This is a genomic window from Catenulispora sp. GP43 (genome assembly GCF_041260665.1).
GTDB lineage: Bacteria > Actinomycetota > Actinomycetes > Streptomycetales > Catenulisporaceae > Catenulispora.
Map to the genome: position 1 here is coordinate 341308 of NZ_JBGCCT010000004.1, position 100846 is coordinate 442153.

General features: G+C 71.3%; 88 protein-coding genes. 24 read left to right on the plus strand and 64 right to left on the minus strand.

The genetic code is table 11. From position 1 onward, the window contains the following. Nucleotides 1–45: 45 nt before the first annotated feature. Nucleotides 46–903, plus strand: a complete 858-nt coding sequence (locus ABH926_RS11660) for a class I SAM-dependent methyltransferase (protein ID WP_370365459.1) — start codon at nucleotides 46–48, stop codon at nucleotides 901–903. A gap of 39 nt (nucleotides 904–942) precedes the next feature. Here the strand turns inward: ABH926_RS11660 and ABH926_RS11665 are convergent, their stop codons facing one another. The 11 genes from ABH926_RS11665 to ABH926_RS11715 form a co-directional block, all read right to left on the minus strand. Next, nucleotides 943–2241: an ABC transporter permease gene (locus ABH926_RS11665; protein ID WP_370365460.1), complete on the minus strand. Its 1299-nt coding sequence runs from the start codon at nucleotides 2239–2241 to the stop codon at nucleotides 943–945. Next, nucleotides 2231–2974, minus strand: coding sequence for an ABC transporter ATP-binding protein (locus ABH926_RS11670; RefSeq protein WP_370365562.1), 744 nt, complete (start codon nucleotides 2972–2974; stop codon nucleotides 2231–2233). The genes ABH926_RS11665 and ABH926_RS11670 overlap by 11 nt, the downstream gene beginning before the upstream one ends. A gap of 17 nt (nucleotides 2975–2991) precedes the next feature. After that, nucleotides 2992–4626 (minus strand): peptidoglycan-binding protein, encoded by a 1635-nt coding sequence (locus ABH926_RS11675; protein WP_370365461.1) that lies wholly within the window; start codon nucleotides 4624–4626, stop codon nucleotides 2992–2994. Between the two features lie 127 nt (nucleotides 4627–4753). Beyond that, the gene (locus tag ABH926_RS11680; RefSeq protein WP_370365462.1) at nucleotides 4754–5704 is read right to left on the minus strand and encodes a hypothetical protein; all 951 of its coding nucleotides are present in this window, start codon (nucleotides 5702–5704) and stop codon (nucleotides 4754–4756) included. A 1069-nt stretch (nucleotides 5705–6773) separates the two neighbouring features. After that, complete coding sequence (locus tag ABH926_RS11685) at nucleotides 6774–7595, minus strand: shikimate dehydrogenase (RefSeq protein WP_370365563.1); 822 nt, start codon at nucleotides 7593–7595, stop codon at nucleotides 6774–6776. 10 nt (nucleotides 7596–7605) lie between these two features. Next, entirely contained in the window at nucleotides 7606–9585 is a 1980-nt protein-coding gene (gene mltG, locus ABH926_RS11690) for an endolytic transglycosylase MltG (protein WP_370365463.1), read from the minus strand. Then, nucleotides 9585–10112, minus strand: coding sequence for a Holliday junction resolvase RuvX (gene ruvX / locus ABH926_RS11695; protein ID WP_370365464.1), 528 nt, complete (start codon nucleotides 10110–10112; stop codon nucleotides 9585–9587). Before ruvX ends, mltG begins: the two co-directional genes overlap by 1 nt. 202 nt (nucleotides 10113–10314) lie before the next feature. Then, nucleotides 10315–12984, minus strand: a complete 2670-nt coding sequence (gene alaS, locus ABH926_RS11700) for an alanine--tRNA ligase (RefSeq protein ID WP_370365466.1) — start codon at nucleotides 12982–12984, stop codon at nucleotides 10315–10317. A gap of 114 nt (nucleotides 12985–13098) precedes the next feature. Continuing rightward, on the minus strand, nucleotides 13099–13386 hold the full coding sequence (locus tag ABH926_RS11705; RefSeq protein WP_370365467.1) for a hypothetical protein: 288 nt from the start codon (nucleotides 13384–13386) through the stop codon (nucleotides 13099–13101). Nucleotides 13387–13393: 7 nt separating this feature from the next. Continuing rightward, nucleotides 13394–13819 (minus strand): DUF948 domain-containing protein, encoded by a 426-nt coding sequence (locus tag ABH926_RS11710; protein ID WP_370341766.1) that lies wholly within the window; start codon nucleotides 13817–13819, stop codon nucleotides 13394–13396. Nucleotides 13820–13955: 136 nt separating this feature from the next. Beyond that, nucleotides 13956–15347, minus strand: coding sequence for a replication-associated recombination protein A (locus tag ABH926_RS11715; protein ID WP_370365468.1), 1392 nt, complete (start codon nucleotides 15345–15347; stop codon nucleotides 13956–13958). Nucleotides 15348–15411: 64 nt separating this feature from the next. Here ABH926_RS11715 and ABH926_RS11720 point away from each other — a divergent pair, with 64 nt between their 5' ends. The 4 genes from ABH926_RS11720 (at nucleotide 15412) to ABH926_RS11735 (ending at nucleotide 18375) form a co-directional block, all read left to right on the plus strand. Next, nucleotides 15412–16197 carry a GNAT family N-acetyltransferase gene (locus ABH926_RS11720; RefSeq protein WP_370365469.1) on the plus strand — a complete coding sequence of 262 codons (786 nt, stop codon included), beginning with the start codon at nucleotides 15412–15414 and terminating at the stop codon, nucleotides 16195–16197. Beyond that, nucleotides 16194–16865, plus strand: a complete 672-nt coding sequence (locus tag ABH926_RS11725; protein ID WP_370365470.1) for an ATP-binding cassette domain-containing protein — start codon at nucleotides 16194–16196, stop codon at nucleotides 16863–16865. Before ABH926_RS11720 ends, ABH926_RS11725 begins: the two co-directional genes overlap by 4 nt. Nucleotides 16866–16899: 34 nt before the next feature. Continuing rightward, complete coding sequence (gene fetB / locus ABH926_RS11730) at nucleotides 16900–17661, plus strand: iron export ABC transporter permease subunit FetB (RefSeq protein WP_370365471.1); 762 nt, start codon at nucleotides 16900–16902, stop codon at nucleotides 17659–17661. A gap of 135 nt (nucleotides 17662–17796) precedes the next feature. After that, nucleotides 17797–18375 carry a hypothetical protein gene (locus ABH926_RS11735; protein WP_370365472.1) on the plus strand — a complete coding sequence of 193 codons (579 nt, stop codon included), beginning with the start codon at nucleotides 17797–17799 and terminating at the stop codon, nucleotides 18373–18375. A 16-nt stretch (nucleotides 18376–18391) separates the two neighbouring features. Here ABH926_RS11735 and ABH926_RS11740 read toward each other — a convergent pair whose 3' ends face one another. Beyond that, nucleotides 18392–18949 carry a GNAT family N-acetyltransferase gene (locus ABH926_RS11740; protein WP_370365473.1) on the minus strand — a complete coding sequence of 186 codons (558 nt, stop codon included), beginning with the start codon at nucleotides 18947–18949 and terminating at the stop codon, nucleotides 18392–18394. A 26-nt stretch (nucleotides 18950–18975) separates the two neighbouring features. After that, complete coding sequence (locus ABH926_RS11745) at nucleotides 18976–20496, minus strand: PLP-dependent aminotransferase family protein (RefSeq protein WP_370365474.1); 1521 nt, start codon at nucleotides 20494–20496, stop codon at nucleotides 18976–18978. Between the two features lie 94 nt (nucleotides 20497–20590). On the opposite strand from ABH926_RS11745, the gene ABH926_RS11750 reads away from it, so the two are divergent. Then, a complete protein-coding gene (locus ABH926_RS11750) occupies nucleotides 20591–21478 on the plus strand; it encodes a YitT family protein (protein WP_370365475.1) in 888 nt (295 codons plus the stop codon). A 79-nt stretch (nucleotides 21479–21557) separates the two neighbouring features. On the opposite strand, the gene ABH926_RS11755 is transcribed toward ABH926_RS11750, so the two are convergent. From ABH926_RS11755 to ABH926_RS11775, 5 genes are all read right to left on the minus strand, one after another. After that, nucleotides 21558–22028: a pyridoxamine 5'-phosphate oxidase family protein gene (locus ABH926_RS11755; RefSeq protein ID WP_370365476.1), complete on the minus strand. Its 471-nt coding sequence runs from the start codon at nucleotides 22026–22028 to the stop codon at nucleotides 21558–21560. A gap of 28 nt (nucleotides 22029–22056) precedes the next feature. Further along, nucleotides 22057–22815, minus strand: a complete 759-nt coding sequence (locus ABH926_RS11760) for a hypothetical protein (protein WP_370365477.1) — start codon at nucleotides 22813–22815, stop codon at nucleotides 22057–22059. A 100-nt stretch (nucleotides 22816–22915) separates the two neighbouring features. After that, a complete protein-coding gene (gene aspS / locus ABH926_RS11765; RefSeq protein ID WP_370365478.1) occupies nucleotides 22916–24703 on the minus strand; it encodes an aspartate--tRNA ligase in 1788 nt (595 codons plus the stop codon). Beyond that, nucleotides 24700–25962 (minus strand): histidine--tRNA ligase, encoded by a 1263-nt coding sequence (gene hisS / locus ABH926_RS11770; RefSeq protein ID WP_370365479.1) that lies wholly within the window; start codon nucleotides 25960–25962, stop codon nucleotides 24700–24702. Before hisS ends, aspS begins: the two co-directional genes overlap by 4 nt. A 17-nt stretch (nucleotides 25963–25979) precedes the next feature. Continuing rightward, entirely contained in the window at nucleotides 25980–26675 is a 696-nt protein-coding gene (locus tag ABH926_RS11775) for an MBL fold metallo-hydrolase (protein ID WP_370365480.1), read from the minus strand. A gap of 210 nt (nucleotides 26676–26885) precedes the next feature. Here ABH926_RS11775 and ABH926_RS11780 point away from each other — a divergent pair, with 210 nt between their 5' ends. Continuing rightward, nucleotides 26886–27716, plus strand: a complete 831-nt coding sequence (locus ABH926_RS11780) for a peptidylprolyl isomerase (RefSeq protein WP_370365481.1) — start codon at nucleotides 26886–26888, stop codon at nucleotides 27714–27716. 205 nt (nucleotides 27717–27921) lie between these two features. Then, the gene (locus tag ABH926_RS11785) at nucleotides 27922–29166 is read left to right on the plus strand and encodes a DUF349 domain-containing protein (RefSeq protein ID WP_370365483.1); all 1245 of its coding nucleotides are present in this window, start codon (nucleotides 27922–27924) and stop codon (nucleotides 29164–29166) included. A gap of 169 nt (nucleotides 29167–29335) precedes the next feature. Here ABH926_RS11785 and ABH926_RS11790 read toward each other — a convergent pair whose 3' ends face one another. From ABH926_RS11790 to ABH926_RS11800, 3 genes are all read right to left on the minus strand, one after another. Continuing rightward, the gene (locus tag ABH926_RS11790) at nucleotides 29336–29893 is read right to left on the minus strand and encodes a DUF3592 domain-containing protein (protein ID WP_370365484.1); all 558 of its coding nucleotides are present in this window, start codon (nucleotides 29891–29893) and stop codon (nucleotides 29336–29338) included. A 91-nt stretch (nucleotides 29894–29984) separates the two neighbouring features. Beyond that, nucleotides 29985–30257, minus strand: a complete 273-nt coding sequence (locus ABH926_RS11795; protein WP_370365485.1) for a hypothetical protein — start codon at nucleotides 30255–30257, stop codon at nucleotides 29985–29987. A 237-nt stretch (nucleotides 30258–30494) separates the two neighbouring features. Next, nucleotides 30495–32711: a bifunctional (p)ppGpp synthetase/guanosine-3',5'-bis(diphosphate) 3'-pyrophosphohydrolase gene (locus ABH926_RS11800; RefSeq protein WP_370365486.1), complete on the minus strand. Its 2217-nt coding sequence runs from the start codon at nucleotides 32709–32711 to the stop codon at nucleotides 30495–30497. Here ABH926_RS11800 and ABH926_RS11805 point away from each other — a divergent pair. Beyond that, nucleotides 32686–33000: a hypothetical protein gene (locus tag ABH926_RS11805; protein ID WP_370365487.1), complete on the plus strand. Its 315-nt coding sequence runs from the start codon at nucleotides 32686–32688 to the stop codon at nucleotides 32998–33000. The genes ABH926_RS11800 and ABH926_RS11805 overlap by 26 nt on opposite strands. Before the next feature lie 601 nt (nucleotides 33001–33601). Here ABH926_RS11805 and ABH926_RS11810 read toward each other — a convergent pair. The 11 genes from ABH926_RS11810 to ABH926_RS11860 all read right to left on the minus strand — a co-directional run bounded on the left by ABH926_RS11810 (nucleotide 33602) and on the right by ABH926_RS11860 (nucleotide 43814). Beyond that, the gene (locus tag ABH926_RS11810; RefSeq protein ID WP_370365488.1) at nucleotides 33602–34165 is read right to left on the minus strand and encodes an adenine phosphoribosyltransferase; all 564 of its coding nucleotides are present in this window, start codon (nucleotides 34163–34165) and stop codon (nucleotides 33602–33604) included. Between the two features lie 112 nt (nucleotides 34166–34277). Continuing rightward, the gene (secF, locus tag ABH926_RS11815; protein WP_370365489.1) at nucleotides 34278–35444 is read right to left on the minus strand and encodes a protein translocase subunit SecF; all 1167 of its coding nucleotides are present in this window, start codon (nucleotides 35442–35444) and stop codon (nucleotides 34278–34280) included. Continuing rightward, nucleotides 35444–37399, minus strand: a complete 1956-nt coding sequence (gene secD, locus ABH926_RS11820; RefSeq protein ID WP_370365490.1) for a protein translocase subunit SecD — start codon at nucleotides 37397–37399, stop codon at nucleotides 35444–35446. Before secD ends, secF begins: the two co-directional genes overlap by 1 nt. A 172-nt stretch (nucleotides 37400–37571) precedes the next feature. Beyond that, nucleotides 37572–38057, minus strand: a complete 486-nt coding sequence (gene yajC / locus ABH926_RS11825; protein ID WP_370365491.1) for a preprotein translocase subunit YajC — start codon at nucleotides 38055–38057, stop codon at nucleotides 37572–37574. Nucleotides 38058–38351: 294 nt separating this feature from the next. Beyond that, complete coding sequence (gene ruvB, locus ABH926_RS11830) at nucleotides 38352–39410, minus strand: Holliday junction branch migration DNA helicase RuvB (protein ID WP_370365492.1); 1059 nt, start codon at nucleotides 39408–39410, stop codon at nucleotides 38352–38354. 22 nt (nucleotides 39411–39432) lie between these two features. Further along, nucleotides 39433–40059: a Holliday junction branch migration protein RuvA gene (gene ruvA / locus ABH926_RS11835; protein ID WP_370365493.1), complete on the minus strand. Its 627-nt coding sequence runs from the start codon at nucleotides 40057–40059 to the stop codon at nucleotides 39433–39435. 55 nt (nucleotides 40060–40114) lie between these two features. Beyond that, the gene (gene ruvC, locus ABH926_RS11840; protein ID WP_370365494.1) at nucleotides 40115–40627 is read right to left on the minus strand and encodes a crossover junction endodeoxyribonuclease RuvC; all 513 of its coding nucleotides are present in this window, start codon (nucleotides 40625–40627) and stop codon (nucleotides 40115–40117) included. A 125-nt stretch (nucleotides 40628–40752) separates the two neighbouring features. Beyond that, nucleotides 40753–41508, minus strand: a complete 756-nt coding sequence (locus ABH926_RS11845; RefSeq protein ID WP_370365495.1) for a YebC/PmpR family DNA-binding transcriptional regulator — start codon at nucleotides 41506–41508, stop codon at nucleotides 40753–40755. 28 nt (nucleotides 41509–41536) lie between these two features. Beyond that, nucleotides 41537–42148, minus strand: coding sequence for a pyridoxal 5'-phosphate synthase glutaminase subunit PdxT (gene pdxT / locus ABH926_RS11850; RefSeq protein WP_370365496.1), 612 nt, complete (start codon nucleotides 42146–42148; stop codon nucleotides 41537–41539). A 4-nt stretch (nucleotides 42149–42152) separates the two neighbouring features. Further along, nucleotides 42153–43064: a pyridoxal 5'-phosphate synthase lyase subunit PdxS gene (gene pdxS / locus ABH926_RS11855; RefSeq protein WP_370365497.1), complete on the minus strand. Its 912-nt coding sequence runs from the start codon at nucleotides 43062–43064 to the stop codon at nucleotides 42153–42155. Nucleotides 43065–43271: 207 nt separating this feature from the next. Then, nucleotides 43272–43814, minus strand: coding sequence for a hypothetical protein (locus ABH926_RS11860; protein WP_370365498.1), 543 nt, complete (start codon nucleotides 43812–43814; stop codon nucleotides 43272–43274). 150 nt (nucleotides 43815–43964) lie between these two features. Here ABH926_RS11860 and ABH926_RS11865 point away from each other — a divergent pair, with 150 nt between their 5' ends. Further along, complete coding sequence (locus ABH926_RS11865) at nucleotides 43965–44354, plus strand: hypothetical protein (protein ID WP_370365499.1); 390 nt, start codon at nucleotides 43965–43967, stop codon at nucleotides 44352–44354. Nucleotides 44355–44372: 18 nt separating this feature from the next. Further along, nucleotides 44373–45194 (plus strand): hypothetical protein, encoded by an 822-nt coding sequence (locus tag ABH926_RS11870; protein ID WP_370365500.1) that lies wholly within the window; start codon nucleotides 44373–44375, stop codon nucleotides 45192–45194. Nucleotides 45195–45228: 34 nt separating this feature from the next. Here ABH926_RS11870 and ABH926_RS11875 read toward each other — a convergent pair whose 3' ends face one another. Further along, the gene (locus ABH926_RS11875; protein ID WP_370365501.1) at nucleotides 45229–45717 is read right to left on the minus strand and encodes a CGNR zinc finger domain-containing protein; all 489 of its coding nucleotides are present in this window, start codon (nucleotides 45715–45717) and stop codon (nucleotides 45229–45231) included. Between the two features lie 64 nt (nucleotides 45718–45781). Between ABH926_RS11875 and ABH926_RS11880 the strand changes: the two genes are divergently transcribed. Next, complete coding sequence (locus ABH926_RS11880) at nucleotides 45782–46489, plus strand: hypothetical protein (protein ID WP_370365502.1); 708 nt, start codon at nucleotides 45782–45784, stop codon at nucleotides 46487–46489. 77 nt (nucleotides 46490–46566) lie between these two features. Here ABH926_RS11880 and ABH926_RS11885 read toward each other — a convergent pair whose 3' ends face one another. From ABH926_RS11885 to leuA, 4 genes are all read right to left on the minus strand, one after another. Further along, entirely contained in the window at nucleotides 46567–47733 is a 1167-nt protein-coding gene (locus ABH926_RS11885) for a glycosyltransferase family 4 protein (protein WP_370365503.1), read from the minus strand. Beyond that, on the minus strand, nucleotides 47730–48863 hold the full coding sequence (locus tag ABH926_RS11890; protein ID WP_370365504.1) for a phosphatidylinositol mannoside acyltransferase: 1134 nt from the start codon (nucleotides 48861–48863) through the stop codon (nucleotides 47730–47732). Before ABH926_RS11890 ends, ABH926_RS11885 begins: the two co-directional genes overlap by 4 nt. After that, a complete protein-coding gene (pgsA, locus tag ABH926_RS11895; RefSeq protein ID WP_370365505.1) occupies nucleotides 48860–49489 on the minus strand; it encodes a phosphatidylinositol phosphate synthase in 630 nt (209 codons plus the stop codon). The genes ABH926_RS11890 and pgsA overlap by 4 nt, the downstream gene beginning before the upstream one ends. 117 nt (nucleotides 49490–49606) lie before the next feature. Beyond that, nucleotides 49607–51319 (minus strand): 2-isopropylmalate synthase, encoded by a 1713-nt coding sequence (leuA, locus tag ABH926_RS11900; protein ID WP_370365564.1) that lies wholly within the window; start codon nucleotides 51317–51319, stop codon nucleotides 49607–49609. Between the two features lie 131 nt (nucleotides 51320–51450). Here leuA and ABH926_RS11905 point away from each other — a divergent pair, with 131 nt between their 5' ends. The 5 genes from ABH926_RS11905 to ABH926_RS11925 all read left to right on the plus strand — a co-directional run bounded on the left by ABH926_RS11905 (nucleotide 51451) and on the right by ABH926_RS11925 (nucleotide 58571). Beyond that, the gene (locus tag ABH926_RS11905) at nucleotides 51451–52131 is read left to right on the plus strand and encodes a FadR/GntR family transcriptional regulator (RefSeq protein ID WP_370365506.1); all 681 of its coding nucleotides are present in this window, start codon (nucleotides 51451–51453) and stop codon (nucleotides 52129–52131) included. Between the two features lie 193 nt (nucleotides 52132–52324). Beyond that, nucleotides 52325–54514: an elongation factor G-like protein EF-G2 gene (locus tag ABH926_RS11910; protein ID WP_370365508.1), complete on the plus strand. Its 2190-nt coding sequence runs from the start codon at nucleotides 52325–52327 to the stop codon at nucleotides 54512–54514. A 165-nt stretch (nucleotides 54515–54679) separates the two neighbouring features. Beyond that, nucleotides 54680–55534 (plus strand): sensor domain-containing protein, encoded by an 855-nt coding sequence (locus ABH926_RS11915; protein ID WP_370365509.1) that lies wholly within the window; start codon nucleotides 54680–54682, stop codon nucleotides 55532–55534. A 14-nt stretch (nucleotides 55535–55548) separates the two neighbouring features. Beyond that, complete coding sequence (locus ABH926_RS11920) at nucleotides 55549–58101, plus strand: polymorphic toxin-type HINT domain-containing protein (RefSeq protein ID WP_370365510.1); 2553 nt, start codon at nucleotides 55549–55551, stop codon at nucleotides 58099–58101. A 38-nt stretch (nucleotides 58102–58139) separates the two neighbouring features. Further along, a complete protein-coding gene (locus ABH926_RS11925; RefSeq protein WP_370365511.1) occupies nucleotides 58140–58571 on the plus strand; it encodes a hypothetical protein in 432 nt (143 codons plus the stop codon). 63 nt (nucleotides 58572–58634) lie between these two features. Here ABH926_RS11925 and ABH926_RS11930 read toward each other — a convergent pair whose 3' ends face one another. Then, nucleotides 58635–59066: a thiol-disulfide oxidoreductase DCC family protein gene (locus ABH926_RS11930; protein WP_370365512.1), complete on the minus strand. Its 432-nt coding sequence runs from the start codon at nucleotides 59064–59066 to the stop codon at nucleotides 58635–58637. 4 nt (nucleotides 59067–59070) lie between these two features. Continuing rightward, nucleotides 59071–59649 carry an HIT domain-containing protein gene (locus ABH926_RS11935; protein WP_370365513.1) on the minus strand — a complete coding sequence of 193 codons (579 nt, stop codon included), beginning with the start codon at nucleotides 59647–59649 and terminating at the stop codon, nucleotides 59071–59073. A gap of 102 nt (nucleotides 59650–59751) precedes the next feature. Between ABH926_RS11935 and ABH926_RS11940 the strand changes: the two genes are divergently transcribed. Both ABH926_RS11940 and ABH926_RS11945 read left to right on the plus strand, forming a co-directional pair. After that, complete coding sequence (locus tag ABH926_RS11940) at nucleotides 59752–62289, plus strand: DEAD/DEAH box helicase (RefSeq protein WP_370365514.1); 2538 nt, start codon at nucleotides 59752–59754, stop codon at nucleotides 62287–62289. A gap of 126 nt (nucleotides 62290–62415) precedes the next feature. After that, nucleotides 62416–63261, plus strand: a complete 846-nt coding sequence (locus tag ABH926_RS11945; protein ID WP_370365515.1) for a site-2 protease family protein — start codon at nucleotides 62416–62418, stop codon at nucleotides 63259–63261. A gap of 71 nt (nucleotides 63262–63332) precedes the next feature. Here the strand turns inward: ABH926_RS11945 and ABH926_RS11950 are convergent, their stop codons facing one another. Genes ABH926_RS11950 through ABH926_RS11960 form a run of 3 tightly spaced genes read right to left on the minus strand, consistent with a single transcriptional unit; the run spans nucleotide 63333 to nucleotide 67179 of the window. Further along, nucleotides 63333–65813, minus strand: coding sequence for a Tex family protein (locus ABH926_RS11950; protein ID WP_370365516.1), 2481 nt, complete (start codon nucleotides 65811–65813; stop codon nucleotides 63333–63335). Nucleotides 65814–65870: 57 nt separating this feature from the next. Further along, nucleotides 65871–66377, minus strand: coding sequence for a nucleoside-diphosphate kinase (locus ABH926_RS11955; protein ID WP_370365517.1), 507 nt, complete (start codon nucleotides 66375–66377; stop codon nucleotides 65871–65873). Between the two features lie 52 nt (nucleotides 66378–66429). Further along, on the minus strand, nucleotides 66430–67179 hold the full coding sequence (locus tag ABH926_RS11960; RefSeq protein ID WP_370365518.1) for a class I SAM-dependent methyltransferase: 750 nt from the start codon (nucleotides 67177–67179) through the stop codon (nucleotides 66430–66432). Between the two features lie 224 nt (nucleotides 67180–67403). Between ABH926_RS11960 and ABH926_RS11965 the strand changes: the two genes are divergently transcribed. Next, nucleotides 67404–69602 carry an MMPL family transporter gene (locus ABH926_RS11965; protein ID WP_370365519.1) on the plus strand — a complete coding sequence of 733 codons (2199 nt, stop codon included), beginning with the start codon at nucleotides 67404–67406 and terminating at the stop codon, nucleotides 69600–69602. Nucleotides 69603–69687: 85 nt separating this feature from the next. On the opposite strand, the gene ABH926_RS11970 is transcribed toward ABH926_RS11965, so the two are convergent. The 3 genes from ABH926_RS11970 to ABH926_RS11980 all read right to left on the minus strand — a co-directional run bounded on the left by ABH926_RS11970 (nucleotide 69688) and on the right by ABH926_RS11980 (nucleotide 73344). Then, nucleotides 69688–70632, minus strand: a complete 945-nt coding sequence (locus ABH926_RS11970) for a TIGR03621 family F420-dependent LLM class oxidoreductase (RefSeq protein WP_370365520.1) — start codon at nucleotides 70630–70632, stop codon at nucleotides 69688–69690. Between the two features lie 44 nt (nucleotides 70633–70676). Further along, nucleotides 70677–72092, minus strand: coding sequence for an FAD-dependent monooxygenase (locus tag ABH926_RS11975; RefSeq protein ID WP_370365521.1), 1416 nt, complete (start codon nucleotides 72090–72092; stop codon nucleotides 70677–70679). A gap of 193 nt (nucleotides 72093–72285) precedes the next feature. Further along, a complete protein-coding gene (locus tag ABH926_RS11980) occupies nucleotides 72286–73344 on the minus strand; it encodes a transcriptional regulator (protein WP_370365522.1) in 1059 nt (352 codons plus the stop codon). A gap of 1124 nt (nucleotides 73345–74468) precedes the next feature. On the opposite strand from ABH926_RS11980, the gene ABH926_RS11985 reads away from it, so the two are divergent. Then, complete coding sequence (locus ABH926_RS11985; RefSeq protein WP_370365523.1) at nucleotides 74469–74921, plus strand: WhiB family transcriptional regulator; 453 nt, start codon at nucleotides 74469–74471, stop codon at nucleotides 74919–74921. Nucleotides 74922–75263: 342 nt separating this feature from the next. Here ABH926_RS11985 and ABH926_RS11990 read toward each other — a convergent pair whose 3' ends face one another. The 9 genes from ABH926_RS11990 to ABH926_RS12030 form a co-directional block, all read right to left on the minus strand. Further along, a complete protein-coding gene (locus ABH926_RS11990; RefSeq protein ID WP_370365524.1) occupies nucleotides 75264–76073 on the minus strand; it encodes a TrmH family RNA methyltransferase in 810 nt (269 codons plus the stop codon). 29 nt (nucleotides 76074–76102) lie between these two features. Beyond that, nucleotides 76103–76708, minus strand: a complete 606-nt coding sequence (locus ABH926_RS11995; protein ID WP_370365525.1) for a TetR family transcriptional regulator — start codon at nucleotides 76706–76708, stop codon at nucleotides 76103–76105. A 9-nt stretch (nucleotides 76709–76717) separates the two neighbouring features. Continuing rightward, nucleotides 76718–77731: an aldo/keto reductase gene (locus tag ABH926_RS12000; RefSeq protein WP_370365526.1), complete on the minus strand. Its 1014-nt coding sequence runs from the start codon at nucleotides 77729–77731 to the stop codon at nucleotides 76718–76720. A gap of 68 nt (nucleotides 77732–77799) precedes the next feature. After that, the gene (locus tag ABH926_RS12005; RefSeq protein ID WP_370365527.1) at nucleotides 77800–78492 is read right to left on the minus strand and encodes a hypothetical protein; all 693 of its coding nucleotides are present in this window, start codon (nucleotides 78490–78492) and stop codon (nucleotides 77800–77802) included. A gap of 134 nt (nucleotides 78493–78626) precedes the next feature. Further along, nucleotides 78627–79844, minus strand: coding sequence for a uroporphyrinogen-III C-methyltransferase (cobA, locus tag ABH926_RS12010; RefSeq protein WP_370365528.1), 1218 nt, complete (start codon nucleotides 79842–79844; stop codon nucleotides 78627–78629). A gap of 37 nt (nucleotides 79845–79881) precedes the next feature. Further along, the gene (gene cobT / locus ABH926_RS12015) at nucleotides 79882–84183 is read right to left on the minus strand and encodes a nicotinate-nucleotide--dimethylbenzimidazole phosphoribosyltransferase (RefSeq protein WP_370365529.1); all 4302 of its coding nucleotides are present in this window, start codon (nucleotides 84181–84183) and stop codon (nucleotides 79882–79884) included. A 183-nt stretch (nucleotides 84184–84366) separates the two neighbouring features. After that, the gene (locus tag ABH926_RS12020) at nucleotides 84367–85653 is read right to left on the minus strand and encodes a precorrin-6Y C5,15-methyltransferase (decarboxylating) subunit CbiT (RefSeq protein ID WP_370365530.1); all 1287 of its coding nucleotides are present in this window, start codon (nucleotides 85651–85653) and stop codon (nucleotides 84367–84369) included. A gap of 249 nt (nucleotides 85654–85902) precedes the next feature. Further along, a complete protein-coding gene (locus ABH926_RS12025; RefSeq protein WP_370365531.1) occupies nucleotides 85903–86337 on the minus strand; it encodes a GNAT family N-acetyltransferase in 435 nt (144 codons plus the stop codon). A gap of 340 nt (nucleotides 86338–86677) precedes the next feature. After that, nucleotides 86678–87571 (minus strand): sulfite exporter TauE/SafE family protein, encoded by an 894-nt coding sequence (locus ABH926_RS12030; RefSeq protein WP_370365532.1) that lies wholly within the window; start codon nucleotides 87569–87571, stop codon nucleotides 86678–86680. 267 nt (nucleotides 87572–87838) lie between these two features. Between ABH926_RS12030 and ABH926_RS12035 the strand changes: the two genes are divergently transcribed. Next, nucleotides 87839–88714 (plus strand): DMT family transporter, encoded by an 876-nt coding sequence (locus tag ABH926_RS12035; protein WP_370365533.1) that lies wholly within the window; start codon nucleotides 87839–87841, stop codon nucleotides 88712–88714. A 69-nt stretch (nucleotides 88715–88783) separates the two neighbouring features. On the opposite strand, the gene ABH926_RS12040 is transcribed toward ABH926_RS12035, so the two are convergent. The 3 genes from ABH926_RS12040 to ABH926_RS12050 form a co-directional block, all read right to left on the minus strand. Beyond that, the gene (locus tag ABH926_RS12040) at nucleotides 88784–89824 is read right to left on the minus strand and encodes an SPFH domain-containing protein (RefSeq protein ID WP_370365534.1); all 1041 of its coding nucleotides are present in this window, start codon (nucleotides 89822–89824) and stop codon (nucleotides 88784–88786) included. 173 nt (nucleotides 89825–89997) lie between these two features. Further along, nucleotides 89998–90417: an NfeD family protein gene (locus tag ABH926_RS12045; RefSeq protein ID WP_370365535.1), complete on the minus strand. Its 420-nt coding sequence runs from the start codon at nucleotides 90415–90417 to the stop codon at nucleotides 89998–90000. Nucleotides 90418–90473: 56 nt separating this feature from the next. Continuing rightward, nucleotides 90474–91295: an ABC transporter ATP-binding protein gene (locus ABH926_RS12050; RefSeq protein ID WP_370365536.1), complete on the minus strand. Its 822-nt coding sequence runs from the start codon at nucleotides 91293–91295 to the stop codon at nucleotides 90474–90476. 144 nt (nucleotides 91296–91439) lie between these two features. On the opposite strand from ABH926_RS12050, the gene ABH926_RS12055 reads away from it, so the two are divergent. Further along, the gene (locus ABH926_RS12055; protein ID WP_370365537.1) at nucleotides 91440–92216 is read left to right on the plus strand and encodes a hypothetical protein; all 777 of its coding nucleotides are present in this window, start codon (nucleotides 91440–91442) and stop codon (nucleotides 92214–92216) included. A gap of 105 nt (nucleotides 92217–92321) precedes the next feature. Here ABH926_RS12055 and ABH926_RS12060 read toward each other — a convergent pair whose 3' ends face one another. Further along, nucleotides 92322–92765 carry a DUF3592 domain-containing protein gene (locus ABH926_RS12060; RefSeq protein WP_370365538.1) on the minus strand — a complete coding sequence of 148 codons (444 nt, stop codon included), beginning with the start codon at nucleotides 92763–92765 and terminating at the stop codon, nucleotides 92322–92324. Nucleotides 92766–92941: 176 nt separating this feature from the next. Between ABH926_RS12060 and serB the strand changes: the two genes are divergently transcribed. Further along, nucleotides 92942–94231 carry a phosphoserine phosphatase SerB gene (gene serB, locus ABH926_RS12065; RefSeq protein ID WP_370365540.1) on the plus strand — a complete coding sequence of 430 codons (1290 nt, stop codon included), beginning with the start codon at nucleotides 92942–92944 and terminating at the stop codon, nucleotides 94229–94231. 47 nt (nucleotides 94232–94278) lie between these two features. On the opposite strand, the gene ABH926_RS12070 is transcribed toward serB, so the two are convergent. The 6 genes from ABH926_RS12070 to ABH926_RS12095 form a co-directional block, all read right to left on the minus strand. Continuing rightward, nucleotides 94279–94785 carry a histidine phosphatase family protein gene (locus tag ABH926_RS12070; protein ID WP_370365541.1) on the minus strand — a complete coding sequence of 169 codons (507 nt, stop codon included), beginning with the start codon at nucleotides 94783–94785 and terminating at the stop codon, nucleotides 94279–94281. Continuing rightward, nucleotides 94785–94976 carry a hypothetical protein gene (locus tag ABH926_RS12075; protein WP_370365542.1) on the minus strand — a complete coding sequence of 64 codons (192 nt, stop codon included), beginning with the start codon at nucleotides 94974–94976 and terminating at the stop codon, nucleotides 94785–94787. The genes ABH926_RS12070 and ABH926_RS12075 overlap by 1 nt, the downstream gene beginning before the upstream one ends. An 87-nt stretch (nucleotides 94977–95063) precedes the next feature. Further along, a complete protein-coding gene (locus ABH926_RS12080; protein WP_370365543.1) occupies nucleotides 95064–95522 on the minus strand; it encodes a MarR family winged helix-turn-helix transcriptional regulator in 459 nt (152 codons plus the stop codon). A gap of 159 nt (nucleotides 95523–95681) precedes the next feature. Then, nucleotides 95682–97424 (minus strand): MFS transporter, encoded by a 1743-nt coding sequence (locus ABH926_RS12085; protein WP_370365544.1) that lies wholly within the window; start codon nucleotides 97422–97424, stop codon nucleotides 95682–95684. A 486-nt stretch (nucleotides 97425–97910) separates the two neighbouring features. Continuing rightward, nucleotides 97911–98738: a MerR family transcriptional regulator gene (locus ABH926_RS12090; RefSeq protein ID WP_370365545.1), complete on the minus strand. Its 828-nt coding sequence runs from the start codon at nucleotides 98736–98738 to the stop codon at nucleotides 97911–97913. Between the two features lie 224 nt (nucleotides 98739–98962). Continuing rightward, complete coding sequence (locus tag ABH926_RS12095) at nucleotides 98963–100513, minus strand: MFS transporter (RefSeq protein ID WP_370365546.1); 1551 nt, start codon at nucleotides 100511–100513, stop codon at nucleotides 98963–98965. Nucleotides 100514–100846 lie beyond the last annotated feature (333 nt).

Here is a 100846-nt window from a genome sequence, read left to right on the forward strand (position 1 = left end):
AGCGCCCATTGGAGTGGGCACATGGTCACTGTAGCTGGAGACACCGTGTCTGAGCAGCCCCGCGAGCCGAACGCCGAGCCGAACGCCGAACCCGCCGCCACGCCGAGCGCCGAACCCCACCAGCCGCCCTCCCCACCTGCCGGCAGCGCGGTCTCCGCCTCCTTCGGCGAGGACCCGGCCCGCTACGACCGCGCCCGCCCCGACTACCCGCGCGCGCTGATCGACCGCATCGTCGGCGGGCAGCCCGCGCGCACCGTGCTCGACGTCGGCTGCGGCACCGGCATCGTGGCCCGCCAGCTCCAGGCCGCCGGGTGCGCGGTCACCGGCGTCGAACCGGATGCGCGGATGGCGGCGTTCGCGGCGGAGCGCGGGGTGGCTGTCGAGGTCGCGACCTTCGAGGACTGGGATCCGGCGGCCCGGCTCTTCGACACCCTGACCGCCGGCATGACCTGGCACTGGGTCGACGCGGCGACCGGTGCCGCGCAGGCGGCGCGGGTGCTGCGCCCCGGCGGCCGGATCGCGCTGTTCTGGAACGCCTTCCAGGTCCCGCCGCAGCTCGCCGAGGCCTTCGCCCGGGTCTACGCCGAGATCCTGCCGGAGCACCCGATGTACCAGCACGGCGTGCGGGCCGGCAAAGAGGTCTACGCACCGCTGCTCACCAGCACCGCCGACCGGCTGCGCGACGCCGGATTCGAGCAGGTCGAGCACTGGCGCGACGAGTGGAAGCGCACGTACACCCGCGCCGAGTGGCTGGACCTGTTCCCCACGTTCGGCGGCCACGCGCTGCTGCCGCGCGCGACCGTGGCCGCGTTGCAGGAGGCGATCGGGGCCGAGGTGGACGCGGTCGGCGGGGAGTTCGAGGTCGAATACGCGACCGTGACCGTCGCGGCCATCCGCAGCTGACCACACGCCATCCCGACTGTACTCGGCGTGGATACCAGATCAGCGGCGCAGTGCTTCCACCGGCTCGATCCGAGCCGCGCGCAAAGCTGGATATGCGCCCGCCAGCAACCCGACGAGCGCGCCGATCAAGGGTGCGGGCAGCACAGTGACAGGGTTCAGAATCGCAGTCCAGTCTTTGACGAGGGCGACGACCACGACGCCGCCGACGCCGAAGGCGGTCCCCAACAAGCCGCCGAGCGCGCCGACGGCGGTCGACTCGGTGAGGAACTGCGCCGCGATGTGCCGCGGTCGGGCTCCCAAACTGCGACGGAGGCCGATTTCACCGGTACGTTCGATCACCGACACCAGCGTCGTGTTCGCGATGCCGACGGCACCGATCACCAGCGTAATGCCCGCCAGCAAAAGGAACAGGCTGTTGATGTCTTTGGTGACGTGGTCCTTGAGACTGTGAGGATCCGGCGGCGGGACAACCGTGAAGCGGTTCGGATGCTCGGGTGACAGCGCAAGCGCGGCCTGGGAAGCGACGAGCGGCGCCGCACCGAGCTTGGTCTGCACCAACATGCCCGCCGGGCTGTCTGATGACGGGGCGCCGAAATCCTTCTCAGCCGTACCAGCCGGAATGATCGCACCGAGGAGGAGCTCGGGCTCGCGCTCCAAGTCGGAAATGATGCCGACCACCAGGTAGGGAACACCGTTGATGAAGACTGCGGGTTGGGCGGTCAACCGGGAGACGCCCAGGCGGCGGGCCGCTGAATCGGAGAGGACGACCACGTGCTCGCCGCGGTGCTCGGTAAACGCGTCGAACAGACGGCCCTGCTCGATCGTCGGGCCCATCGCCGCCACGGCGTCGGGGGAGGCTGCGTAGACCGGAATCGGATCGCCCCCACCGTCCTGCCCGTCCGCGATGCTCGGTGGGTTGGCCGCGACAGGAATATCGCGATTCCCCGGCCGCTCAAGCTTCCACCACACGCCGGCGTGGACCACGCCGTTCAGGCGCTCGATGCGGGCGTCGGCGTCCGGCGGGAAGTCGTAGCGGACTTGGCCGTCGATGGTGCTGCCGACCAGGGCTGGATCGCCCGAGTCGGTGATGTCGACCTGAGTTGCGGACAGCACGGAAAAAGCCGAGGAGACCTGCCCGCCGGCGGTCGAGGTCAGGCCGAGGATCACGACGAACGAGCCCACGCCCAGCACCGTGCCGAGCATCGTCAGCAGCGTGCGCGCGGGACGCTGCACCAGGCCGGCCAGGGCCTCGGAGCCGAGTTCCCGGATCCGGAGGCGAGAAGGTGCGACATCCTGAACGGCCACTGAGCGCCGTGTTCCAGAAAGGTCAGAGGACATCGGCCACCGTCGCCACCGGTATCTGTTCGCTTACCAAGCCATCGTGGATCGCCAGCACCCGGCAGGCCCTGGCGGCTACGAGCGGGTCGTGGGTGATGACCAGCAGGGTCAGCCCACCTGTGACGAGCTCGTCCAGAAGGTTGAGCACAGCCTCGGCGGTCGCGGAGTCCAGATTGCCTGTCGGCTCGTCGGCTAAAAGCAAAGTCGGCTGCTTCACCAACGCGCGAGCAATCGCGACGCGCTGCCGCTCACCGCCGGACAAGGTGGACGGCAGCGCGGCCAACCGGTGCCCGAGCCCCACTTTCCGCAGGGCGCTGACCGCATCGGCGCGGCGTTCGGCTTTGCTGCGGCGATCGGTATAGAGCTGCGCCAGCATGACGTTCTCCACGGCAGTACGGTGCGGCATCAGGTGAAACGCCTGGAAGACGAAGCCGATCCGGCGGCCACGTATAGCGGTGCGATCCCGCTCCGGCAGGCGCGCAACGTCGATTCCGTTCAGCAGGTACTCACCGGAGGTAGGGCGGTCCAGAAGCCCCAGCACGTTCATCAGCGTCGACTTGCCCGAACCTGATGGGCCGATGATGGCCACGTGCTCCCCGCCGACTACCTGGAGAGTGGTAGGACGGAGAGCGACCACCGGCGGAGGACCCGGATACGTCCGGGCGACGCCCCGGAGATCCAGAACTGGCGGGGAGTCCTCGGCCTCGACGGCCGCAACGGTCCCTTCCATCATGAGCGCCTTCGGATTGCTCACCGCTGAGCCTGTCCGATGACGACGTTGTCGCCTGCCCGCAGGCCGTTCGGATCAACCGGGGTCACCTGGACATCGCCATCGGCACTGCCCCCTGCGGTCACAAGCATTTTCTGCTGAGTCCCATCCGCCCTGACCACGGTGACTGAGGCCTGCCCATCGGCACCCGTTGACACCGCAGACAGCGGCACCGCCAAAACCGCACCCGCGGTCGCCGCCTGTGCGATCGTGACTCGCACGTCCTGCCCGGCCCAGGCCGCCGACAGCGGCGTGACCGGAGTCATGACCAGCGGATACCCGGGCGTTGTCTGAGCGCCCGGACTCGAAACGGTCTGTCCGGCGTTCCCGCTTCCCTGGGCCACCCCCTGCGGATCAGCGTCTGGGGACGCGACAGCCCCCTGCGGATTGGCGTCCGAAGGTGCGGCCCCGTTATTGAGCGGACCGATGCTGGACACCGTCCCCGCCGCCTGCTGGTCTCCCAGTGCCTCAGCATCCAACTGCACCGACATCCCGGGCTTCACCAAACCATTCTGGCCCGGCTGAAGCACCGAATCGACCACCAGCGCCCCGGATTCAAGCGTGAGCAAAGACCCGGATACGGCCTGACCGAGGCCGGCGGTCAGCTTGGTCGCGCGGACCGGGAACGAGGGCACGAAGACGACCTCCGAAGCAGGGACCATCGCACCCGTCGATGCCACAAGGTCCGACTGCGCCCTGGTTGCTTTGTCGAGATCCTGAACGGCGTAATCATACGAAATCTGGGCGGTCGCCTTCGCGTCCCGCGCAGCCTGAACAGGGCTGTCGCCGTGCGCGGCCGCCGTGCTCGGTCCTGGTACCGGGGCACCTGGCGTCCTACCCGGGCTGGTCGGCGACACTGGACCACCCGGTCTGGACGGGGTCGACGCCACTGCCGCGACGGCGTCGGCAAGCTCGTCGGTCGCCTTCTGAAGCGCCAGCTTGTCAGCGGCGACCGTACGCTGCGCCGTTGTCACCGCATCGGCGGCTGCCTGCAGAGCCTGCCGGTCGCCCGCGTCGTTCGGTCCACCAGTTGTCGGCACCGGGTATCCGATGTGCTGGTAGAACGCTGCGACAGCGGACTTTGTGTCGGGCCCGAAGTGCCCGCGGACGTCGCGCGCAGCAGAGAAGCCCAGTTGGCTCAACGCGTCCTGGAGCTGTGCCACGTCACTCCCGTCCATACCGGGCTTGAGGTCTCGGTAGGCGGGCACCAGCCCGCCCAACGCGATGATCGGACGACCGGATACCTCGATCAACACGTGCCCGGCTCGGATCTCGTCCCCGGCCTTGGTCGTCACTTTCGACACCACGAGGACCCCGCTGGACGTCCCGGATCCCCCAGACCGGGGCGTCACCGCGATCTCGCCCCCAGCCACGACCATCCCGCGCACGATCACCGTGTTCTGCAGGACTGTGCTGAGCACGGGCGCGGTCAGCACGGACGGGGTCGGCGCCCTCGTCTCGGCCGCCTGCTCGGCAGGGGACTTCACGTACGCCGAAGCCGCCAGACCGCCGGCGGCGATCAGCGCCGCGACCAGCGCCGCAACCAGGAACAACCGTTGTCGGCGAATGGTCTTCGACAGAACGGCGAGCGTGGTGTCCGAGATGTCGTCGGGCATCGACGAGCTTGTCGGGTCAGACATACGAGGTTCAGCATCCAAGGTGTGCGGGTTTCGACGTGCCGCGCGGAACGCGCGGGCCAACGCCCGGGCAATCATCGCCGTATGCCACGACGGCCTTCGCGCCCTAACAGGCGCCCGAGCAAGTGGCGACCACCTTCGCGGCGTTGGCCAGTTGGCCGTTCTCCCAGTCCTTGATGGCTTTCAGCTGGGTGGCGTGGTCAGTGATCGCCTGATTCTCATAGCTTTGATAGACGCCTGCGATCACGTTCACCAGGTTCGTCTTTTGTTTGCACTTCACATCAGCAACCGCGACGGCGACCTCGGACGACGTCGGTACCGCACTGCCCCATCGCCGATCCCCCGCCGCGTCCTTGGGCGTCGCATACGAGAAACCCATGCTCTTCATACAGTCGCTCCACGCACTGTTCGCCACGCGGATCTGAGGGCTCTCGTTCTGAGCCCGCACTGCGAGCTGGAAACGGAGGTCGCCGACGAAATTGGCGTCCTGTGCGGTCTGCCCTTGGCTGAGCTTCGCCGTGGCGGAGCCGATACATCCGCCCGGCGGCACCATCTGACCATTGACGTAACCGGTCTTGGAACCCTGCAGAACAACCACCTCGGCGGGATCCTGAGTCGGCATCGCGCCCGTGCCTGATTGGCCCGTGCCCGATTGGTTCGACGCCGAAGACCCGGTCATGGGCGCGTGGTAGCCGAACCGGCTGGCCGCCTCCAACTGGGTCGGCCGAAACCAGGCCAACGGGCTCTGCGCATCCGCCGAAACAGCCTGCGGCACGGAGCCGGCAGACGACGCGGGATAGCCGAACCGTTCCATGCACGTCGCGATGAGGAAATGTTTCGCGTCATTGAGGGTGGCCGTCTGCGCCGACGTCATGATGTAGGCATCGAGTGGCAGAGACAGCACCGTTCCCTGGCTGCCGTCGGCGGCAGCCAGATCGACTGCCGGGGCCGCCGTGATCTGCGGGTACAGGGGCCCCTTGCCCGATGACGTCGATGGCTGGGCGGCGGAGTCTCCGCAGCCCGCGAGCACAGCCGTCGCGGCCAGGGCGGCAGTCACGATGCCAACGATTCTCATCTGTCCCAATCACTTTTCTCATGGTTGTTCACTTCGAAAACCAGCGTCTGCCACCGCAGTGGAATAAGCGGCGGATCACCGACTGGCAATCCGCCGTCGACTGGGTCAGTTACATGCGCCGCCAGCCCAGTTGTAGGACATCAGGTTGTTCTTATACGGTGAGCTCATCAAGTTGTGGCTGTTCTCCGGCGCAGTGGTGAAGGGCGGGTACCCAGCGCCGTTGCAGTACGAGTTGATCCACCCGTTGAACGTCATGTAGGCCGAGTAGTTCGCAGTCGAAGCATCGTTGTTGCCCAGCGGATCACCATTGCTGAAGTATTCGCCGTTGGCTGTCGGGGTGTCATCCGAGCCACAAGTACCTCCCCCACAACCTTCTCCAGTCCAGATCCAGAAGGAACCGCCTCCATAATTTGAGTTTTCAAATACACATCCGGCTCCCACCGTCCGCGGGCAAGGAGATGAAGTCTCCGCCTCAGACCTGGGTGCATTCACCAACAGACCACCGAGCACCACGGAAAGTGCGATCAGCAGTATGGCAATCGGATGCCTCGCTCGGACACGGCTTGCGTACGTCTCCAACGGTGTAACCCTTCTCTTCCTCGCGCCAGAAGCCGGCCGCGGGCGACCGGCGTATACGAGCCCTGACTCAACAGGCAGGGCTCCGTGACCGTCAAGATCGGCGGGCCTCGCCCGCTCGCCGGTGGCTCAGAACCATGACCCGCGAAACGGCGGAGTGCCCCCACCCCTGGATGATCTTGATGGGCCGGCGCGAGACCGTCCACTCGCAGCACCCTGACACCATCGGCGCATTCCGGCCGGTCGGCACGCCAGGCGGGCGATGCCCGGCCTCGTGGTGGATATGGACGCCTCGACCGTCATCCGCCACTCGGAGAAGGCCTACCGGACCGTCACCGGGGAGCACCTCAACGTCACTGAGAAAGCCGATCTGGACCGGGCTCCGCAGTACGCGAGACATCAAGGTGCAGTGACCGTGCGAATTCACTCGTCGGCTGCGGATCGCGCGATGTCCACGCGAACGGCGATCGCGCCCTCAGCGCCCAGCCAGCGCCGCTTCCCCAGCGGCCCGCATCTCCGCCACCGGCGCCGGCACCCGCCCGGTCATCAGCTCCACCTGCAGCACCGCCTGGTGCACCAGCAGGTCCAGCCCGCCGAGCACGGCGCCGCCACGGTCCGCCCACGCGGCGGCGAGCGGCGTCGGCCAGGGGTGGTAGAGCACGTCGAACAGGGTCCCCGGGGACGCCGGAACCGACGCCGCGAGGCCGTCCGTCGCGCCGGCCGGCGTCGTGCTGATCACGAGCTCGCCCTCGAACGCCGCCGCGGCCTGGTCCCAGTCCCGGATCCGCACCGCGGTGCCGACCGCCTCGGCGATCGCGTGCACCTCGGCGTCGCGGGCCCGGTTCCGGATGTAGATCTCGACTTCGCCCTTCGCGATCCCGGACAGGGCCGACAGCGCCGAGGACGCCGTCGCGCCCGCGCCCAGCACCGCCGCCGACACCGCCTCCGTCACGCCGCGCTCGGCCAGGGCGTTGACCAGGCCGGGGACGTCGGTGTTGGTGCCGGTGCGCGAGCCGTCCGCGGTGAACAGCACCGTGTTCACCGCCTCCACCGCCCGCGCCGTCGCGCTCACCTCGTCCAGCAGCGGGATCACCGCGCGCTTGAGGGGCATGGTCAGCGACAGACCGGCCCACGAGGCGTCGAGCCCGGACAGGAAGTCCGGGAGCGACGCCTCGTCGACCTCGTGCGCGTCGTAGGTCCAGTCGGTCAGGCCGAGCGCGGCGTACGCGGCCCGGTGCAGGACCGGGGAAAGCGAGTGCGCGATCGGCGAGCCGAGGACGGCGGCGTGGCGAGTCAGCTTCGGCTCCTCACTTGTTGCAGGCGTGTTTGAACTCCGACGTCTGGTGGACGTTGAAGAACGACGTACCGGTGGGGGTCACGCACCAGTAGTAGCTGCCGTCGCCGGCCGGCGCCAGCGCCGCCTTGATCATGTCGTCTGACGTTATGTAGACCGGCGTGGGGGGCAGACCGAGGTGCGTGTAGGTCGAGTAGGGGTTGTTCGGGTCTGCGACCTGCCCCTTCAGCGGGGTCTGGCCGGGGGCGAGGTGCGGGAGGGTGTACAGCGCCGTGGAGTCCACAGCCAGGTAGTCCTTCGCCTTCAGGCGGTTGTAGACGCCCTCGGCGACCTTGGGGGCATCGCTGGGGTCGTTGACCTCGCCCTCTTCGATCGAGGCGACCTTCAGGACGTCCTCCGGCGTGCACTTGACGGTGCCGCAGGTCTGCGTCGCGGCCTTGGCCACGAAGTTGATGCTCTTCAGGAACGCCATCCGGTTGGCGACCATCTGCGTCAGCAGGCTCTGCGGCGTGTCGGACGAGGTGATCGAGTAGCTCCCCGGTTCGAGCATCCCCTCGACCGTGAACTTGTGGTCGAGCGAACTCACCGACCACGCCGGCAGGCCGATCGCGTTGCTGGCGATCGCCGTGTCGAAGTCGGACTGCTTGTAGTGCCGCTTCGCGATCAGGTCGGCGATGACGTCCTTCGACCACTCGTGAGACGTCACCACCACCGTCGAGGCGTCCGACAGGTTCGACTTCTTCAGCAGTTCCAGCACCGCGTTGGTGCCGGAGATCTGCGGGCAGATCGAGTACGTGCCGGCGGTGATGCCGGTCGAGCCCTGGTTCTGGTTCGCCGCGTTGACGTAGGCCCGCGTGCTCTTCACCACGCCGGCGCTCAGGAGCGCGTTCGCGATCTGCGAGCCGGTCGCGCCGCGCGGGATGTCCACCGGCACCTTCGCGCTCGCCTGGCAGGTGGCCGCGGCGGTGTAGTCGGGGGCGGGGCCGTACTTGCCCTTGTAGTAGGAGTAGCCGGCGTACATGCAGCCGCCGAACAGGCTCAGGATGCCGACGAGGACGAACAGCGGGGCCCAGGCGCGCAGCTTGCCGCCGCGGCGGCGCGGGGCCTGGTCCTCGAAGAAGCCGCCTTCGTCCCAGTCGCCGCCGCCCTGGCCGTAACCGCCCTGGTCGTAGCCGCCCTGGCCGTACTCGTCCGCGGCGGCGCCGCGGCGGCCTCGGCTCCCCCGGCCGCCGCGCGAGCGGCCGGCCCGGCCGCCGCCGTCGTCGTCCCAACCCTGGCTGCCGTGCTCGGCATACGCCGCGTCGTCGGCGGACGCCGAGCCGGTGTCGCCCCAGCCGTCGTCGGCATAGGAGTCGGCCGCTGTGGCGGTTCCGCCGGCGCCGTACGGGTCCTGCGACGGCTGCGCGTACGGATCGATGACTTCGCTCTGCACGACCTTCGGGCCCGGGCGGGCGGCCCGGCGGCCGCGCGTGCCGCCGGCGGCCGGCGCGGCCGGCTGCTGGCCGTAGTCCGGCTGCGCCTGCTGGCCGTAGCCGGGCTGCTGGTAGCCCTGCTGTGGTTGCTGGCCGTACTGCGGCTGCTGCGGCTGTTGCGGCTGCTGGCCGTAGCCGCGCCCGCCGCCCTGCGGCTGCTGGGCCTGGCCGCCGTAGCCGGGCTGCTGGCCGTAGCCGCGCTGCGGGCCGGGCTGGCCCTGAGGGTCCTGCTGGCTGTAGCCGCGCTGGCCCTGCTGCTGGCCGGACTGGTCGTACCCCTGCTGGCCCTGAGAACCCTGCTGCTGGCCGTAGCCCTGCTGGCCCTGCTGTCCGTACGAACCCTGCTGCTGGCCGTAGCCCCGGTCGGGCCCGGACTGCCGGCCCTGCTGCTGGCCCTGCTGCTGGCCCTGCTGGCCATACGACGGATCCTGCCCATACGGATCCGACGGCTGCGCATCGGCCCTCCGGCGGCCACGCCCCTGAGGCGCGTCGCCCCCGTATCGCCAATCGCCGTCGCTCATCAGTTGCCGTCCTCCAGCTGGACCATCAGGCCGGGCGGACGTCCGGACATCCGTTCGGCATCAAGTGCGTTCTGCAAGATAACCACGGCGGCCGCTTGGTCTACCACCGATCTGCCTTTCTTGGCTTTGACCCCGGATGCCCGCAATCCCTGCGTCGCGGTGACCGTGGACAGGCGCTCGTCGACCAGGCGGACCGGCAGCTCCGGACCGAGGCGGCGGGCCAGATCCCGGGCGTAGCCGCGGATCTTGGCCGCGGCCGGGCCCTCGCCGCCGGACAGCGAGCGCGGCAGGCCGACCACGATCTCGAAGGCCTCGTACTCGGCGGCCAGCGCGGCCAGGCGGTCCAGGGAGGCGCGGCGCGGCTCGGCCTTCACCGTCTCCACCGGGGTGGCCAGCAGGCCGTCGCGGTCGCAGGAGGCCACGCCGATCCGGACGGTGCCGACGTCGACCCCCAGCCGCACACCGCGGCGCATCTCGCGCTGCGGGGACGAGTCCGGAGACTGGTCCGGAACCTGTGGCAGCTCCATGATCCGCGCCTCCTCCTTCCGTCCGGGTACGGTTCACGCCAACCGTGACGCGTCCGTGACCGTACCCGGTTCCGGCCTCCGCTGTCGCCTCCGGCGGCGATGCCCGACTTGCCGGACACGGCATGACAACACCCGAATCACCGTGCGTGACAGAGCCCGGGACCGACTCGGCGGTCCCGGGCCCCGAAACGTCAGGCGCAGCCTACGCGGCCACCTTCTCCGCCACCGCGCGGCCCACGCCCTCCAGCGCCGCCGGGATCGCCGTGACGTCCGTGCCGCCGCCCTGCGCCACGTCGTCCTTGCCGCCTCCGCCGCCGCCGAGGGTCTTGGCCGCCGAGCGCACCAGCTCGCCCGCCTTCAGACCGAGCGCGCGCGAGCCCTCGTTGGTCGCGATGACCACGACCGGGCGCTCCCCCGCCGCCGCCGCGACCGCGACCACCGCCGGGCGCGTGCCGAGCCGGCCGCGCACGTCCAGCACCAGCTTGCGCAGGTCGTCCGCGGACGCGCCGTCCGGCGCCCGGTGCGTGACCACCGCGACACCGTGCACGTCGGTCGCGCCGTCCGCGAGCGAACCCGCGATCTGCAGCAGCTGGCCCGCCTTGAGCGCGGAGATCTCCTTCTCCGCGTCCCGCAGCTTGGACATGATGCCGCCGACCCGCTCGACCAGCTCTTCCGGCCGCGCCTTCACGACCTCCGCGAGCTGCGCCACCAGGACGTGCTCGCGCGCCAGGAAGTTGTACGCGTCGGTGCCGACCAGCGCCTCCACGCGCCGCACGCCGGAGCCGATCGAGGACTCGGAGAGCAGCTTCACCAGGCCCAGGCGGCCGGTGTTGTCCACGTGCGTGCCGCCGCACAGCTCGTGCGCCCACTCGCCGACCGAGACCACCCGGACCCGGTCGCCGTACTTCTCGCCGAACAGCGCCATCGCGCCCATCGCCTTGGCCTCGGGCTGGCTCATCACCTGCGCGGTGACCGTGAGGTCGTCGATCAGCAGCTCGTTGACGCGCTGCTCGACGTCCGCCAGCACCGAGTGCGGCACCGCGCCCGGGGAGGCGAAGTCGAAGCGGAAGCGGCCGGGCGAGTTCTCCGAACCCGCCTGGGTCGCGGTCTCGCCGAGCAGTTCGCGGAACGCCTTGTGAACCATGTGTGTCGCGGTGTGCGCGCGGGAGATCGCCGCGCGGCGCGCGGTGTCCACCTCGCCCCACGCCTCGGTGCCCAGCACGACCTCGCCGTCGCGCACGATCGCCCGGTGCGCGATCAGGTCGCCGACGGGCTTCTGCACATCCACGACCTCGGCCAGCGCGCCGTTGCCGAGCCGGATCAGGCCGTGGTCGGCGAGCTGGCCGCCGCCCTCGGCGTAGAAGGGGGTGCGGTCCAGGACCAGCTCCACCTCGTCGCCGGGCTGCGCCGAGCTGCCGACCTGGCCGTTGACCAGCATCGCCTTCAGCAGGCCCTCGGAGGAGACCTCGTGGTAGCCGGTGAACGCCGACGGGCCCGCCGCGTCGAGCAGCTCCCGGTACGCGGACATGTCCGCGTGGCCGGTCTTCTTCGCCCTCGCGTCCGCCTTCGCCTGGTCCCGCTGCTCCTTCATCAGGCGGCGGAAACCGTCCTCGTCGACCGTCAGGCCGGCCTCGGAGGCCATCTCCAGCGTCAGGTCGATCGGGAAGCCGAAGGTGTCGTGCAGCTTGAACGCCTGGTCGCCGGAGAAGACCGCGCTGCCGGACTTCTTCGCCTCGTCCGCGACGGTCTCGAACATCGCCGAGCCGGTGCGCAGCGTCTGCAGGAACGAGGTCTCCTCGGCCACCGCGACCGCCACGATGCGCGAGGAGTCCGCGATCAGCTCGGGGTAGGCCTGGCCCATCGCCCCGATGGTGGTCTCGACGAGATCCTTTATGGTCGCGCCGTGCGCGCCGAGCAGGCGCATGTTGCGGATCGCGCGGCGCATCAGGCGGCGCAGCACGTAGCCGCGGCCCTCGTTGCCGGGCGTGATGCCGTCGCCGATCATCATCGTCGCGGTCTTCACGTGGTCGGTGACCACGCGCAGCGAGACGTCGTTCTTGGTGTCCGCGCCGTAGGTGACGCCCGCGATGGACGCCGCCTTGTCCAGGATCGCGCGCGAGGTGTCGATCTCGTACAGGTTGTTGACGCCCTGCAGGATCGTCGCCAGGCGCTCCAGGCCCAGGCCGGTGTCGATGGACTTGCTGGGGAGCTCGCCGAGGATCGGGAAGCCGCCCTTGTCGCCGCCCGCGCCGCGCTCGAACTGCATGAAGACCAGGTTCCAGAACTCCATGTAGCGCTCGTCGTTCACCGCGGGGCCGCCGGCCTCGCCGAACTCCGGGCCCCGGTCGTAGAAGAGCTCCGAGCACGGGCCGCAGGGCCCGGGCACGCCCATCGACCAGTAGTTCTCCTTCATACCGAGACGCTGGATGCGCTCGGCCGGGAAGCCCGCCTTCTTCCAGATCTCCTCCGCCTCGTCGTCGTCGAGGTAGACGGTGACCCAGATCTTGTCCGGGTCCAGGCCGAAGCCGCCCTCGGAGACCGGCGTGGTGCACAGCTCCCACGCCATCGGGATGGCGGTCTCCTTGAAGTAGTCGCCGAAGGAGAAGTTGCCGCACATCTGGAAGAACGAGCCGTGCCGGGTGGTCTTGCCGACCTCCTCGATGTCCAGCGTGCGCACGCACTTCTGGACCGAGGTCGCGCGCGGCCAGGGCGCCGGCTGCTCACCGAGGAAGTACGGCTTGAACGGGGCCATGCCCGCGATGGTGAGCAGGGTGGTCGGGTCGTTCGAGATGAGCGACGCCGACGGGACGACCGTGTGGCCCTTCTTCTGGAAGAAGTCGAGCCAGCGGCGGTGGATCTCCGCGGATTCCATGAGCTTGTCAGCCTTCTGGGAAATGCGGCGCGCGTCGGGTGATGTCCCTGGCGCCGCGATTGATGACGGGGCGTCGGGGTGGGCCGGCTCAGCCGGGCAGGGCGGCGGCCGGCCCTAGATAGCTCGCGCCTTCTTGGAGGAACCATCGTCCTCACCCGCGGGGGGCACATCGATGCCCAGCGCGACGTTCAGTTCGTCCTCGCGGTCGCGCGCCAGCTCGCGCACGTCCTCGAAGAACTCCTTGACCGAGTCCAGCAGGCCGCCGCCGGAGACCGAGACCCGGTCCGCGATGCCCGCGGGGGTCAGCTCCTTGGCGGTCGCGGTGACCTTGCGGAAGACCAGCACACCCGCGGTCGCGCCCATGGACACCCAGAAGAGGCGGCGCACAGTTCCCGTGAACATCAGACCGTCATCCCTTCTTCTTGTCGGCGCGACGGGCCTTGCGGTCCGCCTTCAGTTCGGCCTTGACACGCTTGGCCACGTCCTCATTCTTGCGCGAGGTGATGGCCGCGCGCACCCCATAACTGAAGGAGGCCACCTTCACCAGCGGTCCGCCGATCGCCGAGGTGGCGGTGGAGACCAGGCCGGAGACGTTCTTGGACATCGTCTCGACGTTGTCGGTGATGGCGTCGACCTTGACCAGCTGGGCGTTGCCGTTCTTGACGGTGTCGGTGATCTCGTTCAGCAGCGGGACGGTCTCCTGGGTGATGCCGGCGACCAGCTTGGTCGTCTCCTTCAGCACCTCGGCCACGCGGACCAGGACGAAGGCGAAGAAGCACACTCCGATCGCGAAGAAGATCGCGAACACCAGTCCGACAATCGCGCCAGCGGACACCAGGGACTCCCTGAGTTGTTATCGATATTGAAGACACACGCCCTGTATGAGCAAGACATTGCGTATGAGCACAGCACCTTACCGCGCGGCCTGGGGTATCAGGCACGGGGCTCGGCGGGGTTACGGCATCGGTGTGTCAGGAGCCGTCGGGGCCTACAGCATCGTCCGTACGGGCGTCTACGCCACCGAGCATGGCCCTGACACGGTCGTAGACGTCGGAGTAGCGGGCCTCCGCGCCGTGCCTGGTGGGCTCGTAGTAGCGGCGGTCCTTCACGGCGTCCGGGGCGTACTGCTGCGCGGCCACGCCGCCGGGGACGTCGTGGGCGTAGACGTAGCCCTGGCCGTGGCCCAGGGACTGCGCGCCGGAGTAATGAGCGTCACGCAGGTGCGGCGGCACCGGGCCGGCCAGGCCCTTGTGCACGTCCTCCAGCGCGGCGCCGATCGCCTTGACCGCGGAATTGGACTTCGGGGCCAGGGCCAGGTGGATCACCGCGTGCGCCAGCGTGATCTGCGCCTCGGGCCAGCCGATGAAGGACACCGCCTGCATCGCGGCCACGGCCACCTGCAGCGAGCTGGGATCGGCCATGCCGATGTCCTCGCTGGCCGAGATCACCAGGCGCCGGGCGATGAAGCGCGGGTCCTCGCCGGCGTCGACCATGCGCGCCAGGTAGTGCAGGGCCGCGTCCGCGTCGCTGCCGCGGACCGACTTGATGAAGGCGCTGGCGACGTCGTAGTGCTGGTCGCCGTCCCGGTCGTAGCGGACCGCGGCGCGGTCGACGGCCTGCTCCAGGATGTCGAGTCCGAGCTCGGCCGGGCCCCGGCCCCCGGCCGCCGCCAGCGCGCCGGCCGCCCCGGCCTCCAGCGCGGTGAGGGCGCGGCGGGCGTCGCCGCCGGCGATGCGCAGCAGGTGCTCCTCGGAGTCCGCCGGGAGCGTGACCTTGCCGGCCAGGCCGCGCTCGTCGTCCAGCGCGCGGTGGATGACCTCGCGGACGTCGTCCTCGGTCAGCGGCTGCAGGGTCAGCAGCAGCGAGCGGGACAGCAGCGGGGAGATGACGGAGAAGTGCGGGTTCTCGGTGGTCGCGGCGACCAGGGTGACCCAGCGGTTCTCCACGGCCGGCAGCAGGGAGTCCTGCTGGGCCTTGGAGAAGCGGTGGATCTCGTCGAGGAACAGCAGGGTCTCGCGGCCGTACATGCCCAGCTCGCGCTTGGCCCGGTCGACGACGGCCCGGACCTCCTTGACGCCGGCGTTGATCGCGGACAGCTCGGCGAAGGTGCGCTCGGTGGCGTTGGCCAGCACGTAGGCCAGGGTGGTCTTGCCGGTGCCGGGCGGGCCCCAGAGCAGGATGGAGGAGGGCACGGTGACCCCGTCCCCGGCCTTGACCAGCCGCCACAGCGGAGAGCCGGACCGCAGCAGGTGCTTCTGCCCGACGATCTCGTCCAGGACGCGGGGGCGCATGCGCACCGCGAGCGGGGCCGCGATCCTGGCCTTCTCGGCGCCCGCCTCCTCGAACAAGTCCAGCTGCTCCACGTCACGACCTTAGCGCCCCGGGCTGACAGCCCCGTCCGCCACAATGATCGTCATGATGGAAGCGATGACCGAACCCGTGATACGGCGCACGGAGTCGACCGACGAGCTGTTCGCCGCCGCGGGCCGGGACTACCTGCTCCGCTCGGACGCCGCCCCGGAGGAGTCCCTGGCCGACCAGGGCGTGGCCTGGCTCGCCGCGGACGGCGGCTTCGCCTTCGGCGGCTCGAAGCAGGGCGCGGACCTGGTCGACTGGCTGACCGTGATCGGCACCCCGGACACCGCCCTGGCGCTGTTGCGCCGCGCGCTCGCCGAGCTGCCGCGTCCGCCGCACGGCTTCAGCGTCCCGCGGGAGACGGACCTGGGCTCCCTGGCCGCCGGGGAGCTGGACCAGTGGGACTTCATGGCGTTCGACCCGGCCTGGGGCGTGGACCTCGCGGTCCTGCCCGGCGAGGAGCGGGTCGCCGAACTGCTGCCGTCGGCGGCCGCCGACGCCGAGATCCGCGAGTTCCTGAAGCTGGCCAACCCCTCGCACTCGGCCAAGCCGGGCTGGGAGGGGATCCAGGCCTGGGGCGTGGTCCGCGACGCCGGGGGCGCACTGCTGGCCTGCGGCGCGTACTGCCGGCGCGACGGCGGCAACGGCTACCTGGCGTCGATAGGCACGGCCCCGGCCGCCCGCGGCCAGGGCCTGGGCGCGGCGGTGTCCTCCTGGCTGACCCGCCGCTCGGTGGCGAACGGCGACGACTTCTGCGCCCTGGGCCACTGGCACCCCAACGAGCCGGCCCGCCGCATCTACGCGCGCCTCGGATACCGCACGACGCACCAGATGAAGAGCGGCAGGCTCGCCGCGTGAGCCGCTTCGACCTGCGCGAGGTGTCGGTCCGCCGCGAGGGGCACCTGATCATCGACCGGGTCACCGCCACGATCGCCCCGGGGCGCTGCACGGCCCTGGTGGGACCCAGCGGCGCGGGCAAGTCGACGCTGCTGCGCCTGTTCAACCGCCTCGACGACCCGAGCGAGGGCACCGTCCTGCTGGACGGCGCGCCGCTGGACTCGCTGGACGTCCTCGCGCTCCGGCGGCGCGTCGGACTGGTCGGCCAGCGCCCGGTGCTGGTGACGGAGTCGGTCCCGGAGGAACTCCGCGTCGGCGCGCCGGACCTGGCCGACGACCAGGCGCTGGCCCTGCTCAAGCGCGTGGGCCTCGGCGAGGAGTTCTACGACCGGCCCACCCATGGACTGTCCGGCGGCGAGGGCCAGCGCGTGTGCCTGGCGCGCACCCTGGCGGTCGGCCCGCAGGTGCTGCTGCTGGACGAGCCGACCTCGGCGCTGGACCCGGAGGCCGCGGCGGCGGTGGAGGACACGCTGTGCGGTCTGCTCGGCGACGGGCTCACGGCGATCCTGGTGAGCCACCGCGCGGCGCAGGTGCGGCGGATGGCCGACGACGCGCTGGTGCTGCGGAAAGGGCGGCTGGTGGAGAGCGGGCCGGTCGCGGAAGTGGCTTATGTGAGCGAGGGCGATTAGCGGCGGCGTCGGGGCCGCCCCCTACACTCGCCCCATGAGCAGCCCCGCAGTCCCCGAATGGACCGGCGTAGCCCTCTCCGTCAGCCTCGTCGCCGTCGCCGTGCTCATCGCCTGGCGCCAGCGCCTCGGTCTGGCGCGCGAGGTCGTGATCGCGGCCGTGCGCGCGGGGATCCAGCTGTTCCTGGTCGGCGCGGTCCTGCTGTTCCTGTTCAACCACACCGGCCTGCTCGGCGGCTTCGGGTGGCTCGCGGTCATGGTGCTCATCGCCGGGCAGGTGGCCGGGCGCCGGGGCGGGGGGCTACGGCATTCCCGGTACGTCGCCACCGCCTCCGTGGCGATCGCCGCGGCGGTGACGATGGGCGTGCTGATGGCGTTCGGGGTGATCCAGACGACGCCGCGGGTCGTGGTGCCGGTCGGCGGGATGGTGGTCAGCGGGTCGATGGCGGCGACCGGGGTCACGCTGTCGCGGCTGGTCGCCGAGGCGCGCGGGCAGCGGGCGGCGATCGAGGCGCGGCTGTCGCTGGGGCTCAGTGCCGCCGCCGCCTTCGCGCCGCACCGCAGGGAGCTGCTGCGCACCGCGCTGATCCCCACGCTGGACTCCACGAAGGTCGTCGGGCTGATCAGCCTGCCGGGGGCGATGACCGGTCTGATCCTGGCCGGGGTGTCACCGGAGGTGGCCATCCGGTATCAGATCGTGGTGATGTACATGCTGCTGGCCGCCGCGGTGATGGGCGCGCTGGCCGCCGCGGAGCTCGGGCAGCGGATGTTGTTCACTCCCGCACAGCAATTGCGGTAGTCGCCAAGGGAGGCCGGAACCCCAGCTCAGGGCACCTGAAGGTGGTCGGAGCAGGCATCGACAACCCTCTTCGACCCTCAATTGCAGCCGTCCGTTAATCGCTCTCTCAGGCTGGTGTGCCTAAGCTCCACTCCCATGACTACGTCTAGCAGCACCGACAGCACCGACCGCGTGGAGGCCGTCGAGGCCGACGACGCGGAAACCGAACTCCTCGTCGACGCCGTGCCGTCCGACGAGATCGTGCCCGAGCTCGTCGAGGGCGCGGACGACCTCCCGGCCTACGACGACAAGCCCGGCTCCGGGGGCGTCATCGCCGCCGGCGCCGCCGCGGTCGCCGCCGCGGGCCTGGCGATCACCTCCCTGGGCGGCAACTGGCTGGGCGACGTCCTGTCGCAGCGGCAGTCCCTGATCGGCCAGATCAACACCGCGAACGCCGCCGCCGACGCCATCATCAAGCAGCGCTACACCGACGTGTGGCACAAGCAGGCGTTCGTCAGCATGGGCTTCGCGATCGCGGCCGTCGTGATCGCCGCCGCCACGCTGTTCCTCGGCGCGTTCGCCGCCAAGCAGCAGCCGCCGGTCTGGGTCCGCGTCCTGGTCTGGGGCGCCCTGGCGCTCGGCGTCATCGGCATCGGGATCTCGGCGGCGATGTACTTCGACGTCTTCACCGGGACCATCAGCGTCCCCGCCGGCGCCGCCAGCGGCGGGCAGTGAGCCGGAGGGACACCCCCTACCGGCGGGCCCACTCGTCCGCTGTGAGTTCGTAGCGAACCTCCCCGTGCTCGGAGCCCTCGATCGGCTCCAGCTCGGGGAAATACGTGTCCACGTGCCTCATCCCCAGCTTCTCCAGCACGTGGCGGGAACCACTGTTCACGAACATCGTGTCGGCCCAGACGAGCCGCACCCCGAGTTCGGTGAACGCCTTGCGCAGCAACGCCTGCGACCCCTCGGTGGCATAGCCCCTGCCCCACGCGGCGTGCCGCAGCCGATAGCCGAGCTCGACCTCGTCCAGCGGTCCCTCGGCCTTGGGCCGCAGGATGAACCAGCCGATGAAGGCGCCGCCGTCCTTCTCGTGCGCGGCGAACAAGCCGAGCTTGTACTCCCACTTCTCCAGGCCGGCCAGGATGTTCGGCAGGTGCCGCTCGCGGACGGCCTCAGGGGCGGTCGGCACGCCCCCGGTGAGGTACCGCATCACCGCGGGGTCGCTGTCCAGCTCGATCAGCAGGTCGGCGTCGTCCTCGGTGAAGGGGCGCAGGAGCAGGCGGTCGGTCTCGAGGTAGGTGTCCACGACAGCCGATCATCGCCGACCGGCGGTCACGCCACCCAACGGTTTTCCTCCGGTACCGGCGGCAGCACGGTCTCGCACCGGAACGCCGCGGCCAGCCGCCGCACCGCGTCGCGCAGCGTCTCCTCGGGAAGCGTGTACGGGATCCGCACCCGGTGCTCGAACGTCCCGGGATCCACGCCGAACTGCGGCCCGCCGACCAGCCGCACGCCGAAGGCCGCGGCCCGGTCCGCCAGCTCCGTGGACGACGGCTCGCCCATGTCCACCCACAGCGACAGCCCGCCGGGCGGCCGGCGCCACGTCCAGTCCGGCAGCTCCGCGGCCAGCGCCGCCTCCAGCGCGGCCCGCTGCCGCCGCAGCCGCTCCCGGCGCTCCTCGACGATGCCCCACCCGCGCCGCAGCAGCGCCGCGGCCAGGATCTGGTCCACCACCGAGCCCGCCATGTCCATCGCCACCCGCTGGCCGGCCAGCTCGGTGGCCATCCGCGGGGTGGTCCGGATCCAGCCGATCCGCAGGCCGCCCCAGTGGCTCTTGGACATCGAGCCGACGCAGATCACCTGCTCGGCGGCCGCGCGCGAGACCGAGGCCGGGAACGGCGGCGGGGCCGGGACGTCCAGGGCCATGTCCGCGACGGTCTCGTCGTTGACGATCCAGGTGCCGGCGGCCCGCGCCGCCTCCGCGGCCTGGGCCCGGCGCTCGGGCGACATCAGCGAGCCGGTCGGGTTCTGGAAGTCCGGGATCAGGTACGCCACCCGCGGCGCCGTCTGGCGCAGCTGCGCGGCCAGCACGTCGGACTCGATGCCGTCCTCGCCGACCGGCACCGGCACCGGCCGCAGCCGGGCCCGCCGCATGGCCTCCACGCTGTTCGGGTAGGTCGGGCTCTCCACCACGACCCGGTCCCCCGGCCCGCACAGCAGGCCCAGCGCCAGCACGTTGCCGTGCTGCGCCCCGGAGGTGATGACGATCTGGTCCGGCGTGGTCGGCAGCCCGCGCTGGACGTAGCGCTCGGCGATCAGCTCGCGCAGCTCCGGCCAGCCGGCGTGGTAGTAGCCGGTGTCCGCGGTCAGCGCCGCGATGGTCGGCGCGACCTCGGTCAGCACCTCGGCCATCAGCTCGCCCGGCATGCCGAAGGAGGCGCAGGACAGGTCGATGGCCACGTCCGCGGCGCCGGGCTGGCTGGGCAGCAGCCAGCCGCCGGAGACCTGGGGGCCGGCGCCGGGCGGCAGCGTGGTCCAGGTGCCCGAGCCGCGCCGGCTCTCCAGGAAGCCGTCCTCCCGCAGCAGGTCGTAGGCGGCGGTGACGGTGGTCCGGCTCATCCCCAGGGCGGCGGCCAGGTCGCGCTCGGCCGGGACCCGGGTGCGCAGCGCGATGCGGCCGTCCAGGATCAGGGCCCGGACGCTGTGCGCCAGCGCCCGGTAGGCCGGGCGGCGCTCGGACTCGGCGGCCGGGGTGCCGACCGCGCCCAGGTGCGAGACCTCGCGGATCAGCCGGGCCAGGCGGGTGCTGCCCACCGTGCGGTCGGTCGTCACCAGCTCCATCGGAGCAGCCATGCCACCCTCCTTCGATTGGCCCTACATCAGCGGGCCACTTGACCTCCATCCTGATGGAAGTGGCCCGCAAGGGCAATCCTCACAGGAGGCCAACATGACCAGCACGGCGTCCGCGGAACGTGCGTCCTCCACCGCCCCGGTGGCCGGCGACCAGGCCGAGCGCGCGATGCTCGGGCGGTACGAAGACCGGATCGCCGATCCGCTGCCCCTGGGGGCCGTGGCCCGCGCCGCACTGGCGTGGTTCTCGGCGCTGAGCTCTGCACTCTCGATTCCCCGGGACCGCCGTGCGCGCCGCATGGTCCAGCTCCAGCTGGGGCTGATCCTGTACGGCGTCAGCGACGGCATGATCCTGATGTCCGGACTCGGTGCGAACCCCTGGGACGTCTTCCACCAGGGCCTGGCCAGGCACATAGGCCTGCCGGTCGGCACGACGGTGATCCTGGTCGGCGCGGTGGTGATGCTGGCCTGGATCCCGATCCGGCAGAAGCCCGGCTTCGGCACCCTCAGCAACGTGGTCGTGGTCGGCCTGGCGATGGACGGCGCGATGGCCTGGCTGCCGACACCGCACGCCTGGTGGCTGCGCTGGGGCGAGATGCTGGCCGGGATCGTGCTGAACGGCGTGGCGACCGGCTCCTACATCGGGGCCGGCATGGGCCCCGGCCCGCGCGACGGCGTGATGACCGGCTACGCGGCCCGGGGCCACTCGATCCGCGTGGTCCGCACCTCGATGGAGCTCACGGTGCTGGCCGCCGGCTGGCTCCTGGGCGGCACGGTGGGCATCGGCACCGCGGCCTACGCGCTGCTGATCGGGCCGCTGGCGCACCGGTTCATCCCGCTGCTGGCGATCCGGCCGGAGAAGGACGCGGCAGAGCAGGACATGGGACAGCGGAACCCGGCAGAGCCGAACGCGGCGGGGCAGGCGGCGCGGGTCGAGAAGCCGCGCCGTGTGGCTTCCGGACAGCTCGTGTCAGAGAACTGCTGAGAAGCCAGAGCCAGACTCCGGAGCGCGTCTTCCTTGGTGGGGCCTTGGAGGACGCGCTCCGGTCATTCCGAAGCCCCGCTCAGAACCCCCGGGCCTTGCTCGGGCGGATCCGCGTCGCCACCGTGTACTTCTCCATGGCCTCGGCGACCGTCTTCCCGAAGTACTTCGCGGCGCGGTCCGTGTACTTCGCCACGAACTCCGGCACCTCGCCGATCGGCGGATGCCCGTCCAGGATCTCGACGTCGCCGGTGAAGACCGCGACCTCCAGGTCGTGCACGCCGCCGTCGAAGTGCAGCGCCACCGTCGGCCGCTCCGTCATCGAGCGGAGCCGGGCCGCGGTGTCGGAGTGGTAGATCAGGAAGCTGCCGTCGCCCCATTCGTCATCCTCATCCGGGGTCCACAGGAACCACACCGGGTTCGGTTGCGGAACGCCCGCGGCGTTGACGGTGACCAGCCAGATGATCTCCTCCTGGACCAGGCGGCGGCGGACGGTCCGGCCGTATTCGGTGGCCGGGTCCGGGAGGACGTGCGCACTAGCGGGATCAGTCATGCCCGCCACGATAGGCAGCCGTCCGCGACTATGCGATCAACTTCAGCACGGCATCGCAGAGGTCCCGCGGCAGGACGAAGGAGTCGGACTCCTTCATGTCCAGGACCACGCCGTCCACGCCGTCGTAGTCCGCCAGCCCGAACAGCGTCGCGGCGGTCATGTCGGCGGCGCCGGTCACCCCGGGGTCCCGCTTCTGGTGCGCGATGTACAGGTCCGGCGCGGTGAACGCCATGACGTAGTTGCCCGGCGGCTTCGGCAGCGCGACGACGCGGGGCCGGCCGGTGTCGTCGACCGGGACGACGTAGTGCTCGAAGCCGGCCAGCCGCGGGCCGAGGTCCTCGGCACTGGCGTTCAGGGAGCTCTCCACCTGTAGCGCGTCGATCCACCGGGCCAGAAAGTCCAGTACGGCGTCGTCGATGCCCACCGACCAGCCGTGCACGTCCGGCCCGGCGGGGTTCACCCGCACCTCCGACACGCCGCGGCCGAGCGCGCCGAACAGCTCCACCCCGCGCACCGGGCCGCCGGCCGCGGCGAAGGCGGCCCCGGCCTCGATCGCGGCCTGGACCCGGGCGGCGTCGGTGAACAGCCACAGGTCCCCGGGAGACGGCGCCCGGCCGAGAGCCGGCGTGGGGATCATGCTCTCGTAGACCTTGCGGTCCGGGAAGGTCTCGTTCAGCCACAGCATCGGCGCGTACCAGCCGTCGTGGGCGAGCAGCGCGCGCACCACGTCGCTCTCCGAGGCTTCCCCGCCTGCGTAGTCGGCCAGAACTCCGGTCACAGCAGCCATGAAGACCAGTCAATCAGGGTTCGCCGACACACGACAAGGGCGGGCCGGGATCGCTCCCGGCCCGCCCTGGCGCGCTTCTAGAGGGCCCTGAACCCCGGCGTCACGCCTTGGCCGGGCTCGCGTCCTTGCCCCCCTTGGGCTCGTACACCGCGTCCACCCCGGCCTCCTTGCGCTGCGCCGGCGTGATCGGCGTCGGCGCGCCGGTCAGCGGGTCGCCGCCGGTGGCGGTCTTCGGGAACGCCATCACGTCGCGGATGGTGTCCGCGCCGGTCAGCAGCGCGACCAGGCGGTCCAGGCCGAAGGCGATCCCGCCGTGCGGCGGCGGGCCGTAGTTGAAGGCCTCCAGCAGGAAGCCGAACTGCGACTGCGCCTCCTCGTGCGACAGCCCGATCGCGTCGAACGCGCGCTCCTGCACGTCCTTGCGGTGGATACGGATCGACCCGCCGCCGAGCTCGGTGCCGTTGAGCACGATGTCGTAGGCGTTCGACAGGGCCGAGCCGGGGTCCTTGTCGAAGGTGTCCAGGCTCTCCGCGGTGGGCGCGGTGAACGGGTGGTGCACCGCGTGCCAGCCGGTCTGCACGCCGGCCGCGTCCTCGATCGGCTCGAACATCGGGAAGTCCACGACCCACAGGAACTTCCAGGCGCTCTCGTCGATCAGCTCGCCACGCTTGCCGATCTCCAGCCGGGCCGCGCCCAGCAGCTCCTGGGAGGCGGTGCGCTTGCCGGCGGCGAAGAAGACCGCGTCGCCGGGCTTGGCGCCGACCTTGTCGGCCAGACCGGCCAGGTGCGCCTCGGACAGGTTCTTGGCCACCGGGCCGCGCAGCTCGCCGCTCTCGGCGTCGATGACCACGTAGGCCAGGCCCTTGGCGCCGCGCGCCTTGGCCCAGTCCTGCCAGGCGTCCAGCTCCTTGCGGGTCTGGGACGCGCCGCCGGGCATGACCACGGCGCCGACGTAGGGCGCCTGGAACACCCGGAACTCGGTGCCGGCGAAGTACTCGGTCAGCTCGGTGAGCTCCTGGCCGAAGCGCAGGTCCGGCTTGTCCGAGCCGAAGCGGTCCATCGCCTCGCGGTACTTCATGCGCGGCAGCGGCAGCGGGACCTCGACGCCGAGCGTCTCCTTCCACACCGCGGCCACCACGGCCTCGCCGACCTTCAGGATGTCCTCCTGGTCGACGAACGAGGCCTCGATGTCCAGCTGGGTGAACTCCGGCTGCCGGTCGGCACGGAAGTCCTCGTCCCGGTAGCAGCGCGCGATCTGGTAGTAGCGCTCCAGGCCGGCGACCATCAGAAGCTGCTTGAACAGCTGCGGGGACTGCGGCAGCGCGTACCAGGCGCCCGGCTGCAGGCGCACCGGCACCAGGAAGTCGCGCGCGCCCTCGGGGGTGGAGCGGGTCAGGGTCGGGGTCTCGACGTCGAGGAAGCCGTGGTCCTCCATGACGTCCCGGATGACCTTGGTGGCCTTGGAGCGCATGCGCAGCGCCCGGGCCATCGGCTCGCGCCGGATGTCGAGGTAGCGGTACTTCAGCCGCATCTCCTCGTTGATGTTCGAGCTCTTGTGCTCGTCGATCGGGAACGGCAGCGGCGCGGCCGGCGAGAGCACCTCGACGGTGTCCACCACGACCTCGATCGCGCCGGTCGGCAGGTCCGGGTTCTCGTTGCCCTCGGGGCGCACGCGCACCTCGCCGGTGGCCACGACGCAGTACTCGTTGCGCAGGTCGTGCACGGACTCGCTCTCGCGGACCACGACCTGCACGAACCCGGACGCGTCCCGCAGATCCAGGAAGGTCACGCCCCCGTGATCGCGCCGGCGGGCGACCCACCCGGCCAGCGTGACGGTGGTACCGGCGTCGGACGCGCGCAGCGTACCCGCCTCATGGGTGCGGATCACTTCAACTTCTCCTGAATCGTCGTGACGATGTCGGCGAGGGAGGCGGACTCCTGCTCCCCGGTCGCCAGTTCCTTGATCTGAATGACGTTCTCCGCGATGTCCCGCTCGCCGAGGATCAGCGCGTACTTCGCGCCGGACCGGTCCGCGGCCTTCATCGCGGCCTTCATGCCCTTGCTGCCGTAGCCGAAGTCGGCGGCGACACCGGCCCGGCGCAGCGTGGTGACCAGCTCGAAGAGCCGCTCGCGGGCCTGCTCGCCGAGCGGCACCGCGAAGACCCCGAGCTGCTCGCCGCCCGGGACCGGCCGGTCCTCGGCCTGCATCGCGAGGATGGTCCGGTCCACCCCGAGCGCCCAGCCGACGCTGGGCAGGCTCGGGCCGCCGAGCTCCTCGGACAGGCCGTCGTAGCGGCCGCCGGCGCCGATCGCGGTCGGCGAGCCGGTGATGCCGCTGTGCACGAACTCGAAGGTGGTGCGGGTGTAGTAGTCCAGTCCGCGCACCAGCTTGGGGTCGTCCACGAAGGCCACGCCGGCCGCGGTGAGCAGGCGCCGGACCTCGTCGTGGTAGGCCTTGCACTCCTCGCAGAGGTTGTCGCTGATCAGCGGGGCGTCGGTGAGCTGCTTCTGCACCGCCTCGCGCTTGTCGTCCAGCACCCGCAGCGGATTGATCTCCGCACGCTTGCGGGTCTCCTCGTCGAGGTCCAGGCCGCGCAGGAACTCCTGGAGCTTCTCGCGGTAGGCCGGACGGCACTTCTGGTCGCCGAGCGAGTTCACCAGCAGCGAGTACTCGGTCAGGCCCAGGCCCTTGTAGATGTCGTCGCCGATGATCAGCAGCTCGGCGTCCAGCGCCGGGTCCTCAGCGCCCAGGGCCTCCGCGCCGACCTGGGAGAAGTGGCGGTAGCGGCCGCGCTGCTGCTTCTCATAGCGGTAGAAGGAGCCGGAGTACCACAGCTTCACCGGCAGGCTGCCGCGGATCAGGTTGGCCTGGAGGGCGGCGCGCAACACCGAGGCCGTGCCCTCCGGCCGCAGCGTGATCTCGTCGCCGCCGCGGGTGGTGAAGGAGTACATCTCCTTGGTGACGATGTCCGTGCTCTCGCCGACGCCGCGCTTGAACATCGCGGTCGACTCGAAGGCCGGGGTCTCGACATAGCCGTAGCCGGCCCCGCGCAGCGGCGCCGCCATCGCCTCGCGCACCGCGAGGTAGGCCGCCGAGTCGGGCGGGAGGATGTCGAAGGTGCCCGGCGCGTTCTTGAAGGTGCTCATGATGGTCGTGGGTGTCCCTACATGCCGCGGGGTTTGATCTGCTGCGGCGCGGCTTCCGTCAGGAACGGGTTCGTGGCGCGCTCACGGCCGATCGTGGTCTGGGGGCCGTGGCCGGACAGGACGACGGTCTCGTCCGCCAGCGGCAGGCAGACGCGGGCCAGTGACGCCAGCAACTCTTCGCGGTCGCCGCCGGGGAGGTCCCAGCGGCCGACCGCTCCGGCGAACAGGAGGTCCCCGGTGAAGAGCACCTGCGGGATGTCCTGCTGCTCGGGAGTCCGGAACGTCACTGAGCCCTTGGTATGGCCCGGGGCGTGGTCGACGGTGATCTCCAGACCGGCCACGCTCAGCAGGACGCCGTCGGTGAGCTCCTTGACGTCCGAGGGCTCCACGAACTTCGACTGCCCGAAGACCGGGGTGCCCGGGGCGATGCCCAGCCACTTCTGCGGGTCGGTCAGCTGCTCCCGGTCGCCGGGGTGGATGTAGGCCGGGACGCCGTAGTCGCCGCACACCGGGACGACGCTCATCGTGTGGTCGACGTGGCCGTGCGTCAGCAGGACCGCGACCGGCTGCAGCTTGTGCTCGCGGACGACTTCCTCGACCCCCGGGACGGCGTCCTCGCCGGGATCGATGATCACGCACTGCTCACCGGCGCCGGGCGCCACGAGATAGCAGTTCGCACCCAGGCTTCCGGCTGGGAATCCGGCGACTAGCACGCGCGCCCCACACTATGTTCGGTGATTGCGGTCAGGAGATTTCCCTACGCAGGCTACCGGGGGCGCCGGTCCCTTTGCGAACTCATTGGAAGCTCACAGGTGTTTTCTAGGGAAGGCACCGTACACTGTCCCGCTGATAGCTCGATCACAGAGTGGATCTGATATGTCCTCGGCCCTCGCGGGCCGACCCACGATCGCGGAGGCGAAACGGTGACCAGCAAGGACCGTCAGCGAGAGCTCGAGCGCGCCCGGTATGAGCGCGTCCAGGCCCGCTTGGCCCAGCAGCAGGCGGCCGCCAAGAAGCGCAACATGATCACGGCGGTCGTGGCCGCGGTGGCGGTGGTCGGGATAGGGGTCGGCGTCGCGGTGGCGACCAGCGGCGGCAAGAGCGGGACGGCCAGCGCCGCGAGCTCGGCGCCGACCAGCGCGTCCTCGCCCTCGGACACCTCCTCGCCGTCCTCGCCGGCGCCGACCAGCTCCAGCCCGGAGCAGATCGGCTACCAGAAGACCGGCAGCGCCTCGAAGGACGTCGGCGTGCCGACCTACAACGCCGCCGACGCCGCCAAGCCGTACACCGCGACGATCCACTTCAGCTCCGGCGACCTCAGCTTCGACGCGCTGACCACGAAGGCGCCGTACACCACGTACTCGTTCAAGTACCTGGCGGGCAAGGGCTACTTCGACAACACCAAGTGCCACCGGCTGGTGACCTCGGGCATCTACGTGCTGCAGTGCGGCGACCCCAGCGGCACCGGCAGCGGCGGCCCCGGCTACCAGTTCCAGGACGAGAACCTGACCGGCGCCTCCTACCCGGCCGGGACCATCGCGATGGCCAACGCCGGACCCGGGACCAACGGCAGCCAGTTCTTCATCTGCTACAAGGACTCGCCGCTCCCGGCGAACTACACCCCGTGGGGCAAGATCACCTCGGGTCTGGACGTGGTCACCAAGATCGCGGCCGGCGGCGAGGACGACGCCAACGGCGCCGGCGACGGCCACCCGAAGCTGGACGCCACCATCAAGAGCGTGACCATCAAGTAACCCGGCCGACCCGCGCCAGGGCCCGCCACCGTTGACGGCGGGCCCGGAACGGCGGTTCGATTCCGGAACGTGACGCGGGCCGTCCCCTCATCGGGACGGTCCGCGCTATTGTTTCCCACTGGACGACCGGGACCCGGATCCGTGCAGGTGTATGTGGCGGACCGGTCCGCAGACACCCCGGTCCAGCAGAACTTGGAGGCTCATCGTGGGCGAGGCAACCGAGGCTTGGGGCCGGGTCGCCGAGGACGGCACCGTCTACGTCCGGACCGCCGACGGCGAGCGGCAGGTCGGCTCGTGGGCGGCGGGGTCCCCGGACGAGGCGCTGGCGTACTACCAGCGCAAGTTCGACGGCCTCAAGGTCGAGGTTGACCTGATCGCCAACCGCCTGAAGCAGACCGGCCCCTCCGCGCCGTCCCCGAAGGACGCCCTGGACAAGATCGGCAAGCTTCGCGAGTCCATCTCCGGCGCGAACGCCGTGGGCGACCTGGACGGCCTGCTGGCCCGCCTGGACGGCCTGGTGGAGCTGGCCGAGCAGCGCAAGGCCGAGCACCGCGCGGTCCGCGAGCAGCAGCAGGCCCAGGCCCGCGGCGCCAAGCAGGCCCTGGCCGAGGAGGCCGAGCGCCTGGCGGTGTCCACGGAGTGGCGGGTGGCCGGGGACCGCATGAAGGTCCTCCTGGACGAGTGGAAGGCCGCCCCGCGCCTGGACCGCAAGACCGACGACGAGCTGTGGCACCGGCTGTCCCAGGCCCGCTCGGCCTTCGCCAAGCGCCGCAAGCAGCACTTCGCCGAGCTGGACGCCCAGCGCGTGGAGATCCGCGCCCACAAGGAGCAGCTGATCGCCGAGGCCGAGGCCCTGCAGGACAGCACCGACTGGAACCCCACCGCCGGCCGCTTCCGCGACCTGATGAGCGAGTGGAAGACCGCCGGCCGCGCCCAGCGCGACGTCGAGGACGAGCTCTGGAAGCGCTTCAAGGCCGCCCAGGACACCTTCTTCGCGGCCCGCAACGCGATCCTGGACGAGCGCAACGGCGCCGAGCGCGAGAACCTGGCCGCCAAGGAAGTCCTGGTGGTCGAGGCCGAGGCGCTGCTCCCGATCACCGACCACCGAGCCGCCCGGGTGGCCCTGCGCTCGCTCAACGAGCGCTGGGAGGCCATCGGCCCGGTCCCGCGCGACTCCCGCCAGCGCATCGAGGGCCGGCTGCACACCGTGGACCGCGCCATCGCCGACGCCGAGGCCGCGGAACTGTCCCGCAAGGACCCCGAGAAGCGCGCCCGCGCCGAGGCCACGGTGGAGCAGCTGCGCACCGCGCTGGAGAAGCTGCGGGTGCAGGCCGACAAGGCCCGCGCCGCCGGGCAGGAGAAGAAGGCCGCGGACGCGGAGGCTTCGATCGCCGCGCGGCAGGAGTGGCTGGCCGAGGCGGAGAAGGCGCTGGCGGAGTTCACGCGCTGAGGTTCGAGCACGCGCGAGGTTCGAGGGTTCGCGAGGTTCGAGGGTTCGTGGTCCGGGCGTCTTCCTTCGGGAGGGCGCCCGGACTGGTTTTGGGGCCTGGGTGCGGTTGCGAAACCTCTATACGCTTTAGGGGTTGTTCCCTAAGGGACCGCGAGGCTGGTCGAGCGGACTAGGTCCATGCCGACAGCCCGAAACCGATCGCCCCGGCCAACGCGAAGGCGGCCGCGGTGAGCATCAGCACACTGATCACAGTCCCGGCGGCCGCCGTCCCGGGAGCGATGCGCGCCGGCCAGATCCGGCTCGGCCGCCGGGGGTCGTAGCGCAGCCGGATCCGCCCGTCCTGTGCCTCGGGGAAGGTGGCACGGCTGCCGGCACGACGCGTCTCACCGCGCAAGGTCGTGTACTCGTAGACCCGGTGCAGGACATAGCTCTCGTCGGAGGGATGAGGCGGAACCGTGTAACCCTCGCTGGTCACGAACCCCTCCACCACCACGGTACGACGCCAGGCGGCCGGGTCCCCGACGTAATCGACACACAGCGCCATCAACATCCACGGCAGCCCCACCACCAGCACCCCGAACCCACCGGCCACCACCCACATCGCAGCCCGGTCCCACTGCGCGGCGACCAGCAGCCCGAGCAGCGCGACAAGGTGCGCGGCAGCCACCGCGATCAACCCCTTGCGCGCCGGGGACAACGTCATCCGCGCCGGCACTCGACTCCGCACCCGGACACCTTAGCGATCACGGCGTCCCGGTTGTAGACCGAATCGTGCGCTTGCCCAAAACGTTGCGATCGCCCGAAACGCCTGTGCGAATTCAGTCGGCGTCGAAGACCTCTGAGGCGGCTGTCGCGATCGCCGCCCGATCGAGCCAGGCATCAAGCTGGTCCAAGTCGGTGCAGCCTTCGACCCGGGCACGCTGCTCCTCGGTCAGCGCGATGCCTCGCTTGGCCAAGACGCGCAGCACACTCTCGGCAAATCCCTCCGCGCGCCCCTCAGCGCGAAGCTGCCGCGAGAACGACGAGCGGTAGAAGGAAGTGTCCATCGCCATCATCTGCCTCCAGATCGTGTCGGCCGGGGTGTCCTCCAACCCGACAAGGGTGAGTTCGGCCAGGTCGTAGGCCTTGTCTTCGTCTGAGACACCGTGTCGGGCTTCGGCAGTTCCAGCCCCAACGCCCGGAAAGTCTTGCCCAGCATCTCCGAATCATGGTGAAAGATCCGGTGCAGGGCTTCATGCGAAGAACCGACCATGTCCGCGACGATATTCAGTCCCGTCGCGGCGAATCCGGCTTTCCCCCGCGCTTCACCCTAAAGAGTGCGAACACCCTCACGCGTGCTTGGCGCTCGTCACCCGATAGACGTCGAAGACCCCTTCAACGCCCTTCACCGCCTTCAGCACCGCGCCCAGGTGCGCCGGGTCCGCCATCTCGAACGTGAACCGCGAGATCGCCACCCGGTCGCGGCTGGTCGTCACCGAGGCCGACAGGATGTTGACGTGCTGGTCCGACAGGACACGCGTGACGTCCGAGAGGAGCCGGGACCTGTCGAGCGCCTCTACTTGGATCGCGACGAGAAACATGGACGCCCCTCCGGGCGACCATGACACCTCCACCATCCGTTCGGGCTGGGCGGCCAGCGATTCGATGTTGGTGCAGTCCGCGCGGTGGACGCTGACGCCGGAGGCGCGGGTGATGAAGCCGACGATGTCGTCGCCGGGGACCGGGGTGCAGCAGCGGGCCAGCTTCACCCAGATGTCGTCCGCGCCCTTCACCAGGACGCCGGGGTCGCCGGCGGGGCGGGCCTGGCCGCGGCGGGACAGCTTCTCGATGTTGCCCGGGACGGTCGCCTCGGCCAGGTCCTCGGTCGCGCCCTCCTCGCCGCCGAGCAGGTGCAGGAGGCGGTGGACCACGTGCTGCGCCGAGACGTGTCCCTCGCCGATGGCGGCGTACAGGGCGCTGATGTCGGCGTGGCGCAGGTCGTGGGCGACGGTGGCCAGGGACTCGGAGGTCATCAGGCGCTGTAGCGGCAGCCCCTGCTTGCGCATGGCCTTGGCCAGCTGGTCCTTGCCCTGCTCGACCGCTTCCTCGCGGCGCTCCTTGGTGTACCACTGGCGGATCTTGTTGCGGGCGCGCGGGGACGCCACGAAGCCCAGCCAGTCCCGGGACGGTCCGGAGTTCGGCGCCTTGGAGGTGAAGATCTCCACCACGTCGCCGTTGTCCAGCTTGCTGTCCAGCGGGACCAGGCGGCCGTTGACGCGGGCGCCGATGGTGTGGTGGCCGACCTCGGTGTGGACCGCGTAGGCGAAGTCGACCGGGGTGGAGCCCGAGGGCAGCGCCATCACCATGCCCTTGGGCGTGAAGACGTAGACCTCGGCGGTGGACAGATCGAAGCGCAGCGCGTCCAGGAACTCGTTGGGGTCCGCGGTCTCCTTCTGCCAGTCCAGCAGCTGCCGCAGCCATGCCATGTCGCCGCCGGGGTTCGCGGTCCCGGCGCCGTTGGTGGGCTTGCGGACGCCCTCGACCGCGTCCTCCTTGTACTTCCAGTGCGCCGCGACGCCGTACTCGGCGCGGCGGTGCATCGCGAAGGTGCGGATCTGCAGCTCCACGGCCTTGCCGCCGGGGCCGATCACCGTGGTGTGCAAGGACTGGTACATGTTGAACTTCGGCATCGCGATGTAGTCCTTGAACCGGCCCGGGACCGGGTTCCACCGCGCGTGGATGGCGCCGAGCGCCGCGTAGCAGTCGCGGACCGAGTCCACCAGGACCCGGATGCCGACCAGGTCGTAGATGTCCGCGAAGTCGCGGCCGCGCACGATCATCTTCTGGTAGACCGAGTAGTAGTGCTTCGGCCGGCCGGTGACGGTGGCGCGGATCTTGGCCTCGCGCAGGTCGCCGTGCACGGCGTCGATCACCTGCGAGAGGTACTCCTCGCGCTTGGGCGCGCGCTCGGAGACCAGGCGCACGATCTCGTCGTACATCTTGGGGTAGAGGATGGCGAACGCCAGGTCCTCCAGCTCCCACTTGATCGTGTTCATGCCCAGCCGGTGCGCCAGCGGGGCGTAGATCTCCAGCGTCTCGCGGGACTTGCTCTCCTGCTTCTCCCGCTTCATGTAGCGCATGGTGCGCATGTTGTGCAGCCGGTCGGCGAGCTTGATCACCAGCACCCGGATGTCCCGGGCCATGGCCACGACCATCTTGCGCACGGTCTCGGCCTGCGTGGCCTCGCCGAGCTTGACCTTGTCCAGCTTGGTGACGCCGTCCACCAGCAGCGCGACGGTGTCGCCGAAGTCGCCGCGCAGCATGTCGAGCGAGTAGTCGGTGTCCTCGACGGTGTCGTGCAGCAGCCCGGCGCACAGCGTGGGCACGTCCATGCCGAGCTCGGCCAGGATCGTGGTGACCGCCAGCGGGTGCGTGATGTACGGGTCGCCGCTCTTGCGCCGCTGGCCGCGGTGGTGACGCTCGGCGACGGCGTAGGCCTGCTCGACGGGCTTGAGGTCGGCCTTGGGGTGGTTGGCCCGGATGATCTTGAACAGCGGCTCCAGCACCGGCGGCGGTCCGCCGCTGCGGGTGCTGCCCAGGCGCGCCAGCCGCGCGCGGACCCGGCTGGAGCTGGGGCGCGACGGGCCGGACTTGACGGCCGCGTTGAGCGGGACCGGAGGCGCGGCGGGAAGCGCGGGAGTGGGGCGCGGCGGGACGGAGGGCGCGGAAGGTGACGGAGACGCCGAGCTCGGGCCGCCGGAAGCCGATGATCCGGGGGCGGGAGAAGACGTGGGAGCAGAGGCGGAGGCAGCTGCGGTCGGCGCCGACGCGGCAGAACCCGAAGCAGCGGCGTGAGCCGGAGGCGTCACCGCGGCCGGCGCGGCCTGCGCGGAGGCAGCCTTGGCGCGCGGCGCGGGAGTGGCTGGTGCGGAAGCCGTCGGCGCAGAGGCGGTCGGCGAAGGGCTGGAGGGAGCGGGCGGTACAGCCGGCGCAGAGACGGAAGGCGCAGAGGCGGAAGGCGCGGAGCCGGCAGGCACGGAACCACCGCCCGCAGCCGCACCAGAACCCTCCGGCGCAGCAGGTGCGGGCACACTCCGCACGGAATCCGCCGACCCACCGCCCTCAGCCGGAGCCGTAGCGGCCCGCGGGGCCTGAGCCTGCCCGGACCCCTGCGTCTTCCCAGCGGGCGTCTCAGCGCTGCTCTGGGCGCCCTGAGCGCTCTTCGCGCCGGAAACGGAGCCCTTGCCGCGCCCCGTCTTCCCCGACTTCGCAGCAGCGTCGTTCCCCGAGGCGCCCGTCCCGTTCGCCGCGGCGTCGCCGCCGCTGTTCGCACCGGTCCCGGTCGTCGTCCCGACCTGCTCCTTCGTCGCCAAGCGCGGCCCCTCTCGCGTAGTGGGTGCGCCCAGTGTAACGATCGCCCGGCCGAACTTGTTTCCCGGTCCGCGGAACAACCAGGTCAGACCACCAGAAGCGGGTGGATGTCGCCCTCCGGCAGGGCCGTGGCGAGTCGCTTGCGTCCGTGCAGGAAGCCCAGCTCCATCAGCACCGACAGTCCCACCGGCACCGCGCCGGCGTCGCGGACCAGGTTGGCCGCCGCGACCGCGGTGCCGCCGGTGGCCAGGATGTCGTCGACGATCATCACGCGCTCGCCGGGTTCGAAGGCGTCCCGGTGCACCTCTATGGTCGCGGTGGCGTATTCGAGCTCGTAGTCCTCGCGGTACGTCGCGCGCGGGAGCTTGCCGGCCTTGCGGACCGGGACGAAGCCGACGCCGGCGGCCAGTGCCACCGGCGCCGCCAGGATGAAGCCCCGGGCCTCCAGGCCCGCGACGCGGGTGGCCCCGGCCGCCCGGACCTGCTCGGCCATCGCCCCGACCACCAGGCCGAACGCCGCCGAGTCGCCGAGCAGCGGGGTGATGTCCTTGAAGACGACGCCCGGCTTCGGATAGTCGGGGACGTCGAGAATGCGAGTGGCGAGGACCTGGGACAGGTCCCCGCCACCGGGGTTTTCGGGGAAGCTCACTGGAGGGAGCTTACCCTGCGCGATCGCGCCCGATCGCCATCCCGGGCCGCCGCGCGGGCGGCCCGATCAGGCCCGATCAGGCCCGATCAGGCCCGATCAGGCCCGGTCCGCGCTAGCGCCGCTTGCCGCTGGGCCGGTTCCGGCCCCGGTCGCCGCGCACCGGCTGGTTGCGCGGACCGCGGGGCACGTCCCGCACCTCGCCGGCGGCCGCCGCCTCCAGGTCCTCCGCGTCGCCCGGGTACTCGCCGGCCAGCCGGTCCTGCGTCGGCACGGCGTTGCGCTCGGCCCGGGCCGCGGCCTTGGCCTGCGCGCCGGTCGCCTTGCGCTTGAGGGTGCGCATCTCCGGCTCGCGCTCCTTCAGGTCGGCCAGCAGCGGCGTCGCGATGAAGATCGAGGAGTAGGTGCCCACCGCGATGCCGACCAGCAGGGCCAGAGCCAGGTCCTGGAGCACGCCCGCGCCGCCGCTGACCACGGTGCCGGCGAACAGCAGCGCCGCCACCGGGATCAGCGCGATCAGCGAGGTGTTCAGCGAGCGGATCAGGGTCTGGTTGACCGCCAGGTTCGCCGACTGCGTGTAGGTCTGGTCGGTCTTGGTGCTGCCCAGGCCCTTCGTGTTCTCCCGGACCTTGTCGAACACCACGACGGTGTCGTACAGGGAGTAGCCCAGGATCGTCAGGAAGCCGATGACCGTGGCCGGGGAGACCTCGAAGCCGATCAGGGCGTAGATGCCCGCGGTGATCACCAGGTCGTGGATCAGCGCGATGATGCCCGACAGCGCCATCTTCCACTCGTAGAAGATCGCCAAGTACAGCATCACCAGTGCCACGAAGATGACCAGACCGGTGATCGCCTTCTGAGTGATCTCATGGCCCCAGGAGCCGGAGACCAGGGTGACCGTGACCGCGTTCGGGTTGTCCTTCTGCCCGGCGTCGGCGGCGATCGCCTCGCGCACCTTGGACAGCTGGTCGGAGCTCAGCGGCGTGGTCTTGACGATCACGTGCCGGCCGCTGGTGTCGCTCGAGGTCTGGACCTGCGGGTCCTTCACGATCGCCGAGACGCTGTCGGTGATGGTCTTGGTGCTGGCCGTGGGCGACTTGATGTCGAACTGCGACCCGCCCCGGAAGTCCAGGGTGAAGTTCAGGCCGAACACCACCAGGGACACGATCGAGACGAGCAGAAGCGCGCCGGAGATGGTGTACCAGCGCTTCTGCTTCCCGATGAAGTCGTAGGAGACCTCGCCGCGGTACAGGCGGTTGCCCCAGCTGTTGGAGGCGGACATCAGGCTTCCATCCCTTCCGCGGAGCCCCGGCGGGCGGCGGCACGGCGGTCGACGATCGTCTGGCGGATGCCCGGCGACTTCTTGACGCCCAGGCGGTTGGGGTCCAGCCCGGACCACGGGTGGCCGTCGTTGAAGAACTTACGGCGGGCCAGCAGCGTGACGACCGGCTTGGTGAACATGAACACCACGACGATGTCCAGCAGCGTGGTCAGACCGAGGGTGAAGGCGAAGCCCTTCACCGTGCCGATCGAGACCTCGTACAGGACGAAGGCGGCCAGGAATGACACGAAGTCCGAGGAGATGATGGTGCGCCGGGCCCGGACCCAGCCGTGGTCCACGGCCGTGCGCAGGGTGCGGCCCTCACGGACCTCGTCGCGTAGTCGTTCGAAGAAGATGACGAACGAGTCCGCGGTGATGCCGATCGCGACCACCAGACCCGCGACGCCGGCCAGCGAGAGCCGGAAGCCCATCGCCGGGCCCAGCAGGCTGGCCAGCGCGTAGGTGAGGATGCCGGAGATCACCAGCGAGGACACGGCGACGATCGACAGGCCGCGGTAGTAGGCGATCAGGTACAGGACCACCAGCACCAGGCCGATCCCGCCGGCGATCAGGCCGGCGGCCAGCTGGTTGCCGGCCAGCGAGGCCGAGATCTGCGAGACGTTGCCCTGGTCGAAGGTGATCGGCAGCGCGCCGTACTTCAGCACGTCGGCCAGGTTCTCGGCGGTCTTCTGGGTGAAGTTGCCGGTGATCTGGGCGTTGCCGTCGGTGATCGGCTGCTGCACGGTGGCCGCGCTGTAGACGACGCCGTCCAGGTCGACGGCGAACTGGCCGCCGTCGGCGTTCAGCGCGGTGGTGACGCGGCCGAAGTCCGCGGTGCCCTTCTTGTCGAAGGACAGGTCGACCTGCCAGGCGCCGGTCAGGAACTGGTTCTGGCCGCCGGCCGTCACCGGGTTGGCCGAGGCGCCGGTCAGGTTCTTGCCGTCGACGTCGGCCGGCTCGAGCAGGTAGGGGACCTTCGAGGTGAAGTCACAGCCGACCGCGTACTGGTTGGCGGCGAACATGTTGCCCAGGTTCGACGGCGGCTTGGTGCAGTCGATGGTCTCGTACAGGTACAGCGTCGACTGGTCCGGCGTGGTCTGCTTGACGGTGCCGTCCGGCGCGGTGGTCGACACCGCGGGTGCCGAGGAGCTCGGCGCGGACGGGGCCGGCGAGGACGGGGTCCCCGGGTTCGAGGGCGTGGACGGCGTCGACGCGGTGCTCTTGGAGCTCGCGGTCGCGGTCGCGCTGCCGCTCGGCGCGGTCGGGGTGTTGCCGCCGCTGCCGGTGGCGTCCTTCAGGCCGGAGTCGGCCACCCGGTGCTGGGTGGACGTCGAGGTGCCCGAGGGCGTGGCCGGGGTGCTCGGCTTCGACGACGAGGAGCTGCTCTTCGTCGACGGCGTGGTCGCCGAGGAGGACGGCTTGGAGCTGGCCGACCCGGACGGCGCGCTGGAGGAGCCCGACGGGCTCGGCGTGGAGGCCTGCGGCGTGTTCGGCGTGACGCTCTGGCGCTGCGGGATGCCGTACTGCGTGACGTCGGGGACGACCGTCCGGAAGTACAGCTTCGCGGTCTGGCCGAGCTCGGCCAGCAGCTCCGAGGAGTTCTTGCCGGGCAGGTCGACCTCGATCGCGTTGTTGCCCTGCTTGGTCACCTCGGCTTCGGACACACCCTGGCCGTTGACGCGGTTGCGCATGATCTGCAGCGCGGTGTCCATGTCGCTGGCCGCCGGGGCCTTGTTGCCGTGCGCGGTCATCACCATGGTGGTGCCGCCGGCCAGATCGATACCGAGCTGGGGCGTGCGGTGCCCGGTGCCGATCATGGTGCCGACCAGCGCCATGATGACGGCGGCCAGCGCCGTCAGGGGGGTCCATGGGCTCGTCTTGCGGTTCCGGGACCGCGGAGCCTTCGATCCGGCCAAGGGATTCGTCCGTCTCTTCGTGTGTCGTGTCGTGTCCGGCGCCGGCGCGTCGGTCACACCCCACGCCGCCCCGCCGCACCGGACCGGGGTTCACAGTCCGTGGCGGCGGTGCGACCTTACAGGTTTTCGCTGTCGAAACCTCTTGTGTCGGTGAGCCTGGTCGCGACCGGGGTCACGACTTCGCCGGCTCGGCGTCCTTGACCTCCTCGGAGGCGTCCGCGGACGCGGTCTGCCCGGCCGAGGCGTCCTCGGCCTTCACGGCGGGCTCGGCGTCGGCCGGAGCGCTGTCCTGGGCCGGCACCGCGTCCTGGACGCCGTGCGGCGCGTCGCCGATGCCGCCGGGGGTCGGCGCGTCCGCGCCGTCCTCGGTACCGGCCTCGGCCTCGGTCTCGGCCTCGTCGTCCATGATGATGCCGACGATCGCGGGCTTGCCGAACTTGATGCGCGTCCCCGGGGTGGTCTCCACGATGGCCCAGTCGTCACCGACCTCGACGATCGTGCCCATGATCTGGGCGGTGGTCCGGACCTGGGCGCCGGGCTGGAGGTGCTGCAGCATGTCGGACTGCTGCGCCCGCGCCCGCTTCTGCGGACGGATCATCATGAAGTAGAACATGGCCCCGATCAGGACGATCCAGATCAGGAAGACGGGAGATCCCATAGGTGTCGCTGGTCCTTGGTGAAGACCGCCGGCGCCGGGCCGGTAGGTCGTTGATGGGCGGTGGGGGGCACCGCCCGACTCGCGGGAGTTTATGCGAGCGGATACGCCCCGAACAACGGTCCGGGGCCTACGGCCGGTTCCCGTGACCCAACGTAGTCGAAATCATCCGGAACTTGTGAACCCCAAGAGCCGCACGAGCCTCCAGATGCCTGGTGGGATCGGTGGTCCCGATGTTAGGCCGCCATTTCGCGTGAGATGTCCGATATCAAACAGGTATTGACGGCGTTCAGCCTTTCACGGTGCGCTGAGCCCGAAATGTGCCCACGCCGCGGCGGTCGCGATCCGACCCCGCGGGGTGCGGGCCAGCAGGCCCTCACGGACCAGGAACGGCTCGGCCACCTCCTCGACCGTCTCGGACTCCTCCCCCACCGCCACGGCCAGCGTGGACAGCCCCACCGGGCCGCCGCCGAACAGCTTGAGCAGGGCGTGCAGCACCGCGCGGTCCAGCCGGTCCAGGCCGCGCTCGTCCACCTCGTAGACGTCCAGGGCGGCCCTGGCGATCCCCAGGTCCACCGCGCCGTCGGCCTTCACCTCGGCGTAGTCGCGGACCCGGCGCAGCAGCCGGTTGGCGATGCGCGGGGTGCCGCGCGAGCGTCCCGCCAGCTCTTTCGCGCCATCGGCGTCGATCCGCACGTTCAGCAGCCGCGCCGAGCGGTTGACCACGTACTCCAGATCGGCGGCGGCGTAGAACTCCAGGTGCGCGGTGAAGCCGAAGCGGTCGCGCAGCGGCGCCGGCAGCAGCCCGGAGCGCGTGGTGGCGCCGACCAGGGTGAACGGCGGCAGCTCCAGCGGGATCGCGGTGGCTCCGGGGCCCTTGCCGACGATCACGTCGACCCGGAAGTCCTCCATCGCCATGTAGAGCATCTCCTCGGCGGGCCGGGACATGCGGTGGATCTCGTCGACGAACAGCACCTCGCCGTCGGACAGCGAGGACAGGATCGCCGCCAGGTCCCCGGCGTGCTGGATGGCCGGCCCGGAGGTGATGCGGATCGGCACCTGCAGCTCGTTGGCGATGATCATGGACAGCGTGGTCTTGCCCAGCCCGGGCGGCCCGGACAGCAGGATGTGGTCCGGGGCGCCCTGGCGCATCCGGGCCGCGTCCAGCACCAGCGAGAGCTGGTCGCGCACCTTGGGCTGGCCGACGAACTCGGCCAGCCGCTTGGGCCGCAGCGCCGCCTCGGCCGCCTGCTCCTCGGCGTCGCCGGTGACGGCGGTGCCGGAGACGAGGCGTTCGGTTTCGTGGTCCACGGCGGCGGTTCTCCTGAAGTGTTCTTGGGACGGCTCGGGATCCATCGTGTCAGGGGGCTACTTCGGGCTACTTCTTCATCGTCCGCAGTGCCGCCTTCAGCAGCGGCCCCAGCTGCACCGTCTGCCCTGCCGCCTCCTGCTCGGCGGCCAGCGGACTCACCGCCGTGACCGCGTCGTCGGCCTCGCGCGCCGACCAGCCCAGCCCGGTCAGCGCCTCCAGCAGCTGCACCCGCCAGGAGCCCAGTCCCGCGCGGCTCCAGCCGTTCTGCGCCTGCCCCGGCACCGCGCCGGTGGGCGGACCCAGCCGCTCCTTGAGCTCCAGCAGCAGCCGCTGCGCGCCCTTCTTGCCGATGCCCGGCACCTGGGTCAGCGCCGCCTCGTCGCCGGTCATGAAGATCGTCCGCAGCGTGTCGGGCGCGTGGACCGAGAGCATCGCCTGCGCCACCTTCGGGCCGATGCCGCTGGCGGTCTGCAAGAGTTCGAAGACGCCGCGCTCGTCGTCGGTGGCGAAGCCGTACAGGGTCAGCGAGTCCTCGCGGACCACCATCGCGGTGAACAGCTTCGCCTTCTCACCGACGGTCAGCGCGGCCAGCGTGCCGGGACCGCAGTGCACGAGCATCCCCACGCCGCCGACCTCGACCACCGCGCTGGTCGGGGTCACCGCGGCCACCGGGCCGGACACGAAGGCGATCACGCGCCACTCCTCACTGTGCTGTGCTCGTTCTTCAAGGTCACCGCTGCCTTCAAGGTCACCGCTGCTTCGCGATCGCCGCGGCCAGCCGGTTCTGCGCCGTCCCCCGCCAGATGTGGCAGATGGCCAGCGCCGCGGCGTCCGCGGCGTCGGCGGGCTTGGGCGGCTCGGTGAGCCGCAACACCCGCGCCACCATCATCCCGACCTGGCTCTTGTCCGCCCGCCCCGACCCGCTGATGGCCGCCTTCACCTCGCTGGGCGTGTGCAGCGCCACGGGCAGCCCGTGCCGCGCGGCGACCAGCATCGCCACCGCGCTGGCCTGCGCGGTGCCCATCACGGTGCTGACGTTGTGCTGGCTGAATACCCGCTCGACGGCCACCGCCTCGGGCCGGTGCTCGGCGAACCACTCCTCGAGCCCCTGCTCGACGGCCAGCAGCCGCAGCGGCAGGTCCATGGTCGCCGAGGTGCGGATGACGCCGACCCCGACCAGGGTCAGCGGCCGCCCGGGCGTGCCCTCGACGACCCCCACGCCGCACCGCGTCAACCCCGGATCGACCCCCAGCACCCGCACGCGCGCCCGACCTCCGTCGCTTGAAACAGCAGTTCCCTTGTGCGGGGAAGCCTAGCGGCGCGGGCGGACACAGTGAGGGAGCCGGGCCGCGTGAGCGGACCCGGCTCCCCTGGCGAAGCGCCCCATCAGGCGTCGATCTTCTCCATGACCTCGTCGGAGACGTCGAAGTTGGCGTAGACGTTCTGCACGTCGTCGCTGTCCTCCAGGGCCTCGATGAGCCGGAACACCTTGCGCGCGCCGTCCTCGTCCAGCTCCACCTGCACCGAGGGCAGGAAGGAGGACTCGGCCGACTCGTAGTCGATCCCGGCGCCCTGCAGCGCGGTGCGCACCGGGATCAGGTCCCCGGCCTCGCTGACCACCTCGAAGGACTCGCCGAGGTCGTTGACCTCCTCGGCGCCGGCCTCGAGCACCGCCACCAGGATGTCGTCCTCGGTCAGGCTCTCGGCCTTGGGGACGATCACCACGCCCTTGCGCGTGAACATGTACGCCACCGAGCCCGGGTCGGCCATCGAGCCGCCGTTGCGGGTCATGGCCACCCGCACCTCGGAGGCGGCGCGGTTGCGGTTGTCGGTCAGGCACTCGATCAGGACCGCCACGCCGTTCGGGGCGTAGCCCTCGTACATGATGGTCTGCCAGTCGGCGCCGCCGGCCTCCGCGCCCGACCCGCGCTTGATCGCGCGGTCGATGTTGTCGGCCGGGACCGAGTTCTTCTTGGCCTTCTGGACCGCGTCGAAGAGCGTGGGGTTACCCGTCACATCTCCGCCGCCGGTCTTGGCCGCGACCTCGATGTTCTTGATCAGCCGGGCGAACAGCTTGCCGCGCTTGGCGTCGATGACCGCCTTCTTGTGCTTGGTGGTCGCCCATTTGGAGTGGCCGGACATTACCCCTGCTCCCTAACTACGAATTCATTCAGGCTGCGTCACGGTCCCGCACCATCGCCACGAAATACTCGTGGACCCGGCGGTCCGCGGTCAGCTCCGGATGGAAGGACGTCGCCAGCAGGTTTCCCTGCCGGACCGCGACGATCCTACCGATAGCCGGGCCACTGGTGACGCGAGCCAGCACCTCGACACCCTCGTCGAGCTCCTCCACCCACGGCGCGCGGATGAAGACACCGGTCAGTTCCCCGATGCCTTCGAAGGCGATCGGCTCCTCGAAGGACTCGGTCTGCCGCCCGAAAGCGTTGCGCCGCACGGTGATCGGCAGCCCGCCGAAGGTCTCCTGACCGGTGGCCGCGTCGGTGATCCGGTCGGCCAGCATGATCATCCCGGCACAGGTGCCGAACACCGGCATGCCCTCGGCGATCCGCTTGCGGACCGGGACGAACATGTCGGCGTTGGTGGCGAGCTTCCACATCGCGGTGGACTCCCCGCCCGGGACGACGAGCGCGTCGACCGCGTCCAGGTCGGCCGGACGCCGGACCAGCGCGGTGGCCGCGCCGATCGCCTTCAGGGACGCGACGTGCTCGCGGAAGTCGCCTTGCAGCGCGAGCACGCCGATCGTCTTGTCCGTCTCTGCCATGCAATTACCAGCCGCGCGAGGCGTAGCGCTGCTCGGCCGGCAGCGTGTCCAGGTTGATCCCGACGATCGCCTCGCCGAGGTTGCGCGAGACCTTGGCGATCAGGTCCGCGTCGTCGTAGTGCGTGGTGGCCTCGACGATGGCCTTGGCGCGCTTCTCCGGGTCGCCGGACTTGAAGATGCCCGAGCCCACGAACACGCCCTCGGCGCCGAGCTGCATCATCATCGCGGCGTCGGCCGGGGTGGCGATGCCGCCGGCGGTGAACAGCACGACCGGCAGCTTGCCGGTGGCCGCGACCTCCTTGACCAGCTCGTAGGGCGCCTGGTGGTTCTTGGCGGCCAGGAACAGCTCGGACTCGTCCAGGGTGGTGAGCCTGCGGATGTCGGCCCGCAGCTGGCGCATGTGCCGGGTGGCCTCGACCACGTTGCCGGTGCCGGCCTCGCCCTTGGAGCGGATCATCGCCGCGCCCTCGGCGATGCGGCGCAAGGCCTCGCCGAGGTTGGTGGCGCCGCAGACGAAGGGGACGGTGAACGCCCACTTGTCGATGTGGTGGGTCTCGTCGGCCGGGGTCAGCACCTCGGACTCGTCGATGTAGTCCACGCCGAGCGCCTGCAGCACCTGGGCCTCGACGAAGTGGCCGATCCGGGCCTTGGCCATGACCGGGATGGAGACGGCCTCGATGATGCCGTCGACCATGTCCGGGTCGCTCATCCGCGCCACGCCGCCGTCCTTGCGGATGTCGGCGGGCACCCGCTCCAGCGCCATGACCGCGACCGCGCCGGCGTCCTCGGCGATCTTGGCCTGCTCGGGGGTGACGACGTCCATGATCACGCCGCCCTTGAGCATCTCGGCCATGCCGCGCTTGACGCGGGCGGTACCGACCGCGGGGGCCTGCGCGCTGTTCTCGTTCACGGACACGGGGGACCTCACAGGGGGAAGGATTGTCGGATGAGCGGACTGCTCCCGGAGCACCATCCTAGAGGGCGCGCAAGTGTGATCCACCTGACAATGTGGCCAGGTCAGGATGTGGGAGTGGACGGTGAGGCGGCTTGCGCCACCTGAGACTCGTCATAAGTGCTGGTCCGTGACGGCCCTTACAGGGGCGGCGCTCCTTACACCGCCCGGCTACGCCGCGGCCAACGCGCGCAAACCGAGGGGTTCCTCGTCATCCATCTCGAAAGTGTCGGGGAACGGCGCGTGCCCGGCCAGCCGGAACCACCGCACCAGCCGCTGGCGTCGCAGGACCCAGGTGACGCGCACGGCGTCGTTGTAGAAGCGCCGCGCCAGCTGCACCCGCCGGCACGAGGAGTCCAGCTCGACCAGCAGCGCGCCCCCGCCGGGCCGCTCCTTGAGCGCCAGCGTCTCCTTCGAGTCGTCGAAGACGTCGCGCAGCACCCGCGTCAGGTTGGTCTCGGCGAGGTCGCGGGAGTCGGCGGCGGCTTCGCGCGCGGTGTGCGCGGCGTCGTCGAGCAGGATCGAGGCGGCCGGATCCAGCAGCCGCGAGGCCGCCAGGTCCAGCGAGACCGACGCCCGCCGCACGAGCTGCGCGTCGAGCGCGGCCCACGCGGCGTCCCGGCGGGTGTGCAGCCGGTCCAGCCGGTTGGCGGTCCAGCTGAGGTAGACGCCGATGAGCAGGACGATCGCTGCGGCGTAGACGAGGACGGACACGGAGGCTCAGCCTAGTGGGCCCGGGCGGGTCTGGGCTGCGCGGTTGAGGGGCGGACGCGGATCCGTCGGGTGCGTGGGGGTGCACGCGCCCCTGCGGATCGGCATGCCTGCACGATCGTGCGGCGGCTGCGACCTGCCGATGCTGGAAGCATGGGGAACAGGGCAACCGGCTTGGGCGCGACGCTCGGCGCTCTGCTGGAAACCGTGCAGCGCCGCACCATGCTCAAAGCCGCCGATCTGCCGCGATTCCCCGCGCGCGTCGAGGACGGCATCCAGTTCTGTCTGGCGACCTTGCTGCGCGGCTGGCCGGACGGGGAAACAAGGGTCCTGATCTCGGTGTCGACCGGGGACGGCCGACTCGGCGTGGTCCTGTTCGATCCGGAGACCTCCGACATCTCCCACATCGCCACCGCGGCGGGGTGGGAGGCCGTCGCCGGCCGCATCGCGTCCCTCAAGGGCACCGTGGCGTCGGCCCCCAACTTCGGCGGGTTGGTCGTCACGATCGATATTCCCGTTGCGGGGCGGAACGCAGCGCTGTAGACGATGAGCATGCAGGGGGTGACGAAGTGGCTGACGCTCGATGGACCGCCGGGCCTGTGCACGCTGTGCCGGGGCCCGGTGACGTGTTCGGCGGGTGAGTCCCCGGTGGACGGCGAGAACTCCTGGTTCTTCGAGGATCTGTGCCGGAACTGCGACTACAGCCTGGTCCAACAGGGGCGTCGCTTCATCCCGGCACATACTCGCGAACTGTTCCTGGAGCTCACCGGCCGGTGGCGGATCCGGATCGATCAGGGCTCGGATGCGGGTGTTCCGGTGCTGCGTTGCCTCCGCAGAGTGTTCCGGTTCTCGATCTCCGAGGCACAGGAGCTTCGGCGGAAGCTCCTGGACGCCGGCCTGCCCGGGAGTCGCGGCGAGATGGAGTGGCTCGCCTTGGAGCTCGGCGCTCTCGGTGTGCGCACCACTGTCACGCAGGAGACCGTCGGCACCCAGACCGAGCTGCCCGAGCGGCGGATGCCGATGGCGCCTTCGCGGGTCGGCGGCGGGACGTCCGAATCGGCGGTCACCGTGGCCGACCCCGTTGAGCGCGAGCGCGTCGCCGACTACTTGGCGCACGCGTTCTGTCTCGTCGCCGGCGGCTACTGGATCGATCCGGTGACGCGCGACCCCCGCCATCGGGGCGGCGACGGTTTCCTGACCGATGGCACGTACTTCTGGTCACTCGCTTGGGCCACGCTGCTGCGGAGACACGGGCCGCCGCTGGCCGAGGACTTCGTCGCGCACGTTCGCGGTCTGGACTATCAGCCGCCGACGCTCAGCGAGCGCGAGATCGCCGCGGTCCAGGCCGCGACCGGGTTGGAACCGCCGCCGGACGAGTACTGAGACGCTTCGGAGCGCCGCTTCACTTCAGCGCGCTTCACTCCTGCGCAGCCCGCGCCCGGTAGGCCGCGACCGTCGTCCGGCTCGCGCACGCGTTGCCGCAGAAGCGGCGTGTCCGGTTGCGGGACTGGTCCACGAAGTAGTTCCCGCAGCCCGCGGCGGCACAGCGGCCGAGGGTCACCGCCGGGTCGCCGGCCGCGACCAGGGCGAGCTTGGCGGCGACGAGCTGGCCGAGCCAGCGTTCGGCCGGGGCGCCGTTGCGGCTGAAGTGGATGTGCCAGGCGCCGGTGCCGTCGTGGTCGGACAGGTGCATCTCCGGCGGGTAGTCGCGCAGCAGCTGGTGGACCGCGTCGGGCGGAGTGCCGTCGACGAGCTGTTCCAGGGCCGTGGCGACCAGGTGCGGCAGGCCCCCGTAGGCGCCGTCCGGCGGGGGTGTGACCTCGTGCTGGTCGAAGAAGTCCGCGACCAGGTGGCCGGCCTGGTCCAGGGTGCCGGTGTTGGCCAGCTCGACCGCCAGCCGGGTCACGTTGCCAATGTAGTCACCGTATTGCACTTGACCGCCTACATCGTTGATTCCTACTGTAGGCACCATGATAGCTGACACCACCTACACAGCTCGCCGCCTGTGGCTGCTCGGGGAGTGGGACGCCGCGCTCTCCGTACTGGGCCCGGACGCGGACGCCGAGCTGCGTGCCGAGATAGCCGTCGAGCGCTGGTTCTTCCGGCTGGCCGGGCACGACGAGGCCGAGCAGGCCGTCGCCGCCCTGGACCCGACCACCCCGGCGGCCCAGGTGCTGCGGGCGCGCCTGGCCTACAGCCGCCTGCTCTTCCGGCGCGACCCGCACCCCGAAGACCGGGCCGCCTCCGAGGCCGGCTACCGGGACGCCGTGCAGCACAGCGACGGAGCCACGCTCGGATGGGCGGAGTTCCACTGGGGCACCCTGCTCGACAACATCGACGAGGACGCGGACGCCGCCCGCCCGCACTTCGAGACGGCACTCGAACTCGCGGTGAAGCACGGCGACACCGCCCTGGAGGCCATCGCCGTCCGCCACCTGGCGCCGTACCAGGAGCCCGCGGGGGCGATCCGGATGCTGCGACGCTCGCTGCACCTGCGGGCGGCCCTCGGCGCCCGGGCGTACTCGGTCGCCGCGCAGGCCACCCTGGCCGCCGCTTTGGCCGAGGACGACCCCGAGCGCGCCGACCTGACCGACGCCTACCTCGCCGGCGCCGCGGCACTGGGGATCGCGTGGCTGCTCAACGGCGGGTCGGGGTCCACCGAGGATTTCGAGGACTGAGACCCGGCCGGCGCAGACGTCTCGGCCCGGGCGATCACATCACCCGGGCCGACGCAGCGTTTTGAGGTGAGACCGCCTCAGGGCTCCAGCGCCTCGTCCACCCTCAGCACATCCACCACCGCGGACCGCCCCGCCGGCGCCGTCGTCACCATCTCGTACACCGCCAGCAGGTCGGTGGCCACCACCGACCAGTCGTAGCGCCGCACCGCCAGCGACGCGGCCGCCGACAGCCGCTCGCGCTCGGCGGCGTCCTCCAGGAGCTCGATCGCGTCCTTGGCCAGGGCCTGGGCGTCGCCGGTGGGGAACATCCGGCCGACCGCGCCGCCCTCCAGGACCAGGCCGAACGCGTCCAGGTCGCTGGCCAGCACCGGGGCGCCGGCCGACATGGCCTCGACCAGGATGATGCCGAAGCTCTCGCCGCCGAGGTTGGGGGCGACGTACACGTCCACGCTGGACAGCAGGCGCGCCTTGTCCACGTCGGACAGCCGGCCCAGGAACTCCACCTGGCCGCGCACGTCCTCCGGCAGCAGCGCCTCGGCCTCCTCGATGTCGCCGCCGCCGAGCACGAGCAGCCGGACGCCGGGCCGCGCGGCCGCGATCTCCGGGAACGCCGCCAGGAGCGTGGGCAGGCCCTTGCGCTCCTCCAGGCGGCCGATGAAGGCCAGCGTGCCGCCCTGGCCGGGCTGCGTCTGCCATTCGGCCTTGGGCTCGGCGCGCTCGTAGAAGCCGACGTCCACGCCGTTGGGGATCACCACCGCGTCGCCGCCCAGGTGCTCGACCAGCGTGCGCCGCGCGTATTCGGACACCGCGATGCGGGCGCTGATCTTCTCCAGCGTGGGCTGCAGGATCGGGTAGGCGACCGTCATCGCGCGCGAGCGCGGGTTGGCGGTGTGGAAGGTGGCGACGATCGGCCCGGAGCCGGCCCAGCAGGCCAGCATCGACAGGCTCGGCGAGGACGGCTCGTGGACGTGCAGCACGTCGAAGGCGCCGTCGTGCAGCCAGCGCCGGACCCGGGCGGCGGACAGGAAGCCGAAGTTCACGCGCGCCACCGAGCCGTTGTACGGCACCGGCACCGCGCGGCCGGCGTGCGTGACGTAGTCCGGCAGCGCGGCCTCGTCGTCGGCCGGGGCCAGCACCGAGACCTCGTGGCCCAGCCGGATCAGGTGCACGGCCAGGTCCCGGACGTGGTTCTGCACGCCGCCGGGGATGTCCCACGCGTAGGGGCAGACCACGCCGATCCTCACGGCGCCTCCTGCGCCGAGGGCTCCGCGAGCGCCGCAGACTCGGCAGACGCCGTGGGCTCCGTAGGCTCCGTGACTTCCGTGGGCTTCGTAGGCTCCGCAGGTGCCGCAGGTGCCGCAGGTGCCGCAGGTGCCGCAGGTGCCGCAGGTGCCGCAGGTGCCGCAGACTCGGCAGACTCCGCGGGCTCCGGCACCGCCGCCTTCGCCTTGGGCGCCTTGGCCGGGTCCAGGTCGGCGAGGAAGAACTTCTGCATCATGTGCCAGTCCGCCGGATGCGCGGCGATGCCGGCGGCGTAGTTGTCGGCGAGCTGCTGGCTCATCACGGCCACCTTCTCGGGCCGCTTGCCGTCCTCCGGGACCGGGATCTCGGGGCGCACCCGCACGCTCATCCGACCATACGACGGATACCAGAGCTGCACCGGCAGCAGCACCGCCCCGGTCTGCACCGCCAGCGCCGCCGGCCCGGCCGCGATCCGCGTGGCCTCCCCGAACATCGTCACCTGCGCGCCGCTGGCGCTCAGGTCACGGTCGGCGACCAGCGCCACCGGCTTGCCGGCCCGCAGCCGCCGGGCCAGCGTGCCGAACACCGAGGGGCCCCCGTCGTGCGGCAGCACCTCCATGCCCAGTCCGCGCCGGTAGTCCAGGAACTTCTCGGCCACCGACTCCGGCTTCAGGTGCTCAGCGACGGTGGTGAAGCCCTGGCCCATGTAGTTCACGAGCCACATGCCGGCGTGGTCGTAGTTGCCGGTGTGGCCCAGCGCCATGATCACGCCGCGTCCGGAGTCCAGCGCGTCCTGCAGACGCTTGATGTCCTCGGCGGGGAAGTCGACGCTGTCCATGATCCGCTCGCGGCTCCACGTCGGAGCGCGGAACTGCTCGCAGTACTGCCGCAGCGCCGAGCGCATCCCCTTGCGCGACATCTCGCGCAGCTGCGCCTCCGGCGTGTCCTTGCCCAGGACGCGCGCCAGGTTCTTCTCCAGCTGGCGCACCTGGCCGCCGCGCCGGGCCCACAGCCGGTCGGCGATGAGGTCGAACACCCGGTAGGCCGTGCGCTCCGGCAGCAGCTTCACCGCCGTCCAGGCCGCACCGTAGCCCCAGCTGACCAGGCGCTCCTTGCCGCTCTCCCCGTTCACTCCGTCGTCTCCCCCTTCGGCACCTTGACCAGCAGTTCCTTGCGGACCAGCAGCACGCGCTGCACCAGGGTGACGAGGGAGCCGATGGCGATGGCCCACAGCGCGACGGCCTGGATGTAGGGCACGCCGAGCCCGGCGAGCCCGGTCGCCACCAGCGAGCCGACCAGCCGCTCGCTGCGCTCGACGTAGCCGACGTTCGCGTCCACGCCGAGCCCCTCGGCCCGGGCCCGCGCGTACGACACCACCGCGCCGAGCCCCATGATGGCCAGACAGACCCCGAACAACACCGGCTGGTTCCCGCCGCGGCCGAACCACCACGCCAGCCCGCCGAAGATCGCCGCGTCCGCGAGCCGGTCCAGCGTGGAGTCCCAGAAGGCGCCGAACTTGTCCTTGCGCTGCACCATCCGCGCCATCGTCCCGTCGACCAGGTCGGAGAACACGAAAGCGGTGATGACGAGCGTCCCGACGAAGAACGACCCGCGCGGGTAGAAGCACAGCGCGCCGGTGATCACGCCGAGCGTGCCGACCAGCGTCACCGCGTCCGGACTGATCCCGACGCTCAGGAAGAACCGGGCGATCGGGGTGAAGACGGCGGTGAAGAAGGCACGCGCGTAACGGTTGAGCATGACCGTCCTGAAATCGGGTACGTGGGGTCGGTGGGGCGTCTGATCCGCGGCCAGCCGACCGCGAGGCCATCATAGGGGCCCGCCGTGCCCGCCTACCGGTTCAGTGCTGAGACCGCCCTACTGGTTCAGTGCTGAGACCGCCGCCCGCACCATAGCCGTGAGCACCGATGTGTCCATGCCCACGCCCCACACCTCCCGGCCCTCGACCCGCGCGCGGATGTAACAGACCGCCGCGGCGTCGGCACCGGCGGCCAGCGCGTGCTCGGAGTAGTCCAGGACCTCGAAACCGATCCCCGCCTTCGCCAGGGCCACTGTCAGCGCGGACAGCGGCCCGTTCCCGATGCCCGCCACCGGGATCACCTTGCCGTCGGCGCGCACGACGGTCGCCTCGACCCGGTGTCCGCCGTCCCCGAGCTCCTGGAACGCCGTCTCGGTCAGCTTCCACCGGCCGTCCTCCCCCGGCGCCACGTAGGCCGACCGGAACAGCTCCCACAGGTCCTGCGGCGTCATCTCCCGGCCGTGCTCGTCGGTGGCCCGCTGGACCACCTTGGAGAACCCGGGCTGGAAGTCGCGCGGCAGATCGACGCCGTAGTGCGTGCGCAGCAGGTAGGCGATCCCGCCCTTGCCCGACTGGCTGTTGACCCGGATCACGCCCCGGTAGCTGCGGCCGACGTCGGCCGGGTCGATCGGCAGGTAGGGCACGTCCCAGGGAGCCCTGCTCTCCGGCACCCCCAGCTCCGCGGCGCGCGCCGCGTGGTGCGCCATGCCCTTGCTGATGGCGTCCTGGTGCGTGCCGGAGAACGCGGTGTAGACGAGGTCGCCGCCGTAGGGGTGTCGCGGGTGCACCTGGATGCGGTTGCACTCCTCGACCACGTCCTTGATCGCGTCGATGTCGGAGAAGTCGACCATCGGGTCCACGCCCTGGGCGTGCAGGTTCAGCCCCAGCGTGACCAGGTCGACGTTGCCGGTGCGCTCGCCGTTGCCGAACAGGCAGCCCTCGACGCGCTGCGCCCCGGCCAGCACCGCGAGTTCGGCGCAGGCCACGCCGGTTCCGCGGTCGTTGTGCGGGTGCACGGACAGGATGACGTGCTCGCGCCGAGCCAGGTTCCGGCTCAGGTACTCGATCTGGTCGGCGTAGACGTTCGGCGTCGCCACCTCGACGGTGGCCGGCAGGTTGTGCACCACCGGGCGGTCGGCGCAGGCGTCCCAGATCTCGGTGACGCGGTCGCAGACCTCGATGACGTAGTCCGGCTCGGTCAGGATGAACACTTCGGGGGAGAACTCGAAGCGCATCCGGCCGGCATCGGGCCCTCTGTGCTCGGCCAGTTTGGCGACCAGTCCGGCGGCGTCCTCGATCATCGCCTTGACCTCGGCGCGGCTGCCGCGCAGCACCAGGTCCCGCCAGGCCGGGGCGGTCGCGGTGTACAGGTGGACCAGGACGTTCGGCAGGCCCTCGACGGACTCGAAGGTGCGCTCGATCAGCTCGGGCCGGGCCGGGGTGAAGACCGAGATGGTGACGTCCTCGGGGATGGCTCCCTCTTGCTGCCGCACCGCCAGGGACCGGACGAAGTCGAAGTCGGTCTGGCTGGCCGAGGGATAGGCGACCTCGATCTCCTTGAAGCCCATCCGCAGGAACAGGTCGAACATCTTCGTCTTGCGCGCAGTGTCCATCGGCTCGGCCAGCGCCTGGTTGCCGTCGCGCAAGTCCACCGGGACCCACAACGGGGCGGCGGTGAAGCGGTTGTCGGGCCAGGTGCGCGCGGGTTGTGACGGACCGGCGAGCGGGACGTCCACCCGCTCGAACACGTTCCGGTAGCGGTACGAGGGCATCGGGCTGGGCTGCTGGGGGTTCCACGGCGTCGACAGGGCTCGGGGTGTCATGACTCGAAACCGTAGCACTCCTCAGACAAGCTGAGCACCTGAGTTGCAGAGCGGTACCGGAACAGTGGTACAACTGGCCCGTGAGCCTCCGATCGATCCAGCCCAGCCCGCTCGTCGAGCAGGCCGCCGAGCAGCTGCGCGAGCAGATCACCGGCGGGGCCTGGCCGGTCGGCACCAAGCTGCCCGGCGAGACCACCCTGGCCGCCTCCCTGGGCGTCGGCCGCTCCACGGTCCGCGAGGCGATCCGGGCCCTGGCCGGCGAGGGCCTGCTCCAGCCCAGGCAGGGCGCCGGGGTGTTCGTGCTGGCCACCGAGTCCCGCACCGACCTGGCCGACCACTTGCGCAAGGCCTCGCTGGCCGACCTCTACGAGGTCCGGATGATGATCGAGACCCGCGCCGCGCGCCTGGCCGCCGAGCGCCGCACCCCGGCCGACGCCGCGGTGCTGGAGGCGGCGCTGGAGCGCCGGACCCGCGCCGCGCGCCGCTCGGACGAGGAGTTCATCGACGCCGACGTCGCCCTGCACACGGCCGTCGTCGCGGCGGCCGGGAACCCGGTGCTGACCGCCTTGTTCGAGCAGTTCGTCCCGACGCTGCGCGAGGCCCTGACCGAGCTGGTCCGGCGCAGCGGCCGCGCCGACGAGAACCTCGGGCACGCCGCGCACGCCGCGCTGGTCGCCGCGGTCACCGAGGGCAACCCGGACCGTGCCGAGGCCGTGGTCTCCGAGGAGATCGCCTCGACTCCGCTGCGCCGGATCCTCTGAGCGTCCGGCGCGGTCCTCCCGTGAACCACTCGGGCGCCGCCCTCTTGTGGCCTCCCGCATATAGGAGTTGGCTGCAAGGAACAGCCGGGTAACGAAGTATGTACAGCTGGTACAACCGCTACCCCAGTGTCATGACAAGATCGGCTCCGGCTCGGTGACGAGCCGCCCTGACACAGGAAAAGGAGCACGCTCGATGGCAGACAAATCTGGTGGACAGGGCGCCCACGCCGGGGCCGCCGGCAGGGTGCCGACGCCCTCCCGGCCCGAGCAGATCCGGAACGTGGTCCTGGTCGGCCACACCGGCGCCGGCAAGACCACGCTGGTGGAGTCGCTGCTGGCGGCCACGGGCGGCGTGAACCGGCCCGGCCGGGTCGAGGAGGGCACCACCGTCACCGACTTCGACGAGGTCGAGCAGCGGCAGCAGCGCTCGGTGGCGCTGGCGCTGGCACCGGTGGAGTTCGAGGGGATCAAGGTCAACCTGCTGGACGCCCCGGGCTACGCCGACTTCGTCGGCGACCTGCGCGCCGGACTGCGGGCGGCGGACGCCGCGCTGTTCGTCGTGTCGGCCGCCGACGGAGTCGACGGCTCCACGCGCCTGCTGTGGGAGGAGTGCGCGGCGGTCGGGATGCCGCGCGCCGTGGTGGTCACCAAGCTGGACTCGGCGCGGGCCGACTTCGACGAGATGGTGCTGATCTGCCAGCGGATCTTCGGCGACGGCGTACAGCCGCTGTACCTGCCGCTGCTGGACGACGAGGAGCACGTCGGCGGCGTGATCGGGCTGCTGACGCAGAAGATCTACGAGTACGCCGACGGCGAGCGCGAGGAACGGGACTCCGAGGAGGTGCACCGCGAGGCCGTGGAGAACGCCCGCAACGCGCTGATCGAGGGGATCATCGCCGAGAGCGAGGACGAGACCCTCATGGACCGCTACCTGGACGGCGAGGACCTGGACGTCGAGGTCCTCATCGCCGACCTGGAGAAGGCGGTGGCCCGCGGGTCCTTCTACCCGGTGCTCCCGTACTCGGCGATCACCTCCGGATCGGTCGCCACTCCCCCGGCGCTGGGCTCGATCGAGCTGCTGGAGCTGATGACGAAGGCGTTCCCCTCGCCGCTGGAGCACGAGGTGCCGCCCGTGACCACGCCGGAGGGCAAGCCGAAGGGGCCGCTGACCTGCGACCCGGCCGGGCCGCTGGTCGCCGAGGTGGTGAAGACCTCCACCGACCCCTACGTCGGGCGGATCAGCGTGGTGCGGGTGTTCTCCGGCACGCTGCGCCCCGACGTCCCGATCCACGTCTCCGGGCACGGCCAGGAGGCCCGCGGGCACGCCGACCACGACATCGACGAGCGCGTCGGCGCACTGTCCAGCCCGCTGGGCAAGCAGCAGCGCGGCATCGACGCCGGCATCGCCGGGGACATCGTCGCGGTGGCCAAGCTGCTGCACGCCGAGAGCGGCGACACGCTGTCCGGCAAGGACGACCCGATGCTGATCGAGCAGTGGCTGATGCCGGACCCGCTGCTGCCGATCGCGATCCGCGCGCACGCCAAGAGCGACGAGGACAAACTGGCGCAGTCGCTGTCCCGGCTGGTCGCCGAGGACGCCACGCTGCGCCTGGAGATGAACCCCGAGACCCGCCAGTTGGTGCTGTGGTGCATGGGCGAGGCCCATATGGACCTGGTCCTGGACCGGCTGAAGAACAAGTTCGGAGTGGCCGTGGACACGGTCGCGCACCGCATCTCGCTGCGCGAGACGTTCGGCGGCGCGGCGAAGGGCCACGGCCGGCACGTCAAGCAGTCCGGCGGCCACGGCCAGTACGCCATCTGCGACATCGAGGTCGAGCCGCTCCCGTCCGGCAGCGGGTTCGAGTTCGTGGACAAGGTGGTCGGCGGCGCGGTCCCGCGCAACTTCATCCCGTCGGTGGAGAAGGGCGTGCGGGCCCAGATGGAGCGCGGCGTCGCGGCCGGCTACCCGGTGATCGACCTGCGCGTGACGCTGTACGACGGCAAGGCGCACTCGGTGGACTCCAGCGACATGGCCTTCCAGACCGCGGGCGCGCTGGCACTGAAGGACGCGGCGGCCAAGACCAGCGTCCTGCTGCTGGAGCCGGTGGACAGCCTGGAGATCCTGGTCGCCGACGAGTACGTGGGCGCGATCATGGGCGATCTGTCGTCGCGGCGCGGCCGCGTGTCCGGCTCCGAGCCCGGCGAGAACGGCCGCACGATCATCCGCGCGGACGCCCCGGAGGTCGAGATCGGGCGCTACGCGATCGAGCTGCGCTCGCTGTCGCACGGGACCGGGACGTTCACCCGCAGCTATCTGGGCCACGAGCCGATGCCGCCGCAGCTGGCGTCGAAGATGAAGACGGAGGCCGAGCAGGAGGAGTGAGGCCTCTGCGTCGCTCGCCTGATCGCGGGTGGTGATCCGGGTTCCGGGTCACCACCCGCTCTGTTGTCTGTCGCCTCTCGCATTCTTCACTTGAGCATTGTGTACATCAATGTTCATTGTCAGTAGGCTGCTTCGCCGGGACCACTGACGGGTGAGGGGTGGAACGTGGTGCGCAAGTCCTCGGCCAAGCAGCCGACCATGCAACTGAACGTGCTGGGACCGTCGAACACGGCACCGCCGGCGGCTGCGCAGCAGGCACCTCAGCAGCCACCGCAGGCTCCGCAACCGCCGCAACCGCCGTCACAGCACCAGCAACCGGACCCGCGGCAGCAGGGGCGGTCCGGCAAGACGATCCCGATCATCGCGCTGGTGGCGGTGGTGCTGGCGGCCGGCGGCGGCCTCACCTGGGCCCTGTGGCCGAAGAGCAAGGCGGCGCCGCACATAGCCAGCCCGATGCATGTGGTCCCGGGCACCGTGCAGGCCGCGGTCCTGACCCCGGACGAGGTCAGCAAGGCGGTCGGGACGACGGTGGTGGCCGGTCCCGTGGTGAACCAGCCGCCGGCGGCGCTGACCGCCGACCCGGCGTCGTGCGCGGTGGCGGTGGGACCGGCGACGGTGTCCGGCTACACGCAGGGCTGGACCGTGTTCCTGTCCACGACGTATGAGGACTCGACCGGGTCCGGCGACTACACCGTGACCCAGACCGTCGGCGTCTACGGTGCCGCCGACCAGGCCTCGGGCGTGTTCGGCAAGCTCGGCGACGGCGTGAAGGCCTGCCCGTCCGCGGCCCGGAAGAGCTCCGGCCAGGGCTCGGTGAAGTGGGACTACACCGTCGGAACCGCCGGCGCCGACACGCTGACCTGGACCGCGGCCCAGGACTCCGGCGGCGGCTGGGCCTGCTACCGGCAGGCCCGGCTCAAGGGCAAGGACGTGGTGCAGGTCGCGGTGTGCGAGGGCGGGGACGGGAAGGCGGCGGTGCAGCAGATCGCCGACCAGTTCACGGCCCGGGTGAGCGGGTAGCCGTGGGTGCCCCCGTGAGACGCGGCCGCATGCTGCGCCGGCGCTCCGCCGCGGTGCTGGTGGCGGCGACGGCACTGGGAGCCCTGGCCTTCGCCGGGGTCCCGGCGCAGGCCGCGACCGCCACGACGGCCAGGGCGGCCACCACGGCCGCGACCAACGCGACCCCCGCCGGCTCGCACGCGCTCCCGGCGCACGCCGCCGGGCCGGGCTTCGTCATGGCCGACCCGGCCCCGCCGCCGGCGATGCCGTCCCCGCTGGACTCCTCAGGCCCGGCGCAGGTCCAGGCGCTGGAGCAGAAGTACGAGACGGACGCGCAGAACGACGAGCAGAAGGCCAACCAGCTCGCCGACGAGAAGACCTCGCTGGAGCAGCGGGCGTCCGACGTGCAGAACCGCGAGAGCACGCTGGCGACGCAGGCCTCGAACCTGGAGAACCAGTCCAACGCGCTCACCAGCCAGGTCCAGACCCTCAACAGCGAGATCGACGCGCACAACGCCGAACCGCACACCTTCCAGCTCCCGGACCAGGAAGCGGCGTACGCGGCGTACAACGAGGAGAAGGCGAGCCTCGACGCGCAGAAGACGAACCTGCAGAACCAGATCAACGCGCTCACCGCGCAGAGCGACAAGCTGCAGAGCGACCAGGCCAAGGCGGACGCGGACCAGACGCAGCTCGAGACGGACGTCCAGACCCACAACGACGCCGTCTCGGCGCTCGAGAACGACGTCTCGCAGCTGGAGAACGAGCGCCAGGAGATCCTCTCCCAGATCGACGACCTGCTGCAGAACTACGCCGACGCCCAGCCGGACGGCGAGGCCGACGCCCCCGCCGCCGAGGGCGGCGACGAGTCCGAGCCGCCGGCCGCGGCCGCCCCGCCGGCCCAGGCCCAGGCCCTGCCCAGCAGCGGCGGCGACGAAGCCGCCCCTGGGGACACCGAGTACACGCCGACCGGCAGCGGGACGGACACCGGCCCGTCCGGCTCGGGGTCGGCCCCGGCGCCGGCCGCGGCGGCCCCGACCCAGGCCCCGGTGACGGTGACGCTGTCGCCGTCCACGGTGAAGGGACTGCCGGCGAGCCAGGCCGAGAACATCGAGCCCAGCGAGACCTTCGACGGCCTGATCCCGGAGGCGAACGGCGACTACGCGGCCGAGGAGGCCGAACCTCCGGCCGGGCAGTCCGCACCGCCGTCGCGGAAGGCGTTCGCCGACGCCGTCAACAACGGCGGCAAGGCCACCACGTCCATCGGCGGCCGGCCGGCCACCATCGACCGCGTGGTCCCGGTGACCTCGGAGCCCGCCGCGGACGAGGGCGGGGACACGCCGCGGCCGGCTCCGGCGGCGGCGAAGCCGGCGGCGCCGAGCTGGGTGCCGCCGGTGAACCGGGCGAATCCCGGGAACGGGCCGCCGGTCAGCATCGACGCGTTGCAGTCGATGCTCGACTCCGACGGCCTGGGCTCCGAAGCCGGCCAGTTCGACCTCGAATACTCGCCGACCGTCCTGGACGAGAACGGCGAGCCCACCTACGCCTCGACGCCGACGGATGCCGAGGGCGATCCCGAGCTCGGCGCGACCGGCAAACCGATCATCCGGCTGTCGAACCTCGGCCTGCAGAACCCCGGCGAAGCCGAGAGCGCCTTCGACGAGGCGGCGCTGACCGAGCGCCTCAACCAGGACAGCTCGCCGTGCCCGCACAGCTTCTCGGGCTCGACCAGGGTCCTGATGGCGGACGGGTCCTCCGAGCCGATCGCCGAGGTCCGGGCCGGGGACGTCGTCGAGAACGCGCGGCCCGGCGGCGGGACCGAGACCCACCGCGTGGACCAGGTCCACGTCACCACGACCGACGCCGGCTTCGTCGACGTGTCCGTGCGCGGGACCGCGCCGGGCAGCGGAGGCACCGTCACCGGGACCGCGAACCATCCGTACTACGACGTCAGCGCCGGCGGCTTCGCCGACGCCGGCACCCTGAGCGTCGGCGACCGGCTGCAGAGCGGCGCCGGCGCACAGGCGACGGTCAGCGGGGTCCGGCCGCACGTCGGACCGCTGGTCACCTACGACCTGACGATCGACGGGCTGCACACGTACTACGTGCTCGCCGGCGACACCCCCGTTCTGGTCCACAACTGCGGCGACGCGGCTCTGGCCCCCGACGAGACCGACGCGTCCCTGGCCCGGGACCGGGCCGGTCAGCTGCAGGACGAACGGCAGGCCGCGGACCCGGGCGCGTCCAACGGGACCACCGCGGTCTTCGGTATCTTCAACACGCAGACCCGGCAGTGGTCGACACGGATCGGCTTCAACGGCACCTACGAGGCACCGGAGGACTGGCTGCAGCCCGGCGAGACGTTCGCGCCGGGGAAGGCCGGGGCGCACGCGGAAGAGAACATCGTCAACAGCCTGGGCCCGAACGAAGTCATCGGCTTCGGCGGAACCACGAGGAACATCTGCTGGGATGTGTGCTACCGCCTGCTCAACACCGACGGCACGACCTTCGGCGGCGCGGGCTGGCGCAGAGGGCTGTCCGACAAGTCCCCGTACACGCTGTTCTGGAATAGGGACTTCTTCGATTGATCGACAGGCGCAGAGTCGACATTGGTCGCGGCTATCGAGTGGGCAGCGTACTGAGGATCTCCGCGGCCGCCGTCGAGGTGCGGGTGGCACGTGTCGACGCACGGACCGTCTACATCGAGTGGCCGTGGCTTTCTCCGGACCCGGGCTCCCGCAGCCCGTGGGACGGGCTGATGGGGTTTCCGCGGGATCCGGACCACTCCGACTGGCGGAACACTCCCTGGCGCATCGCACCGGACACCTCGGAGCTGTCGGCGGGAGACGTCTGCATCATCGGCGTCCCCGCGACCGAGGTACGCGTCGCGGCGATCACGCACTACGACCCGCCGGCGGACCTCGGTTGGCTCCCCCGGCCGCGGTGGATGCTCGACCTGGTGCCGCTGGAGTACGGAACCGACCCGGAGGCGGGCTACGGGTTCGCGCTCGACACCGATGAGCCGGTGAAGATGGAGATCGTCTCCCATACTTCCTGATCATCACAGCACGGGCCCCGCTGGAAGAGGTGCTTCCAGCGGGGCCCGTACTTCACTTCCTAGTCAGCCCGACACGCTCCCGCGTGCCGCGGGCGGCAGCGCACGCGACCGCCCGGCGGGCGGCAGCGCGCATGCGGCGGTACCTCCGGGCATCCGCTGCCTGTTGTTGGCGATCACGCGGTACACGCCCGCCGCGATCCAGCGGATCGGCGGCGTGCGCAGCACATAGCCGACCGCTGCGTAGACCCCGCCCGCAGAAATCAAAAGGCGCGCAATAGCCTGCGCGCCTCCGTGAATCCGGCCTGTCGGGGCCACCCACAACACCTCATGTGTTGCCCGTTGCTCGGTTGTTCCGTACAACTCGAGATCGGTGAACTGGAATGCCGTCACCTCCGCATCGATGGGGAGGCGCTTGAGAACGTTGACCGAGCGCGTGCAGAAGCCACAGTCTCCGTCATAGATCAGAACCGGCTTGGGGAAGCTGCCCTCGTCCATACCATCAGTCTACGGGCCACTCATCCGCCAACAGCTTGCGGGTTTCCCCTAACAGCTGCGGGAGCACCTTCGTGTGGCCCACGACCGGCATGAAATTCGTGTCCCCGCCCCAGCGTGGGACCACGTGCTGGTGCAGGTGCGCCGCGATGCCGGCGCCCGCGACGTCGCCCTGGTTCATGCCGATGTTGAAGCCCTGGGCGCCGGAGGCGGCGCGGATCGCGGTCATGGCGCGCTTGGTGAAATCGGCGAGCTCCGCGGTCTCCGGGAGGGTCAGGTCCGTGTAGTCCGCGACGTGCCGATAGGGGACCACCATCAGGTGGCCGCCGTTGTACGGGTACAAGTTCAGCACCGCGTAGACCAGCTCGCCGCGGGCGATGATGAGGCCGTCCTCGTCGCTGAGCGAGGGGATGCGGCAGAACGGGTCCTGGCCGGGGTCGGGGCCCGTGGGCTTGTTCTCGCCCTTGATGTACGCCATGCGGTGCGGCGTCCACAGCCGCTGGAAGCCGTCCGGCTCCCCCACACCGTCCTGCACCTGTCGGCCGGCCGCGTGGTTCGGGTCGTCGGGCGAATCGGGCGTGGTCATGGAACGAAGCTTAGGCGGTACGGCTTTCGGGACGGAATAGCGGCCTGAGGATCTTCGTGGCGCCCCGGCATGCACCGCCGACCGCATATTGTTGAAGCCACTATGACCCTCACCGATCGCCTGCCCGCCACCGACGACCCCGACGCCCTCTTCGACGCCTTCAGCGCGTGGGCCGGCGAGCAGGGGATCACCCTCTATCCGGCGCAGGAGGAGGCGCTGCTGGAGGTGGTGACCGGGGCGAACCTGATCCTGTCCACGCCCACCGGCTCCGGCAAGTCGCTGGTCGCCGCCGGCGCGCACTTCGCCGCGCTGGCGCGCTACCGGGAGGACCCCAGGCAGCGCACCTTCTACACCGCGCCGATCAAGGCGCTGGTGAGTGAGAAGTTCTTCGCGCTGTGCGCCATGTTCGGGGCCGACAAGGTCGGCATGCTCACCGGCGACGCCAGCGTGAACCCGAACGCGCCGATCATCTGCTGCACCGCCGAGGTGCTGGCCAACCACGCGCTGCGCGACGGTGCCGAGGCCGACATCGGCCAGGTCGTGATGGACGAGTTCCACTTCTACGCCGAGCCGGACCGCGGCTGGGCCTGGCAGGTGCCGATCCTGGAGCTGCCGAAGGCACAGTTCGTGCTGATGTCGGCCACGCTCGGTGACGTCACCCGCTTCGAGAAGGACCTCACCCGGCGTACCGGACGCCCGACCGCGGTGGTCTCCTCCGGGCAGCGCCCCGTGCCGCTGTACTACTCCTACTCCGAGACGCCGCTGCACGAGACGCTCGAAGAGCTGCTGCAGACCAACCAGGCGCCGATCTACGTCGTGCACTTCACCCAGGCCGCGGCCATCGAGCGGGCGCAGGCGCTGATGAGCGTCAACGTGTGCACCAAGGAGGAGAAGGCCGCGATCGCCGAGATGATCGGCAACTTCCGGTTCACCGCGGGCTTCGGCAAGACCCTGTCGCGACTGGTCCGGCACGGCATCGGCGTGCACCACGCCGGCATGCTGCCGAAGTACCGCCGCCTGGTGGAGCTGCTGGCACAGGCCGGGCTGCTGAAGGTGATCTGCGGCACCGACACCCTCGGCGTCGGCATCAACGTGCCGATCCGCACCGTGCTGTTCACCGGCCTGACCAAGTACGACGGGGTGCGGACCCGCCAGCTCAAGGCGCGCGAGTTCCACCAGATCGCCGGCCGGGCCGGGCGCGCCGGCTACGACAGTGCCGGATATGTCGTGGCTCAGGCGCCCGAGCACGAGGTGGAGAACGCCAAGCGCGTCGCCAAGGCCGGCGGCGACAAGAAGAAGCTCTCGCGCGTGGTCCGGGTCAAGGCGCCGGAGGGCTTCGTCTCCTGGGGCAAGCCCAGCTTCGAGCGGATGGTCGCCGCCGAGCCGGAGCCGCTGACCTCCAGCTTCCAGGTCAGCCACGCGATGCTGCTGAACGTCATCAGCCGCCCCGGCGACGCCTTCGACGCGATGCGGCACCTGCTGGAGGACAACCACGAGGACCGCAAGTCCCAGCTGAAGCTGATCCGCAAGGCCATCGCCATCTACCGCGCGCTGCTGGCCGCCGGGATCGTCGAGCGCCTCGACGAGCCGGACGAGCAGGGCCGGATCGTGCGCCTGACCAAGGACCTGCAGTTCGACTTCGCCCTGAACCAGCCGCTGTCGCCGTTCGCGCTGGCCACGCTGGAACTGCTGGAGCCCGAGTCGCCGACCTACGCGCTGGACGCCCTGTCGGTCATCGAGTCGACGCTGGACAACCCGCGCCAGGTGCTGTCCGCGCAGCAGAACAAGGCGCGCGGCGAGGCGGTCGCGGAGATGAAGGCGGACGGGATCGAGTACGAGGAGCGGATGGAGCTCCTGGAGAAGGTCACGTATCCGAAGCCTCTGGAGGAGATGCTCCAGGCCGCTTACGAGGTCTATAAGCGGAGTTCCCCATGGGTCGCCGACTACGAGGTCGCTCCGAAGTCCGTCGCGCGGGACATGTTCGAGCGCGCTATGACGTTCGCGGAGTACGTGAGCTTCTATACGCTTCCCCGCTCTGAAGGCCTCCTGCTGCGCTACCTCGCGGACGCCTTCAAGGCGCTCAAGCACACAGTGCCCGAAGAGATGCGCAACGACGAGGTCGACGACCTCATCGAGTGGCTCGGCGAGATGGTCCGGCAGGTCGACTCCTCGCTGCTGGACGAGTGGGAGGAACTGGTCAACCCCGGCGAGGAGACGCCCGCGGTCTCCCCGCACAACTTCGACGAGCGCCCGCCGCCGGTCACCGCGAACGCCCGCGCGTTCCGCGTCATGGTCCGCAACGAGCTGTTCCACCGCGTCGAGCTGTTCGCGCTGCGCAAGTACGACGACCTCGGCGAGCTGGACGCGGGCTCGGGGTGGGACTCCGAGAAGTACTACTACGCGATCGAGGACTACTTCGACGCGCACGACGAGCTCGGCACCGGACCCGACGCGCGCGGCCCGAAGCTGCTGGTCATCGACGAGACGCCGGAGGACCAGCCCGGCAAGTGGGTGGTCCGGCAGATCTTCGACGACCCCGAGGGCTACCACGACTGGGGCATCAGCGCCGAGGTGGACCTGGCGGCCAGCGACGAGGCCGGGACCGCCGTGGTGGTCGTCACGGATGTGAACCAGCTGTAGTGGGCCGGGATCGTTCGGCGACGCCGCACCGTTGGTCGTATGGAAGACCTACGATGACGAACGCCCAGATGATGACGAACGCCCCGCGAACAGCCGACCCAGCCGACCCCCGAGGTGAGTGACCCGATGGCCCGCACCAACCTGCGCCTGCTCAAGCCCGGCGAATACCGGCCCGACTGGTCGCAGTCGGCCCGCGGCGGCGGCATCTCGCCGATCTTCCTGGCGCTGGTCGCCGGCTTCGCGGCCAGCGGCGTCGCGCTCTACAAGGGGTTCGGGAGCGACCGCGCGGGCGTGTTCATCTTCGTGCTCTGCGGCTGGCTGATATCGCTGTGCCTGCACGAGTTCATGCACGCCGCTGCGGCCTACTGGGGCGGCGACCACACGGTGGCCGGCAAGGGGTACCTGCGCCTGGACCCGCGCGTGTACGGGCACCCGGTGCTGACCTTCATCCTGCCGCTGTTCTTCCTGCTCATCGGCGGCCTGCCGCTGCCCGGCGGCGCGGTGTCGATCGAGTCGCACCGGCTGCGCGGCAAGTGGAAGGACTCGCTGGTGTCGGCCTCCGGGCCGGCGGTGAACGTGGTCTTCTCGATCGTGCTGATCGTGGTGCTGGACACCTGGGGGCCGGGCTTCATCTGGTACCCGGGCACGCCCGCGCACGGCGCGGCACTCTGGTCGGCGCTGACCTTCCTGGCCTACATCCAGGTCGCCAGCGCGATCCTGAACCTGCTGCCGATCCCGGGCCTGGACGGCTACGGGATCATCGAGCCGTTCCTGAGCAACGACTGGCGCCGCATCGGGGCGCAGATCGCGCCTTACGGGATCCTGCTGGTGTTCGCCCTGCTCTACGCGCTGGGTCCGGACCGGAACTTCATCGCGCGGTGGGCACAGGACATTCTCGAAGGCCGCACCCCGCAGAACGGGGAGTACTTCGGGTACCACCTGTTCCGGTTCTGGGGCAGCTTGTACAACTGACCATCGACGAAGCGCCCGCCGCGGACCGGAGTCCGCGACGGGCGCTTGTGCTTTTCCGGCGCTGTTGAGCCCTACGCCAGCCCGGCGCGCCGCAGCGCGTCGGCCAGCGCACCCTGCGGCTCGCTGTTCCCGCCACGCCGGTCGCCGCCACGGCCGCCGCCGCCACCGCCGCCACCACCACCGTTGCCGCCGCCCCGGCGGTCGCCTCCGCCGTTGCCGCCGCCCTGGCCGCCCTGGCCGCCCCGCCGGTCGCCGCTGCCACCGCCGCGGCCGTCGCGCCCGCGACCGCCGCCGCTGTTCTCGCCGGACTGCCGCTGCCGGCCCGGGCCGCCGGAACCGGAGCCGGCGCCCGCCTCGTCGTCCAGGCGCAGCGTCAGCGCGATGCGCTTGCGCACCCCGTCCACGTCCAGCACCTTCACCCGCACCACGTCGCCGGGCTTCACCACGTCGCGGGGGTCCTTCACGAACGTCTTGGACAGCGCCGAGATGTGCACCAGGCCGTCCTGGTGGACGCCGACGTCGACGAAGGCGCCGAAGGCCGCGACGTTGGTGACCACGCCCTCCAGGATCATGCCGGGCTGCAGGTCGCCGATCTTCTCCACGCCCTCCTTGAAGGTCGCGGTCTTGAAGGCCGGGCGGGGGTCGCGGCCGGGCTTCTCCAGTTCGGCCAGGATGTCGGTGACGGTCGGGACGCCGAACGTGTCGTCGGCGAACTCCGCCGGCCGCAGCGCGCGCAGCGTCTTCGTGTCGCCGATCAGCTCCTTGATGCCGGTGCCGGTCGAAGCCAGGATCCGGCGGACCACCGGGTAGGCCTCGGGGTGCACCGAGGAGGCGTCCAGCGGGTCGTCGCCGCCGGGGATGCGCAGGAAGCCCGCGCACTGCTCGAAGGCCTTGGCGCCCAGGCGCGGCACATCCTTTATCGCGCTGCGGGTCGCGAACGGGCCGTTGGCGTCACGGTAGGCGACGATGTTGTCGGCCAGCGAGGAGCCGATGCCCGAGACCCGGGTCAGCAGCGGCGCCGAGGCGGTGTTCACGTCCACCCCGACGGCGTTCACGCAGTCCTCGACCACCGCGTCCAGCGAGCGCGAGAGCTTGCCCTCGGCCAGGTCGTGCTGGTACTGCCCGACGCCGATCGACTTCGGGTCGATCTTCACCAGCTCGGCCAGCGGGTCCTGCAGGCGGCGGGCGATCGAGACCGCGCCGCGCAGCGAGACGTCCATGGTCGGCAGTTCCTGCGAGGCGAAGGCCGAGGCCGAGTACACCGAGGCGCCGGCCTCGGAGACCATGATCTTGGTCAGCTTCAGCTCCGGCATGTTGGCGACCAGTTCCTGGGCCAGCTTGTCGGTCTCCCGGGAGGCGGTGCCGTTGCCGAACGCGATCAGCTCGACCTTGTGCACCTTCACCAGCGAGGCCAGCTTGGCCAGCGCCTCGTTCCACTTGTTCGCCGGCACGTGCGGGTAGATCACGTCGGTGGCCACCACCTTGCCGGTGGCGTCCACGACCGCGACCTTCACCCCGGTGCGGTAACCCGGGTCCAGGCCCATGGTGGCGCGGGTGCCGGCCGGGGCGGCCAGCAGCAGGTCGCGCAGGTTGGCGGCGAAGACCCGGACCGCCTCGTCCTCGGCCAGCGTCCACAGCTGCATCCGGACGTCCACGGCCAGCCGGACCAGGATCCGGGTGCGCCAGGCCCAGCGCACGGTGTCGTTCAGCCACTTCACACCAGCTCCGCTGGCGGTGGGCGACGGAATGCCGAAGGTCTTGGCGATGCGGACCTCGTAGCCGCTCTGCGTCACCGGGGCGCCGGGCTCGGCGTCCTCGGGCTCCGGGTCGAAGGTGAGGTCCAGGACCTCCTCCTTCTCGCCGCGCAGCAGCGCCAGGATGCGGTGCGAGGGCAGCGCGGTGAAGGGCTCGGCGAAGTCGAAGTAGTCGGAGAACTTCGCCCCGGCCTCCTCCTTGCCCTCCCGGACCTTAGAGGTCAGCCGACCGCTCTCCCACATGCGCTCGCGCAGCGCGCCGATCAGGTCGGCATCCTCGCCGAACCGCTCGACCAGGATCGAGCGCGCGCCATCCAGGGCCGCGGGGGCGTCCGCGACGCCCTTGTCGGCGTCCACGTAGGCCGCGGCGGTCGCCGCCGGGTCCAGGGAGGCGTCCGCGAGCAGCGCGTCGGCCAGCGGCTCCAGCCCGGCCTCGCGGGCGATCATCGCCTTGGTGCGCCGCTTGGGCTTGTAGGGGAGGTAGATGTCCTCCAGCCGGGACTTGGAGTCCGCGGCCAGGATCTGCGCCTCCAGGGCCTCGTCGAGCTTGCCCTGGCTGCGGATGGACTCCAGGATCGCCTCCCGGCGCTCCTCCATCTCGCGCAGGTAGCGCAGCCGCTCCTCCAGCGTGCGCAGCTGCGCGTCGTCCAGGCCCTCGGTCACCTCCTTGCGGTACCGCGCGACGAAGGGCACGGTCGCGCCGCCGTCCAGGAGCTCGACGGCCGCCCGGACTTGCCGGTCGGCGACGCCGAGCTCCTCGGCGATGCGCAGGTGGATGGACGCTGCTGTCGCTGCCACGCGTGGTACTCCCGCCAGGTGAAAAGCCCGCTTATCTCGCGAGAGCGATCCTAGCGACTAGAGCACGAACTTCTCGGCGACCGTGGAGTACTCGAAGAGTTCTTCGTCTGTGAACCACAGCGCGACTTCCTGCTTCGCCTCGTCGAGGTTGCCCGAGGCGTGCACCAGGTTGGCCACCGCGATGCCGTTGGCGGTGGCGTAGGCCTTGTTCTGGTGCGCGAAGTCGCCGCGGATGGTGCCCGGTGCGGCCTCGTTCGGGTAGGTGGAGCCGACGATCTTGCGGACCGTCTTGACCGCGTCGATGCCCTCCAGCACCAGGGCCAGCACCGGGCCGGACTGCATGAACGTCGCGGTGGCGTTGTACACGCCGGCGCCGAAGCGCTCCTCCAGGTCGAAGTAGTGGCTGCGGGTCAGCTCGGCGTCCATCCAGACCATCTTGGAGCCGACCACCTTCAGCAGCGCGTCCTCGAACCGGGTCAGGACCCGACCCATCATGCCGCGCGCCACGGCGTCGGGCTTGAGCAGGACGAGCGTCCGCTCGACGGGGGCGCCGGTGTCGGTCATATGCGTGGTCCTTCGCTGTTCGACGGTCGTTTGCAGGACTGCTATGAGCATCTTATTGGGCGCGCGCGACCGTGATGATGGCGCGGCTGTCCGGGGTCAGCGGGCCGGTCTTCTCGTCGCCGTACTGGGACTCGATGCGGAAACCGGCCTCGACCAGGAACGGGTTCAGCGTCTCGGGGGTGTGGAAGCGCAGCGTGGTGCCGGCCGTGCGGACCGGCGTGCCGTCCAGCAGCGCCATGGTTTCGGTGAAGGTCACCAGCGGGCCGTCCACCTTCTCCACCTGGTACCAGGACCGGAACTGCCGACCGTCGGGCAGGGTGACGACGCCGCCGTTCTCCGGGTTCCACGCCTCCCAGGCCCGGGCCTGCAGGTGCCGGGTGCCGAACAGGAAGACCCGGTCGTCCTTCAGGGCCCGGCGGATCGCCGCGAGCGAGGCGCGCAGCTCGTCGTCGGTGACGAAGCACTGGAAGGCGTTGCTGTTCATGGTGGCAAGGTCGAACTCGGCCTCGTAGGCCATCTCCGCGGCGGTGGCCTGCGACCACTCGATGTCGTCGCGCCGCCGGGCCCGCTCCAGCATCGCCGGGTCCGGGTCGACGCCGACCAGCCGGCCCTTCGCGCCGTGCTCGCGGGCCAGATGCAGCAGGCTGCCGGTCCCGCAGCCGACGTCGAGCACCGCGTCCAGGAGCGTCGTACAGCGCAGGATGTAGCCCTCCCAGCTCGACTCGTCGGTGTCCCAGGGGTTCTCCAGGTCGTACAGGAGCGCCGAGTCGGCGTCGGTGAAGGTGTGCTCGTCCGCTGTCATCCCGCCAGCTTTGGCCGGGAATCAGTGCCCGTCCACCAGTTTTCCTATGCCTACCAGGAAGTTCGCTGCTCGGACCGCACAGGGAAAGGTTCACCTCCCGGTGACCATTTCGCGTTGTATCGCGTGTCACAATAGGCGGGTAACGAGTCCGCGAGGCGGACCCGCACATAGGGGTGGGAAGCCGTCCGCGGACGGAGGTCGCGATAGCCTGAGGGGGCTCTTTCGTGAGTGGTAACGCGTTGACCAACGCGGATTCGGAACCGGGCGTCTTCGCCCGGGTCGTGTCCGGCAGAAGGTCCAAATGGGCGGTGTTCGGGGTCTGGGTACTCCTGATCGTCGCCGTGGTCGTCTGGGGTTTGGCCTCGAAGCTGAGCGGCGTCGAGAAGAACGACAGTTCGGCCTGGCTGCCCAAGAGCGCCGAATCGACACAGGAACTGAAGCTGGAGGGGGCGTTCCACCCGAGCTGGGTACCGGCCATCCTGCTGTTCGAGCGGGACAGCGGTCTCACCGACGCCGACCACGCCCAGATCGACAAGACGGTGGCGGCGCTGCGGAACGACGCCGCGCCGACGGCCATCAACATGGTCGTGCACAACGCGATCCTGACGCAGGACGTCAAGGACGGGCCGAACGTCGGCAAGGCCGTCCAGGTCATCGTCCCGATGGACATGGGCAACGACGGCTGGAACAAGCTCCCGGACACGATCAAGCAGATCAAGGCGGCGATGGGGCCGGCGAGCGCCGGCGAGAAGGCCTACGTGACCGGCCCGATGGGCGAGGCCGCCGACGAGGCCAACTCCTTCAAGAACATCAACGGCTCGCTGACCGGCATCACGGTCCTCGTGGTGATCCTGATCCTGCTGGTCGCCTACCGCAGCCCGATTCTGTGGTTCATCCCGATCCTGTCGGCCGGCGGCGCCCTGTTCGTCGGCGAGGGCATCATCTACCTGCTGGCCAAGCACGCCGGCCTGACGGTCAACGGCCAGGCCGCGTTCATCCTGGTCGTGCTGCTGATCGGCGCCGGCACCGACTACGCGCTGCTGCTCATCGCCCGCTACCGCGAAGAGCTCAGACGCTATGAGGACCGGCACGAGGCGATGGCGCACGCCCTGCACCGCGCCGGGCCGGCGCTGGTGGCCAGCTCCACGACCGTGGCCGTCAGCATGCTGATCCTGCTGGTCGCCCAGATGAACTCGACCAAGGGCATGGGCCCGGTGCTGGCCATCGGCGTCCTGGTCGACCTGTTGGCGATGATGACCCTGATGCCGGCCCTGGTCGTCATCTGCGGCCGCTGGATCTTCTGGCCGGTCAAGCCGACGGTGGGCTCGGAGGAGCCGACCCAGCACGGGGTGTGGGCGCGGATCGGCAAGCGCATCGCCGTGCGCCCGCGCGCGGTGTGGACGGTGACGGCCCTGCTGCTGCTCATCGGCGCGGCCGGGGTGACCCAGCTGCACGCGCACCAGATGTCCTCGGCCGACTCCTTCGTGAACAAGCCGGACTCGGTGATCGGCGCTCAGGTCCAGGCGGAGTACTTCCCGCCGTCCTCGGGCCAGTCGCTCGACATCGTCGGCAACGCCGACAAGCTCGACGCGGTGACCGCCGCGCTGAAGACGGTGCCGGGCATCGACCCGTCGTCGGTCGGCACCCCGAGCACGGTGCCGCACCAGATCGTGGCGGGGCGCTTCTACCTCGAGGCGATGCCGAAGGACCCGGCGGACTCCGCGGCCGCGAAGCACACCGTGAGCCTGGTCCGCGCCGCCGTGCACGCGATCCCGGGCGCGGACGCGAAGGTCGGCGCCGGTTCGGCGATGCTCGTGGACATCGACAACGCCACGCGCCACGACAACGAGTGGATCATCCCGATCACGCTGATCGCGGTGTTCATCATCCTGGGGCTGCTGCTGCGGGCCTTCATCGCGCCGCTGCTGCTGATCCTCACCGTCATCCTGTCCCTCGGCGCCTCGCTGGGCATCAGCGCCCTGGCGTTCAAGGCGTTCGGCTGGAACGGCGTGGACACCAGCATGCCGCTGTACACGTTCGTGTTCCTGGTCGCGCTGGGCATCGACTACAACATCTTCCTGATGACCCGCATCAGGGAGGAGTCGGTCCGGCGCGGCACCAGGCGCGGCGCACTGGTCGGTCTGTCCGCGACCGGCGGCGTGATCACCTGGGCCGGGCTGGTGCTGGCCGCCACCTTCGGGGTGCTGGCCAGCCTGCCGATCGTGACCTTCGCCGAGATCGGCTTCGCGGTCTCGCTCGGCGTGCTGCTGGACACCATGATCGTGCGCTCGGTGCTGGTCACCGCGCTGACCCTGGACATCGGCAAGCGCATGTGGTGGCCGTCGAAGCTGGCCTCGGCCGACGAGCCCGGCGGCGGGACGCTGGACGCGGCGCGCGCGGCGGACGACAGCGTGCTGGTGTAGCGCTGATGTAGTTCCGCAGTGAGCGAAAGCGATGGGGAGGTTCCCGGCCGGGAACCTCCCCATCGCTTTGCCCGGCTTGGTGCGCCTACTGCCCGGCGAGAGCCTCGACCACCGGGGCCAGCGCGTCCAGATCGTCGATCAGGAACGAGCTGATCCCGAAGCGCTCGCGCAGCTCCAGGAACTTGGCCGTCAGCTCCTTGGCGCTGCCGATGTACGTGTGCGGCGACTCCAGGATCTCCTCGACCGTCAGCTCCACCCCGGTCTTCTCCCGGATCCGGTCGGCGCGGCGCTGCGCCTCGGCGCGCGGCTCGGAGGTGATGACCGTGGGGCCGCCGGTGGGATAGGTGTTCAACTCGATCTCGGCGAAGCGCTCCCCCGCGGCCTCGCGGATCCAGCCGATCTTCTCCTCGGTGGCCGCCGCGGTGATGCTGGGCGCGTCCAGCCGCGGGACGTCGCCGGCGAGGATGCGCGGGGCCAGGCCGATGACCTGGGCCTGGCGCGCGGCCAACGTCAGGAGCCGCTTGCCGCCCCCGCCGAGGAAGAACGGCGGATGCGGCTGCTGCACCGGCGTCGGGATGTCGTCGAGGTCGGTGATCGTGTAGTACTCGCCGTCGAAGGAGAACGCGCCGTCGCCGAAGCTGCCCTTGATGATCGCGATCGCCTCGGCCAGCTTCTTGATCCGCACCCCGACCGGCTCGAAGGGGATGCCGATCGCGTCGTACTCCGGCTTGTTCCAGCCGGCGCCGATCCCGATGTCCAGCCGGCCGTCCGAGAGCCGGTCGAGCGTGGCCAGCTCCTGGGCCAGCACCGCCGGATGCCGCAGGCTGTTGTTGAGCACGAAGGTGCCCACGCGCAGCCGCTCGGTCACCGCCGCCACCTGCGCCAGCGGCAGCAGGGGCGCCAGGCCCATGAGGTGGTCCGGGATGACGAAGCCGGAGCAGCCCATCGCCTCCGCCTTGCGGGCGAAGGGGATGAGGTCGGAGTACCCGTCGTTGTCGCCGATGGTCGCCAGGAAGCGGAAGGGACGCATCCCACCATCTTTCTCGATGCCGGCGCTGTGTGGTGGGTTCACGGTCATGCGCCGGCCGCATCGATCGCCCGCGCGACGTCCTCGGCGCTCGGGGCGTCGGCGGCCCAGGCGATGTAGCCGTCGGGACGGACCAGGCGCACCGGTCCGCCGTCCGTCGCCGTCGCCGTCTTCACCCCGGCCTTCGCCGCGGGTTCGTGCAGGTACGCGGGCGCCACGAGCACGAATCCGCCGCCGCGCAGCGCTTCCAGCAGCCGGGACGGGGTGCCGGCCAGCGGCACGTCGCCGGCCCGATGACCGGTCAGCGGATGCGCGCCGTGCGGTGCGGCGTAGGAGATCCACAGTCCCGACAAGGCGAAACCGAGCCTCCGGTTCACCGCCGGCCGCGCCAGGGCGAAGTGCATCGCCAGGTTCCGGGCCTTGCGCGCCGGAGTGGCCTTGATCTGCGCCGCCCGCAGCAGCCGCCCTGATCCCTTGACCACCGCGCTGCCGACCGGATAGCGCTCGGCCTCATAGCTGTCCAGCAGTGCCTCGTCGGCGCGGCCCCGCAGGACCGCGACCAGCTTCCACGCCAGGTTCGCCGCGTCCAGCAGCCCGGTGTTCATCCCCTGCCCGCCGGCCGGGCTGTGCGTGTGCGCGGCGTCGCCGGCCAGGAAGACCCGGCCGACGCGGTAGTGCTCGGCCTGCCGCTCGTCGCTGTGGAAGCGGCTGGACCAGCGCGGCTCCCCCATGCCGAAGTCCGTCCCGAGCGTCTCGCGCAGGATCTCGCGCACCTCGCCGAGCTCGACCGGCTCGGTCTCGGCCTTGGCGTGCTTCTGGTCCCAGCAGATGATCCGGTGGTAGCCGTCCTTGAACGGGGCCACGAAGGCGAACTTGTCGCCGTCGGTGTTCGTCGCGATGCGGGTCTCCGGCGGCTGCGACAGCTTGGCGTCCACCAGCATCACCGAGGCCACCACGGTGTGGCCGGGGAACTCCACGCCCAGCAGCGAGCGCACCGAGCTGCGGCTCCCGTCGGTGCCGACGACGTACGCGGCGCGCTCCTCCCGCGAGCCGGACCCGTCGCGGATGGTCACGGTCACGCCGTCCGCGTCCTGCCGCAGACCCACGACCTCGGACTCGTACCGGATCTCGACGCCGAGCCGCTCCAGCCGCTCGTGCAGCACCGCCTCGGTCTCGTACTGCGGCACCACCAGCAGGTACGGGTAGGGCGTCGGCAGCTCGGAGACGTCCACCACCGCGGTGTCGAACAACCGCAGCGACTGGACCGGCGCGCCCCGCTCGATCAGCGGCGCGGCGATGTCCCTGGCGTCGAACGCCTCCAGGGTCGTGGCGTGCACGACCAGGGCGCGGCTCAGGTTGGACAGGCCGGGACGCCGGCGCTCCAGCAGCGTCACCGGGATCCCGGCCTCGGCCAGGTCGCCGGCCAGCAGCATCCCGGTGGGACCGGCGCCGACCACGACCACGCCGCGACTATCAATATCCTTAGTTAAAGTCTCTGGCACGCCACGGAACGTAGCGTCCGCAAGCGCTTGGCGTCCAGAGTCCGGACACCCCAAGATCGCCCGGCGCGCGAACCGGGGCCCGCCGGGACGGCCGTGCGGCCGTCGTCGCGGCGGACCCCGGTCAGCGGATCCGAACTCTCTGCCCCGGGCGGCCTCAGGTCGCCAGGCGCATCGTCGCGCCCCAGGAGGAGTTCATCCGCATGTCCAGTTCGCGGACCGACCGCGTGTCATCGAAGGTGTCCATCTTGCGGCGCACGTTGTAGATCCGGTCCCAGCCGATGCCGTACCAGTGCTTGTCCAGGTTGACCAGGGCCCGCTCCAGCGTGGTGCAGGCCTGCTCGATCTCCTTGGTGCGCACGTGGATGTCGGCCATGTCGGCCAGCACGATCGTGCGCTGCTTGGCCTCGTTGGGCTTGAGCGCCATCAGCGAGCACAGCAGCGCCTCCTGCGCCAGCTCCGGGCTGCCGCCGTTGATGTGGCAGAAGCCCTTGAAGCCGTTCAGGCGGGTGGCGTCGAAGTAGTCCAGCCATTCGGGGTCCGGGACGGTGGAGCGGTCGGCGTCCGACAGCGCCTCCTCGGCCCGGCCGATCAGGTCGACCGCGCGCTTCTGGTCGCCCAGGCGGGCCTCGATCTCGGCGTCCACGGCGTGCAGCCAGGAGCGCTGGACGGCGCTGACACCGCGCGCGGCGTGCGCGTAGGCGGCGCGCATCAGGTCGCGGGACTCGCCGGCCTTGCCGTCCCAGGCCGGGATGAAGGCCAGGTGGGCCAGGATCGCCGAGCCCAGCTGGTGGTCGTCGGCCTCGCGCGCGGCGACCAGGGCGTTGCGGTAGTGCATGCGGGCCGGCTCGGCCTTCTTCAGGTCGAAGAACGCCAGCCGGGCGGCCAGCAGCGAGGCCTCGGCCAGCGAGCCGGCCAGCCGGGAGCGCTGGGCCTGCGGGCCGGTGCCGCTCAGCAGCGCCGCCCCGAGTTGGGCGTGCGCGACGGCCGGGGAGTACATGCGGGCCGGGGGGACTGTGTAATACAGCGATCGCTGTTGACTGGTGATGAATTCATAACCGTCCACCATCTGCCGGTCGAACGGGACCGCGCGGCCGGCCGGGTCGGCGGCGGCCGGCAGCCGGTCGGGGGCTTCTGCCCCGTACGCGGTGCTCTCACCCGCCCCGGCCACGGTCAGCGCCGCGGCGGCGCTGGCGACGAATTCTCGGCGCTTCACTGGGTCGTGCCCTCCAGATCGGTCGGCGGGCCGCGTGCGGCACAGCCCTGCCATCCGTCCGTGTTGCGTGGCTCCCCCAGCTGCACCGTCGTCCTCGGACTCACTTACCGGAGCACGCCCAGTAGCGGCGGTCGGTGGCTGTGACGACTCCGGCCGCGGCGCCCACGGCACCGACCATCCGACCTGGAATCCCATCTGCGCGACGGAGACGCCGAAGACCTCTTCGAGAACCCGCTGGTACGCCGGGAGCGGACACGGCGGATCCTCACTCTCCCACCGGCGGACCTGCCGGACGGAAAGTGACAGCACCTTACCAAGCGCGCGGGAGGCTTTCTCGAACTCCGCGGCGAATTCCGCCTGCGTCCAGTGCCGAGACAGCCGCAAGGCCTTCAGTGCCGTGTTGCCTGCCGGCTTCCTACCCGGGGAAGAGCTTGGATCCACCTGCATGGCAGAACCCTTCGGTCCATGCGCCTGGAGCGCCCGGCCCCGCGCCGACCGCAGCCCGATCCGGCGGCGGCCTGGTGGCCGGCCGTCGCAGAGGGCTGGTTCAGACGTTAGACCCGAACAAGCCTCCAATGGTAGTACAACCACCCGAAAGGACTATGGCGAATACCTGCGAAAGCCGGGATCAGCCTGATCAGCGCCCTGCGTCGAAGCGCCGGTTTTGCTAAAAAATCTCCTTCTCCCACGCCCCGCCGCGCCCCTTGCGGCACCGCGGCCTGCGACATTCCCTCCCGGCGCCGAAGCGGTACCGACGGCGACACCCCTGCCGCCAAGTGGCCTATCCCCCCGTCGATAACATCCTGTGAAGAATTCTCAGCCTCTCAAGGTTTATCCCACCCCGCCGCCGCGAACCCTTCCAGGCCGCCAGACCGCCTTCCCGAGTGAATCCGCCGATGCGCGTGCAACCGCCCGTGCAGGTGCCGTGACCACCCGGCCGCGCACCGTCCATCGAAACGAGCTGAGAAGAAATCGCCTCGTTCGGCGGGAACACCAGGCCCCCGTGATCCGTTACACCCGTAACCCGGCATTGCCGCTGACGGCAGCCAGCTGAGGGGCGGTGCGAACCGCCGGGTGGATCACGGCAGGTGCGCGGAGTTCAATTGGAGGGGGTGAGCCGGATCATGGCTCAGCAGACCACGGTGCGAGGAGCCGTCGGACCGATACCGGTCCGGTCGTCGTCGGCACGGACGGCGGCCCGGATCCCGCCGATCGCCGAGCTCAAGCTCGGTTGGCAGGAGCGCGGACTGTGCCAGTCCGGGGACGCGACGGTCTTCTTCGCGCCGGATTCGGAACGGATCCGCGAACGGGAGAAGCGTGAGACGGCCGCCAAGCGGGTGTGCGACGACTGTCCGGTCCGCCAGCAGTGCCTGGAGCACGCGCTGGCGCTGCCGGAGCAGTTCGGCATCTGGGGCGGACTGACCGAGGTGGAACGGGCGGAGGAGGCCCGCCGCCGCCGCGGTGCCGCGACCGGCGCGCGTCCGGTGGTGGTGCCGATCCGGATCGGCACGCAGCGCGACCGGGGATTCGCCGACGCACAGGCGGCCACCAGGGAGGGGACCGAAGTGGCGGCGTGAGAGCCGCCGGAAAGCCTTACCGCACAACAGCAGCCACCGTACGGAACAAGCGCCGGGCGGGCCGGGGAGGCCTGCCCGGCGCTTGGTTTTCCCGCACCCGCGGCGCGCTGGCGGAAAACCGTCGCGGCGGACATTCAGGGAAATCGCGGTGCCGGCGAAGAACAGCGCAGCGGACGCCGACGTCCGGCATCCGCCGCGGCGGCCCCGGATCCCCCGCACCTGCTGAGTGGGCCTATGCGTGACGGATAGACGGAAACCCGCACCGGAGAACGCATATCCTGGAGCGCCGGCCCGCATTCCGATCGCCCTTCCCGGAAAATGCCGGAAGCCCTCCGGCGAAAGTCATTCGGCGGCGCCGATCGCATAACACGCGACGGCCGCGGCGGCCGCGACATTCAACGAATCCACTCCGGCCGCCATGGGAATTCTGACCCGCATATCGGCGGCGGCCAGAGCCGGATCGGACAGGCCGTCGCCCTCGGTCCCCAGCAGCAGCGCCACCTTGTCCTGCGGACCGAACCGCAGGTCCCGCACGTCGATCGCGGTCGGGCCCGGCGTCAGCGCGATGGTGCGGAAACCGTGCTCGGCCAGCGTCGCCAGGCCGCCGGGCCAGGAGTCCAGCCGCGCGTAGGGCAGCGCGAACACCGTCCCCATCGACACCCGGACCGAGCGGCGGTACAACGGGTCCGCGCAGCTCGGCGTCAGCACCGCGGCGTCCATCCCGAGCGCCGCCGCGCTGCGGAAGATCGCGCCGAGATTGGTGTGGTTGACGATGTCCTCCATGACCACGACGCGCTTGGCCCGCGCCAGCACACTCCCGGCGTCCAGGACCGGGGTGCGCTGCATCGAGGCCAGGGCGCCGCGGTGGACGTGGAAGCCGGTCACCGCCTCCAGCAGCGGCTCGCTGCCGACGTACACCGGGGCGTCCACCGCGTCGATCAGCGGCCGCATCGCCTGGACCCACTTCGGCGACAGCAGCGTCGAGCGCATCGGGTAGCCGGCGGCCAGCGCGCGGCGGATCACCTTCTCCCCCTCGGCCAGGAACAGGCCCTCGGCGGGTTCGCGGACCTTGCGCAGCTCGACGTCGGTGAGGCCGGAGTAATCATGCAGCCGCGGGTCGGACGGGTCGGTGACTTCGATCAGTTCTCCCACGATGCTGCATCCTGCCGCATCCGGGGCCCTCAGCCGGAATCGCGCGGGAGCAGCCCGTCGCGCAGCAGCGCCCAGACGTTCGCGAAGGACTCGTCGACCTCCGGCCGGACCCACGCCGCGCGCGCCGCCGGGTTGTGGAACTTGGCCATGGCGTCGAAGACCGCCAGCGCGGTCCGCCTCGGGTCCCGCGAGGCGATCTCGCCGCGCTCCACCCCCTCGGCGACCACCCTGGTCAGCTGCTCGACGACGAAGTCGATGTGCGCGACGACCGGGGTGCGCGCGTCCTCGGCCAGCTCGGCGAACGCCGCGAAGAACTCCGGGTCGTCCTGCGCCCGGGTCCACTTCGTCTCCGCCAGCGTCCACAGCAGCAGCCGGATCCGCTCGGGGGCCTGCCCCGCGCCGTCGGCGACGGCCGCGAGCGCCGGGTGCATCCGCTGGAGCCAGCGGTCCACCACGGCGTCCCGCAGGTCCGCCTTGGTCGGGAAGTGCCGGTACACCGAGCCGTGGCTGACCCCGAGCGCCCGCGCGACGTCGACCACGCTGGTCTTGGCCGGGCCGAAGCGGCGCAGGGTCTCCTCCGCCGCTTCCAGGATGCGCTCGGATGTCAGGGGCCCGCCTGGTGTGCTGGTACTCACCGCTGAACTCTATTTCTCCGAGTCGAGGTGGGCCATCTGCTCGGCGGCGTACCGGGTGCCGGCGGCCGATCCGGCGGGCACCGCCTTCTCGATCTGGGCGAGGTCGTCGGCGGTCAGCGTGACGCCGAGCGAGCCCAGCGACTCCGCCAGGCGCTCCCGCCGCCGGGCGCCGACCAGCGGCACGATGTCCGTGCCCTGCGCCGCGACCCAGGCGATCGCCAGCTGCGCGACCGTGACGTTCTTCTCCGCGGCGATCGAGCGCAGCGTCTCGACCAGCGCGAGGTTGTGGTCCAGGTTCTCGCCCTGGAAGCGCGGCGAGTGCGCGCGGAAGTCTCCGGCGCCGCCGCTGCCCCTGGTCCAGTGGCCGCTGATCAGGCCGCGGGAGAGCACGCCGTAGGCGGTGATCCCGATCCCCAGCTCGCGGACCGTCGGCAGGATCGCGGCCTCGATGCCGCGCGAGATCAGCGAGTACTCGATCTGCAGGTCCGAGATCGAGTGCACGGACGCGGCCTTGCGCAGGGTCTCGGCGCCGACCTCCGACAGGCCGATGTGCCGGATGTAGCCGGCCTGCACCATCTCGGCCAGACCGCCGATGGTCTCCTCGATCGGGACCTTCGGGTCCAGCCGGGCCGGGCGGTAGACGTCGATGTGGTCCACGCCGAGCCGGCGCAGCGAGTACGCCAGAGAGGTCTTCAGGGCGTTGGGGCTGGTGTCGTAGCCGATGAAGGCGCCGGCCGGGTCGCGCTGGGCGCCGAACTTCACGCTGAGCAGGTAGCGGTCGCGCGGGATGCCGCGCAGCGCGTCGGCCAGCAGGAGCTCGTTGTCGCCCATGCCGTAGAAGTCGCCGGTGTCGATCAGGGTGATCCCGGCGTCCAGGGCGGCGTGCACGGTGGCGATGGACTCGTCGCGGTCGGTCGGCCCGTACAGGGCGGACATGCCCATGGCCCCGAGGCCGAGGGGGAAGACTTCGGGGCCGGCGGCGCCGAGGCGGCGGGCGGCGAAGGGGCTGTCAGTCGTCGTCATGCCTTCGACGATACGACTGACAGCTGACAGATTTCAAGTTTTGTCATTCGCCAATTGTCAGCCACCCGTCAGGCGGCCCCGTCCGCCGGGCTCGCCGGGTCGGTCGGCGCGCCCGGGTTCTTGGCGGTCCTGGCCGGGACCGCGACGGCGGTCGCGGTGATGGTGTCGCCCTGGAGCGGGCCGAGCACCGTCACGGTCATCCCGGCCTTCAGGTCGGCCGCGGTGAGGGCGTGCGCCTTGGAGCCGAAACGGGTCTTGGCGTCGTAGTCGACGGTCACCGTCGTGCCCTTGGCATCGGTCCCGGTGAAACTGCCGGACCCGACCTGGGTGATCGTGACCCGGGCGAGCTTGCCGGTCCTACCGGTCTTGGCGTGCTTGCCGCCCGCGCCGGTCGTGGCGCCGGCGCCGGGCTGGCTCTGCGTCTGATCGGTGGCCGGCGCGGCCGCCGCGCTGTTCGAGGACGGGCCCGAGGACTGGAACGCCGCCGACGTGCCCCAGGCGGCCCCGCCGAGCACGATCACCCCGGCCGTGCCCAGCAGGGCCAGCTTCAGCGGGCCCAGCCGGGTCAGGCGCTGCTTGAAACCGGGCCGCCGGGGCTCCGGCGCGCCGAACGGCTGCTGCTCGAAGCCCTGCTCGAAGCCCTGCTGGTAGCCGCCCTCGTAGCCGGGGGCCGGGGCTCCGACGCCCTCCGCGGGGATGTTGTACGGGTCGACCGGCTCGAAGCGCCGGGTCGCGTCGATCGGGTCCTGGTCCTGGCTCATGGTGGCATTACATCGGCTCGCGGATAAGCCGGTGGTCAATAAGCCCGATGTAAAGGCGGCAGCGTCAGGGCTGTAAAGGCGGCAGCGTCAAGGCGGCAGCGTCAAGGCGATGGCGAAGCCCGCCGCCGCGCGCCTCAGGCCAGTCCGACGACCGGCCCGACCACCACGATCGCCGGCGGCCGGATCCCGGCCTCGGCCACCGCGGCCTCGATCATCTCCAGCGTGGTCCGCACCCGGCGCTCGCCGGGCATCGTGCCCTCCTGGATCACCGCGACCGGGGTCTGCGGATCACGGCCGTTGGCGACCAGGGCCGCGGCGATCGCGCCGATGCGCTCGATGCCCATCAGGATCACCAGCGTGCCGGTCATCCGGCCCAGGGCGGCCCAGTCCACCAGGGACTTCGGGTGGTCCGGCGCGACATGGCCGGAGACCACGGTGAACTCGTGCGCCACGCCCCGGTGCGTGACCGGGATGCCGGCCAGCGCCGGCACCGAGATCGAGCTGGTGATGCCCGGCACCACCGAGCACGGCACGCCGGCCTCGGCGCAGGCCAGCACCTCCTCGAAGCCCCGGCCGAAGACGAACGGGTCGCCGCCCTTGAGCCGGACCACGGACTTGCCGGCCTTCGCCCGGGTGATGAGCACCTCGTTGATCGCCTCCTGGGCCAGCGCACGGCCGTAAGGGATCTTCGAGGCGTCGATGATCTCCACGTCCGGCGCCAGCTCGTCCAGCAGGCCGCGCGGCCCGAGCCGGTCGGCCACCACCACGTCGGCCTCGGCCAGCAGCCGGCGGCCGCGCACGGTGATCAGGTCCGGGTCGCCGGGCCCGCCGCCGACCAGCGCCACGCCCGGGGTGCGGCCGCGGTGGTGCGGCGCGGCCAGGGTGCCGTCGCGCAGGCCCTCCAGGACCCCGTCCCGGACGTCCACGGCACGCCGCGGGTCGCCGCCGCCGATCACCGCGACGGTGACGCCGTCGTGCCGGCCGACCGCCGGGGTCCACGCGCTGGAGTCCTCGGCGGAGTCGGCCCGGGAGCAGAACACCCGGCCGGCCTCCGCCTCGCGCGCCACCGCGGCGTTCACCGCCGGATCGTCGGCGGCGGCCACGGCGTACCAGGCCCGGCCCAGATCACCGGCCCGGTACGGCCGCCGCTCCCAGACGATCTCGCCGCCGTCGGCCAGCGCCTCGATCGCCGGCGTCGCCTCGGGGGCGACGACCAGGACGTCGGCGCGGGCGTCCAGCAGCCCGAGGACCCGGCGCTGGGCCACCGGGCCGGCACCGACCACCACCACCCGCCGGCCGGCCAGCCGCAGCGCGGCGGGGTAGACGGAAGCGGGGTCGGTCATGGCGCTCATCTGTTCGGTGTTCCCGTGTCGTTCGCAGGGGCGTCGGCTAGGCGGCGTTCTCGTCGTCGTCGTCCGCGCGCTCCGCGACGCCGGCCGACTCGAAGGTCGCCACGTCCCGCAGCGCGCGCACGGCCGCCTGCACCAACGGTAGGGCCAGGACCGCGCCGCTGCCCTCCCCCAACCGCAATTCGAGATCGATCAGCGGGACCACGCCCAGGGCCTCCAGCGCGAGCTGGTGCCCGGACTCGGCCGAGCGGTGCCCGGCGACCATGGCGTCGGTGGCCTCCGGCGCCAGCGCCTGGGCCACCAGCGCCGCGGCGCCGGCGATCACGCCGTCCAGGATCACCGGGATCCGCAGGCTCGCCGCGCCCAGGATGAAGCCGGCCAGCGCGGCGTGCTCCAGGCCGCCGACCGCGGCCAGCACCCCGAGCGGGTCGCCGGGATCCGGGCGGTGCAGGTCCAGGGCCCGGCGCACCACGTCGACCTTGTGCGCGTAGGTCTGCTCGTCTATCCCGGTGCCGTACCCGGTGACCTGGGTCGGCGAGGCGCCGGTGAACGCGGCGATCAGCGCGGCGCTCGCGGTGGTGTTCGCGATCCCCATGTCGCCGGTCAGCAGCACCTTGTTGCCGGCGGCGACCAGGTCCCGCGCGGTCTCCACGCCCACCTCGAGCGCGGTCAGCGCCTCCTCGCGGGTCATCGCCGGCCCCACGGCCAGGTCCGCGGTCCCGTACCGGATCTTGCGCGGCACCAGCCCGGTCTGCTGCGGCAGCTCGGCGTTCACGCCGACGTCCACCACGCACACCTCGGCGCCGATCTGGTGCGCGAAGGCGTTGACCACGGCGCCGCCGGACAGGAAGTTCAGCACCATCTGCGCGGTGACCTCCTGCGGCCAGGGCGTGACACCCTGCGCGTGCACGCCGTGGTCGGCGGCGAACACCGCGACCGCGGCGGGCTCCGGGATCGGCGGCGGGAAGACCCCGGCCAGCCCGGCCAGCTGCACCGAGACGTCCTCCAGGACGCCCAGGGACCCGGCCGGCTTGGTCATCACCTCCTGGCGGGCCAGCGCGGCGTCGCGCGCGGCCTTGTCCAGCGGGGCGATCGCGGCCAGCGTCTCCTCCAGCAGCGACACCGGGCTGCTGCCCGGCAGCGCCCGGCGGCCGTACTGCTCGTCGTGCACGGCCCAGGCCAGCGGCCGGCGCTTGGCCCAGCCGGCCCCGGACAGCTCCGGCTCGCCCGGGAACTCGTGGACGAAGCCGACGCACAGGTAGGCGACCACCGACAGGTGGTCCGGCAGGTCCAGGGTGCGGGTGAGCTCGCGCTCGTCGAAGAACGACACCCAGCCCACGCCCAGGCCCTCGGCCCGCGCCGCCAGCCACAGGTTCTCCACCGCCAGCGCGGCGCTGTACGGCGCCATCTGCGGCTGCGAGTGCCGGCCCAGCGTGTGCCGGCCGCCCCGGGTCGGGTCGCAGGTCACGACGATGTTGACCGGTGTGTCGAGGATGGCCTCGATCTTCAGGTCCTTGAACGCCCGCTGCCGCGCCTTGGGCAGCGAGGCGGAGTACGCGTCGCGCTGCCGGGCGGCCAGGTCGTGCACGGCCTGCCGGGTCTCCCGGTTGCGCAGCACGAGGAAGTCCCACGGCTGCGAGAAGCCGACGCTCGGCGCGGTGTGCGCGGCCTCCAGGACCCGGGTGAGGACCTCGTCCGGGATCGCGTCGGGCAGGAAGGTGGAGCGCACGTCGCGGCGTTCGCGGATGACGCGGTGCACGGCGGCGAGCTCGGCGTCGTCGTACGGCGGGACCCGCGGGACGTCGTCGTAGGGCTCGCCGTCGGTGTCGTAGAGGTCGTCGACGCCGCCGGCCTGGTTCTCGAACTCACCGGCGTCGGCGTTCTCGGTCCCGGCGTTGGCCCACGGGACGAGCATCTCGGGCTCGGCGTCGGCGTCGTCGGCGTCCTCGTCGAGCTCGCCGTCCTCGGCGTACTCGCCGACCGCCTCGGCCGGGGCGATCGCCACGGTGGGCGTCGCGAACACCGGGCCCGGCTCCTCGCCGGCCCCGCCGAACTCCACGCCCTCGGCCGGGTCGTCGAACACCGGCGGCGCCGGCTCGAAGCGCGGCGGGTCCAGGTGCGCGGCCAGCGGCGGCTCGGCCTGCGGCTCGCCGGCGCCGTTGCCGGCGACACCGGCGCCCAGACCGTAGTCGGGGCTGGTGTTCGGGGTCAGCGGCCGGTCGCCGAACGACGGCATCCCGCCCTCCGGCGCGCCGAAGACCGGCGTGGCCGGCGCGGCCTCGGCGGCACCGAACGGGCTCTCCTCGACCGGCCGCGCCCCGAACGACGGGTCGTTGCCGGCCTGAGGCGCGAAGGCCTGCGGCCCGCCGAAGGTGGTCTGCGGGTCGATGCCGGCCGCGTGCGCGTCCTGCGCGGTGGGGAAGACGGGCTCGGCGTTCTCGGCGCCGAACGGCTGCGGAGCGGCCGCGGGCGGGAAGCCCTGGGCCTCGCCCGAGAAGTGCTGGGCCTCACCCGGGAAATGCTGGGCCTCGCCCGGGAAATGCTGGGCCTCGCCTGGGAAATTCTGTCGGGAGTTGAAGGAGGACTCGCCGGCCGGCGGGAAGCCCTGCGGGTTGTCGAACACTGCCTCGTCGGCGCCGAAGCCGCCCGCCGGCGGGAAGCCCTGCGGCGCGCCGAAACCGGCGTCGCCACGCTCGGCACCGAAGCCCTCGGCGCCGAAGCGCTGCTGTCCGTCGATCCCGGCGACCTCGTCGCGCTCCGCACCGAAGCCGGGCGCACCGGCGGGCGGGAATCCTTGCGGGGCACCGAAACCGGACTCGGCGTTGTCCGCGCCGAACCCGGGCGCACCGGCGGGCGGGAACCCTTGCGGCGCGCCGAAACCGGACTCGCCGCCATCCTGGCCAAAGCCCTGCGCAGCGAAACCAGACTCGGCGTTATCCGCACCGAAACCAGCCCCGCCCGCAGGCGGGAACCCTTGCGGCGCGCCGAAACCGGACTCGCCGCCATCCTGGCCAAAGCCCTGCGCACCGAAACCAGACTCGGCGCTATCCGCGCCAAACCCGGCCCCGCCCGCAGGCGAGAACCCTTGCGGCGCACTGAAACCGGCGTTGTTCGCGCCCGGGAAGCCCTGCTCCCCGAACGCCTGCTCCTCCGGCTGCGGCGCCGCGAAGCCCTGCGGCGCGCCGAAGCCGCCCTGCTGCTCCTCGGCGCCGAAGCCGTGGCCGTCGGCGTTCTGCACGCCGGGGTGCCGGCCGAAGGAGTCCTGGCCGAAGGAGTCCTGGCCGGGCTCGTCGAGGATCGCCGGGATGATGTCCGTCGGCTGGTCGTAGGAGGCCGGGCCGCGCAGCGGCGCGCGCAGGTCGAAGCCGGGGCGCTCGGGCGGTTCCGGGGCGGCGTCGAAGACGCTGATGTCGACCTGGCCGCGCTGGTCGCGGGGGTCCCGCTGGTCGCGCTGCTCCCTGGGGTCGCGCTCGTCGCGCGGCAGCGGGGTGCGGTCGGCCGCCTCGTCGAAGTCGTTGCCGTCGGCCGGGGACGCCTGCTGCGGGACCACCGGGTCGCGGCGGAAGACGTCGAACTGCTGGGCCTGGCGCAGGGCCTCGGCGCCGCGGGCGCCCGGCGAGCGGCGGGGCGTGGGGCCGGAGTCGGCGTTGGCGTCGCGCTGCTGCGGCACGCCGAAGCCGCCGCGGCCATCAGGACCCTGATTGCGGGGGCCGGGCTGCGGGCCGCGGCCGGGCGGCGGCTGCATCTGCGGCATCATCGGGCGCTGAGCACGCCCCGGCTCGCCGGGCCCGCGGCCGCCCTCGGCCGGGCCCCGGCCGCCGGCCGGCTGCTGGTCGCGGAACGCCGAGCCGGGCGGCACCGCGGGGCCGCCGGGCGCGCCGGCCGGACGCGGACGGATCGGGCGCGTGGGGCGGTTGGCAGACTCCGGGCCCTGCGGTCCACCGGGACCGCCGGGACCGCCGGGACCGCCATGGCCACCCGGGCCGCCGGGGACGCCGCCGGGCCCACCCGGGCCACCCGGGCCACCCGGGCCGCCCGGCGCCCCGGCGCCGGGACGCCCCGGCTGCTCCGGCCCGCCGAACGCACCGCGCGGATCCCGCCCGTCGCGCATCCGCGGGCCGCCCGGGCCACCCGGACCGCCCGCTCCGTTCGGCCCGCCGGGCCCGCCCGGCCCCGCGGAGCCGTTGCGCGGCCCCGGGAACTCGGCTTCGTCGTCGAACACCAGCCTGCTGAACTCGGTGGTCGGCGCGCTGTCGTCGTAGGGTCCCGCGCCGGGCGGGAAGCCGTCCTCGAACGGCGGCCTCCCGGAGCCGTCACGCCCGAAATCGTCGGCACCGGTCACCGTGGGTTCCTCGATCCTGTCGTTCCATACCATGGTTCGTATCCCGCTCCCGTTCCCCGTGTCCCCCTTGTCAGCGGGGGTTCGCGTTCGCGTGGGCGCTGCCAAGTATCGCTTGTCGGAGGCACGCGCGAGCCCGGAAGAGCATACGCAGCCCCGGATGGGTTGACTAAAATGCCGGGTCTGTCACCCAAGCTCACCCCAAAGAACGAATACCGGCGCCGCCGGAGCCAGCCGGAGCGCGTCCCCGGGCCGGGGCGCCAGCCTGGAGGCCTGCAACTGCACGCCGTCCACCCGGCGGTCGCCGATCCGCAGCGCCTGCCGGATGGCCGGCAGCCGGTCCAGCGCGGTGACCGCGGTGACGACGGTGCGCGCGCCGGTGGTGGCGCACGCCCGGACGATCTCGGCGCGCTCGGTCCCCACGAACACCGAGTCCGGGCGCGGCAGCGTGGCCAGGGCCGCCGGCGCCAGGCCGCTGACCACCTCGACGTCCACGCCGTGCATCACCGCGTTCAGCGATATCCGCTCGCAGGCGTCCGGATCACGCTCCACCGCGATCACCGCCGCGCCCAGCCGCGCGCACTCCACGGCCAGCGCCCCGGCCCCGGCCGCGACCTCCCACACCATCGCGCCCAGCCGCGGTGCCAGCCGCGCGAGTATCAAGGCCCTGATTTCAGCGGGCAGGACCTGCGGACCGCGGGCCACGAACGCGTTGTCCGGCACCGCCCAGCCGGCCGAGGGCCCGGCCCAGGCCGACACCCAGCCCGAACCCCAGCGCGGGTCGTGCGGGGAGTCCGGGCTCAGCCGCTCCTCGTCCAGCACCAGGATCGCGTCCGCGGCGCCCCAGACGACGCGCGCGGCCGCCTCGGTCGGCGAGAGCTTCTCGATCCGCTCGTCGGGCTCCCCGAGGTGCTGGGCCACGATGAAGGCGCGCTGGGCGCCGCGCAGGGCCGAGGCGACGCGGTGCGGCGGGAACTCCGGGGCGGCCACGATGGCCACCTTGGGGTGCGCGCGGGCGGTGTTGGCGGCGCGCTGCAGCGAGCGGTCGTCGGTCACGCAGACCACGACCGCGTCGTCCCAGGGCAGCCCCAGGCGCCCCAGGGTGGCGGCCACCGGGCCGGGCGCCGGGTAGCCGACGACCTCGAAGCCTGATTCGCGCAGATCGCGCAGCACGCCGAAGAACCCGGGGTCCCCGGCGGTCACCACCACCGCCGGGCCGGCCTTCGGATCGGTCAGGTGCGCGGTGAGCCGGGCGTAGGCCAGGCGGTTGTCCTCGCCCAGCAGGATCCGCCGCACGTGCTCGGGCACGCCGATCCCGTCGAGGTGGCGCGCCACCCCCACGACCAGTTCGGAGGACTCCAGGACCCGGCGGACCACCGGCCCCGGCAGTGATCCGTCGTAGCCGACGACCGCGACCGCCGCCGCGGCCTGGGCTATCGCCGGCCCCGCGGCCCCGTGCCGGCCGGCGGTCACGCCGGCCCCCCGCACAAAGCCACGGCGAAGCCGGGGGCGCGCCGTGGATCGGGCATGGAGAGGTCCTCCGCGTTACGTCTGTAGGAACTTCAACGCACACTAACACCGCCTGTTCCACAAGTGAGGCGGCGAATCAGTCAAAAGCGGGTAAATCAGGCAGCGAACATGCCCGTTCGGCCGTGGCGCGGATCTCACCGCGCGCGCCGGCGGCGCGCTCCGAGGAGGCGCGCACGTGCAAAGGCACGTGCATCAGTGGAACATGGTCACCTGCTGGACACCCTCGGCGATGAACGGATCGCCGTCCCGGGCGAACCCGAAGCGCTCGGCCCAGGGCTCCAGCGCGGTCGGGACGTCGATCAGCAGCCGCCGCTCGCCGGCCATCTTCACAGCGTAGTCCAGCAGCCGCCCGGCTATGCCGCGGCCGCGCGCGCCGAAGCGGGTGGCGAGCCGTTCTATCCGCAGGGTGTCGTCCGACTCCTGGACCACGCGCACGGCGGCCAGCACGTCCCCGTCGCGCTCGGCCCACAGGTGCACGCTGGACGGCTCGGTGTCCCGGCCGTCGATGTCCAGGTGCGAACTGCCCCATTCGACGATGAAGACCTCCTGCCGCAACCGCAGCAGGGCGTAGATGGTCGGCGCGTCGAGGTCCTCGATGTGCGCGTAGCGATAGGAGACCTTGCCCAAGACGAATCTCCGAAACGGGCCCGCCGGCGCCTGTGCGCCGGATGTCGTGGTGACGCGGCGAGCCGCCGCGCCGGTGGTGCCGAAACCTGCCGATCCTGCCGATGCCGCTGCCGATCCCGGTTGCCCCGCCCCTGACCGCCAGACCCGTGACCCCCGTCACCGGCAGAATACTGACCCAGGTGCACGGACGCCATGCACGTGCGGCACGGCGCCGGGACAGTTTCCAGGATAGGTAGTATCAGCTGGATACACTGCCGATTCGGTGAAGGTCACCTATGCACCGGACTACGGATATTTGTCCGGTTATGCCTCGGTGCCGCCCGGCCGGTCCGTCGTCGGCTCAGAGCACCATCGACCCGATGGCCACCAGGCCCACCACGATGATCAGCCCCCTGAGCACCCGGGGCGGCAGCCGGCGCCCGACGCTCGCGCCGATCTTCCCGCCGACCAGCGCGCCCACGGCGATGGCCAGGGCCGCGCCCCACTGCACCGAGGGGTGTTCCGGACCGCCGAGCCCCAGCGCGCCGACGGTGATGAACACCACCGCCGCTATGGCGTTCACCACACAGGCGAGCACGTTCTTCACGCCGTTGAGCACCTGCAGGTGGTCGCTGTAGGTCAGACCGAGGATCGCCATCAGCAGCACGCCCTGCGCGGCGCCGAAGTAGCCGCCGTACATCCCGCTGCCGAACACGGCCAGCAGGACGCCCCAGCCGCCGCGCCGCGCGCCGTCCGCCATGCTGTCCGCCGTGCCGTCCGCCGTGCCGTCCGCCACTTCGGCCGCCCCCTGGGCGCCGTTCGCGCCCCCGGCGCCCTCCGCCGCCTCGCGAGCGGCCCTGCGCGCCGCGATCCGCTTCGACAACCTCGGCTGCAGCACGATCAGCACCAGCGCCAACGCGATCAGCACCGGCACGATCGCCTTGAAGGCCTTGGCCGGCAGCAGGAACAGCAGCAGCGCGCCGATCGTGGCGCCGCACAGCGAGGCCAGCACCAGCCGCGTCAGCCGCCGGCCGCCGACGGCGCGGAACTTCGCGATCTCCGCGCGGTAGCCGTGGATGCCGGACAGCGACCCGGGCACCAGGCCGACGGTGTTGGTGACGTTGGCGACCACCGGGCTGTAGCCGAAGGCGAGCAGAGTCGGGAAGGTCACCAGCGTGCCGGAGCCGACCACGGTGTTGATCGTGCCGGCCGCCATGCCCGCGCCCAGCAGCGCCGCCACCTCGCCGATGCCCACCGCTGCCTCCCGCGTGTCCGGTCCCGGTCGAGCGTAGCGGCCCGATGATCGGTTGGCCGCGCCGCGTCCGCCGGTTAGGATCGCGATCGTGCACCGGTTGTTCCCGGTCACCCCGCCGCCGGGATCCTAGAAGCGGGGTCGACCTGATCATCAGGGACCGCCTGTCGGCGTGCTGAGCCGACGGGCTCACGTGTCACGCCCCGCTTCCCGCGACTGATTCCACCGCTCTCCATCGAGCACAGTCTTCTCTGTCGCAGGAGCGATCCCTTGATCTACCTCGTCTTTTCCGGCGTGCTCTGGGGCACCGGCGGGCTCACCGGCCGCCTGCTCTGGCTGCACGCGCACCTGTCCCCCGTCGCCGTGGCCGGCTACCGGCTGCTGATCGGCGGCACACTGCTCATCCTGTTCGCGACGGCCACCGGCCGCCGGCGTCCCCGAGGACGCGCGGCATGGCTGCGGATCGGGGCCGTCGGCGCTTTGGCGGCGGGCTTCCAGGCCTGCTACTTCGCCGCCGTGACGCTGACCGACGTCAGCCTGGCCACATTGCTCACCATCGGTGCCGCCCCGGTGCTGGTCGTGGCCTTCGAGCAGGCGACCGGACGGCGGCGCCTGGACACCCGGGTCGCCGCGACCGTCTCGCTGGCGGTCGTCGGCCTCGGGCTGCTGGTCGGCGAGCCGCCGCACGGCATCACCGCCGCACACCTCGCCGCCGGCGCCGGCTGCGCGATCGCCGGCGCCGCCGGGTTCTCGGCGATCAGCCTGATCGGTAAGAACCCGGTCCCGGGCCTGGACGAGGTCACGATGACCGGGTACAGCTTCACCGCCGGCGGGCTGGCGTTGATGGTCGCCGCCGGTGTCACCACCGGGGTCGGCTTCACGCCGCATCCCGCCGCGATCGGGCTTCTGCTCGCCCTCGGACTGGTGCCGACCGCCATCGCCTACGGCTGCTACTTCATCGGCCTGCGCGCCGCGGCGGCCAGCACCGGGACGGTCACGGCGCTGCTGGAGCCGCTGACCGGCACGGTCCTGGCCGTCAGCCTGCTCGGTGACCGCGTCACCGCGATCGGGGCGGTCGGCGCGGCCCTGCTGGCGGTGTCGGTGACCGCCGAGACGTGGCAGGCCCGCTCACGCGTCGTGGCATAGCGGGCATGGTCGTGGCATAGCGGGCATGGATGAGGGGCCGGTCCGAAGACCGGCCCCTCATCCGAGAACTCAGTCCTCGTCCTGGTTGAAGAAGACGTCGTCAGCCGGGCTCGACGTGCCGCGCTGGCGCGGCGGACGGTCGGCGCGCGGCGCCGGCCCCTTCGGCGGCGCGTCGGCGCTCGAGCCGAGCGCGTTGCCGTTGGCGGCCACCGGCTCCGGGGCCGAAGCGCCGGGCATCCCCGGCATGCGGCCCAGCGCCCCGCCGACGTTCTCCAGCGCCTTGCCGAACTCGCTGGGGATGATCCAGAGCTTGTTGCTGTCGCCCTCGGCGATCTTGGGCAACTGCTGCAGGTACTGGTAGGCCATCACCTGGTTGTCGGCGTTGCCCTCGTGGATGGCGTCGAAGACCTTGCGGATCGCCGCCGCCTCGCCCTCGGCCTGCAGCGCGCGGGCCTTGGCCTCGCCCTCGGCGCGCAGCACCGCGGCCTGCTTCTCGCCCTCGGCGGTGAGGATCTGCGACTGCTTGAAGCCCTCGGCCGACAGGATCGCCGCGCGGCGGTCCCGGTCGGCGCGCATCTGCTTCTCCATCGAGTCCTGGATCGAGGCCGGCGGCTCCACCGCCTTCAGCTCGACCCGGGAGACCCGGATGCCCCAGTTGCCGGTCACCTGGTCCAGGACCCCGCGCAGCTCGTTGTTGATGTAGTCGCGGCTGGTCAGCGTGCGCTCCAGGTCCATGCCGCCGACGATGTTGCGCAGCGTGGTGACCGTGAGCTGTTCGATCGCCTGGATGTAGTTGGTGATCTGGTACACCGCCGCGCGGGCGTCGGTGACCTGGAAGTAGATGACGGTGTCGATGGAGACCGTCAGGTTGTCCTGGGTGATCACCGGCTGCGGCGGGAACGGCACGACCTGCTCGCGCACGTCGATGATGGCGCGCACGCGGTCCACCACCGGCATCAGGATCCGCAGTCCCGGCGTCAGCGTGCGGGTGTAGCGGCCGAAGCGCTCGATGACGGCGACGGTCCCCTGCCCGACGATGCGCACGGACTGAAACAGGCTCACCGCGATCGCGGCGGCGATCAAGATGAGGACGACGATCGTGGCGACCATGTCGACTCCTCCTCCACAACTTCGATGTCCGGCGGTCAGGAGGCGGCAGGCACCCCCCGGTGACAGTGCTCGATCTTAGGCCCGGGAACGTATGCCGCACACACCGTTCCGTCGAGGATTGTCCTGCCCGCGCAAAGGGTTGCGGAATCCCAGGCGACGCCAGGCGAACAGGCTCAGAGGACCAGCGCGGTCGCGCCCTCGATCTGGGCGACGTCCACGCGGTCTCCGACCTCGTATTCCGTATGCCCGTCATAGGCGCGGGCACTCCAGATCTCCCCGGATATCCGGACTCTGCCGTCGTGCCCGTCGACCTTCTCCACCACCAGCGCCTCGCGGCCGATCAGCGTGTCGATGCCCTGGCGGTGCTCGGGCCCGCCGTGCAGCCGCTTCATCGCCGTCGGGCGGGCGAAGACCAGGGTGGCGACCGAGACCGCGCCGAAGGCCGCGAACTGCACGACCACGTTCCCTCCGGCGCCGGCCGCGAGCGCGGCGGCCGCCGCTCCGATCCCGAGCATCACGAACACCAGCGTGGTCGTGGTCAGCTCCAGCAGGATCAGGACGGCCGCGACGATCGCCCACACCATGGCGTGCATGGAGCCCATGCTACGGAAGGCGGCGCGGCTATCAAACCACGCCTATCAAAGCTCTGTCAGACGGCGCGGGCGTACCAGCGGTCACCCGCGGCGGTCTGGTACCGCTCCACACTCAGCGGCAGGCCGAACGTGGTGGTCAGGTTCTCCGAGGTGAGCGCGGCCTCGATCGGCCCGGCCGCCACCACCGCGCCGGCCCGCACCAGCAGGATGTGCGAGAAGCCCGGCGGGATCTCCTCGACGTGGTGCGTGACCAGGATGGTGACCGGCGCGTAGGGGTCGGAGGCCAGCCGGGCCAACCGGTGCACCAGGTCCTCGCGGCCGCCCAGGTCCAGGCCCGCGGCCGGCTCGTCAAGCAGCAGCAGCTCCGGATCGGCCATCAGCGCCCGGGCGATCAGCGCGCGCTTGCGCTCGCCCTCGGAGAGCGTGCCGAAGGTGCGCTTGCCGAACGCGTGCATGCCCCACCAGGCCAGCAGCTCGTCGGCGCGCTGCGCGTCGGCCTCGTCGTACTTCTCGCGCCAGCGGCCGACCATGCCGTAGGAGGCGGTCATCACCACGTCGCGGACCGTCTCGCCGCGCGGCAGCTTCTCGGAGACCGCGGCCGAGGAGTAGCCGATGCGCGGCCGCAGCTCGAAGACGTCGACCGCGCCGAGCCGCTCGCCGAGCACGCCGACCGCCCCGGCGGTCGGGAACAGCGAGGTGGCCGCGATGTTCAGCACCGTGGTCTTGCCCGCGCCGTTCGGCCCGAGCACCACCCAGCGCTCGCCCTCGCCCACCGTCCAGTTCACGGCGTCGAGCAGCTTGCGGCCCTCGCGGACCACGGAGACGTCGACGAGGTCGAGGACGCTGTCGGGGTCGACGGACAGGGCTTCGGTGGTCATGTTCGGCACCAGTTTCCTCACGCGGGCAGGCCTCGATCTTCGCGCGCCTAGCTTAGAGGACGCATGTGTACGACTCGTCGCACCGCCGGCCCGCGACCGTTCACCCGATCCCCTCCGTCGGCACCGCCACGTACCCTGGACCTCATGCTGAGCGAACACCGGTCGGGGCGCCTGGTCGCCTGGGGCAACGCGTGGCTCGCCGGGCACACCAGTCTGGACTCGGCCGCCGAGCAGGTGCGGGCGGACGGCGACGAGCCGCACCGGGTGGCCGGCGTGCCGGGCGAGGACGGCGAGGTGGGCTGGACCGTCGCGCTGGGCCGGCTGCGCGCCGCCGGGGTCACGGGCCTGCGGCTGGCGCTGCCGCGGCCGGGCGACCCGCTGGGGCTGAAGGGCCCGGCGGCCTTCAACCAGGCGGCGATCGCGGCCGGCGAGGCGGTGCTGACCGACGGGACCGCGCTGGGCATCGTGCCCTCGGTGGACGGCTACGGCCCGGCCGGCGACCGCGGCCACGCGGTCCGCTGGACGGTCACCGCGGTCCCGGACGGCGCGCCCGCGACCCCGACGCTGTCGGAGGCCGAACGCGAGCTGAACGCGGCCCTGCGCGAGGCCGCCGAGGAACTGGCCCGGCTGGACGTGGCGCGCTGGCGCCCGGAACTGGCCGAGTCGCTGGCCGCGATCCGGGGCCACGGCCGGGCGCCGGAGGCGGTGCTGGCGCCGGGCTACCCGCCGCGCGCCGTCAAGGTCCTGACCCAGGCGCAGCGCCTGGCCGCGATCGCCGACCTGGCCGGGCAGGACGAGGGCGGCAGCGTCACCGCGCTGGAGTCCCGGCTGCGGGCCTCGGCGCTGGTCGGCCTGGAGCGGGTGACGCGGCGCGCGCAGCTGGCGGCCTACCACTCGATCCTGGAGCCCGGCGTCCGCTGACGGGGCGGGCGGCGGCTTCACCGTGGCCACCGAGAACATCGAGGACATCAGGGGCATCAAGGAGCAGCACGGCGGCCATCGGCCCGCCTGCGCCCGGGTGCCCGCTCAGCGCATCGTCAGCGCCGCGAACTCCATCGCGAACCCGACCGCCAGCACCGCCAGCGCGCCGACCAGCTCGAGCCAGTCGCGCAGCTTCAGGTCGAAGCGCGACACCAGGATCCGCTCCGGCCGCAGCGGGTCGTACCACAGCCGCACCTGCGCCCCGGTGGCCACGCTCTGGTGCGGCCGGTAGCCGTAGGCGCGGGTGACGACCGGCGGCCCGGCCGAGGCGAAGTAGCGGACCCGCGGCGCGTTGCGCACCGCCCCGGAGGCGTCGCAGGACACGATCATGCCGATCACCTCGCCCCGGGCCGGCACCCCGACCAGCCGCAGCCGCAGCCGCGCCAGCCTGCGGGCGCACGCGCTCAGCCAGAGGACCCCGCCCCCGATCCAGAACAGGCCGGACGCGGCGAGGAACCCGGCGACGAAGGACGTATCGTCCGCGGCCATACTTCAATGCTAGGGCCGTGCCGCCCCGTTGAGCCTGTTCACAGAGCAGACATCACCCGTATGGGACACGGCGGCCTGTTCAGCGGCGTGCCGTGGACGGCGCGGCCGCCGCACGCGGCTCACCACCCGGACACTCCTCGGCTGTCCCCTCTCCCGACGGTACCGTGGATCACACCATGAACACCGCGCTCGCCCTGCCGCCGCCCGCCGAAACCGTCCTGGTCACCGTGTACGGCGCCGACCGTCCCGGTGTCACCGCGAGTCTGTTCTCCGCGCTGGAGACCTTCGACGTCCCGGTCGTGGACGTGGAACAGGTCGTCGTCCGCGGCCGCCTGGTGCTGGCCGTACTGGTCGGCGCGCCGCAGGAGCCGGACGCCGAGCGCACGCTGCGCCTGCTCCTGCACAAGTGGGCCGCCGAGGAGCGGCTGGACGTCGAGGTGGTCACCGGTCTGGGTGACAACCGCAAGCGCCGCGAGGGCCGCACCCATGTGACCGTCCTGGGCGCCCCGCTCAAGCCGGCCGCGATGGCGGCGCTGGCCCGGCAGATCGCCGAGTGCCGCGGCAACATCGACCGGATCGTGCGGCTGGCCAAGTACCCGGTCACCGCGATCGAGCTCGACGTCTCCGGCGCCGACCCCGACCTGCTGCGCGAGCGGCTGGCCCGGGTCGCCGCCGAGGAGCACGCCGACATCGCGGTGCAGCCGGCGGGCCTGAGCCGGCGGGCCAAGCGGCTGGTGGTGATGGACGTCGACTCCACGCTCATCGAGGGCGAGGTGATCGAGGAGCTGGCGGCCCGCGCCGGCTGCCTGGAGGCGGTCGCCGGGATCACCCGGCGGGCGATGCGCGGCGAGCTGGACTTCGCCGGGTCGCTGCGCGAGCGCGTCGCCCTGCTGGAGGGGCTGGACGCCGGCGCGCTGGAGGACGTCCGCGCCTCGGTCCGGCTGATGCCCGGGGCCCGCACCCTGGTCCGCACCCTGAAACGGCTCGGCTACCTGGTCGGCATCGTCTCCGGCGGGTTCACGCACGTCACCGACTCGCTGCGGGACGAGCTCGGCCTGGACTTCGCCCTGGCCAACACCCTGGAGATCGGCGCCGACGGTCGGCTGACCGGCCGCGTGGTCGGGCCGATAGTGGACCGCGCGGGCAAGGCCACGGCGCTGCGGGAGTTCGCCGAGGCGGCCGGGGTGCCGGCCACCGACACCGTGGCCATCGGCGACGGCGCCAACGACCTGGACATGCTGGCCGCGGCCGGGCTCGGGGTGGCGTTCAACGCCAAGCCGGTGGTCCGGGAGCAGGCCGACACCGCGGTGAACGTGCCGTTCCTGGACACGATCCTGTACCTGCTCGGGATCACCCGCGAGGAGGTGGAGGCCGCGGACGCCGCGGAGGAGGAGATCGAGACCTCTCCGGCCGGTACCGCGCCGACCGCCGCGGGCGGCGCGCGGAACGTGCAGTCGGCCGCCTGAGCCGGTTCGCGACCAACCGGCCCCGACCTGCTGGCCGGCCGTGCGGCTCAGCCGCGCGGCGACTCCACCGCCACGATCGAGGCCGCGGCCGGGTCCAGCGTCTCCCAGACGCCGTCGAACTCCAGCACGGTCACGGTGTTGGTCGGGTAGCCGGCGTGCACCTTGGCGACGAGCTCCGGATGCGTCTCGTCGGCCAGCGCCAGCGCCAGGTACTGGGTCCCGGGGTTGTGCGAGACGACCATCAGGGTGCCGACGCTCTCGGGCGTCCGGCGGATCACTTCCAGCATCTCGCCGGCCGAGGCGGAGTAGAGATCGTCCGTGAACTCGATCTCGGGTCCGGCCGGGAACGCCTCGGCGACCAGTTCGTAGGTCTGGCGGGTGCGCAGCGCGGTCGACACCGCGGCCCGGTCCGGGACCCGGCCGTGCTCGACCAGCCAGGCGCCGGTGCGCGGGGCGTCGTGGCGGCCGCGCCCGGTCAGCGGGCGCTCGTGGTCGGCGACGCCGTCGGGCCAGTCCGACTTGGCGTGCCGGAGCAGGATCAGGGTGTGCCGCATCAGCCGTTGGCCAAGCCCCAGAACGACAGGATGACCAGGACGATCATGATCAGCGCGATCAGCCCCAGGAGCTGGTACATGCTCCGGGCGCCGGACCCGCGCTGGGCCTCGCGCCACTCGCGCGGCGGCCACTCGGCCTCGGCCGGCGTTTCGGGAACGGAGACCTGGGGCTCCTCGCTTGCTGCCGTCATACCGTCCAGTCTCGCACCTTCCTGCGGCCGGACGCCGGGCGGGGTCCGCCGGTCGGCGTGGCTCGGCCGCACCGGGCCCGGCCGGGCTCAGGAGGCCGGCCGCGCCTTCGGCTCGACCTCGTCGGCCAGCTGCTCCAGCACCGGCACCGCCGCCTGCAGCGCCTCCAACTGCGCCCCGGTCAGCCGCTCCATGCCCTGCACCAGCGCCGCGGTCCGCTGCTTGCGGACCTTGCCGATCAGCGCCGCGCCGCCGGGCGTCAGCGTGACCATGAAGGAGCGGCCGTCGTCCGGGTCCGGCTCGCGCTGCACCCAGCCGGCCGCGACCAGGCCGCTGAGCGTGCGCGTCATCGACGGCGCGGCGACCTTCTCCTTCTGCGCCAGGTCCCCGATCCGGATCGGGCCCCACTTCTCGATCACGAACAGCGCGGAGAGCTGGGCGAAACTCGCCTCCGACTGCCGCTGCAGCAGCTGCCGGTTCAGACGGCCCAAAGCCACCCGCAGGCGGGCGGCGACCTCGGTGTCGGGCTGGGTCGGCGATGCGTTCATCGGGTCCTTCACAGGAGCGCGGGCGAACCGGCGGCGGTGGACGGGGGCGGAGCGGTCAGGCGGAAGTGGGGCACAGTGAAACACACCGCCGCACTCTCAATCTACCGACCCCCGGCGTCCCGGGCCGGTCCCACGCCGCGTCCGGCGTGGGACCCACCCTCACCCGGTCGCCGCCGCGCTCTTCCCGGCGGCCGCCTCCGGCTCCTCCGCCTGGCCCTTGCCGGGCAGCGCCGAGGCCGCCGCCCCGATCACCGCCATCGCGATGGCGAGCCAGAACACGACCATGAGGCCGTCATGGAAGGGACCGGAGATGAGGTGCGGGAAGAACTCCCGGCCGGTGAGCGTCTGCGCGTTGGAGGCGGGCAGCGCGTGCAGCGTCGAGGGACCGAGCAGCTGCTGCATCGGGTTGTAGCCGAGGAACGCGGCGAACAGCGTCGCCACCGGCGGCAGGTGCGAGATCTGGGTCGCGGTCTGCGCCGGCACCCCCTGCGCGGTCAGACCGCTGGACAGGGTGTGCGGCAGCGAACTCGACAGGCCCGCCACCATGAGCGAGAAGAAGATGCCCAGGGAAAGCACCATGCCGGCGTTCATGAACGTGGCCCGCGCACCGGAGGCGGCACCGCGCATCCGGGTCGGCACACTGGACATGATCAGCGACGTGTTCGGCGCGGAGAACAACCCGCCGCCGATGCCGTTGAGGAAGATGAGCAGCGCGAACACCCAGTAGGAGAAGTTCGTGGGTATCAGCAGCAGGCCGGCGAACGACACCGCCATCGCCAGCAGACCGCCGGCGGCGAACACCCGCGGCCCGAACTTGTCCGACAGATGCCCGGCGATCGGCCCGGCCACCAGGAAACCGAGAGTCAGCGGGATCATGTAGATGCCCGCCCACAACGGCGTGTCCTTGTAGTCGTACCCGTGCAGCGGCAGCCAGATGCCCTGCAGCCAGATGATCAGCATGAACTGCAGACCGCCCCGGGCGACGGCCCCGAGCAGGTTCGCGAGGTTGCCGGTACTGAAGTCGCGGTTGCGGAACAGCGTCATCGGCAGCATCGGATCGGAGATCTTCGCCTCGATCACGCAGAAGAGCACGATCAGGACGACGCCGCCGATCAGCCCGGCGTCCACCCAGGGGTTGGTCCACCCCTGCGTGTGGCCGCCATAGGGCTGGATGCCGTACGTGATACCGGCGAGCAGCGAAGTCAGACCGGCGGCGAAGGTGAGGTTGCCCCACCAGTCGATCCGCGCCTTCTGTCTGATCCCGGTGTCGTGCAGCGACTTGTACGCCCACACCGTGCCGATCAACCCGATGGGCACGTTCACCCAGAACACGGTGCGCCAGTTCCACTCGGACAACGCACCACCGAGCACCAACCCGATGAACGACCCGGCGATCGCGGCCACGATGTTGATGCCCAACGCCATCCCGCGCTGCGCAGCCGGAAACGCATCGGTGATGATCGCCGCGGAGTTCGCCATCAGCATCGCGCCGCCGATGGCCTGGAACACCCGCCACCCGATCAGCCACATCGCCCCCATCGCCCCGTGGAACGGATCGAGCGACAGCGCGATGGAGCAGACGGTGAAGACCAGGAACCCGGAGTTGTAGATCTTGACGCGCCCGAACATGTCCCCGAGCCGCCCCAGCGCCACCACGAACACCGCGGTGACGAGCATGTAACCCATCAGCATCCAGAGCAGGTAGCTGACGTTGGAGGGCTGCAGCGGATCGAGCTTGATCCCGTTGAAGATCGCCGGCAGCGAGATCAACACGATGGAGGAGTTGATCGTCGCGATCAGCATGCCCAACGTGGTGTTGGACAGCGCCACCCACTTGTAGTGCGGATGGTCGGGCCCGCGAGAGGCCTTCCCAGTCGCGCTGGAAGCTTGTGTCGCAGTCATACAACCCCGCCCTCTGTCATTTACATAGTTTAGGCACGCTAAGTATATGGGTAGGGAGTAGGGCTGACAAGACGGAGGTATGACGATTGGGTCGCGAGATGGTGAACAGTTGTTCGAGGCTGGATGTCCGCACGCCCCGAGCCGCCGCCGGCCGGTCGCCACTCGGTTGCCAGCCAGTCCGGGCGCGCGCCGGTCGCAGGTCGCCGACCGGTCGCAGGTCGCCGACCGGTAGGAGTTGGCCGGACCGGTCGCTGAGCTGGCCTGCCTGTTGTCGCCGGCCGAGCGCTGCTGGCCCGCCGGCTGGCCGCTGACTGGCCCCTGGCTGGCCCCTGGCTGGCCGCTTGGCGCTCCCCGGTCGCGGGCTTCTGGCCGGTCGGCGCTATTCAGCTCGCCGATCGCCGGCCGCTGCCGACCGGTCGGCGCCGCCCTCCCCCACCCCCGCGGCCGGCCGCCCCCTCCGCGGCCGGCCGCGTCGTCCGGCCATGGCTACGGCCGCATCGGGAAGGCGATGTCGCAGACCTCGTCGTCCGGCCCCGCGGCGTCCCAGTCGGCGAAGTAGACCTCGCGCGGGGGCAGGGTGGCGGTGTGGCCGTTGTCGGTGAGCCAGCGGCCGACCGCGTCGTAGGCCGACAGGATCTGCGGGAACTCGACCTGGGCCTTGGTGATGCGCAGGTAAGCCTCGCGGTGGGCCGGTTCCTCGCGGGTGGGGGCGGTGGCGGTGGCGGCTCTGGCCGGGTCGATGGGGATGCAGACCTCCGCCGGGCCGTCGCTGTCGTGGTTGATCTCGCCGTGGTAGACCACGAAGGGGTTCGCTGTGGGGCCGCCGGCCAGCGCCGCCGCGGTGAGCAGGCGGGTCATCGCCTGGGAGATCCAGGTGGGGAGTTCTTCGGGGGTGACGTGGCGCTGCTCGGTGAGGACCAGGCCGGCGGGCACGTCGCGGGTGAGGATGGGCTGGGTCATGGTGCGGGCTCCTTCGTGGCCGGACACTTCTTCGCGGACCCGGGCCGCCAGCCAGCGCTGGGCGGCGAACCTGGCCTCGGCCTCGTCCCAGTACGCCGCGACCAGTGCCTCGCGCTCGGCGGGCGGGGCCGCCAGGACTCGGGCCACGTCGGACAGGGGCATGTCCAGGCGGCGGAGCCAGACGATCAGGCGGGCGTCGGCCAGGCGGGCGGCGCGGTAGCGGCGATAGCGGTTGGTGGCGTCGACCTCGTCGGGGACCAGCAGGCCCTGCTGCTCGTACAGGCGGAGCGCCTTGGCCGAGAGCCGGGAGCGGCGGCTGAAGTCGCCGCTGGTCAGCAGGTCGTCGTCGGGCATCGCGATCAGTGTCCTCATCGGTTCGGTACGGCCGCCGGCGGCGCCGTGCGGCCTGGGCACCAGCCTCGGGTCTGCCCTTGGGGCGAGGTCAAGCCACCTGTCCCGAGGAGTGGGAAAACGAGGTGGCCCGGCGCTTGAAGCGCCGGGCCACCTTCTTCCCCGATCCCCGTTCCCCTCCTGCTCCCCCGAATCCCCCGCAGTCCTCGGGTGTGGACGCCGGAGCGTCACACCATGATCTCGTCCTCGCTGCGCGCCGTCTTCGGCACCGTGAACGCCAGCAGCCAGGTCAGCACCAGGATGCCGGCGGCCAGCCAGTACACGAGCTCGGCGGCCGGGAACGGCGAGCCGCCGCTTTCCACCCGGTTGAAGAACAGGGTGCTGAACAGCGCCGCGGCGACCGCGTTGCCGAGCTGGTTGAACGAGCTGATGACGCCGTTGGCCGAGCCGAGTTCGTGGTCGTCGACCGCGGCGAGCACCAGGCCGAAGAACGGCGCGAACACCAGGCCCATGCCGATCCCGGACACCAGCAGCGCCGGGGCCAGGTTCCAGCTGGTCACCCCGCTGTGCCAGATCGGCTGGTGCTCGGCGTTCAGCGTGAACGAGGTCCCCGCGTAGTGCTTGATGATGTACCCGCTCAGCGCCATGCCCGCGGCCAGCGTGAGCAGGCCGGCGTGCAGCACCCGGCGCGGCGTCTTCTTCACGAACGCCTGGCCGGCGCCCATCGAGATGATCGTGCCCAGCGACCACCACGCGCCGGTCAGGCCGGCCCGCAGCGGCGACCAGCCCAGCGAGACCTGCAGCAGCAGCGGGCTGACGGTGAAGGCCGCGGCGCAGGCGCCGAAGAACAGGAAGATGGTCATCGTGCCGGTGGTGAAGGCGCGCTTGCGGAACAGGCTGGTCTCCAGGAACGGGTCCAGGTTCCTCTTGTGCCGGGCCCGGGCGTACAAGGCGAAGATCGCCATCACCACCGCCGAGCCGGCCAGCATCAGCCAGATGCCGGCGTCCCAGTGGTGCTCGCGGCCCTGGATGACCGGGTAGACCAGCAGTCCGACCGCGATCGAGCACAGGATGAGGCCGATGACGTCCAGCTTCGGCCGGTCGCCCGCGCGGTGGTGCACCGTCGGCAGCACCTTGGCCGCGAAGTACAGCGCGATCACGCCGACCGGCAGGTTGATCACGAACACCCAGCGCCACGAGGAGTACGTGATCAGCGCGCCGCCGAGCACCGGGCCCAGGGCCGCGGACAGGCCCATGAAGGGTCCGAAGATCGCGAACGCCTTCTGGCTGTTCTCCCGGCCGAACTTCTCCCGGATCATGCCGATGCCCTGCGGGATCATCATCGCCGAGGCGCTGCCCTGCAGCAGCCGGGCCGCGATCAGCTCGCCGGGGTTCTGCGCGAGGGCGCAGACCGCGGACATGATCGTGAAGCCGGTCAGGCCGATCAGGAACATCCGGCGCCGCCCGGCGATGTCGCCGAGCCGTCCGCCGGCGATCAGCAGCACGGAGAACGACAGCACGTAGCCGGTGCTGATCCACTGGTACTCGGTGTTCGACGCCCCGAGCCCGGTGCGGATCGAGGGCGCCGCGACGTTCATCACCGTGGCGTCCAGCAGGTCCATCATGGAGGCGCCGAGCACGGTGAACATCACCGCCCAGGCCCCCTTCGGGATCGTCGAGAGCCCCGGGCCCTTCTCCTTCACCGGCGCGCCAGCCCCGGGCACCGCGTCGGCAGCCGGGACGACCACGTCCTGGGTACCGCTCACCGCCTCACTCATGTTTCCCCTCCGCGCCGACCGCAGGTCCTGGCGTCCCGTTCGCTCGCAGCACACGATATAACGCGTGCCGCGACTGTCAAGCTATATCGCGAATCTCGCCGGGTCCGGCAACCTCAGATTGATGGTGTCCCCACCCTCCGCGGCGGGTACAACACCTTTTTATCCGAGACCACCGACAGGTTCGCCTGAATTTGGCGGCGTGCGGGCGGCTGCGCGCAAGACGGCACGAATCGAGAAGCGGGGGGGGGGCGGCGCGCCCCCGGGGGGGGGGGGGGGGGGGGGGGCCCCCGGGGGGGGGGGCCCGCCGTGGGGGGCGGGGGGCGGGCCCCCCCC

What these genes read in the sequence shown, in the direction of transcription:
- mltG (WP_370365463.1), bottom strand. Translation starts at nt 9,585, where the DNA reads ATGAGCGACGGCGATTGGCGATACGGGGGCGACGCGCCTCAGGGGCGT.
- ABH926_RS12090 (WP_370365545.1), bottom strand. Translation starts at nt 98,738, where the DNA reads ATGCCCGACGACGACCTGCTGACCAGCGGCGACTTCAGCCGCCGCTCC.
- ABH926_RS11845 (WP_370365495.1), bottom strand. Translation starts at nt 41,508, where the DNA reads ATGTCCGGCCACTCCAAATGGGCGACCACCAAGCACAAGAAGGCGGTC.
- fetB (WP_370365471.1), top strand. Translation starts at nt 16,900, where the DNA reads ATGAGCAGCCCCGCAGTCCCCGAATGGACCGGCGTAGCCCTCTCCGTC.
- ABH926_RS11985 (WP_370365523.1), top strand. Translation starts at nt 74,469, where the DNA reads ATGGCTCAGCAGACCACGGTGCGAGGAGCCGTCGGACCGATACCGGTC.
- ABH926_RS11940 (WP_370365514.1), top strand. Translation starts at nt 59,752, where the DNA reads ATGACCCTCACCGATCGCCTGCCCGCCACCGACGACCCCGACGCCCTC.
- ABH926_RS11720 (WP_370365469.1), top strand. Translation starts at nt 15,412, where the DNA reads ATGACCGAACCCGTGATACGGCGCACGGAGTCGACCGACGAGCTGTTC.
- ABH926_RS11705 (WP_370365467.1), bottom strand. Translation starts at nt 13,386, where the DNA reads ATGTTCACGGGAACTGTGCGCCGCCTCTTCTGGGTGTCCATGGGCGCG.
- ABH926_RS11910 (WP_370365508.1), top strand. Translation starts at nt 52,325, where the DNA reads ATGGCAGACAAATCTGGTGGACAGGGCGCCCACGCCGGGGCCGCCGGC.
- ABH926_RS12050 (WP_370365536.1), bottom strand. Translation starts at nt 91,295, where the DNA reads ATGACCACCGAAGCCCTGTCCGTCGACCCCGACAGCGTCCTCGACCTC.
- yajC (WP_370365491.1), bottom strand. Translation starts at nt 38,057, where the DNA reads ATGGGATCTCCCGTCTTCCTGATCTGGATCGTCCTGATCGGGGCCATG.
- ABH926_RS11945 (WP_370365515.1), top strand. Translation starts at nt 62,416, where the DNA reads ATGGCCCGCACCAACCTGCGCCTGCTCAAGCCCGGCGAATACCGGCCC.
- ABH926_RS12075 (WP_370365542.1), bottom strand. Translation starts at nt 94,976, where the DNA reads ATGACGGCAGCAAGCGAGGAGCCCCAGGTCTCCGTTCCCGAAACGCCG.
- ABH926_RS12005 (WP_370365527.1), bottom strand. Translation starts at nt 78,492, where the DNA reads ATGAGCCAGGACCAGGACCCGATCGACGCGACCCGGCGCTTCGAGCCG.
- secF (WP_370365489.1), bottom strand. Translation starts at nt 35,444, where the DNA reads ATGTCCGCCTCCAACAGCTGGGGCAACCGCCTGTACCGCGGCGAGGTC.
- pdxT (WP_370365496.1), bottom strand. Translation starts at nt 42,148, where the DNA reads ATGGCAGAGACGGACAAGACGATCGGCGTGCTCGCGCTGCAAGGCGAC.
- ABH926_RS11970 (WP_370365520.1), bottom strand. Translation starts at nt 70,632, where the DNA reads ATGCGTCCCTTCCGCTTCCTGGCGACCATCGGCGACAACGACGGGTAC.
- ABH926_RS11880 (WP_370365502.1), top strand. Translation starts at nt 45,782, where the DNA reads ATGATAGCTGACACCACCTACACAGCTCGCCGCCTGTGGCTGCTCGGG.
- ABH926_RS11930 (WP_370365512.1), bottom strand. Translation starts at nt 59,066, where the DNA reads ATGGACGAGGGCAGCTTCCCCAAGCCGGTTCTGATCTATGACGGAGAC.
- ABH926_RS12055 (WP_370365537.1), top strand. Translation starts at nt 91,440, where the DNA reads ATGCTGAGCGAACACCGGTCGGGGCGCCTGGTCGCCTGGGGCAACGCG.
- ABH926_RS11935 (WP_370365513.1), bottom strand. Translation starts at nt 59,649, where the DNA reads ATGACCACGCCCGATTCGCCCGACGACCCGAACCACGCGGCCGGCCGA.
- ABH926_RS12085 (WP_370365544.1), bottom strand. Translation starts at nt 97,424, where the DNA reads ATGACTGCGACACAAGCTTCCAGCGCGACTGGGAAGGCCTCTCGCGGG.
- ABH926_RS11750 (WP_370365475.1), top strand. Translation starts at nt 20,591, where the DNA reads ATGACCAGCACGGCGTCCGCGGAACGTGCGTCCTCCACCGCCCCGGTG.
- ABH926_RS11745 (WP_370365474.1), bottom strand. Translation starts at nt 20,496, where the DNA reads ATGGCTGCTCCGATGGAGCTGGTGACGACCGACCGCACGGTGGGCAGC.
- ABH926_RS11735 (WP_370365472.1), top strand. Translation starts at nt 17,797, where the DNA reads ATGACTACGTCTAGCAGCACCGACAGCACCGACCGCGTGGAGGCCGTC.
- ABH926_RS11865 (WP_370365499.1), top strand. Translation starts at nt 43,965, where the DNA reads ATGGGGAACAGGGCAACCGGCTTGGGCGCGACGCTCGGCGCTCTGCTG.
- leuA (WP_370365564.1), bottom strand. Translation starts at nt 51,319, where the DNA reads ATGCCCTCGTACCGCTACCGGAACGTGTTCGAGCGGGTGGACGTCCCG.
- alaS (WP_370365466.1), bottom strand. Translation starts at nt 12,984, where the DNA reads ATGGAATCCGCGGAGATCCACCGCCGCTGGCTCGACTTCTTCCAGAAG.
- ABH926_RS12040 (WP_370365534.1), bottom strand. Translation starts at nt 89,824, where the DNA reads ATGGTCGCCACGATCGTCGTCCTCATCTTGATCGCCGCCGCGATCGCG.
- ABH926_RS11805 (WP_370365487.1), top strand. Translation starts at nt 32,686, where the DNA reads ATGATCTTGAACAGCGGCTCCAGCACCGGCGGCGGTCCGCCGCTGCGG.
- ABH926_RS12070 (WP_370365541.1), bottom strand. Translation starts at nt 94,785, where the DNA reads ATGCGGCACACCCTGATCCTGCTCCGGCACGCCAAGTCGGACTGGCCC.
- ABH926_RS12080 (WP_370365543.1), bottom strand. Translation starts at nt 95,522, where the DNA reads ATGAACGCATCGCCGACCCAGCCCGACACCGAGGTCGCCGCCCGCCTG.
- ABH926_RS11960 (WP_370365518.1), bottom strand. Translation starts at nt 67,179, where the DNA reads ATGACAGCGGACGAGCACACCTTCACCGACGCCGACTCGGCGCTCCTG.
- ruvB (WP_370365492.1), bottom strand. Translation starts at nt 39,410, where the DNA reads ATGGATCCCGAGCCGTCCCAAGAACACTTCAGGAGAACCGCCGCCGTG.
- ruvX (WP_370365464.1), bottom strand. Translation starts at nt 10,112, where the DNA reads ATGGAGCTGCCACAGGTTCCGGACCAGTCTCCGGACTCGTCCCCGCAG.
- cobA (WP_370365528.1), bottom strand. Translation starts at nt 79,844, where the DNA reads ATGAGCGCCATGACCGACCCCGCTTCCGTCTACCCCGCCGCGCTGCGG.
- ABH926_RS11675 (WP_370365461.1), bottom strand. Translation starts at nt 4,626, where the DNA reads ATGCCCGACGACATCTCGGACACCACGCTCGCCGTTCTGTCGAAGACC.
- ABH926_RS12000 (WP_370365526.1), bottom strand. Translation starts at nt 77,731, where the DNA reads ATGACGACGACTGACAGCCCCTTCGCCGCCCGCCGCCTCGGCGCCGCC.
- ABH926_RS11665 (WP_370365460.1), bottom strand. Translation starts at nt 2,241, where the DNA reads ATGTCCTCTGACCTTTCTGGAACACGGCGCTCAGTGGCCGTTCAGGAT.
- ABH926_RS11755 (WP_370365476.1), bottom strand. Translation starts at nt 22,028, where the DNA reads ATGACTGATCCCGCTAGTGCGCACGTCCTCCCGGACCCGGCCACCGAA.
- ABH926_RS11955 (WP_370365517.1), bottom strand. Translation starts at nt 66,377, where the DNA reads ATGACCGACACCGGCGCCCCCGTCGAGCGGACGCTCGTCCTGCTCAAG.
- ABH926_RS12095 (WP_370365546.1), bottom strand. Translation starts at nt 100,513, where the DNA reads ATGAGTGAGGCGGTGAGCGGTACCCAGGACGTGGTCGTCCCGGCTGCC.
- pgsA (WP_370365505.1), bottom strand. Translation starts at nt 49,489, where the DNA reads ATGCTCAACCGTTACGCGCGTGCCTTCTTCACCGCCGTCTTCACCCCG.
- hisS (WP_370365479.1), bottom strand. Translation starts at nt 25,962, where the DNA reads ATGAGCACCTTCAAGAACGCGCCGGGCACCTTCGACATCCTCCCGCCC.
- ABH926_RS12060 (WP_370365538.1), bottom strand. Translation starts at nt 92,765, where the DNA reads ATGGCCGCGGACGATACGTCCTTCGTCGCCGGGTTCCTCGCCGCGTCC.
- ABH926_RS11670 (WP_370365562.1), bottom strand. Translation starts at nt 2,974, where the DNA reads ATGATGGAAGGGACCGTTGCGGCCGTCGAGGCCGAGGACTCCCCGCCA.
- ABH926_RS11760 (WP_370365477.1), bottom strand. Translation starts at nt 22,815, where the DNA reads ATGGCTGCTGTGACCGGAGTTCTGGCCGACTACGCAGGCGGGGAAGCC.
- ABH926_RS12045 (WP_370365535.1), bottom strand. Translation starts at nt 90,417, where the DNA reads ATGCACGCCATGGTGTGGGCGATCGTCGCGGCCGTCCTGATCCTGCTG.
- serB (WP_370365540.1), top strand. Translation starts at nt 92,942, where the DNA reads ATGAACACCGCGCTCGCCCTGCCGCCGCCCGCCGAAACCGTCCTGGTC.